Annotated in this window: 100 protein-coding genes, 2 tRNA genes and 1 pseudogene; 48 read left to right on the top strand and 55 right to left on the bottom strand. The window is 67.1% G+C overall.

The genetic code is table 11. The features are described from left to right. The 3 genes from PLC66_RS06065 to PLC66_RS06075 all read right to left on the bottom strand — a co-directional run. The coding region (locus PLC66_RS06065; RefSeq protein ID WP_324538408.1) for a lipocalin-like domain-containing protein at nucleotides 1-419 on the bottom strand (419 nt) is incomplete at its 3' end. A gap of 12 nt (nucleotides 420-431) precedes the next feature. Then, nucleotides 432-3,056, bottom strand: coding sequence for an FtsX-like permease family protein (locus PLC66_RS06070; protein WP_324538410.1), 2,625 nt, complete (start codon nucleotides 3,054-3,056; stop codon nucleotides 432-434). Continuing rightward, entirely contained in the window at nucleotides 3,053-3,730 is a 678-nt protein-coding gene (locus PLC66_RS06075) for an ABC transporter ATP-binding protein (RefSeq protein ID WP_324538412.1), read from the bottom strand. The genes PLC66_RS06070 and PLC66_RS06075 overlap by 4 nt, the downstream gene beginning before the upstream one ends. Before the next feature lie 156 nt (nucleotides 3,731-3,886). Here PLC66_RS06075 and hpnC point away from each other — a divergent pair, with 156 nt between their 5' ends. The 3 genes from hpnC to hpnE are packed head-to-tail and all read left to right on the top strand — an operon-like array spanning nucleotide 3,887 to nucleotide 6,898. Further along, on the top strand, nucleotides 3,887-4,741 hold the full coding sequence (gene hpnC / locus PLC66_RS06080; RefSeq protein ID WP_324538414.1) for a squalene synthase HpnC: 855 nt from the start codon (nucleotides 3,887-3,889) through the stop codon (nucleotides 4,739-4,741). Further along, entirely contained in the window at nucleotides 4,738-5,571 is an 834-nt protein-coding gene (gene hpnD, locus PLC66_RS06085; protein WP_324538416.1) for a presqualene diphosphate synthase HpnD, read from the top strand. Before hpnC ends, hpnD begins: the two co-directional genes overlap by 4 nt. Before the next feature lie 4 nt (nucleotides 5,572-5,575). Beyond that, complete coding sequence (gene hpnE, locus PLC66_RS06090; RefSeq protein ID WP_324538418.1) at nucleotides 5,576-6,898, top strand: hydroxysqualene dehydroxylase HpnE; 1,323 nt, start codon at nucleotides 5,576-5,578, stop codon at nucleotides 6,896-6,898. Here hpnE and PLC66_RS06095 read toward each other — a convergent pair. Continuing rightward, nucleotides 6,895-7,971, bottom strand: a complete 1,077-nt coding sequence (locus PLC66_RS06095) for a GlxA family transcriptional regulator (protein WP_324538420.1) — start codon at nucleotides 7,969-7,971, stop codon at nucleotides 6,895-6,897. The two genes, hpnE and PLC66_RS06095, sit on opposite strands and share 4 nt — an antisense overlap. Before the next feature lie 145 nt (nucleotides 7,972-8,116). Between PLC66_RS06095 and PLC66_RS06100 the strand changes: the two genes are divergently transcribed. After that, nucleotides 8,117-9,184 carry a class I SAM-dependent methyltransferase gene (locus PLC66_RS06100; protein WP_324538422.1) on the top strand — a complete coding sequence of 356 codons (1,068 nt, stop codon included), beginning with the start codon at nucleotides 8,117-8,119 and terminating at the stop codon, nucleotides 9,182-9,184. 295 nt (nucleotides 9,185-9,479) lie between these two features. Here the strand turns inward: PLC66_RS06100 and PLC66_RS06105 are convergent, their stop codons facing one another. From PLC66_RS06105 to rpsB, 18 genes are all read right to left on the bottom strand, one after another. Then, the gene (locus PLC66_RS06105) at nucleotides 9,480-10,625 is read right to left on the bottom strand and encodes a M14 family metallopeptidase (protein WP_324538423.1); all 1,146 of its coding nucleotides are present in this window, start codon (nucleotides 10,623-10,625) and stop codon (nucleotides 9,480-9,482) included. Nucleotides 10,626-10,681: 56 nt separating this feature from the next. Further along, entirely contained in the window at nucleotides 10,682-11,467 is a 786-nt protein-coding gene (gene yaaA, locus PLC66_RS06110) for a peroxide stress protein YaaA (protein WP_324538424.1), read from the bottom strand. Between the two features lie 119 nt (nucleotides 11,468-11,586). Beyond that, nucleotides 11,587-12,375 carry a TrmH family RNA methyltransferase gene (locus PLC66_RS06115; protein ID WP_324538425.1) on the bottom strand — a complete coding sequence of 263 codons (789 nt, stop codon included), beginning with the start codon at nucleotides 12,373-12,375 and terminating at the stop codon, nucleotides 11,587-11,589. Between the two features lie 7 nt (nucleotides 12,376-12,382). Beyond that, nucleotides 12,383-12,997: a ribonuclease HII gene (gene rnhB, locus PLC66_RS06120; RefSeq protein WP_324538426.1), complete on the bottom strand. Its 615-nt coding sequence runs from the start codon at nucleotides 12,995-12,997 to the stop codon at nucleotides 12,383-12,385. Beyond that, complete coding sequence (gene lpxB, locus PLC66_RS06125) at nucleotides 12,994-14,145, bottom strand: lipid-A-disaccharide synthase (protein ID WP_324538428.1); 1,152 nt, start codon at nucleotides 14,143-14,145, stop codon at nucleotides 12,994-12,996. Before lpxB ends, rnhB begins: the two co-directional genes overlap by 4 nt. A gap of 15 nt (nucleotides 14,146-14,160) precedes the next feature. Beyond that, nucleotides 14,161-14,931 carry an acyl-ACP--UDP-N-acetylglucosamine O-acyltransferase gene (gene lpxA, locus PLC66_RS06130; protein WP_324538430.1) on the bottom strand — a complete coding sequence of 257 codons (771 nt, stop codon included), beginning with the start codon at nucleotides 14,929-14,931 and terminating at the stop codon, nucleotides 14,161-14,163. Further along, nucleotides 14,928-15,362 carry a 3-hydroxyacyl-ACP dehydratase FabZ gene (fabZ, locus tag PLC66_RS06135; RefSeq protein WP_324538433.1) on the bottom strand — a complete coding sequence of 145 codons (435 nt, stop codon included), beginning with the start codon at nucleotides 15,360-15,362 and terminating at the stop codon, nucleotides 14,928-14,930. Before fabZ ends, lpxA begins: the two co-directional genes overlap by 4 nt. Before the next feature lie 6 nt (nucleotides 15,363-15,368). Then, nucleotides 15,369-16,403, bottom strand: coding sequence for a UDP-3-O-(3-hydroxymyristoyl)glucosamine N-acyltransferase (gene lpxD / locus PLC66_RS06140; RefSeq protein WP_324538435.1), 1,035 nt, complete (start codon nucleotides 16,401-16,403; stop codon nucleotides 15,369-15,371). Between the two features lie 15 nt (nucleotides 16,404-16,418). Further along, complete coding sequence (locus tag PLC66_RS06145; RefSeq protein WP_324538436.1) at nucleotides 16,419-16,919, bottom strand: OmpH/Skp family outer membrane protein; 501 nt, start codon at nucleotides 16,917-16,919, stop codon at nucleotides 16,419-16,421. A gap of 34 nt (nucleotides 16,920-16,953) precedes the next feature. Beyond that, entirely contained in the window at nucleotides 16,954-19,311 is a 2,358-nt protein-coding gene (gene bamA, locus PLC66_RS06150) for an outer membrane protein assembly factor BamA (RefSeq protein ID WP_324538438.1), read from the bottom strand. 8 nt (nucleotides 19,312-19,319) lie between these two features. Next, nucleotides 19,320-20,684, bottom strand: a complete 1,365-nt coding sequence (rseP, locus tag PLC66_RS06155; RefSeq protein WP_324538440.1) for an RIP metalloprotease RseP — start codon at nucleotides 20,682-20,684, stop codon at nucleotides 19,320-19,322. Continuing rightward, nucleotides 20,684-21,883: a 1-deoxy-D-xylulose-5-phosphate reductoisomerase gene (gene ispC / locus PLC66_RS06160; protein ID WP_324538442.1), complete on the bottom strand. Its 1,200-nt coding sequence runs from the start codon at nucleotides 21,881-21,883 to the stop codon at nucleotides 20,684-20,686. The genes rseP and ispC overlap by 1 nt, the downstream gene beginning before the upstream one ends. A gap of 48 nt (nucleotides 21,884-21,931) precedes the next feature. Beyond that, entirely contained in the window at nucleotides 21,932-22,753 is an 822-nt protein-coding gene (locus tag PLC66_RS06165; protein WP_324538444.1) for a phosphatidate cytidylyltransferase, read from the bottom strand. Beyond that, on the bottom strand, nucleotides 22,746-23,528 hold the full coding sequence (gene uppS / locus PLC66_RS06170) for a polyprenyl diphosphate synthase (protein ID WP_324538447.1): 783 nt from the start codon (nucleotides 23,526-23,528) through the stop codon (nucleotides 22,746-22,748). The genes PLC66_RS06165 and uppS overlap by 8 nt, the downstream gene beginning before the upstream one ends. A 48-nt stretch (nucleotides 23,529-23,576) precedes the next feature. After that, nucleotides 23,577-24,134 carry a ribosome recycling factor gene (gene frr / locus PLC66_RS06175; protein ID WP_324538449.1) on the bottom strand — a complete coding sequence of 186 codons (558 nt, stop codon included), beginning with the start codon at nucleotides 24,132-24,134 and terminating at the stop codon, nucleotides 23,577-23,579. 18 nt (nucleotides 24,135-24,152) lie between these two features. Beyond that, nucleotides 24,153-24,866 carry a UMP kinase gene (gene pyrH, locus PLC66_RS06180; protein WP_324538451.1) on the bottom strand — a complete coding sequence of 238 codons (714 nt, stop codon included), beginning with the start codon at nucleotides 24,864-24,866 and terminating at the stop codon, nucleotides 24,153-24,155. A 10-nt stretch (nucleotides 24,867-24,876) separates the two neighbouring features. Then, on the bottom strand, nucleotides 24,877-25,773 hold the full coding sequence (gene tsf, locus PLC66_RS06185) for a translation elongation factor Ts (protein WP_324538453.1): 897 nt from the start codon (nucleotides 25,771-25,773) through the stop codon (nucleotides 24,877-24,879). A gap of 132 nt (nucleotides 25,774-25,905) precedes the next feature. Next, complete coding sequence (rpsB, locus tag PLC66_RS06190) at nucleotides 25,906-26,661, bottom strand: 30S ribosomal protein S2 (RefSeq protein WP_324538455.1); 756 nt, start codon at nucleotides 26,659-26,661, stop codon at nucleotides 25,906-25,908. A gap of 323 nt (nucleotides 26,662-26,984) precedes the next feature. On the opposite strand from rpsB, the gene map reads away from it, so the two are divergent. Both map and PLC66_RS06200 read left to right on the top strand, forming a co-directional pair. Further along, nucleotides 26,985-27,815, top strand: coding sequence for a type I methionyl aminopeptidase (gene map / locus PLC66_RS06195; protein ID WP_324538457.1), 831 nt, complete (start codon nucleotides 26,985-26,987; stop codon nucleotides 27,813-27,815). Between the two features lie 14 nt (nucleotides 27,816-27,829). Further along, the gene (locus PLC66_RS06200; RefSeq protein WP_324538459.1) at nucleotides 27,830-30,406 is read left to right on the top strand and encodes a [protein-PII] uridylyltransferase; all 2,577 of its coding nucleotides are present in this window, start codon (nucleotides 27,830-27,832) and stop codon (nucleotides 30,404-30,406) included. Nucleotides 30,407-30,436: 30 nt separating this feature from the next. Here the strand turns inward: PLC66_RS06200 and PLC66_RS06205 are convergent, their stop codons facing one another. Together PLC66_RS06205 and PLC66_RS06210 are read right to left on the bottom strand one after the other, a co-directional pair. Next, entirely contained in the window at nucleotides 30,437-30,943 is a 507-nt protein-coding gene (locus PLC66_RS06205; protein WP_324538461.1) for a TIGR00645 family protein, read from the bottom strand. 36 nt (nucleotides 30,944-30,979) lie between these two features. Further along, entirely contained in the window at nucleotides 30,980-31,717 is a 738-nt protein-coding gene (locus tag PLC66_RS06210) for an S-methyl-5'-thioinosine phosphorylase (protein ID WP_324538462.1), read from the bottom strand. Between the two features lie 124 nt (nucleotides 31,718-31,841). Here PLC66_RS06210 and typA point away from each other — a divergent pair, with 124 nt between their 5' ends. From typA to PLC66_RS06240, 6 genes are all read left to right on the top strand, one after another. Then, complete coding sequence (typA, locus tag PLC66_RS06215) at nucleotides 31,842-33,659, top strand: translational GTPase TypA (protein WP_324538464.1); 1,818 nt, start codon at nucleotides 31,842-31,844, stop codon at nucleotides 33,657-33,659. 318 nt (nucleotides 33,660-33,977) lie between these two features. Then, nucleotides 33,978-36,542: a cytochrome c gene (locus tag PLC66_RS06220; protein ID WP_324538466.1), complete on the top strand. Its 2,565-nt coding sequence runs from the start codon at nucleotides 33,978-33,980 to the stop codon at nucleotides 36,540-36,542. A gap of 18 nt (nucleotides 36,543-36,560) precedes the next feature. Then, nucleotides 36,561-37,484: a hypothetical protein gene (locus tag PLC66_RS06225; protein WP_324538468.1), complete on the top strand. Its 924-nt coding sequence runs from the start codon at nucleotides 36,561-36,563 to the stop codon at nucleotides 37,482-37,484. Nucleotides 37,485-37,555: 71 nt separating this feature from the next. After that, entirely contained in the window at nucleotides 37,556-39,739 is a 2,184-nt protein-coding gene (locus tag PLC66_RS06230) for a hypothetical protein (protein WP_324538470.1), read from the top strand. 43 nt (nucleotides 39,740-39,782) lie between these two features. Further along, a complete protein-coding gene (locus tag PLC66_RS06235) occupies nucleotides 39,783-41,330 on the top strand; it encodes a c-type cytochrome (RefSeq protein WP_324538472.1) in 1,548 nt (515 codons plus the stop codon). 16 nt (nucleotides 41,331-41,346) lie between these two features. Further along, a complete protein-coding gene (locus PLC66_RS06240; protein WP_324538474.1) occupies nucleotides 41,347-42,858 on the top strand; it encodes a c-type cytochrome in 1,512 nt (503 codons plus the stop codon). A 56-nt stretch (nucleotides 42,859-42,914) separates the two neighbouring features. Here PLC66_RS06240 and galU read toward each other — a convergent pair whose 3' ends face one another. The 4 genes from galU to smc form a co-directional block, all read right to left on the bottom strand. Continuing rightward, nucleotides 42,915-43,820, bottom strand: coding sequence for a UTP--glucose-1-phosphate uridylyltransferase GalU (gene galU, locus PLC66_RS06245; protein ID WP_324538476.1), 906 nt, complete (start codon nucleotides 43,818-43,820; stop codon nucleotides 42,915-42,917). 69 nt (nucleotides 43,821-43,889) lie between these two features. Further along, nucleotides 43,890-45,950 (bottom strand): NAD-dependent DNA ligase LigA, encoded by a 2,061-nt coding sequence (ligA, locus tag PLC66_RS06250; protein ID WP_324538478.1) that lies wholly within the window; start codon nucleotides 45,948-45,950, stop codon nucleotides 43,890-43,892. Further along, nucleotides 45,950-47,032 (bottom strand): cell division protein ZipA, encoded by a 1,083-nt coding sequence (locus PLC66_RS06255; protein ID WP_324538480.1) that lies wholly within the window; start codon nucleotides 47,030-47,032, stop codon nucleotides 45,950-45,952. Before PLC66_RS06255 ends, ligA begins: the two co-directional genes overlap by 1 nt. Before the next feature lie 36 nt (nucleotides 47,033-47,068). Beyond that, nucleotides 47,069-50,611, bottom strand: a complete 3,543-nt coding sequence (smc, locus tag PLC66_RS06260) for a chromosome segregation protein SMC (protein ID WP_324538599.1) — start codon at nucleotides 50,609-50,611, stop codon at nucleotides 47,069-47,071. Between the two features lie 132 nt (nucleotides 50,612-50,743). Between smc and dapC the strand changes: the two genes are divergently transcribed. From dapC to PLC66_RS06290, 6 genes are all read left to right on the top strand, one after another. Continuing rightward, complete coding sequence (gene dapC / locus PLC66_RS06265) at nucleotides 50,744-51,937, top strand: succinyldiaminopimelate transaminase (RefSeq protein WP_324538601.1); 1,194 nt, start codon at nucleotides 50,744-50,746, stop codon at nucleotides 51,935-51,937. A gap of 13 nt (nucleotides 51,938-51,950) precedes the next feature. After that, nucleotides 51,951-52,772, top strand: a complete 822-nt coding sequence (dapD, locus tag PLC66_RS06270; RefSeq protein ID WP_324538482.1) for a 2,3,4,5-tetrahydropyridine-2,6-dicarboxylate N-succinyltransferase — start codon at nucleotides 51,951-51,953, stop codon at nucleotides 52,770-52,772. Between the two features lie 23 nt (nucleotides 52,773-52,795). Then, nucleotides 52,796-53,971, top strand: a complete 1,176-nt coding sequence (locus PLC66_RS06275) for a PilT/PilU family type 4a pilus ATPase (RefSeq protein WP_324538484.1) — start codon at nucleotides 52,796-52,798, stop codon at nucleotides 53,969-53,971. Between the two features lie 108 nt (nucleotides 53,972-54,079). Further along, complete coding sequence (dapE, locus tag PLC66_RS06280) at nucleotides 54,080-55,228, top strand: succinyl-diaminopimelate desuccinylase (RefSeq protein ID WP_324538486.1); 1,149 nt, start codon at nucleotides 54,080-54,082, stop codon at nucleotides 55,226-55,228. 56 nt (nucleotides 55,229-55,284) lie between these two features. Then, nucleotides 55,285-56,217 (top strand): 50S ribosomal protein L3 N(5)-glutamine methyltransferase, encoded by a 933-nt coding sequence (prmB, locus tag PLC66_RS06285; protein ID WP_324538489.1) that lies wholly within the window; start codon nucleotides 55,285-55,287, stop codon nucleotides 56,215-56,217. Between the two features lie 53 nt (nucleotides 56,218-56,270). Next, on the top strand, nucleotides 56,271-56,729 hold the full coding sequence (locus PLC66_RS06290; RefSeq protein WP_324538491.1) for a response regulator: 459 nt from the start codon (nucleotides 56,271-56,273) through the stop codon (nucleotides 56,727-56,729). A 68-nt stretch (nucleotides 56,730-56,797) separates the two neighbouring features. On the opposite strand, the gene iscX is transcribed toward PLC66_RS06290, so the two are convergent. From iscX to PLC66_RS06345, 11 genes are all read right to left on the bottom strand, one after another. After that, nucleotides 56,798-56,992, bottom strand: coding sequence for a Fe-S cluster assembly protein IscX (gene iscX, locus PLC66_RS06295; protein WP_324538493.1), 195 nt, complete (start codon nucleotides 56,990-56,992; stop codon nucleotides 56,798-56,800). A gap of 1 nt (nucleotide 56,993) precedes the next feature. Then, nucleotides 56,994-57,335, bottom strand: coding sequence for an ISC system 2Fe-2S type ferredoxin (fdx, locus tag PLC66_RS06300; protein ID WP_324538495.1), 342 nt, complete (start codon nucleotides 57,333-57,335; stop codon nucleotides 56,994-56,996). Between the two features lie 11 nt (nucleotides 57,336-57,346). Continuing rightward, entirely contained in the window at nucleotides 57,347-59,215 is a 1,869-nt protein-coding gene (gene hscA, locus PLC66_RS06305; RefSeq protein ID WP_324538497.1) for a Fe-S protein assembly chaperone HscA, read from the bottom strand. 19 nt (nucleotides 59,216-59,234) lie between these two features. After that, nucleotides 59,235-59,768: a Fe-S protein assembly co-chaperone HscB gene (gene hscB, locus PLC66_RS06310; protein WP_324538499.1), complete on the bottom strand. Its 534-nt coding sequence runs from the start codon at nucleotides 59,766-59,768 to the stop codon at nucleotides 59,235-59,237. Nucleotides 59,769-59,778: 10 nt separating this feature from the next. Beyond that, complete coding sequence (iscA, locus tag PLC66_RS06315; RefSeq protein ID WP_324538501.1) at nucleotides 59,779-60,102, bottom strand: iron-sulfur cluster assembly protein IscA; 324 nt, start codon at nucleotides 60,100-60,102, stop codon at nucleotides 59,779-59,781. 26 nt (nucleotides 60,103-60,128) lie between these two features. Further along, nucleotides 60,129-60,512, bottom strand: a complete 384-nt coding sequence (iscU, locus tag PLC66_RS06320) for a Fe-S cluster assembly scaffold IscU (protein WP_324538503.1) — start codon at nucleotides 60,510-60,512, stop codon at nucleotides 60,129-60,131. Nucleotides 60,513-60,608: 96 nt separating this feature from the next. After that, entirely contained in the window at nucleotides 60,609-61,817 is a 1,209-nt protein-coding gene (locus PLC66_RS06325; protein ID WP_324538505.1) for an IscS subfamily cysteine desulfurase, read from the bottom strand. 55 nt (nucleotides 61,818-61,872) lie between these two features. Next, nucleotides 61,873-63,036 (bottom strand): cysteine desulfurase family protein, encoded by a 1,164-nt coding sequence (locus PLC66_RS06330; RefSeq protein WP_324538507.1) that lies wholly within the window; start codon nucleotides 63,034-63,036, stop codon nucleotides 61,873-61,875. A 9-nt stretch (nucleotides 63,037-63,045) separates the two neighbouring features. After that, nucleotides 63,046-63,528, bottom strand: coding sequence for a Fe-S cluster assembly transcriptional regulator IscR (iscR, locus tag PLC66_RS06335; protein ID WP_324538509.1), 483 nt, complete (start codon nucleotides 63,526-63,528; stop codon nucleotides 63,046-63,048). Between the two features lie 191 nt (nucleotides 63,529-63,719). After that, nucleotides 63,720-64,475 (bottom strand): serine O-acetyltransferase, encoded by a 756-nt coding sequence (cysE, locus tag PLC66_RS06340; protein ID WP_324538511.1) that lies wholly within the window; start codon nucleotides 64,473-64,475, stop codon nucleotides 63,720-63,722. 240 nt (nucleotides 64,476-64,715) lie between these two features. After that, on the bottom strand, nucleotides 64,716-65,456 hold the full coding sequence (locus PLC66_RS06345; RefSeq protein WP_324538513.1) for an RNA methyltransferase: 741 nt from the start codon (nucleotides 65,454-65,456) through the stop codon (nucleotides 64,716-64,718). 123 nt (nucleotides 65,457-65,579) lie between these two features. Between PLC66_RS06345 and PLC66_RS06350 the strand changes: the two genes are divergently transcribed. Next, entirely contained in the window at nucleotides 65,580-66,380 is an 801-nt protein-coding gene (locus PLC66_RS06350; protein ID WP_324538515.1) for an inositol monophosphatase family protein, read from the top strand. A 5-nt stretch (nucleotides 66,381-66,385) separates the two neighbouring features. Here the strand turns inward: PLC66_RS06350 and PLC66_RS06355 are convergent, their stop codons facing one another. Then, a complete protein-coding gene (locus tag PLC66_RS06355) occupies nucleotides 66,386-66,904 on the bottom strand; it encodes a retropepsin-like aspartic protease family protein (RefSeq protein WP_324538517.1) in 519 nt (172 codons plus the stop codon). A gap of 196 nt (nucleotides 66,905-67,100) precedes the next feature. On the opposite strand from PLC66_RS06355, the gene mutS reads away from it, so the two are divergent. The 4 genes from mutS to PLC66_RS06375 all read left to right on the top strand — a co-directional run bounded on the left by mutS (nucleotide 67,101) and on the right by PLC66_RS06375 (nucleotide 71,240). Next, nucleotides 67,101-69,665: a DNA mismatch repair protein MutS gene (gene mutS / locus PLC66_RS06360; protein WP_503012182.1), complete on the top strand. Its 2,565-nt coding sequence runs from the start codon at nucleotides 67,101-67,103 to the stop codon at nucleotides 69,663-69,665. 50 nt (nucleotides 69,666-69,715) lie between these two features. Beyond that, nucleotides 69,716-70,486, top strand: a complete 771-nt coding sequence (locus tag PLC66_RS06365; protein ID WP_324538519.1) for a spermine/spermidine synthase domain-containing protein — start codon at nucleotides 69,716-69,718, stop codon at nucleotides 70,484-70,486. 127 nt (nucleotides 70,487-70,613) lie between these two features. Next, nucleotides 70,614-70,817 (top strand): (Na+)-NQR maturation NqrM, encoded by a 204-nt coding sequence (gene nqrM, locus PLC66_RS06370; protein ID WP_324538521.1) that lies wholly within the window; start codon nucleotides 70,614-70,616, stop codon nucleotides 70,815-70,817. Between the two features lie 15 nt (nucleotides 70,818-70,832). Continuing rightward, nucleotides 70,833-71,240, top strand: a complete 408-nt coding sequence (locus PLC66_RS06375; RefSeq protein ID WP_324538523.1) for a CBS domain-containing protein — start codon at nucleotides 70,833-70,835, stop codon at nucleotides 71,238-71,240. An 18-nt stretch (nucleotides 71,241-71,258) separates the two neighbouring features. On the opposite strand, the gene dnaQ is transcribed toward PLC66_RS06375, so the two are convergent. The 3 genes from dnaQ to PLC66_RS06390 all read right to left on the bottom strand — a co-directional run bounded on the left by dnaQ (nucleotide 71,259) and on the right by PLC66_RS06390 (nucleotide 73,311). Beyond that, nucleotides 71,259-71,984: a DNA polymerase III subunit epsilon gene (dnaQ, locus tag PLC66_RS06380; protein ID WP_324538525.1), complete on the bottom strand. Its 726-nt coding sequence runs from the start codon at nucleotides 71,982-71,984 to the stop codon at nucleotides 71,259-71,261. Nucleotides 71,985-72,117: 133 nt separating this feature from the next. Beyond that, entirely contained in the window at nucleotides 72,118-72,579 is a 462-nt protein-coding gene (gene rnhA, locus PLC66_RS06385; protein WP_324538527.1) for a ribonuclease HI, read from the bottom strand. After that, nucleotides 72,580-73,311 carry a class I SAM-dependent methyltransferase gene (locus tag PLC66_RS06390; RefSeq protein WP_324538529.1) on the bottom strand — a complete coding sequence of 244 codons (732 nt, stop codon included), beginning with the start codon at nucleotides 73,309-73,311 and terminating at the stop codon, nucleotides 72,580-72,582. Nucleotides 73,312-73,339: 28 nt separating this feature from the next. On the opposite strand from PLC66_RS06390, the gene gloB reads away from it, so the two are divergent. Then, the gene (gloB, locus tag PLC66_RS06395; protein ID WP_324538531.1) at nucleotides 73,340-74,113 is read left to right on the top strand and encodes a hydroxyacylglutathione hydrolase; all 774 of its coding nucleotides are present in this window, start codon (nucleotides 73,340-73,342) and stop codon (nucleotides 74,111-74,113) included. Between the two features lie 11 nt (nucleotides 74,114-74,124). Further along, a complete protein-coding gene (locus PLC66_RS06400; RefSeq protein WP_324538533.1) occupies nucleotides 74,125-75,516 on the top strand; it encodes a transglycosylase SLT domain-containing protein in 1,392 nt (463 codons plus the stop codon). Here PLC66_RS06400 and PLC66_RS06405 read toward each other — a convergent pair whose 3' ends face one another. The 3 genes from PLC66_RS06405 to PLC66_RS06415 all read right to left on the bottom strand — a co-directional run bounded on the left by PLC66_RS06405 (nucleotide 75,517) and on the right by PLC66_RS06415 (nucleotide 78,626). Then, a complete protein-coding gene (locus tag PLC66_RS06405; RefSeq protein ID WP_324538535.1) occupies nucleotides 75,517-77,556 on the bottom strand; it encodes an ABC transporter ATP-binding protein in 2,040 nt (679 codons plus the stop codon). A 112-nt stretch (nucleotides 77,557-77,668) separates the two neighbouring features. Continuing rightward, nucleotides 77,669-78,154 (bottom strand): FKBP-type peptidyl-prolyl cis-trans isomerase, encoded by a 486-nt coding sequence (locus PLC66_RS06410; protein WP_324538537.1) that lies wholly within the window; start codon nucleotides 78,152-78,154, stop codon nucleotides 77,669-77,671. Then, complete coding sequence (locus tag PLC66_RS06415; protein WP_324538539.1) at nucleotides 78,144-78,626, bottom strand: peroxiredoxin; 483 nt, start codon at nucleotides 78,624-78,626, stop codon at nucleotides 78,144-78,146. The genes PLC66_RS06410 and PLC66_RS06415 overlap by 11 nt, the downstream gene beginning before the upstream one ends. A 242-nt stretch (nucleotides 78,627-78,868) precedes the next feature. Here PLC66_RS06415 and PLC66_RS06420 point away from each other — a divergent pair, with 242 nt between their 5' ends. The 5 genes from PLC66_RS06420 (at nucleotide 78,869) to PLC66_RS06440 (ending at nucleotide 83,583) form a co-directional block, all read left to right on the top strand. Beyond that, the gene (locus PLC66_RS06420) at nucleotides 78,869-79,894 is read left to right on the top strand and encodes a zinc-dependent alcohol dehydrogenase family protein (protein WP_324538541.1); all 1,026 of its coding nucleotides are present in this window, start codon (nucleotides 78,869-78,871) and stop codon (nucleotides 79,892-79,894) included. 76 nt (nucleotides 79,895-79,970) lie between these two features. Further along, on the top strand, nucleotides 79,971-80,579 hold the full coding sequence (gene lexA, locus PLC66_RS06425) for a transcriptional repressor LexA (protein WP_324538543.1): 609 nt from the start codon (nucleotides 79,971-79,973) through the stop codon (nucleotides 80,577-80,579). Nucleotides 80,580-80,616: 37 nt separating this feature from the next. Then, nucleotides 80,617-81,336 carry a translesion DNA synthesis-associated protein ImuA gene (gene imuA / locus PLC66_RS06430; protein ID WP_324538545.1) on the top strand — a complete coding sequence of 240 codons (720 nt, stop codon included), beginning with the start codon at nucleotides 80,617-80,619 and terminating at the stop codon, nucleotides 81,334-81,336. 17 nt (nucleotides 81,337-81,353) lie between these two features. Beyond that, nucleotides 81,354-82,820: a Y-family DNA polymerase gene (locus tag PLC66_RS06435; RefSeq protein ID WP_324538547.1), complete on the top strand. Its 1,467-nt coding sequence runs from the start codon at nucleotides 81,354-81,356 to the stop codon at nucleotides 82,818-82,820. A gap of 157 nt (nucleotides 82,821-82,977) precedes the next feature. Beyond that, on the top strand, nucleotides 82,978-83,583 hold the full coding sequence (locus PLC66_RS06440) for a hypothetical protein (RefSeq protein ID WP_324538549.1): 606 nt from the start codon (nucleotides 82,978-82,980) through the stop codon (nucleotides 83,581-83,583). A gap of 87 nt (nucleotides 83,584-83,670) precedes the next feature. Here the strand turns inward: PLC66_RS06440 and PLC66_RS06445 are convergent, their stop codons facing one another. The 6 genes and pseudogenes from PLC66_RS06445 to PLC66_RS06470 all read right to left on the bottom strand — a co-directional run bounded on the left by PLC66_RS06445 (nucleotide 83,671) and on the right by PLC66_RS06470 (nucleotide 88,096). Beyond that, nucleotides 83,671-85,476 carry a M61 family metallopeptidase gene (locus tag PLC66_RS06445; RefSeq protein WP_324538551.1) on the bottom strand — a complete coding sequence of 602 codons (1,806 nt, stop codon included), beginning with the start codon at nucleotides 85,474-85,476 and terminating at the stop codon, nucleotides 83,671-83,673. 107 nt (nucleotides 85,477-85,583) lie between these two features. Then, nucleotides 85,584-85,922: an acyl-CoA thioesterase gene (locus PLC66_RS06450; protein ID WP_324538605.1), complete on the bottom strand. Its 339-nt coding sequence runs from the start codon at nucleotides 85,920-85,922 to the stop codon at nucleotides 85,584-85,586. A gap of 75 nt (nucleotides 85,923-85,997) precedes the next feature. Then, a pseudogene (locus PLC66_RS06455) lies at nucleotides 85,998-86,399 on the bottom strand (acyl-CoA thioesterase); the annotation flags it as partial. A gap of 140 nt (nucleotides 86,400-86,539) precedes the next feature. Then, nucleotides 86,540-86,614, bottom strand: a tRNA-Val gene (locus PLC66_RS06460). 60 nt (nucleotides 86,615-86,674) lie between these two features. Further along, nucleotides 86,675-86,749: transfer RNA gene (locus PLC66_RS06465), tRNA-Val, on the bottom strand. A 117-nt stretch (nucleotides 86,750-86,866) separates the two neighbouring features. After that, nucleotides 86,867-88,096, bottom strand: coding sequence for a benzoate/H(+) symporter BenE family transporter (locus PLC66_RS06470; protein WP_324538553.1), 1,230 nt, complete (start codon nucleotides 88,094-88,096; stop codon nucleotides 86,867-86,869). A 105-nt stretch (nucleotides 88,097-88,201) separates the two neighbouring features. Here PLC66_RS06470 and PLC66_RS06475 point away from each other — a divergent pair, with 105 nt between their 5' ends. Beyond that, nucleotides 88,202-89,113 carry a LysR family transcriptional regulator gene (locus tag PLC66_RS06475; protein WP_324538555.1) on the top strand — a complete coding sequence of 304 codons (912 nt, stop codon included), beginning with the start codon at nucleotides 88,202-88,204 and terminating at the stop codon, nucleotides 89,111-89,113. Here the strand turns inward: PLC66_RS06475 and PLC66_RS06480 are convergent. Both PLC66_RS06480 and PLC66_RS06485 read right to left on the bottom strand, forming a co-directional pair. Next, a complete protein-coding gene (locus PLC66_RS06480) occupies nucleotides 89,097-89,495 on the bottom strand; it encodes a RidA family protein (protein ID WP_324538557.1) in 399 nt (132 codons plus the stop codon). The genes PLC66_RS06475 and PLC66_RS06480 overlap by 17 nt on opposite strands. A gap of 207 nt (nucleotides 89,496-89,702) precedes the next feature. After that, nucleotides 89,703-90,644 (bottom strand): LysR substrate-binding domain-containing protein, encoded by a 942-nt coding sequence (locus PLC66_RS06485; protein ID WP_324538559.1) that lies wholly within the window; start codon nucleotides 90,642-90,644, stop codon nucleotides 89,703-89,705. A gap of 263 nt (nucleotides 90,645-90,907) precedes the next feature. Between PLC66_RS06485 and PLC66_RS06490 the strand changes: the two genes are divergently transcribed. From PLC66_RS06490 to PLC66_RS06510, 5 genes are all read left to right on the top strand, one after another. Beyond that, nucleotides 90,908-91,945 (top strand): TRAP transporter substrate-binding protein, encoded by a 1,038-nt coding sequence (locus PLC66_RS06490; RefSeq protein ID WP_324538561.1) that lies wholly within the window; start codon nucleotides 90,908-90,910, stop codon nucleotides 91,943-91,945. A 59-nt stretch (nucleotides 91,946-92,004) separates the two neighbouring features. Beyond that, nucleotides 92,005-92,502 (top strand): TRAP transporter small permease, encoded by a 498-nt coding sequence (locus tag PLC66_RS06495; RefSeq protein ID WP_324538563.1) that lies wholly within the window; start codon nucleotides 92,005-92,007, stop codon nucleotides 92,500-92,502. Further along, nucleotides 92,499-93,791 (top strand): TRAP transporter large permease, encoded by a 1,293-nt coding sequence (locus PLC66_RS06500; protein WP_324538565.1) that lies wholly within the window; start codon nucleotides 92,499-92,501, stop codon nucleotides 93,789-93,791. Before PLC66_RS06495 ends, PLC66_RS06500 begins: the two co-directional genes overlap by 4 nt. 95 nt (nucleotides 93,792-93,886) lie before the next feature. Then, complete coding sequence (locus PLC66_RS06505) at nucleotides 93,887-95,230, top strand: amidohydrolase (protein ID WP_324538567.1); 1,344 nt, start codon at nucleotides 93,887-93,889, stop codon at nucleotides 95,228-95,230. A gap of 58 nt (nucleotides 95,231-95,288) precedes the next feature. Further along, on the top strand, nucleotides 95,289-96,221 hold the full coding sequence (locus PLC66_RS06510; protein WP_324538569.1) for a helix-turn-helix transcriptional regulator: 933 nt from the start codon (nucleotides 95,289-95,291) through the stop codon (nucleotides 96,219-96,221). A gap of 179 nt (nucleotides 96,222-96,400) precedes the next feature. Here the strand turns inward: PLC66_RS06510 and PLC66_RS06515 are convergent, their stop codons facing one another. Then, nucleotides 96,401-96,958 carry a phasin family protein gene (locus PLC66_RS06515; RefSeq protein ID WP_324538573.1) on the bottom strand — a complete coding sequence of 186 codons (558 nt, stop codon included), beginning with the start codon at nucleotides 96,956-96,958 and terminating at the stop codon, nucleotides 96,401-96,403. A 519-nt stretch (nucleotides 96,959-97,477) separates the two neighbouring features. Between PLC66_RS06515 and PLC66_RS06520 the strand changes: the two genes are divergently transcribed. The 12 genes from PLC66_RS06520 (at nucleotide 97,478) to PLC66_RS06575 (ending at nucleotide 107,107) form a co-directional block, all read left to right on the top strand. Beyond that, the gene (locus PLC66_RS06520; RefSeq protein ID WP_324538575.1) at nucleotides 97,478-98,824 is read left to right on the top strand and encodes a site-specific integrase; all 1,347 of its coding nucleotides are present in this window, start codon (nucleotides 97,478-97,480) and stop codon (nucleotides 98,822-98,824) included. Between the two features lie 94 nt (nucleotides 98,825-98,918). Then, on the top strand, nucleotides 98,919-99,425 hold the full coding sequence (locus PLC66_RS06525; RefSeq protein WP_324538577.1) for a helix-turn-helix transcriptional regulator: 507 nt from the start codon (nucleotides 98,919-98,921) through the stop codon (nucleotides 99,423-99,425). Between the two features lie 3 nt (nucleotides 99,426-99,428). Further along, nucleotides 99,429-100,019, top strand: a complete 591-nt coding sequence (locus PLC66_RS06530; protein WP_324538579.1) for a hypothetical protein — start codon at nucleotides 99,429-99,431, stop codon at nucleotides 100,017-100,019. Continuing rightward, nucleotides 100,012-101,235 carry an AAA family ATPase gene (locus PLC66_RS06535; protein WP_324538581.1) on the top strand — a complete coding sequence of 408 codons (1,224 nt, stop codon included), beginning with the start codon at nucleotides 100,012-100,014 and terminating at the stop codon, nucleotides 101,233-101,235. The genes PLC66_RS06530 and PLC66_RS06535 overlap by 8 nt, the downstream gene beginning before the upstream one ends. Nucleotides 101,236-101,493: 258 nt before the next feature. Then, a complete protein-coding gene (locus tag PLC66_RS06540) occupies nucleotides 101,494-102,717 on the top strand; it encodes a phage major capsid protein (RefSeq protein WP_324538583.1) in 1,224 nt (407 codons plus the stop codon). 2 nt (nucleotides 102,718-102,719) lie between these two features. Next, the gene (locus tag PLC66_RS06545; protein ID WP_324538585.1) at nucleotides 102,720-103,259 is read left to right on the top strand and encodes an HK97 family phage prohead protease; all 540 of its coding nucleotides are present in this window, start codon (nucleotides 102,720-102,722) and stop codon (nucleotides 103,257-103,259) included. Then, a complete protein-coding gene (locus tag PLC66_RS06550) occupies nucleotides 103,256-104,422 on the top strand; it encodes a phage portal protein (protein ID WP_324538587.1) in 1,167 nt (388 codons plus the stop codon). Before PLC66_RS06545 ends, PLC66_RS06550 begins: the two co-directional genes overlap by 4 nt. Next, entirely contained in the window at nucleotides 104,419-104,706 is a 288-nt protein-coding gene (locus PLC66_RS06555; RefSeq protein WP_324538589.1) for a head-tail connector protein, read from the top strand. Before PLC66_RS06550 ends, PLC66_RS06555 begins: the two co-directional genes overlap by 4 nt. After that, entirely contained in the window at nucleotides 104,706-105,026 is a 321-nt protein-coding gene (locus PLC66_RS06560) for a phage head closure protein (protein ID WP_324538591.1), read from the top strand. Before PLC66_RS06555 ends, PLC66_RS06560 begins: the two co-directional genes overlap by 1 nt. Beyond that, on the top strand, nucleotides 105,023-105,346 hold the full coding sequence (locus tag PLC66_RS06565) for an HNH endonuclease signature motif containing protein (RefSeq protein WP_324538593.1): 324 nt from the start codon (nucleotides 105,023-105,025) through the stop codon (nucleotides 105,344-105,346). The genes PLC66_RS06560 and PLC66_RS06565 overlap by 4 nt, the downstream gene beginning before the upstream one ends. 256 nt (nucleotides 105,347-105,602) lie before the next feature. Next, on the top strand, nucleotides 105,603-106,067 hold the full coding sequence (locus tag PLC66_RS06570; protein WP_324538595.1) for a phage terminase small subunit, hendrixvirinae-type: 465 nt from the start codon (nucleotides 105,603-105,605) through the stop codon (nucleotides 106,065-106,067). Next, nucleotides 106,064-107,107 carry a terminase large subunit domain-containing protein gene (locus PLC66_RS06575; protein ID WP_324538597.1) on the top strand — a complete coding sequence of 348 codons (1,044 nt, stop codon included), beginning with the start codon at nucleotides 106,064-106,066 and terminating at the stop codon, nucleotides 107,105-107,107. The genes PLC66_RS06570 and PLC66_RS06575 overlap by 4 nt, the downstream gene beginning before the upstream one ends. The last annotated feature ends 38 nt before the right edge of the window (nucleotides 107,108-107,145 follow it).

A 107,145-nucleotide genomic window follows, 5' to 3' on the forward strand; every position in this document is an offset into this window, starting at 1 on the left:
TCGGCCACCGCCGCGTGGGCGAGGATCAACTGGCGCGGCGCAAACAGGCTCGGATTGTCTTCGCCGATCAGGGTGCGGACTCGAAAGAAGGTGAGTTGGAAGCCGCGCTCGACTCCGGCCGCATCACGCAGCCAGCCGGTGATGTACCACCATTCGGTGCGGTAATCGGGATGGGCGCCGAAGTCGCGCGGAAAGCTCAGCGCCTGGCCGGCGCGCACCGGTGGGTATGCCCCCTGGTCTGCCGCGCTGCGGGTCTGGGCACTCACCCGATCGCCCTGCTCGCCTCGCGCGCCCGGTCCTCCGGTGTCCGCCGCGCCGGCCACCACAGCGGCAAACAGGCAGGCAAGCGTCAGCAGCCACCCCAGTGGCTGACCAAGGCGCGAGCTGCACCTGGCTGCCAACACCGTCTTCATCTGCATCTCGTCCCCTTGCTACCAATCCGCCTTGACCGCCAGCACCGCCGAGCGCTGCATCGCATGGCGCCCGGCCAGGCGCGCCACCAGCGCCGCCAGCGCGACCAGGCTGAAGGCGAAGACGCCGAGCACGAGCCAAGGCACGGCCAAGTCCATGCTCCAGTGAAAGCTTTGGCGGTTGATGACCTCGATCAGCACCCAGGCGATCGCCCCGCCGGCCAGGGTCCCGGCAAGGACGCCCAGTCCGGCCGTGAGCGCGCCCTCGAAGGCGATCAGGCGGCCGATCTCCGCGCGCGTCAGGCCGAGGTGGCGCAGCATGCCGAACTCGCCCTGGCGCGTGGTCGCCAGCGCGGCGAAGGTGGTGGCGATGCCGAACAGGCCGATCAGCACCGCCACGGCCTCCATCAGGTAGGTGATGAGGAAGGTGCGATCGAAGATCTGCAGGCTCAACGCGCGGATCTCGCCCGGCAGCGCGATCGTGATGTGCTCGGCGCCGAAGCGCTGGCGCAGGGCCTCGGCCACGGCGGCCGGGTCCACCCCCGGGGCGACCCGCAGCGCCGCGTCATTGACCCGTGTGTCGCCCGTCAGCGCGACGTAATCGCCTCGTTCGACAAGGGCCGCGCCGTACTGGCGGGCGTAGTCGCGCCAGATGCCGACGACGATGAAGCGCTGCAGGCGGCCGCCCAGCGGCAGCTCGAAGTGGCTGCCAGGCGCGAGCCGATGGCGGTCGGCCGCCGCCTCAGACACCCAGATCGGCGGCAGCGCGGCGTCCTCCGGTACGCTCATCGAGCCGGCGACCAGCGGCAGCCCCCAGTTGCCCTGCGCCGGCCGGGCCAGCACGCTGAACAAGGGCTCGGCGTCCGACAAGCGCAGATTCGCCAAGCGCGTCGTGTCGACGGTGGCGACGCCGTCCACCGCCGCGATCGCAGCCAGCGCCTCGGGGTCGAGATAGCCGCTGGCCGATGATGACGAGGCCCGCAGGTAGAGGTCGGCCGGCAGGACCTGCTCGAGCCAGTCATCCACCGACACGCGGAAGGAACTCACCATGATCGCCATCGACACCGCCAGCGCCACGCTGGCGATCACCCCCGCGCCCGCCACCACCGCCTGCGCCGGGGTGGCGCTCAGGCGCGCATGGGCCAGCCGCCACAAGGCGCTGCGACCGTGCGCGAGCAGCGGCAGCACCGCACGCGCCAGCGCCGGCAGTGCGAGCACGGCCGCGGCCAGGATCAAGGCCACCGCGGCATAGCCGCCCACCGGAATCCCCGAGAGGGGCGGCAACAGGCAGGCCAGGCCCGCCAGCGCCAGCAGCAGCGCCGCAATACGCCCGCGTGCGTGCGCCTGCGGCAGGCCGGCGCGCTCGCCTTCGCCTGCGCGCAGCGCACGCGCCGGAGGCACGCGGGCGGCCTCGCGCGCAGGTATCCAGGTGCCCGCCACCCCGGCGCCGACGCCCAGGAACAGGTAGGCGAGGCTCAGCGCCGGATCGAAAGCCAGGGTCGGGCTCAGGCCGCGAAAGAAGCCCGCGCCGAGGTCGCCACCGACGAAGCGGAAGGCCCCGCCGGCAAGCGCGTAGCCCAGGGCGACGCCGAGGGCGCCGCCCACCACACCGACCAGCGCTCCTTCGGCGAGCAGGCCCCGCATGAGCTCGCGACGCTCGAGTCCGAGCGCACGCAGCAGGGCAAACTCCCGCCGCCGGCGCGCGACCGATAGCAGCTGCGTCGAGAACACCAGAAAACCGCCGGTCAGCAAGGCGATCGCCGCCAGCATGGTGAGGTTCACCCGATAGGCGCGCGACAGCGTGCCGACTTCGCTCGCCGCCGCCTCCGGCACACGCAGGCTCACCCCGGGCGGCAGCAGGGTTTCGAGTGCAAGGCGGGCCGTGCCCAGCTCCACCCCCTCAGCGAGCTTGAGGTCGATGCGGCTGAGTGTGCCGACGCGTTCGAAGTGCTGCTGCGCCCCCGCAATATCCATCACCCCGATGCTTCCGCTCGCGCCCGGCAGCTGCCCCGCGATGCGCAGGCGCAGGCTGCGCAGGCCCGACTGGGCAAGCAGATAGCCGTCGCTGATCGCCGGAGGCTGCGACTCGCCGCTCGCCGACCGATAGGGCTGCGTCAGCACGGCACGCGCATCGGCGCTCAGGAACAGGTTGTGCGGCTGCAGCGCGGCCAGCCGGCCGTCTCCGCCCGTTCGGCTCGGTTCAGCTTCGCGCGCCCCCCTGGCCTCATCGCCCCCCTCGTTGCCGCCCACCTCGCCTGCGGCCTCGCGATCGGCAAGCGGCATCAGCGCGGGCTGCACCCGCATGAGCCGGAACAGATCGACGCCAAGGATGCGCAGGCTGTCGTCGCGCCCGGGCAGCCGCGCCTCGATTTCCAGCACGGGACTCGCTTCGGCGACCTCCGCGCGACGCGCGAGCAGGGGGTAGATGCCTTCATCGAAGCCCTCGCGGGGCCCCACCACTTGCAGGTCGGCCTCGCCGGAGAGCAGGCGCACGCCGCGGCCGAACTCGTCCAGTGCGGCGCCGTGGATGAGCTGCACCGCCAGTCCAAGCGCGACCCCCAACGCGATCGCAAGCAAGGACAGCGCGGTCGCCAGGCGACGGCGCAACAGGCTGGCCAGGAACACCCTGCGCAGGCTGCTGGTCATGATCCAGCCGTGATGTCGCGCAACCCGTCGGGGCCGAGCTCGAGCACGCGGTCGGCGCGTGCGGCCGCGGCGCGCGAGTGGGTGACCAGCACCCCGGCCGCACGGTTGGCGCGGATCTGCCCGAGCAGCAGGTCGAGCACGTCCATCGCGCGACCGGGATCGAGGTTGCCGGTGGGCTCGTCGGCGAGCACCAGCTGCGGCGTGTGCACCAGCGCCCGGGCAATCGCCACGCGCTGCAATTCGCCGCCCGAGAGCTGTTGTGGCGGATCGAGCGCGCGCGCGCCCAGGCCGACGCGTGCCAGCATCTCCTGCGCGCGGCGCGTGGCTTCGTCCTCGGGGCATTGCAGCAGCCACAGCGGCAAGGCGACGTTCTGCAGCAGGTTCAGGTGCGGCAGGATGTGAAAGGCCTGGAACACGAAGCCGTAGTGCGAGCGCCGCAGGCGGGCCATGGCGTCGTCGTCGAGCTGCTCCACCCGCAGCTCGCCGACGCGGATCTGGCCGTCGTCCACCGGCTCGAGGCCGGCGATGCAGTTGAGCAGGGTGGACTTGCCGGAACCGGACTCGCCGACGATGGCCACGCACTCGCCGTCTGCCACGCGCAGCGCGAGCGCATCGAACAGCACGCGCGGCGGCGTGCCGGGAAGGGTCTTGCACAGACCGGAAAGCTCGAGCATGAAATCCCCACAGGCACCGGCACACGGTGGGTGTGCCGAGAAGCGACGGCATTGTGTCATCGGCCACCGCCGAAAGTTGCATCGCTGCGGGGTATACTCCGGCCGCCTTGCGATGAATTCACCGGCCCGCGGTGACATCCGCCTCATGTCCACGCGATGCCGGTCGAGCACTACGAGAACTTTCCTGTCGCTTCCCTGCTGCTACCGGCGCGCCTGCGCGAGCCGGTCGAGGCCATCTACGCCTTCGCCCGCAGCGCGGACGACGTCGCCGACGAGGGCGACGCGCCAGGCATCGCGCGGCTTGCGCGCTTGCAGGACTACCGCATTGCGCTCGAGGCCTGCGCGCGCGGGGTGGCGGTGCGCGATGCGGAGCTGGCGCCACTGTTCGAACGCCTCGGACGCGCGATCCGCGCCCACGGCCTGCCGCTGCAGCCCTTCCGCCACCTGCTCGACGCCTTTGCCCAGGATGTCGGCAAGACCCGCTACCGCGACTTCGACGAGCTGCTCGATTACTGCCGGCGCTCGGCCAACCCGGTCGGCCGGCTGATGCTGTGCCTGTACGCTGCGGCCACGCCCGACAACCTGCGCCGCTCCGACGCCATCTGCACCAGCCTGCAGCTGATCAACTTCTGGCAGGACATCGCCATCGACTGGGACAAGCAGCGCATCTACCTGCCGCTGGACGATCTCGCCCGCCACGGGGTTGACGAGGCCTTGCTCGAGCGCGCGCGGTCTGGCGCCTTGGGCGCGGAGGACGCGGCGCGCTGGCGCTCGCTGATGGCCTTCGAAGTGCAACGCGCACGGGCCATGATGCGCGACGGCGCTCCCCTCGCGCAGGCCCTGCCCGGCCGCCTCGGCTGGGAGCTGCGCCTGGTGGTGCTGGGCGGGCTGCGCATCCTGGAGCGGCTCGAGCAGGTCGACTACGACGTCTTCCGCCACCGCCCGAAGCTGGCTGCGGGCGACTGGCTGCGCCTGGGATGGCGCGCCCTGAACTACGGAACAAGCGCATGAATCCGCACGACTACTGCCAGGACAAGGCCGCCAAGAGCGGCTCGAGCTTCTACTACAGCTTCATGTTCCTGCCCGCCGAGCGGCGCCAGGCCATCACCGCGATGTACGCCTTCTGTCGCGAGGTGGATGACGTCGTGGACGAATGCCACGACCTGTCGCTGGCCCAGGCCAAGCTCGAGTGGTGGCGGCAGGAGGTCGTGCGCACCTATGGCGGCATCCCCACGCACCCGGTGGGGCTCGCGCTCAAGGACGTGCTCACGCGCTTCAGCCTGCCTCAGGAGCAGCTGCTCGAGATCATCGACGGCATGGCCATGGACCTGTCGCAGACACGCTACCTCGACTTCAAGGCCTTGCAGCTGTACTGCTACCGGGTGGCCAGCGTGGTCGGCCTGCTCGCCGCCGAGATCTTCGGCTACCAGGACCGCCAGACGCTGAAATACGCCCACGACCTCGGCATGGCCTTCCAGCTCACCAACATCATCCGCGACGTCGGCGAGGATGCGCGCCGCGGCCGCATCTACCTGCCGATCGAGGACCTGCAGCGTTTCAACGTGCCGGCCAAGGACATCCTCGAGGCGCGCTACTCCGACGCCTTCCGCGCCTTGATGGCCTTCCAGGCCGAGCGCGCCGAGCGCTTCTACGACCAGGCCTTCGCCCAGCTGCCCGCCGTCGACCGCAAGGCGCAGCGGCCCGGGCTGGTGATGGCCGCCATCTATCGCACCCTGCTGCGCGAGATCGCCTCAGACGGCTTCATGGTGCTCGACCGCCGCACCTCGCTCACCCCGCTGCGCAAGGTGTGGCTGGCGGGCACGACCTGGTTCAGGGGCTGATGCGATGAGCGTGCCCGTGGTCGCGGTGATCGGTGCCGGCTACGCCGGGCTCGCCTGCGCGGTCGAGCTTGCGCGCGCCGGCGTGCACGTGACCGTGTTCGAACGTTCTCACACCCTGGGCGGACGGGCGCGGGTGGTGCACAAGGAGCATCACCGCGGCATCGACAATGGCCAGCACATCCTGATCGGCGCCTACAGCGAGCTCACCCGCCTGCTGCGCCTCACCGGCTGCTCGCCCAAGCAACTGCTCCACCTGCCGCTGACGCTGCACGTGCCCGGCCGCCTGCACCTGAAGGCGGCCGCCCTGCCCGCGCCCTTTCATCTTGCGCTCGGCCTGCTGCGCGCCAAGGGCCTCAGCTGGAGCGACCGCCTGGCGATGCTGCGGCTGATGCGCTGGCTCAAGAAGCGTGCCTTCCGCGTTCCGCCCGACATGACGGTCACCGGACTGTTGCGCGAGACGAGGCAGACGCCAGCCCTGGCGCAGCTGATCTGGGAGCCGCTGTGCGTCGCTGCGCTCAACACGCCTGCTGCCGATGCCGCAGCCCAGGTCTTCGCCAATGTGCTGCGCGACAGCCTTGCCGCCGGTGCAGCGGCGAGCGAGCTGCTGCTGCCGCGCGTCGATCTGTCGGAGCTGTTTCCGGTGCCGGCAGCACGCTTCCTGGCCACCCGTCGCGGGCGACTGCGCACCGGCAACGCCATCGAGGCGATCCGCCCGGTCGCCGGCGGCTACCGTCTCGAAGGCGATCCGGGCAGCCAGCCCTGGCCGCATGTCGTGGTGGCCACCGCCCCCTACCACGCCGGCGGCCTGCTCGCTAGCACAGGCGGCTGCGATCGCCTGGCGGCGCAGATCGACGCCCTCGAGCACGAACCGATCGTCTCGGTCTATCTCGCGCTGGGCAAGGGTCTGCGCCTGCCCGAACCGATGATGGGACTCGTCAGCGACGCCGCCGCCAACCCGGCGCAGTGGGTCTTCGACCGCGGCCAGCTCGGCGGCACCGAGGGCTTGCTGAGTTGCGTGATCAGCGCCCACGGCGCGCATGAATCACTACCGCGCGACGAGCTCATCCTCGCCACCCACGCCCAGCTCGAGCGCCAGCTCGGCCGGCGCCTGCCGTCGCCCGAGTGGTCCCAGGTCATCGTCGAGAAACGGGCCACCATCGCCTGCCGGCCCGGCATCCAGCGCCCGGGGATCCGCACGCCCCTGCGCGGCCTGTGGCTGGCCGGCGACTACATCGATTCGGACTATCCGGCCACGCTCGAGTCGGCCGTTCGCTCGGGGGTGGCCTGCGCGAACGCCATCCTCGCCGAGCTCGGCCGCGGCGCTTAGGCCGAACCTTGACGCTGCCCGAAACGCGAGTTCCAGGGCTCGGGCCGGGCGAACTCCGGGATGCGGAAACGTTTGCGGTAAGCACTCGGCGCCAGGCCGGTGGTCCGCTTGAACAGGCGCCGGAAGAAGGCTGAGTCCTCGTAGCCGACCCGCCAGCTGATCTCGTCGATCGACAAGTCGGTACGTTCGAGCCGGCGTTTGGCATCTTCGATGCGAAGGCGCTGCGCGTAGACCATCGGCGTGAGGCCGGTGGCAGCGGCGAAGCGCCGCTTGAAAGTGCGCTCGGCGAGCCTAGAGCGCCGGATCATCTCCTCGACCGGATTGGCAAGCGCGAAGTGCTCGGCGAGCCACTGCTGCGCGCCGTGGATCTCCCCGTCGCCGTGGTCGGTCTTGCCCTCGAACACGATATAGGGCGTGAGCCCGTCCTGATGCCATTGCAGCGCGAACAGCCGCGCGACTTCCTGGGCGATGGTGGCGCCGGCGTAGCGCGCGATGAGATAGAGCACCAGGTCGTGCCAGGTCGTCGATGCCCCCGAGCTCACCAGTTCGTCGTGCCGCCCGGAGATCACCAGAACGCGCTCGGGGTGGATCGTCACCGCCGGATAAGTGGCGGCGAAGGCCCGCGCATAGCCGAAATGCACGGTCGCGTCCTTGCCGTCGAACAGTCCTGTCTCGGCCAGCAGGAAGACGCCCGAACAGGCCGAGCAGAGCAAGGCGCCGCGCTCATGCATCCGGTGAAGCCATTCGACCAGGCGCGGATAACGGTTCCGCTCCCAGCCCTGCGGATGCAGCAGCACCGACGGGACGATGATGATGTCGCTCGTCTCGATGGTGTCGATCGCGCGCTGCACCTCGATCGGCACGCCGCTCGCCAACTCCAGCGCGCCCGCGGCCTCACCCACGATTTCGACCCGAAACGGTGCCGGTGCGCCGGTCGGCCCAATGCCCATCAGCGCAACCCCGTTCATCACGTCGAAGAGGCCGGCGAGCGTCGACAGCACGGCATCGGGCAGCGCCACCAAGCTGACCTGGCGGGGACCTGCCCCGGAACGGATGGGCGCGCTGGTCGTCATGCGTGGTCCTCCTTTGCACCGGCGCACCGTGTGGCACGAACGGACCGATTTCAGGGGATTCCGGCTCTTCGGCGCGGCGGGCGCTGCTGCGATGATGGATTCGCTGCACTCACCACCCGAAACCGCTGCTTAGGAGACTAACACCATGGACGCAGCCGTGATCGATCAAACCAAGCTGGAATCCTTCGTCATGCGAGCGGTGGGCGACCTGTCGTCCGCCTATGGCGGGGTGATGGTCAGCCTGGGCAACAAGCTCGGACTCTACAAGGCGATGGCAGGCGTCGGACCGATCAGCGCGGAGGAACTCGCCAGCCGCGCGGGTTGCGCCGCGCGCTACGTTCGCGAATGGTTGAACGCGCAGGCCGCGGGCGGTTACGTGGACTTTCACGCGGTCAGCGACACCTACGAGCTGTCACCCGAGCAGGCCCTGGTGCTGGCCGACGAGGACAGTCCCTTGTTCATTCCCCATGCCTGGCAGGTACCGGCGTCGATGTGGTTCGACGAGGAGAAGACGCTCGAGGCGTTTCGCACCGGCCAGGGTGTGGCCTGGGGCGAGCACGATGCCCGCCTGCAATGCGGAGTAGCGGCCTTCTACCGGAACGGCTACCGGGCCAGCCTGGTGCCGCAGTGGCTGCCCGCGCTCGACGGTATTGTCGAGCAACTCGAGGAAGGGATCGCCGTCGCCGATGTAGGCTGCGGTCACGGTCACTCGACCGTGCTGATGGCGAAGGCCTTCCCGCGGTCGCGCTTCCATGGTTTCGATGCCCACCCGGCGTCCATCGACGAAGCGCGCCGCAACGCGGCGCGAGCCGGCCTGGGCGCGGGGGTGAGCTTCGAGGTGGCGCGCGCAGTGGACTACCCCGACGAGCACTATGGACTCATCTGCTTCTTCGACTGCCTGCACGACATGGGCGACCCCGTCGCGGCGGCCCGCTACGCCGCCCGGGTGCTGGCACCCGACGGCACGGTGATGCTGGTCGAGCCGTTTGCCCACGACCGCGTCGAGCAGAACCTCTCGCCGGTCGGGCGGATGTACTACGCCGCATCGACCACGATCTGTTGCGCGCATGCGATCTCGGAAGGCGGTGAGCTCGTGCTCGGCGCGCAGGCGGGCGAGGCACAGCTGGCCAAGGTCTTCCGCGACGCCGGCTTCAGCCGATTCCGGCGTGCCGCCGAGACCCCCTTCAACCTGATCCTCGAGGTGCGCCGTTGATCCGAGCTTCCAGCGCATGGCTGTAGCCGCAACCCCCTGACATTGAAGCCATGTAGGGTGATATCAGGGGGTTTACCGCCGCTGCGGCGACAACATCCTGCACATGCACCTCGTGCACCGCACGCTGGCGCGGGTCGACGCCGCCTCGCCGCAGAACGGCAACTGAACCGTGCACCTGCGCTGAATGCACCCCTGATCGGAGGCGCTCCGATCCGCGCACGGCATCGTTACTGCCTGGGTAGGCCGGGCTCGCGCGGGCAAGCCCTCACGGCGAGGTAGGGCACGGGCGGGCAGATCAGTCCCTCGCCCGGCTCGGGCTGTGCTGCAGGTGGCGCCACAGCGGGTCAAGCATCGCCGCACCCAGGCGCTTGCTGCGCGCGCCGTTCCAGCCCACCTGCGCGTCGGGCAGGATTGCGTTGTCCTTGAACGGCATCTCCAGCGTCAGCGACACGCAGCCGAAGCGATGCGCCACCCACTTGCTCGCCAGGGTCAGCAGCTCCTCGCCGAAGCGCCCGGGCTGGTAGCCTTCGCGGGTCTGGAAGTCGGGGCTCACGGCCGCGAACGCCTCGATGAAGCGGGCCTGGGCCGCGGCCGCCTCGGCGCTGAAACCGGGCACTTCCTCCGCGGTGGAAAAGAACACATAGGGCAGCGTCTCGTCGCCATGGATGTCGAGAAACAGCCCGCAGCCGGTGCGCTCCATTTCCTGGCGGACCAGGAAGACCTCCGGGCTCGCCACCGGATCGGGCGTGCGCCATTCGCGGTTCAGGTTGCGCCCGGCGGCGTTGGTGCGCAGGTTGCCGCGCACCGCGCCGTCCGGATTCATGTTCGGCACGATGTACAGCATGGCCTGCTCGCGGATCCGGCGCGCGAGGGGGTCGGCGCCATCGAGCAGGCGCTCGAGCAGGCCCTCGACGAACCACTCGGCCATGGTCTCGCCCGGATGCTGGCGGGCGATGAGCCACACCGGCAAGCGCCCCGGGGCGGGCTGCCCGACGACGATCAGGTCGAGGTCACGCCCCTCGACCGTGCTGCCCAGGTCGCGTACCTGGGCAAAGGGCGACTGCGCCACGCGCGCCGTCAGGTCGAGGTGGCGTTCGTGTGAATAGGGCTCGAAGTAGGCGTAGTAGACGCTGTCGCGCTCGGGCGTGTGCTCGACGACCAGTTCACCGTTCTGGTAGCGGGTGTCGGCGATGCGGAACCAGTGCTGGCGATCATATGACGCCACGCAGCGGTAGTCCTGCCAGCCATCTGGGTAGGCCGCGCTGGCCGCATTCTCGAACACCATGCGCACCGGCTTGCCCGCCGCGCCGAGGAGGCGAAAGTAGAACCACTGGTGGAAATCAGCGGCGTTGTCACTGCGTAGGCGAAGGCGGATGGCTTGCGGATCATCGAGGCTGAGCACCTCGATCGCGCCGGCGTCGAAGTTCGAACTGATCTTCATGCGTGTCCTTGCGGTGTGGTGTGGTCCGCCGCGACGGGCGGCCACGCGTATCGGGCTCAGTCCTCGCGGCGGCGGAACACGAGCCGGTCAGCATCCGATGCCTCGGCGGCAAAGGCGTAGCCCTCGCTGTCAAAGGCCTCGAGACCCTCGACCCTGTCGATCCGGTTGCGGATCACGAAGCGGCTCATCAGGCCGCGCGCGCGCTTGGCGTAGAAGCTGATGATCTTGTAGCGCCCGCCCTTCCAGTCCTCGAACACCGGCGTCACCAGCCGCGCCCTGAGCGTTTTCGGCTTCACCGACTTGAAGTACTCGTCCGAGGCGAGGTTGAGCAGCACACGCCCCTGCCCGGCGGCCTCCTCGGCGTCGAGCAGGCGATTGAGCTCGTCGGTGATGCGCTCGCCCCAGAACTCATAGAGGTTCTTGCCGCGCGCCGTGGCCAGGCGCGTGCCCATCTCGAGGCGATAGGCCTGCATGAGGTCGAGCGGGCGCAGCACGCCGTAGAGTCCGGACAGGATTCGCAGATGGTCCTGCGCCCACGCCAGCTCGTCCTCCGACAGGCTTGGCGCGTCCAGCCCTTCGTACACGTCGCCGTTGAAGGCGAGCACGGCCTGCTTGGCGTTGTCCGGCGTAAAGGGGCGCGACCAACTCGCGTAGCGGGCGACGTTGAGGCTGGCCAGGGGGTCGGACAGCGACATCAGCTCGGCGATCTCGGCGGGCGAGCGCTGGCGCAGCACCTCGATGAGTTCTTCGGACTGCTCGAGAAAATCGGGCTGGGTGTGGCGGGTGGTGGTCGGCGGCGTCTCATAGTCGAGCGCCTTGGCGGGAGAGATGACAAGGATCATGGCATGCGTCGGTCGTGGCGGGCCCGGTGCCCGGAACAGCCGCGATGGTATCGCGAATCGGCTGCCGAATCGCCCATGGGGGCGATGCGTCGGTGCAATCGGCGGCAGGCAGTAACCATCTAACGCAGACTGCGCTGGCGGCGCTGTTCGAACAGGCACACGGCGACGGCCGCACCGACGTTGAGTGATTCGACGCCAGCTGCCATGGGGATCATCACGCGGCGATCGGCGGCGGCGAGGAGCGGTGCTGACAAGCCCTGCCCTTCGGCGCCGAACAGCCAGGCGACCGGGCCCTGCAGGTCGAGCGCGTAAACCGGGCCGGCGTCATCCGCCAGCGCCGTGGCGACGCGACAGCCCGGATAGCCCGCCAGGCGCGCGCCGGCATCGACCCGCTCCTCGATACGAAGCACGAAATGCGCGCCCATGCCCGCGCGCAGCACGCGGGGTGCCCATGCCTGCGCGCAGCCCTCGGTGAGCAGCACATCCCGTAGCCCGGCGGCGGCGGCCGTGCGCAGGATGGTGCCCAGATTGCCGGGATCCTGCACCCCATCGAGCACGAGCACGTCCGCGTCGAGCGCGCCTGGCGCCGCCGCCGGCGGTAGCTCGATAAGCGCCACCAGGCCGGAAGGCGTGTCGACCGGGCTGATGTGGGCAAACAGCGCATCGGAAAGCTGCACCTGCTCGACGGCTGCCGGCGCGCGCTGCAGCAGGTGCTGGTGCTCGGGGCGACGAAGTCCGCTATCGGACACGAACAGCGCCTTGAGCGGCCAGTCGTGGTCGAGCGCCGCCTCGATCAGGTGGGCGCCGTCGAGCACGGTCTCGTTGTGCTTGCGGCGGTCGCGGGCGGATTCGGCGAGCGCATGCAGGCGCTTGAGGGTCGCGTTGTCGCGCGAGCGGATCTCCCTCATCGCAGCCTCAAGCGGCCGGGCTGCGGCCGAGCAGCTTGCGCACCGGCGCGAAGCTGCGGCGATAGAAGTCGGCAACGCCGTGGATCTGCAAGGCCGCCAGGTGCGCAGCGGTGGGATAGCCCTTGTGCGCGGCCAGGCCATAGTGCGGCCAGGCCGCGTCAAGCACGCGCATCGCCTCGTCGCGCGCGGTCTTGGCCAGGATCGAGGCCGCGGAGATCGTCGGTTCGCTAGCATCGCCCTTCACGATCGCGCGTGCCGGATAGGGCAGCGCCGGGCAACGATTGCCGTCCACCAGCACCAGGCCCGGCGCGGTCGGCAGCGCCATCACCGCGCGCTGCATGGCGAGCATGGTCGCGTGCAGGATGTTGAGGCGATCGATCTCCTCCACGCTGGCCTCGGCCACCGCCCAGGCCAGGGCGCGTTCGCGGATCAGCGGGGCCAGCCGGTCGCGTGCTGCCTCGCTCAGCTTCTTGGAATCGTTCAGGCCGGGGATGGGACGCTCAGGGTCGAGGATCACCGCGGCCGCCATCACCGGGCCGCACAGGGGGCCACGTCCCGCCTCATCGACGCCACACACCGGCGCCTCCGCGTCGCATTGCGCAGCGAACAGGTCGGGGGTCACGCGCGTTTTCCGCGCAGGTAGGGGAGGATGGCCTCAGCCGCCTTGTGGGCGGTGTCCTGGCGTAGCGTCAGATGCAGCTCGGTGAAGCGCGCCTCGAGCGCCGCCCGGCGCTCGCCGTCCTGCAACCAGTCCTCGATCGCGTCCGCCAGGCGCTCGGGATTGGCGTCGTCCTGCAGTAGTTCGGGCACGATGCCCTCGTTGCACAGAATGTTGGGCAACCCTACCCAGGGCAGATAGGCCATGTGTTTCATCAGGCGGTACTGCCACTTGCCGATGCGGTAGGTGATGACCATCGGCCGCTTCAGCAGCGCCGCCTCCAGGCTCGCCGTGCCGCTCGCCACCAGGACCACGTCGGCCGCGGTCATGGCGTCGACCGCATGGCCGAACAGCATGCGGATCGGCAGCTCGTTGGCCTCGTTGCGGTACAGCGCCTCTTCGAACAGCTGGCGCGTCTCGCGTGTCGCAAGCGGCACGATGAAACGCAGTTGCGGATCGCGCTCGAGCAGGCAGCGCGCGGTGGCGATGTAGGTGTCGGCCAGATTGCGCACTTCGGACTGCCGACTGCCCGGCAGTAGCGCAACGATCGGCCAGTCAGCGCCCAGCTCGAGCCGCTCGCGCGCTTCACCGCGGTCGGGGTGCAACGGGAACACGTCGGCGAGCGGGTGGCCAACGTAGCTCACCGGCACGCCCGCGCGCTCGTACAGTTCGGGCTCGAAGGGAAACAGGCACAGCATGCGGGACACCGAGCGCGCGATGCGCTTGATGCGACCACCGCGCCAGGCCCAGATCGACGGGCTGACGAAGTGGATGGAAGGCATGCCCGCCTCCTTGACCTTGCCCTCGAGCCACAGGTTGAAGTCGGGCGCGTCGACGCCGATGAAGGCGGCCGGTCTTTCGCGCCGGATCTGGCCGAGCAGCTCGCGGCGGATGGCGGAAAGCTCACGGTAGCGCTTGAGGGCGTCGACATAGCCATGCACCGCCAGCAGCTCGCACGGCCAGCGCACCTGGAAACCCTCGGCCTGCATCTTGGGCCCGCCGATGCCGAAGAACTCGGCATCGGGCAGGTGCTGGCGCAGGGCGCGGATCAGGTGGCTGGCAAGGAGGTCGCCGGAAGCTTCGCCGGCGACCATGGCGATACGGACCGTCATTGCGTGGTCAAGCGCTCAGCGCACAAGGCCGCGACCGGAGGCGGCAATGAACTCGGAGAACAGTCCAACCTCGGCATGCTCGCCGGCAATCTCGGCGACGCGCTGGCGGGCTTCGTCGAGCGACAGCCCCGAGCGGTAAAGCGCGCGGTAGGCGCGCTTGATGGCGGCGATGCCCGCGGCCGAATAACCGCGCCGCTTGAGGCCCTCGCTGTTGATGCCGTGCGGCTTGGCCGGATTGCCGGCCACGGTCACGAAGGGCGGCAGATCCTGCAGCAGCACCGTGCCGACCCCGCAGAAGCTGTGCGCACCGACGCGGCAGAACTGATGCACGCCGGTGAAGCCGCCCAGGATGGCCCAGTCGCCCACGTGGACATGCCCCGCCAGGGTGGCGTTGTTGGCAAAGATCGTGTGGTTGCCCACCACGCAGTCATGGGCGACATGGACGTAGGCCATGATCCAGTTGTCGTTGCCGACACGGGTCACGTGCGCGTCCTGGCTGGTGCCGACATTGAACGAGCAGAACTCGCGGATCGTGTTGCGATCGCCGATCTCGAGCCGCGTGGGCTCGTCGTCGTACTTCTTGTCCTGCGGGCTCGCACCGATCGAGCAGAACTGGAAGATCTCGTTGTCGCGTCCGATGCGGGTATGGCCTTCGACCACGACGTGCGGCCCGATGCGCGTCCCCTCGCCGATCTCGACATGCTCGCCGATGACCGAGTAGGCACCAACGCTGACGTTGGCGCCTAGCCTCGCGCCGGGATGAACGATGGCGGTCGGATGGATCATAGCGTCTTGATCGCGCACATCAGTTCGGCTTCGGCGGCGAGCTCGCCGTCCACGCTGGCCGTCGTCTTGTACTTGTAGATGTTGCGCTTGCTGTGGGTGATCTCGACGTCGAAGATCAGCTGGTCGCCCGGCACCACCGGGCGCTTGAAGCGCGCCTTGTCGATGCCGGCGAAATACACCACCGAGTTGTCGTCCGGCTTCACGTTGCTGCTCTTGAACGAGAGCAGCGCAGCGGCCTGCGCCATCGCCTCGATGATCAGCACGCCGGGCATCACCGGATGATGAGGGAAGTGCCCCGGGAAGAAGGGCTCGTTCATGGTCACGTTCTTGAGCGCACGCGCACGCACGCCCGGTTCCATCTCCAGCACCCGGTCCACGAGCAGGAAGGGGTAGCGATGCGGGAGGTACTGCAGGATTTCCTTGATGTCCATGATGTTTCAGCCCGGAGTGCGGTCCTGGGGACCGTCATTGTCTTGTTCGAGTTGGCGGACGCGTTTGGCGAGCGCGTCCAGATGGCGCAGGTGGGCGAAGTTCCTCACCCAGTCGGCGTGGCTCTGCAGGGGCAGGTTGCTGGTGTAGACGCCCGGCTTGGGAATCGATTTGGCGACCAGGGTCCACGCCGACACCACCACGTCGTCGGCAATGCTGAGATGGCCCGAGATCCCGGCCTGGCCGCCGATCATGCAGCGCGCGCCGATCTGCGCGCTGCCGGCCACACCGGCACAGCCGGCCATGATCGTGTGGTCGCCGATGCGCACGTTGTGAGCGATCTGGATCAGGTTGTCGAGCTTGACGCCGTCCCCGATCACGGTGTCGTCGAGCGCGCCGCGGTCGATCGTCGTATTGGCCCCGATCTCGACGTCGTTGCCGATCAGCACGCGACCCGTCTGCGGGATCTTGACCCAGGCACCTGACTTCTCGCGCGCAAAGCCGAAACCGTCGGCACCGATCACCACGCCCGAATGGAAGATGCAGTCGTCTCCGATCACGCAGTCGTGATAGATCGTGACGTTGGCGGCAAGACGCGTGCCGCGGCCGATGCGCGTACCTCGGCCGACGTGACAATTGGGTCCGATGACGACCTCCTCGCCCAGCACCACGCCCTCCTCGACCGACGCGCCGGGACCGATCTGCACGCTCGCCGGTACCGCGCAGGCGACGGCAGCGAGCCGATGCACGCCCGGCTGTACGGTCGGCGGCGGGCTGAACAACTGCGCCACGCGCGCGAAATACAGGTAGGGGTCCGGGGTGAGGATGAGGGCGCGGTCGGCGAGCTGATCACGCACGTCCGGCGCGACGATGAGCGCACTCGCCGCGCAGGACTTCACCTGGGAGAGGTACTTGCGGTTGGCCAGGAAGGCGAGCTCGCCCTCGCCCGCCTTCTCGAGGGTGGCGACGCGCGAGACCGCGATGGTGCCGTCGCCGTGGAGTTCACCGCCGAGGCGATCGACCAGTTCTTGCAGTCGGAACATGCGCGCCGCGCGGACTTACTTGGCGTCGGACAGGGCCTTGATGACCTTGTCGGTGATGTCGATACTCGGGCTGGCGTACACCGCCTCCTGGAAGATGATGTCGAACTTCTCGCTCTCTGCGATCTGCTTCACCGAGCGGTTCGCCTTGTCCAGCACCGAAGCGAGCTCCTCGTTGCGGCGCTGGTTGAGGTCTTCGCGGAACTCACGCTGCTTGCGCTGGAAATCGCGGTTCAGGTCGTTGAGCGCGCGCTCCTTGTTGCGACGATCGTTCTCGCCCATGGTGGTCGCGTTGCGCTCGAGGTCGTCCTGCATCGACTTGAGATCGCGCGCCATGCGCTGCAACTCCTGATCGCGCTTCTCGAACTCCTTCTCGAGGCGTTGCTGCGCGCGCACGGCAGGTGCAGCCTCGCGCATCACGCGGTCGGAATTGACGAAGCCGATCTTGGTCTCGGCGATGGCGCCCTGCGCGATGCCGAGCAGCGCCGCCGCAACCAGGGTAAGGGTACTGACTTTCACTTATGCCTCCGGATGAAACTCGATCGCCGACAGCTTAGAACACGCTGCCAAGCTGGAACTGGAACCGCTGGATCTCGTCATTCTCTTCCTTCTTGAGCGGGTGGCCGAAGCTGAACTTCAGCGGCCCGATCGGCGAACTCCACGAGAACGCCAGGCCGGTACTGTAGCGCAGGTCGCTGAAGCGCACGCTTTGTGCCACGAAATTGTCGCTGCCGAGGGGCTGTTCGTCCTCACCCCATACATAACCGGCATCGAAGAAGGCCGAGATTCGGAAGGAGCGATCCTGACCCGCTCCAGGCATCGGGAAGTAGAACTCCGCATTGCCGACAGCCTTGCGCGTACCGCCGGTCGAGGTCACGTCGCCATCGGTGTCCCGGAACTTGGGACCGATCGAACCCTGGTCGAAGCCGCGCACCGAGCCAATGCCGCCGACGTAATAGTTCTTGTAGAAGGGTACATCCTTCCCGCCGAAACCCTTGGCGTAACCGACGTCGGCGTTGAGCATCAGGGCGTAGTCGCGCCCAATCGGGAACCAGTGCTGATACTGGTAGCCGATCTTGCCATAGCGCAGGTCGCCGACCGGCACCGTGACCTCGCCGTACAGGCGCTGGAAGCTGCCTGCACGCGGGTAGATGAAACTGTCCCGGCTGTCACGCGACCAACCGATGGTCGCCAACAGGCTGCTGACGGTCACCTCGCCAATGCCGTCGGGATTGTTGCAACCCCCGTAATCGCGACAGAAGTCCTTGTAGAGCTTCGGGCTCAGCGAATACGTCGTGATCTCGGTCTGGTCCGCGGTGAGGCCGAAATTGATCTGGTCGTCCTCCGCAATCGGCCAGCCCAGGCGGATACCGGCGCCGGTGGACACCGTCTTGTACGGCGACACCGAATCCAGTTCGTCGGCATCGTAGGTGCGGTGGTACAGGTCCCAGCCCAGGCTCACCCCATCGACCGTGTAATACGGATTTGTGAAGGACAGCGCCAGGGTGCGGCTCGACTGGCTCGTATTGAGGCCCAGGGTCAGCGCGTTGCCGCTGCCAAACAGGTTCTGCTGCGCAATCGAGGCCGACAGCACGATGTTCTCGGCGCTGGAGAAGCCCGCACCCAGCATCAGGTTGCCGGTCGGGCGCTCCTTGACGGTGAAGTTGACGTCGACCTGGTCGGTCGTCCCCGGCACGGCGGGCGTCTCGACATTGACCTCGTCGAAGAAGCCCAGGCGGTCGATACGCGTGCGCGAGCGGTTGATCGCGGACGCGTCGTACCAGCCGCCTTCCATCTGCCGCATCTCGCGCCGCACGACCTCGTCGCGCGTCTTGGTGTTGCCGCCGACGTTGATGCGGCGCACGTACACGCGACGGCCCGGATCGACGAACACGGTGAAGGCGACCTCGCGCTTTGCCTTGTCGACCTCGGGCGCGGCGTTGACGTTGGCGAAGGCATAGCCCTCGTTGCCGAGGCGGTCGGTGATCGCCTTGGTGGTTTCAGTCAGTTGTTCGCGCGAAAACGTATCGCCCGGGCGGATCTTCGTCAGCGCGAGATACTCGGACTCCGGGATGATCAGGTCGCCGGTGAAGCGCACGCCGCTGACGGTGTACTTCTCGCCCTCGGTGATATTGACCGTGATGTAGATGTCCTGCTTGTCGGGCGTGATCGAGACCTGGGTCGAGTCGATGTTGAAATCGAGATAGCCCTGGTTCAGGTAGAACGAGCGAAGGGTCTCGAGGTCGGCCGCCAGTTTCTGGCGCGAATACTGGTCGTTCTTGGTGTACCAGGTGAGCCAGCCCGGCGTCGTGAGCTGCATCTGGTCGAGCAGGTCCTTGGCCTTGAAGGCGTTGGCACCGACGATGCTGATCTGGCGGATCTTGGCGACGCTGCCCTCCTCCACCGCGAAATTGATGCCGACCCGGTTGCGCTCGAGCGGCGTCACCGTGGTGGTGATGGTGGCGGCGTACTTGCCCCGCGACAGGTACTGGCGCTTGAGTTCCTGCTCTGCGCGCTCGAGCAGTGCGCGGTCGAAGATGCGGGACTCGGCGAGGCCGACCTCGCGCAGGCCCGCCTTCAGCGCATCCTTGTCGAATTCCTTCACGCCCACGAAAGCGATGTCCGCGATCGCCGGACGCTCATCGACCACGACCACGATGACGTCACCTTCGGTCTCGATGCGCACGTCGCTGAAGAAGCCGGTGGCAAACAGCGCCCGGATGGCGTCAGCGGCCTGCTCCTCGGTAAAACGTTCGCCCACGCGGACCGGCAGGTAGTTGAAGACCGTGCCCGCCTCGGTGCGCTGGATGCCCTCCACCCGGATGTCCTGAACCACGAAGGGGTCGAACGCAAAAGCCGGTGCAGCGGCAAAGAGGGCCATGATGAGCCCGGGCAGGAGCTTGCGATTCATGCGGGATTTCAGCCGGAAATGAGACGATTGATGTCGTTGTAGAAGGCGAATGCCATCAGCATTACAAGGAGGACGAGGCCGATCTGCTGACCGATCTCCATGACGCGCTCCGGAATCGGACCGCCCTTGATGATTTCGACGGTATAGTACAACAAGTGTCCACCATCCAGAACCGGGATGGGGAGCAGGTTCAGGACCCCCAGACTGATGCTGATGAGGGCCACGAACTTGAGGTAATGACTGAGTCCGAGCTGTGCGGTCTGGCCCGCGTAGTCGGCGATGGTGACCGGCCCGGACAGGTTCTTCCACGACACTTCGCCGGTGAACATGCGGCCGATCATCTTCAGGCTGAGCACGCTCGTCTCCCAGGTCTGGCGCACCGCCTTCACCAGGCCTTCCACCGGCCCATAGCGAACCTCGGCAAACATCGACAGCCCGCCCGGGGCGGGTTCGGCCACGCCGACACCGATGCGACCGACGCGTTCACCGTTCTCACTTGCCTCATCGGGCGTGACGAAAAGCTCGATGATGCTGCCTTCACGCACGATCTCGAAGCGCAGCATTCTTCCGGGCGCTTCGCGCACCGTCTGCACCAGCTCTGTCCAGGCCTCGATCGGCGTCGCCTCGATCGCGACCACCTCGTCGCCCGATCGCATGCCCGCGCGCTCGGCCGGCCCGCCATCGACCAGGCGTCCGATGATCGGAGGGATTGCCGGGCGCCAGGGCTTGAGCCCGATGCGTGCGATCAGGTCGGTCCCGGCCTCGTCGATCGGCACGCCTTTCAGGTCGAGCCGACGAAAGGCCTCGACCTCTTCCAGCGTGCGCACCTTGAGCACCACCTCGCGATGGTCGAGCGCGTGCTGGAGCAGGACCCAGCGCAGGTCCTGCCAGCTTCGCACCGGCTCCTCATCCACCGCCACCACGAGATCACCGTCGCGCACGCCTGCTGCCTGGGCGATCGCCGGCGTCTCGGACAGGGCCACGCGCGGACGCAGCTCTTCCGTGCCGACGACGAATAGCCCCCAATACACCACGATTGCGAGCAGGAAGTTCGCCAGCGGCCCGGCCGCGACGATGGCGAAGCGCCGATAGACGCTCTGGCGATTGAAGCTGCGAGGCAGCTCGGCGGGTGCGACCGGCCCCTCGCGCTCGTCGAGCATCTTGACGTAGCCGCCGAGCGGAAACGCCGCCAGCGACCACTCGGTGTCGTCACGTCCTGCGCGCCGGGTGTACAAGGGCTTGCCGAAGCCGATCGAGAAGCGCAGCACCTTGACGCCGCACCAGCGCGCGACCAGGTAGTGCCCCATCTCGTGCACCAGGATCAGCACACCGAGGGCCAGCGCAAAGGGAACGAGGTAATTCAGCAGATTCATCAGACAGCCTGTCGGTTGCAGATCTCGCCGCGCGCCCAGTCGCGGGCACGGGCGTCAGCGGCTAACACCGCCTCCAGCGAATCGACCGCGAGGCAGTCGCTACGTTCCAGGCAGGCCTCGATTACGCGCGCGATGTCGAGAAAGCCGATGCGCCGATCGAGGAAGGCGGCGACTGCCTCCTCGTTGGCAGCGTTGAGCACCGCCGGTGCCGCCCCGCCGCTGCGCAAGGCTTCAAACGCCAGGCGCAGGCAGGGAAAGCGCGCGAAGTCGGGGCGCTCGAAGTCGAGCCGTGCGATCTCGAACAGGTCGAGCGGGCGCACGCCCGCATCGATGCGTTCCGGCCAGGCCATGGCATGGGCGATGGGCGTGCGCATGTCGGGATTGCCGAGCTGGGCGATGACCGAACCGTCGGCGTACTCGACCATCGAGTGGATCACGCTCTGGCGATGAACGACGACCTCGATCATGTCGACCGGCGCACCGAACAGCCAGTGCGCCTCGATGACCTCCAGGCCCTTGTTCATCATGGTCGCCGAATCGACCGAGATCTTGCGCCCCATCACCCAGTTGGGGTGGGCGCAGGCCTGATCGGGCGTCACCTGCGCCAGACTGGCGAGCGCTCGCTCGCGAAACGGGCCGCCCGAGGCCGTCAGCAGCACGCGGCGCACGCCTGCCGCCTGGGGGTCGCGCGCGTAGCCTGCCGGCAGGGCCTGAAACACGGCATTGTGCTCACTGTCGATCGGCAGCAGCCGCGCGCCACTATCGGCCACCGCGTTCATGAGCAGCTGGCCCGACAGCACCAGCGCTTCCTTGTTGGCCAGCAGCACCTTCTTGCCGGCGCGCGCAGCGGCCAGGGTCGGGCGCAAGCCTGCGGCGCCGACGATCGCCGCCATCACCATATGAACCTCGGGTGCGGCGGCGATCTGCTCGAGCGCCGCCGCGCCGCTCAGCACCTCGGTCCTGCTGCCCGCGGCACGCAGTGCGGCCGCAAGCTGCGTGGCGGCCGCGTTGCTCCCCATCACCGCGTAGCGCGGCGAGAACTGCAGGCACTGCGCAAGCAGCTTGTCGTGCTGGCTGTGGGCGCTGAGGGCGAAGACCTCGAAGCGTTCGGGATGGCGGGCGACCACATCGAGCGTGCTCTGGCCGATGGAGCCGGTGGCGCCGAGTATGGTGATGCGCTGCAATACGGTTTCAGCCATGAAGGATGCGTGCCTGGTCGGGAGTCGTGCCGAAGCGGCCGGCAGGAATCAGTGTGCGAGCAGGACCGAGGCGAGCGCGACGATCGGCAGGGTGGAGGTCAGGCTGTCGATGCGATCGAGGATGCCGCCGTGTCCGGGCAGGATGTTGCCACTGTCCTTGATGCCGGCCTGGCGCTTGAGCAAGGATTCAAAAAGGTCACCGATGATGCTGATCGCAGTCCAGGCCACCAGGGCCAGCCCGATCACCAGCGCTCCGCCGACCTGGCTGGCGCCGAGCCAGACGAGCACGCCGATGCCGTACAGCAGCACGGCCGCCACCGCCCCCATCGCCCCCTCCCAGGTCTTGCCGGGGCTGATGTCGGGGGCGAGCTTGTGGCGGCCGAAGGCGCGACCGGAAAAATAGGCCGCGATGTCGGCCACCCAGACCACCGCCATCGTGCCGAGCAGGACCCAGGGGCCCACCGTACGCAGGTGGGCGAGCGCGAGCGCGGTCGGGATCAGCACGATGAAGCCGACCAGCGAGGCCAGCATCGGGCTGCGCAGCGACCACTTGCGCGCCAGCCAGACCGGCACGATGAGGATCCAGAACAGTGCGCTGATCCCGTACAGCGGCAACAGCAGGGGCGTGCCCGCCAGCGTGCCGCTGCCAAGCCCGGAGAGGTAGCCTAGCATCAGGCAGGAAAGCGCGAAGACCACCGCGGTGGACATGCGCAGCGGGCGCTCGAAGCGCGCAAGCCCGCCCCACTCCCAGGCCGCGACGCCGCACAGCGCCGCGCAGATCACGAGCCAGGCGAGCGGCGGCAACAGGAAGACGGCACCGAGCAGCCCGGCAAGAAGCAGGATGGCGGTGATGACCCGGTCTTTAAGCATTCGGTCCTTCGGCCTCGACGGCAGCTTTCAGTTGTTCACTGGTACGGCCGAAGCGGCGCTCACGGCCGTGGTAGGAACGGATTGCCTCGTCGAGGGCGGCCGCATCGAAGTCGGGCCACAGCGTGTCGGTGAAGTACAGCTCGGTATAGGCAAGTTGCCAGAGAAGGAAATTGCTGATGCGCTTCTCGCCTCCGGTGCGGATGAAGAGGTCGGGCTCAGGGGCGTAAGGCATCGACAGCTCGGCGGCCAGCTCATCCTCGCTGAAGCCGTCACGGCGTTCGGGGTAGCGGGCCATCAGCCGCGACATCGCGGTCAGGATGTCCCAGCGTCCACCGTAGTTGGCGGCCACCGTGAGGTGAAAGCGCGTGTTGGCGGCGGTCAGGGACTCGGCCTCGCGGATGATGGAGACCAGCTGCGCGTCGAAACGCGACAGGTCGCCGATGACGCGAAAACGGATGCCGTTCTCGTGCAGTCGTGCGACCTCCTTCTGCAGCGACTTGAGGAACAGCTGCATCAGGAAGGACACCTCGTCGGCGGGCCGGCGCCAGTTCTCGGAGCTGAAGGCGAACACGGTGAGATACTCCACCCCGCGCTCGATGCAGCCGCGAATCACCGCCCGCAGGGCCTCCACGCCGCGGCTGTGCCCCGCGACGCGGGGCATCAGGCGTTTGCGGGCCCAGCGTCCATTGCCGTCCATGATGACGGCAATGTGACGCGGCACCGACGTCACCTCGGGAATATCCCGGGTGGAGCTCTTGAACCGTCCACCGGCCATGATCCGCCTCCTGTCCTTCCCTGCTGCGAACAGCCGATCCAGGCCGGATCAGATCTGCATCAGTTCCTGTTCTTTCTGGGCAAGCAGCTTGTCGATCTCGCTGACGTAGCGGTCGGTCAGCTTCTGGATGTCGTCCTCGCCACGACGTTCGTCGTCTTCCGAGATCAGCTTGTCCTTGACCGCATCCTTGAGCTGCTGATTGGCGTCGCGACGCAGGTTGCGGATCGCGATCTTGGCGTTCTCGCCCTCGTGGCGCACGACCTTGGTCAGGTCACGGCGACGCTCTTCGGTCAGCGCCGGCATCGGCACGCGCAGCAGCTCGCCCATGTTGGCCGGATTGAGGCCAAGGTCGCTGTCACGGATGGCCCGCTCGACCTTTCCCAGCATCGGCTTTTCCCAGGTCTGCACGCCGATCGTGCGGGCATCGATCAGGGTGATGTTCGCGACCTGGTTCACCGGCACCATGGAACCGTAGTACTCGACCATGACGTGATCGAGCAGACCGGTATGGGCACGGCCGGTGCGCACCTTGGCGAGGTCGGCCTTGAGGGCCTCGACCGACTTCTGCATCTTGGTCTCGGCGTTCTTCTTGAGTTCGGCAATCATGCGCGCATTCTCCAGTGTTCAGGAATGGACCAGCGTGCCCTCGTCCTCGCCCATCACCACGCGCTTGAGCGCGCCGGGCTTGAAGATCGAGAACACGTTGATCGGCAGTTTCTGGTCACGACACAGCGCAAACGCGGTGGAGTCGAGCACGGCCAGGTTGCGACCGATGGCTTCGTCGAAGCTGATGCGGTGATAACGCTGCGCGCTCGGATCCTTCTTCGGATCGGCAGTATAGACGCCGTCCACCTTGGTCGCCTTGAGCACGATCTGCGCACCGATCTCGGAACCACGCAGCGCCGCCGCGGTGTCGGTGGTGAAGAACGGGTTGCCGGTACCGGCGGCGAAGATGACGACGCGCCCCTCTTCGAGGTGGCGGATCGCGCGACCACGGATGTAGGGCTCGACCACCTGATCGATGCGCAGTGCCGACTGCACGCGCGCCTGGACGTCCATGCGGCGCATCGCGTCGGCCAGCGCCATCGCGTTCATCACCGTGGCCAGCATGCCCATGTAGTCGGCGGTGGCGCGGTCCATGCCGGAAGCCGCGCCCTTCATGCCACGGAAGATGTTGCCGCCGCCGATCACCACACCCACCTGAACGCCGAGTCGGCTGACCTCGGCAATCTCGGACACGATGCGGGTCACCACGTCCTCGTTGATGCCATAGGCGTCGTCGCCCATCAGGGCTTCGCCGGAGAGCTTTAGCAGGATGCGCTTGTAGGCGGCGGTCACGATCTTCCCCTTACTTCTTGGCGGCAGCCGCAGCCTGTTCGGCCACTTCGGCAGCGAAGTCGGTGACCTTCTTCTCGATCCCCTCGCCGACGATGAACAGCACGAAGCTGGCCACCGACGCGCCCTTGGCCTTGAGCAGCTGCTCGATCGTCTGCTTGCCGTCCTCGGCCTTGACGAAGACCTGGCCGAGCAGGGTCACTTCCTTGAGGAACTTTTGCACCGTGCCTTCGGCGATCTTGTCGAGCATGGCGTCCGGCTTGCCGGCCTCGCGTGCCTTCTCGATGGCGATGCGACGCTCGGCGTCGATCAGTTCCTGGGCCACGCCGCTGGCGTCGAGCGACTTCGGCTTGGAGGCCGCGATGTGCATCGCCAGATCCTTGGCAAGCTGCTCGTCGCCACCGACCAGATCGACCAGCACGCCGATCTTGGCACCGGCGTGCACGTAACTCGCGACCTGGCCCTTCGCCTCGATGCGGGCGAAGCGGCGGATGCTCATGTTCTCGCCGATCTTGCCCACCAGCGCGGTGCGGATCGCCTCGACGCTCTGGCCGCCGATCTCGAGTGCGGACAGCGCGGCGACGTCGGCCGGGTTCTTCTGCGCGATGAGTTCGGCGAGCTGGGCGGCAAGGCCGATGAAGTCGTCGTTCTTGGCGACGAAGTCGGTTTCGCAGTTGAGCTCGACCATCGCGGCGAGCTTGCCGTCGGCCGACAGGAAGGTGCCGACGATGCCTTCCGCGGTGACGCGTGCGGCGGCCTTGGAGGCCTTGTTGCCGAGCTTGACGCGCAGGATCTCTTCGGCCTTGTCCATGTCGCCGGCCGCTTCGGTCAGCGCCTTCTTGCATTCCATCATCGGCGCGTCGGTCTTCTCGCGCAGTTCCTTGACCATGCTCGCGGTGATTTCCGCCATGCTAGCTCCTGAATGTTCCCGTTGGATGTTCGGTATCGGACCGCAGTCGCGGCACATGGTGCGCGATGCTGCGATCCGAGGATGTCTGTTGCAGAGTGCAAAAGGGGCCTCGCGGGCCCCGTATTCTGCGGATCAGGCCTGTTCCTGCGTGCCGTCTTCCTCGACCTCGACGAATTCGTCGCCGCCGGCATCGACGATTTCCTGCAGCACCTGGCTGCGGCCCTGCAGCACGGCGTCGGCCACGCCACGGGCGTACAGACGGATGGCGCGCGAAGAGTCATCGTTACCCGGGATCACATAGTCCACGCCTTCGGGCGAGTGGTTGGTATCGACCACGGCGACGACCGGGATACCGAGCTTTTGCGCCTCGGTGATGGCGATCTTGTGGTAGCCGACATCGATCACGAACAGCGCATCGGGCAGGCCGCCCATGTCCTTGATGCCGCCGATCGACTTCTGCAGCTTGTCCAGCTCGCGGCGCACGGTCAGCGCTTCGCGCTTGGACAGGCGCTCGACCGAGCCGTCCTCCATCATCGCCTCGACTTCCTTCAAGCGCTTGATCGACTGCTTGACGGTCTTGAAGTTGGTCAGCATGCCGCCGAGCCAGCGCTCATCGACGTAGGGCATGCCGGCGCGCTGCGCTTCCTCGGCGATGATCTCGCGCGCCTGGCGCTTGGTGCTGACGAACATGATGTTGCCGCGGTTGGCGGCGAGCTTGCGCACGAAGTCGATGGCTTCGTTGTACTTCGCCATCGTCTTCTCGAGGTTGACGATGTGAATCTTGTTGCGCTGGCCGAAAATGTAGGGGGCCATGCGCGGATTCCAGAAGCGGGTCTGGTGACCGAAGTGGACGCCGGCTTCCAGCATCTGACGCATTGTGACGGACATTTGAAACTCCAAACTGATCAAAGGGTTATACCTCCGCCCTGCAGATGCGCCGCGTTCCACCGACCTCCATCGCGGAGCGGGATCGAAGCACAACCACGCCACCCTGACGGCCGACACCCCCGAATTTCGAGGCTTGCGTCGACACCATCCCGGCGGACCCTTTACTGCAGGACGTGCGGATTTTGCCTGCCAAGACAGACAAGCCCGCGATATTAGCATGCGTCATCGCGCTTTCTCAAGGCTCGCAATGCGTCAGGTTTGCCCGCCGGGGGCGCTTGCGATAGCCTTGAAGCCTTTACCAGCCCCCGCGCAGTACAAGGACAATGAGCATCATCATCAAGACCCCAGAAGAAATCGCACACATGCGCGTGGCCTGCCGCCTCGCTGCCGAGGTGCTCGACTACATCGAGCCCTTCGTCAAGCCCGGTGTGACCACGGCCGAGCTCGACCGCCTGTGCCACGACTACATGGTGAACGTGCAGCACACCGTGCCGGCACCGCTCAACTATGCCCCGCCGGGCTACTCCCCCTACCCGAAGTCGATCTGCACCTCGGTGAACCATCAGGTCTGCCATGGCGTGCCCGGCGACAAGGCGCTCAAGAAGGGCGACATCGTCAATCTGGACATCACGGTGATCAAGGACGGCTTCCACGGCGACACCAGCCGCATGTTCCTGGTCGGGGGCGATTCGGCGGCGAGCATCATTGCCCGGCGCCTCACCCAGATCACCTACGAATGCATGTGGCTGGGCATCGCCGCGGTGAAGCCCGGCGGCCGCCTTGGCGACATCGGCGCAGTGATCCAGAAGCACGCCGAAGGCAGCGGATTCTCGGTGGTACGCGAGTTCTGCGGCCACGGCATCGGGCGCAAGTTCCACGAGGAGCCGCAGGTGCTGCACTACGGCAAGGCCGGCACCGGCCCCGAGCTCAAGCCCGGAATGATCTTCACCATCGAGCCCATGATCAACGCCGGCAAGGCCGCCATCTCGGAACTGCCCGACGGCTGGACCATCGTGACCAAGGACCGCAGCCTGTCGGCGCAATGGGAGCACACGGTCGTGGTCACCGACAGCGGTGTCGAGGTGCTGACCGTGTCCGCCAAGGCGCCGCCGCCACCGGCGCTCGTCGCCGAGCGCCTCGCCACCACGCACTGAGCCCCCTGCGCGCCATGAACGACGTCCTCACCCAAGCGCTGCAGCCACTTGCTGCCGCAGCCCGCAAACGGCTGGGCGAAGGCATGGCGCGCCTGCGCGCCGAGTACGAGGCGCGACCGCAGACGGCAAACCTGCTCAAGGGACGCGCTGCCCTGGTCGACGAGGAAATCGGCCGCCTGTGGGCGGACTGCGGCATGCCGGCCGATGCGGCCGTGGTGGCCGTCGGTGGTTATGGGCGCGGCGAGCTGTATCCGGCCTCCGACGTCGACCTGCTGATACTGCTCCCTGCCGCGGCCGACGCGGCACTGCAGTCGCGGCTGTCCAGCCTGGTCGGCGCGCTGTGGGACATGGGCCTGGAGATCGGCCACGCGGTACGCACCGTCGACGAATGCCTGGTCGCCTCCAGCGACGACATCACCGTGCAGACCAGCCTGCTCGAGGCCCGCCTGCTGGCCGGCAACGCGGTGCTTTTCGCCGAGCTCGCTGCGCGCTTTGGCGAGGCACTTGACGCCCGCAGCTTCTACAAGGCGAAGCTGCTCGAACAGGAGCAGCGCTACGCCCGCTTCAACGAGACGCCCTACGCCCTCGAGCCCAATTGCAAGGAAAGCCCCGGCGGCCTGCGCGACCTGCAGATGCTGGGGTGGATCGCGCGTGCCGCCGGGCTGGGGCGCAACTGGCGCGACCTCGCCCGCCGTCGCCTGATCACCGGCAGCGAGGCCGGCGAGCTGCGCAACGTCGAGCGCTTCCTGCAGCACCTGCGCATCCGCCTGCACTACCTCACCGGGCGCTCCGAGGACCGCCTGCTGTTCGACCACCAGGAGAAGCTCGCCCGCATCCTCGGCATCGAGGCCAGCGCCACCCGGCGCGCCTCCGAGGTGCTGATGCAGCGCTACTACGTCACCGCCAAGATGGTGATGCAGCTCAACACAGTGCTGCTGCAGAACTACGGCAGCGTGATCTTCCCCGACCGTGGGGCGGCGATCATCGTCAACGCGCACTTCCAGGTCGTGCGCGAACTGCTCGACATCCGCCACGAGGACGTCTTCGAGCGCAGCCCCTCGACCCTGCTCGAGTGCTTCCTGCTGCTGCAGCAGCGCTCCGAGCTGAAGGGCATGACCGCCCGTACGCTGCGCGCGCTGTGGATCAACCGCAACCGGGTCAATGCCGCCTTTCGCGCCAATCCCGCGCATCGCGCGCTGTTCCTGCAGATCCTGCAGCAAAAGCGCGGCATCGTGCACAGCTTCAGGCGCATGAACGAATACGGCATCCTGTCGCGTTACATCCCGCCCTGGCGGCGCATCGTCGGCCAGATGCAGCATGACCTGTTCCACGTCTATACGGTGGACCAGCACATCCTCATGGTGCTGCGCAACATGCGCCGCTTCACGATGGGCGAGCACGCGCACGAGTACCCGCTGATGACGCGACTCATCATCAGCTTCGAGCGCCACTGGCTGCTCTACATCGCCGCCCTCTTCCACGATATCGCGAAGGGCCGTGGCGGCGACCACTCGCGCCTCGGCATGGCCGACGCGCGCGAGTTCTGCGTGCAGCACGAGCTTGCCGCCCAGGATACCGCGCTGGTCGTCTGGCTGGTCGAGCACCACCTCACGATGTCGCGCGTGGCGCAGAAGGAAGACACTTCCGATCCCGAGGTCATTGAGCGCTTCGCCAACACCGTCGGCGACGAACGCCGTCTGACCGCCCTCTACCTGCTCACCCACGCCGACGTGCGCGGCACCAGCCCCAAGGTCTGGAACGGCTGGAAGGGCAAGCTGCTCGAGGATCTGTTCTTCGCCACCCAGCGCCTGTTGCGCGGCGCTACGCCGCAGGAGGCGCTGGGCCTGGACGACCGTATGGAGGATGCCCGCCGCCTGCTCCGCTACCACGGCCTGCGGCCCGGCGTCGAGGACGCGCTTTGGGAGCAGCTCGATCCGGTGTACTTCATGCGTCATTCGGCCGAGGAGATCGCCTGGCATACGCGGGTCCTGTACTACCGCACCGAGTCGGCCGAGCCGATCGTCAAGGCGCGCGTGGCCGAAGACGAGGATGGCGTGCAGGTGATGGTATTCACCCGCGACCAGAAGGATCTGTTCGTGCGCCTGACCGGCTTCTTCGGGCGCATGGGCTTCACCATTCTCGACGCCAAGGTGCACACCACCCGCCACGGCTTCGCGCTCGACAGCTTCATGCTGCAGGATCCCGGCCAGCAGGCCGCCTACCGCGACATCGTCAACCTGATCGAGCACGAGCTGAGCGCCCGCCTGCTGCAAGCGGGCGCGCCCGAGCGGCCCGCGCGCGGGCGCATGTCGCGCCAGGTCAAGCATTTCCCGATCAGCCCGCAGGTCAGCATTCGCGCCGACGAGGCCGGCCGCCATTACGTCCTGTCGCTGACCGCCGCCGACCGTCCCGGCCTGCTTTTCGATGTCGCCTCGGTGCTGGCGGCGCATGGCATCCGACTGCACACGGCCAAGATCGCCACGCTGGGCGAGCGCGTCGAGGACACCTTCCTGCTCACCGGCCAGGTGTTGGCGCAGGACGCCCAGGTGCTGAAGATCGAGCGCGAGCTGCTCGAGGCCCTGCAGGTCTGAAGCCCGCCCGCGTGCGGCGACGCCGCGCGCTCAGTGGCCCTTGCCGGCAAGTCTGTCCATGGCCGCGTAGAGCAGGCCCGAGAACAGGAAGGTGAGGTGGATGCCGACCATCCAGGCGAGGTGGCGATCGCTCAGGTTGGCGACGTTCATGAAGCCCTTGAGCAGTTCGATACCGGAGATCGCGACGATCGAGCCGAACAGCTTGATCTTGAGGTCGGAGAAGCCGATGTGTCCCATCCAGTCGGGGCGGTCACGGTGGCTGTGCAGATCCTCCATCTTCGAGACGAAGTTCTCGTAGCCGCTGAACATGATGATGATCAGCAGGTTCATGATCAGCGCAATGTCGACCAGCGACAGCACGCCGATGATGAGGTCTCCCCCGCTCGCCGTGCCGATGTTGGAGAACAGATGGACGATCTCCTTGCCGAACTTCACCAGCAACAGCACCATCGCCAGCACGAGGCCGAAGTACACCGGCGCCATCAGCCAGCGGCTGGTGAACAACACGTGCTCGAAGGCGGCTTCCAGACGTTTCATGTATTGCGCCTCAAACGATTCCCGGACCCAGGATTGTCAGACCTTGCACAGGCATTCGAGCACCTTGCGCACGCGCGCCATCGAGGCCTGCAGCACCAACTCGATGTCGCCGAAGACGATGCCGTCCGCGCTCGAGGCCCGGCCGGCGGCGTAATTGACGACGACGCTGATCGCCGCGTAGGGCAGATCGAGCTCGCGCGCGAGCGCCGCCTCGGGCATGCCGGTCATGCCGACCAGGTCGGCACCGTCGCGCTCGAAGCGGTCGATCTCCGCGGCGGTCTCGAGGCGCGGCCCCTGTGAGGTCGCATACACGCCCCCATCGATGGCCACGTCCCCGGCTGCTGCAATCGCGGCGAGCAGGCGCCGGCGCAGGTCCTCGTCGTAGGGGTGGGTGAAATCGATGTGCTTCACCGCGCTGTCGCCGCCGTCGAAGAAGGTGCTGCTGCGGCCCCAGGTGTAATCGATGATCTGGTGCGGCACCACCAGCGTGCCCGGCGCGAGGTCGGCACGAATGCCGCCCACCGAGGCCACCGACACGATGCCCGTGACGCGCGCCTCCTTCAGTGCCCAGATGTTGGCGCGGTAATTCACGCGGTGCGGCGGAATGGTGTGGCCGAAGCCATGGCGCGCCAGGAACACCACCGGCTCCTCGCACATGCGCCCGAACACCAGCGCACCGGAGGGCTCGCCATAGGGTGTTCGCACCACTTCCCGGCGCAGGGTCTCCATGTTCGACAGCTGGGTGAGTCCACTACCACCGATGATCGCAAGCATTGCACCGGGCTCCGCGTTGAGGGCGCGCGATTCTAGCATGGGCGCTGGCGCGACTCGAGAATTCCATGTTGCGGCGCCGCAGCCCGTGGTAGACTTCTTGCCCTTTCAAAGACTTCCCGCCTCCATGTCCCGCGCCATCCGCAACATCGCCATCATCGCCCACGTCGACCACGGCAAGACCACCCTCGTCGACCAACTGCTGCGCCAGTCCGGCACGTTCCGCGACAACCAGCAGGTCGCCGAACGCGTCATGGACTCGGGAGACATCGAGAAGGAACGTGGCATCACGATCCTGTCGAAGAACTGCGCCATCCAGTACGGCGACACCCACATCAACATCGTCGACACCCCGGGCCACGCCGACTTCGGCGGCGAGGTCGAGCGCGTGCTGTCGATGGTCGACAGCGTGCTGCTGCTGGTGGATGCGGTCGAGGGCCCGATGCCGCAGACCCGCTTCGTGACGCGCAAGGCGCTCGCACTGGGCTTGAAGCCGATCGTCGTCATCAACAAGATCGATCGTCCGGGCGCGCGCCCCGACTGGGTCATCAACCACACCTTCGATCTTTTCGACAAGCTCGGCGCCACCGACGAGCAGCTCGACTTTCCGGTCATCTACGCCTCGGGTCTCAACGGCTTCGCGGTGGAGAACCTCGAGGACGAGCGCAGCGACATGCGTCCGCTGTTCGAAGCCATCCTCAAGCACGTCCCCGCCCCCGAAGTCGATGCCGACGGCCCGCTGCAGATGCAGGTCTGCTCGCTCGACTACTCGACCTACATGGGTCAGCTCGGCATCGGCCGCATCAAGCGCGGCCGCGTGCGTCCCAACCAGGAAGTGGTCGTCATGTACGGCGACGAGAACCGCGGCAAGGGCAAGATCAGCCAGATCCTCACCTTCAAGGGCCTCGAGCGCTCGCCGGCCGAGGTCGCCGAAGCGGGCGACATCGTGCTGATCTCAGGCATCCAGCAGGTCAATATCGGCGTCACGCTGTGCGACCCCAACTGCCTCGAGGGCATGAAGCCGATCGCGGTCGATGAGCCGACGCTGACGATGAACTTCATGGTCAATACCTCGCCGCTCGCCGGGCGCGAGGGCAAGTTCGTCACCAGCCGCCAGATCCGCGAGCGTCTGGAGAAGGAACTGCTCAAGAACGTCGCCCTGCGCGTGACCTTCACCGGCGACTCGGACGTGTTCGAAGTGTCCGGCCGTGGCGAACTGCACCTCACCATCCTGCTCGAGAACATGCGCCGCGAAGGCTACGAGCTGGCGGTCGGCCGGCCGCGCGTGGTGTACAAGGAAATCGACGGCGTCAAGTGCGAGCCCTACGAGCTGCTCACCGTCGACGTCGAGGAAGACCACCAGGGCGGCGTCATGGAAGAGCTCGGCCGTCGCCGCGGCGAACTGCAGGACATGCAGCCGGACGGCAAGGGCCGCGTGCGCCTCGAATACCGCATCCCGGCGCGCGGCCTGATCGGCTTCCAGGGCGAGTTCCTCACCATGACGCGTGGCACCGGACTGGCCAGCCACGTGTTCGACGACTACGGCCCGATGGCCGGCCAGATGGCCGAGCGCCGCAACGGCGTGCTGATCTCGCAGAACGACGGTGACGCCGTGGCCTACGCGCTGTGGAACCTGCAGGATCGCGGCCGCATGTTCGTGAGCCCGGGCGACGCGCTGTACGAGGGCATGATCATCGGCATCCACACGCGTGACAACGACCTCGTGGTGAACCCGATCAAGGGCAAGCAGCTCACCAACGTGCGTGCCTCGGGCACCGACGAAGCAGTGCGCCTGATTCCGCCGATCGCGCTGACGCTGGAGTCGGCGATCGAGTTCATCGCCGACGACGAGCTGGTCGAGATCACCCCGAAGAGCATCCGCCTGCGCAAGCGCCACCTGAAGGAAACCGACCGCAAGCGTGCAGCCAAGGCCGACGCCGCCTGATTGCAAGTTGTCCGAACAGGAAACGCCCCGCCGGCTCTGCCCGCGGGGCGTCTTGTTTTCTGCGCTCCCGGCACTGCGCATGAGCGCCTTGCGCGGTTTGCAAATGCCGGCTTTCCTGCTATCACGGAAGTACCACAAATGAATGGAGCGCGCGCCGCGGACACGCGGTAATGCGCGCCCGGAACCGACAGAGAGCGTCGCTGCGCAAAGTGCAGAACGGGGTGAAGTCGTGCCCGCGGATCTTCACAGCGCGTCCCTGCGGGCGTCCCGACGCGGGCGCCTTCGTCCCTGCCGCTCGAACCGTGCAGGAGAACGATCATGATGCGCCCATCATCGCAGGTGCTGTTGGCGGCCATCGCCCTCATCGCCGCCATGCTCGCCTGGCCACCCCCCGTCGCCTTTGCCGACACCCCCGCGACCGCAGCCGCGGCGACGCCGACGAAGGTTCATGCCCAGGACCTCCCGTACTACGAAGCGTGCGCCAGGGAAGGGCTGAACGCGTCCGAATGCGCCGGACGGCTGATCTGGTTCAAGGCCACCGCGGGCAATGAGCGTTTCCACACCTACGTGTTCCAGCAACGCGTCGGCGTGTTGATCGACTGGTTCCGCGTGCTGCGCAGCGACGAGCGCGGCGACCGCTTCCGCGCCTGGGGCATCATCAACGATCCGGCCTGCTGCGTGCCCGGCAGTCCCGACTGTCCGGCAAAGAGCCTGGATGAGACCTACGGCCTCGACTGGTGTCCGGGCGACGAGGAACTCCTCACCTATGTCGGACGCAGCGGCTACCGCGACCCGGCCTGCGACTTCCGCGACGCGCCGCTCGCGGCCGGCGATGTGCATGGGCCTGCCGACCAGCGCCACGACGCCTGCGACCTGCGTTTCGGCACCTCGACCGGCGCGCTCGGCATACGCAAGTTTCCCAACCCCCGCTTCGACCGCGAAGCCTGGCTCAGGCTCAACGGCAGCACCGGCACCTGGGAAGGCTATAACCGGCCGATCGCCGCCGCCGGCGGGCACGGCGAGGCAGCGCGCTCCCACCTTCAGGACGGCGCGATCGAGCCGCCCTTCCTGATCGGTACCTCCTGCGGTTCCTGCCACATCGCCTTCGATCCGGTCAACCCGCCGGCCGACCCGGCGCATCCGGCGTGGGAGAACATCAAGGGGCTGGTGGGCAACCAATACACCCGCGTCTCCGAGATCATGGTCTCGGGCATGGCGTCGAACACGCTCGAATGGCAGATGTTCGCCCATGCCAGGCCGGGGACCAGCGACACCTCGGCGATTCCGACCGACCAGGTCAACAACCCCGGCACCATCAACGCGCTGATCAACCTCGCCAAGCGCCCGACCTTCGCCAACGAGTCGGTGATCAAGTGGCGCAAGACGGCCGCCTGCGCCAAGGGCGCCGACGAGGCGAAATGCTGGTGCGAGCCCGGCCGCGACGGCAAGTGCTGGGAGAAGTCGCTACAGAAGGAGACCGTGCACCACATCCTCAAGGGCGGCGAGGACTCGATCGGCGCGCTCGAGGCCATCCAGCGCGTCTACTTCAACATCGGCTCGTGCTCGGAGCAGTGCTGGGTGAATCACCTCGCCGACCTGCGCCAGCTCGACCCGCAGCAACGCGGCTTCGGCCAGACGCCTTTCGACATCGGCCAGTGCCGGCGCGACTGCCCGAACTTCCGTGCGATCGAAGACCGCCTGGCGAACATCCTCGACTTCTTCATGTCGGCCGAGGGCCATGCCACCGACCTGCGCGATGCACGCGAGAACATGCTCCGTGCCGCCGACCCCGGCGCGCGCTACACCGACCAGGACCTGATCGCCGATCTCGAACGCGACTTCGGCCCGGGCGCGGTCGCCCGCGGCCGCGAAGTGTTCGCCAACGGCTGCGCGCGTTGCCACTCGAGTCAGCCCGAGGCCGCGACCGGCCAGCTTGCCGGCCTCGACTTCCACAAGCTCGACCTCAAGACCGGCCTGCGTGAGGACTGGCTGGGCAACGATGGCCCCACCGCGGTGTCCGAGGTCGGCACCTTCCGCTGTCGCGCCCTGCACTCGAACCACATGGCCGGCCACGTCTGGCAGGAGTACGGCTCGGAGACCCTGCGCGCGCAGCCGCCCGACCCCAACGTCAAGGAGGCCGGCGACGGTGGCCGCGGCCACTACCGCAACATCTCGCTGGTGAACCTGTGGGCGCACGCCCCCTTCCTGCACAACAACGCACTCGGGCCCGAACTCTGCGGCAAGCCGAAAAACGCCGCCAACGATTTCTATGCCCAGCGTCCGCGCTATGTCGACGCGAGCAACGTCAAGCTGCTGCCCGCCGAACGCCAGCCCGCCTGCTTCGAGTACGACCCGAGCGTCGAAGGGCGACTCAAGCTGTACACGCTGTCGATGCAGGCCCTGCTCAATCCGGCACAGCGCATCCCCAAGGTGACGCTGCTCAACGAGGACGTGACCCTGCGCGTCGGCCCGCGGCTGTGGGATGGCACCGACAAGGAAAGGCTGCTCGGCTTCGAGCTGACGATCCCGAGTGAGATCGACGGGCGCGGCGTCACCGCCGGCACGCTGGGCAACTTCCAGCACAAGGCCTTCATCGTCGATCTGGTGCGCGCCAAGACCGCAGCCGACGAACTCGAACGCAGCCTCAACGCGCGCCTGGGCAAGGAGACCGGCAAGAAGGTGCTCGCCGACCTCAAGGCGGTCGCCCAGGAAGTGACCGGCAAGCCGAACGGCCTGGTCGAGGCCTTGCGCGCACGGCCTTACCTGATCAAGCAGGTGTACAGCAGTTGCACCGCCGAGGTCGAGAACGAGGGCCACCGCTTTGGCGAGGACTTGTCCGAAGCCGACAAGAACGCGCTGATCGCCTTCCTCGCAACGCTTTGAGCACGGGGGGACTTCATCATGACAAGGATCTCGCACGGGCCAGTCAGGGCGCTGGCCGCCTGCATGCTAGCCACCGTGGCGCTATCCGGATGCGGCCTGTTCGATGACGACGAGGACGATCCGCCGGAGATCGCCTTCGCCCAGCACACGGAGGGCTATGCCGGCAAACCCGATTTCGCCTGGCTCGAGCATCGCCATCCGCTGTCGACAGCCGACCTGTACAAGATCACGCCGCAGAACATCGCGCGCCTCGATCAGGAACAGGTCGACCAGATCTATGCCCGCCTGAGCGCCGGACCGATCCCCGACGGCGCGTTCGAAGGCGACCTGTTCTTCCCGCGCGGCGGCAGCGGCAAGCTGCGCCTGTCCGAGATCGCCGGCGGCGGCCTGAAGGGGCTGCTGGTCAACGTGGCGGGCAGCAAGCTCGACCTGATCGGCGAGGTGCTGTGGAAGGGCAAGGTTTTCTACCGCGACGAGCGATTGCTGCGTAACCGCATCGAGGACCTCACCAGCTTGCGCAAACTCGGCCTCGTCGAGGAGAGTGCGGAGGCGCCGCTGCAGAAGGTGCATGTCGGCGGCAAGGACCAGTGGCTGCTGTTCCCGGCAAAGCTCTACTGCGGACAGAGCCTGCTCGACGGCCGGCGCGAGTCCATCATCATCGACTACGCCTTCACCGACGAACTGCCGGGCTACCGGCGCATGCCCGACCTGCTCGCCGGACGCAACGGCTTCGCGATCCGCGATGAGATCCGCATGGTGTATCCCGGCTTCTACCTCGGCCGGGCCTATATGGACCGCGCCTTCGTGGTGAACTTCGTGCTCTACAACGCGGAGATGATTGCGGCCGGCCGGGACGCCTTTCTGAAGACCGGCCAGGTCGATCAGGACTGCTGGGGCGGCACCCAGAAGCGTCTGATCGCCGCGGCGGCAGGCGGTGGCTGAGGACGAGCCGTGCGTGGTTTTCCGGGCAGCGGCTGCCTCCGCGGCCCGGAAGATTGCGCAGGAGAAGGCGCATGAACCTGTGCTCGAGCCTGCATCGCCCTCTCTTGGCCCCTCTCTCCGGGGCGCGCTCCGGCCCTCTCTGCCTGCTTCCGGTGCTGCTGGTCGCGCTGCTTGGCAGTACGCTCGCCGCGCCTTCAGTTGCCGCGGACGTCGACCGCAGCCTGCCGCAGCCGGGCCCTTCGCTGTTCGATCGTCTGCTCGAACGCGAGGCCGACGGCACCCCGCAGGTGCCCTTCCCGTTTCCGGCCCTGCTGCAGCGCGTGCGCGCGCAGCTCGATGGCGAGGCCCCGAACGGGGGGCTGGCCATCGTGCTGATCCCGCTCGGGCGCTCGCTGCAGCGCCACGCCGCCGGCGACGTCGACGCCTTCCGCTTTCCACGCGTGGTGGCGGCAGTCACGGGCGAACCGGTGACCAACGCGCCAGCCGGCCACCTTTACCTGAAGGACCGGCTCTATCTCGCCCACCACGAGCGCGCCGAGGCACTGGAGGTGATCAGCTACAACGAGGACGCGGGCCGCTTCGAGTTCCAGCTCGTGTTCGACTACCGTGCCGGGGCGACACCGCGAGTGGTGCCCGCCAACCGCACGCTCTGCCTCGCCTGCCATCAGAACGCGGCACCGATCTTCTCGCGCCCGTCGTGGGATGAGACCAGCGCCAGCCCCCCGGTCGCCGCCCGCCTTGCCGCGACCGGACTCGACTATCAGGGCCTGCCCTGGCGTCACGGCGTCGATGTGCCGGAAGCGATCGACGCCGCCACCGCCGCTGCGAATCGCCTCGCCGTCGCCCAGCGCCTGTGGCAGGAGGGCTGCGCCCTGGCCACCGCGCAGGCCAGCATCGACTGTCGTGCGCAAGCCCTGCTGCAGGCGCTGCGCCAGCGCCTCGTTGGCGGCGCAGCCACGATCGCGAGCGCCGACGTCAGCCAACGCCTGGTCGAGCCCTTGCTCGCCAGCTGGCAGGCGCGCTGGCCCGACGGGCTCGTCATTCCCGATCCGCAAGTGCCCAACCGCCAACCCTTCGCCGGCATCGAGGGCGGCATTGCGCCGCCCACCGACGCCGAGCTCGTGCGCTATGCCGACATTCCCACCGCCTTCGATCCGCTCGCGCTGCGCCCGCCGCTCGAGCACTGGCGCGGGCGCGACGCTGGCGATGTGGCGCGCTTCATCCGCCTGCTCGGCGAGCTGTTCTCGCGCGCCGACCTTGCACTGATCGAGCGCGCGCTTGCACGCATGCCGCAGCCCAGGGCGCGGAAGATCGACCTGACCTGCACCCTGCGCCGGATCGCCAGCGCAATGCGGGCGGACCTCGACTGTGCAGGCGGCCCCGAGCTGCGCCTGCAGGCGCGAATCAGGCTCGACGACAAGCGCATCGCCGACGGCATCGTGGACCGTCTCGAGCTGCCCGGATCGCGCGCGCTCACCGGTGTGGCACTGGCGATCTCCGCGCCCCACGCCGAGCCATCCGGCTCGTCGCTCCGTTTCACCCTCGCCACCCGACGGGGCGGTCCGGTCCGCGCCAGCACCGGGGAGGCCATCACCGCCTTGCGGCTTGACGGCGGCGAGCTCGGCGGCGACGCGGCGGCCTGGTCCAACGCCGCCGACACGGTCACTGCAGGCCTGGAGCTCGTCGATGACCTGCAACCGCTCGGGCCTGCCGTCGATGCGCTCGCACAGGCCAACCTGGCCGGACAGGACGACGCCCTGACGGCGGGTCCGGCGCGCCGCATGGCCCTCCTCGCGCCGCTGCTGCGCGGGCTCGGTGACGACGTTCCGGCCCCCCCACCCGCGGCAGCGCCCGCGCCCCCGCAGCCGGCCGACCTCGCCCAGTCGCGCACGCTGCACTGGCCCGCCGACCTGCAGCCCTTCCTGCGCCAGTGCAGCCAGTGCCACGCCGAGAACACCGCCTTCCCGCCCGGCTTCCTGCATGGCGACGAGGCGCGCGTGCGCGCCAACCTCGCAACTTGCGCACAACGCATGCGCTATCGGCTCGAGATGAACCGCCTGCCGCCCGCCGCCCGCCCGAAGACCCCGATGCCGCCGCCCGCTGCAGCACATGCGGCGGCCTTCCTGCAGTCGCCGGACATGGCCGCGATGCGCGACCTGCTGGAGCGCCTGCTGCAGGCGCGGGGCGCGCCCGGCGAGGACGTGCTTGCCCACCCCTACACCACGCTCGCCCCCTGCCGCATGCCGACAGGGTGATCAGCCAAGCGGCATCGCACCGCACTGCAGATCCGAGGTCACCGTGAACACGCCCGAATCCGCCCCCCGCCCGCCTCGCGCCCGCCTCGCGCGCACGCTGCTGCGGGTCCTCGTCCTGCTGCCCTGGCTGCTGATCCTGCTCGGTGGCGGCTACGCGCTCGTGCGCTTCGTGCCGGACGAGCCAGTGACCCATGCCGACCCGGTGGAACACTTCAAGTACGGCTCGACCGGCGGCGAGCGCGAGTCGGGCTTCCCGTACTGGATCTGGCAGGCCTTGCCGACCGTGTGCGCCGAACACCTGCCCGGTCCCGGCTACCGGTCGCTCGGCTTCATCTTCGAGGACGGCCGCGACTTGCCGGTCGGTGTGTCGAAGCGGCGCCACCTCGGCATCGACCGCGTGTTCCTCAACTGCGCCGCCTGCCACACCGGCCTCGTGCGCGACACCCCGGAAGCGCCGCCGCGCCTGATCGTCGGCATGCCCGCCCACCGTTTCGACATTCGTGCCTTCCAGCGCTTCTTCTTCGAATGCGCTGCCGGCCCGAGCTTCTCGCGAGAATTCATCGTGCCCGAGATCGAGCGCCTGAGCGGCGGGCTCGGGCTCGTCGATCGCTACCTCGTCTATCCGGTGGCGATCGCGCTGATGCGCGAACGCCTGCTCATGCTGCGCGGGCGCTTCGCCTTCGTGTTCGATCAGCCCCCGTGGGGGCCGGGGCGGGTCGACACCTTCAACGCCGCCAAGGTGCTGTTCAACTTTCCGGTGGCGCAACTGCCCACCTACGAGCGCCTCGGCGCCTCGGACTTTCCCTCGATCTGGAACCAGCGCAAGCGCATGCAACGCGACGACGGCGAACGCATGGAACTGCACTGGGACGGCAACAACACCCACACCGAGGAACGCAACAAGAGTGCGGCCTTCGGCACAGGCACCACGCCACCGACCATCGACCTCGCCGCAATCGCCCGGGTCGAGGCCTGGCTGCTCGACCTCGCCCCGCCCGCCTGGCCGCTGCCCATCGACACCACCCTCGCCGCACGCGGCGGCGCGCTCTACGCACGCTATTGCGCCGACTGCCACGGTGCCAGCGGCAGCGACTTCGCCGGAGCGAAGGTCGGCCACGTCACGCCGATCGCGCAGATTGCCACCGACCCCGCCCGGCTCGATTCCTACACCCGCGATCTGGCGCTCAATCAGGCCACCCTCTACGCCGGCTATCCGCATCGCTTCCAGCATTTCCGCAAGACGCGGGGCTACGCCAACATGCCGCTCGACGGCATCTGGCTGCGTGCGCCCTACCTGCACAACGGCTCGGTGCCTACGCTGCGCGATCTGCTCGAACCATCCGGCGCGCGCCCGCGCTGCTTCGTGCGCGGCAACACGCTGATCGACGCGGTGCGCGTCGGCTTTGCCAGCGCCGCCGACCTCGCGCTATGTGACGCGACCACCGGCACGCCCGGCAACATGGCCGAGCGCTTCCTGTTCGACGCCAGGCTGCCGGGCAACGGCAACGCCGGTCACGAAGGGCCGGCCTATGGCACCGATCTGCCGGCCGCGGACAAGGATGCGCTGGTCGAGTACCTGAAGACCTTCTGATGCGAGGAGTGCCGCCATGAAATCCGCCCCCTGCACAAATCCGGGGACGCGCCCGGCCCCGGTCCTAGCCCGGCGCCGCAACCGCGGCCGCAGCCTGCTGGTCGGCCTGCTGGTGCTGCTCGCGCTCGGCGCCGCCGGCGGCGCCTTCGCCTGGTACAAGTTCTTCCGCGAGGAGCCGCAGCCGGAATGGATCACCCGTGATCCCGACATGCGCTTCAAGTACGGCTCGATCGGCGCCGAGCGCGATGCCGGCATCCCCTACTGGATCTTCTACGTGCTGCCGCGGATGTTTCCCGACAAGCTACCGGGCCCGGGCGGCTACGCCGCCTTCGGCGTGGTGTGGGAGGAAGGCCAGGAGCTGCCCGTCGGGTTCTCGAAGAAGGTGGTGGGTTTTCCACGCGTGGCCAACAACTGCGCGTCCTGCCACACCACGAGCTACCGCACCCAGGCCGATGCGGCGCCGACTTTCGTGCCCACCGGCCCCAATCACACGCTGAACCTGTGGGCCTTCTTCCGCTTCCTGGTCGACTGCGCCAAGGACCCACGCTTCAACGCCGACAACCTGATGGCCGAGATCAACCTGGTCACCGACCTGTCGGTCATCGACCGCCTGCTCTATCGCCTCGTGATCATCCCGATCACGCGCAAACGCCTGCTCGAGCGCGAACAGCAATTCGCCTGGCTGTACCGCGACGACTTCCCGCCCTGGGGCCGCGGCCGCGACGATGCGATGAATCTGACCAAGTACTTCATGATCCGCTGGCCGATGGACGACAGTTTCGGCCCGACCGACATGCCTTCGCTATGGAACCTCGGCAAGTACCGCGCCGACCAGGGCATGCGCATGAACTTCGCCGGCGACAGCCACGACGCGTACTCGGTGGTGATCGACTCCGCGCTCGGCCTGCTCGGCGCGCCGCCCAAGGACAACGCCGAGTTCCTCGGCCAGGTGCGCTGGCTCATCGACTACGTGTCGGCAAAGCGTGCGCCACCGTATCCGTTCGCGATCGACACGGCCGCTGCTGCGCGCGGCAAGCAGGTGTTCGAGGCGACCTGCGCCGGCTGCCACGCCTCGGCACGCACCGGGACGGTGATCCCGCTTGCCGAGGTCGGCACCAGCCCGGAGCGTATCGGCACCTGGAACGAACGCGCCGCGCGCGAAGCGAATGCGGTGGTGGCCGGGATGGGCATCGAGCGCCCGGGCCTGGTCGAGGCGCCGCTGACCGGCTACGTCGCTGCCTTCCTCGACGGCATCTGGCTGCGCGCGCCCTACCTGCACAACGGCTCGGTGCCGACCCTGCGCGACCTGCTCGAACCGCCGGCGCAACGGCCTACCACCTTCTGGCGCGGCTACGACGTCTACGATCCGGACCGGGTCGGCTTCGTCACCCACGGTGCCGAGGCCGAGCGCATCGGCACCGTGCACGACGTTGCCGCCCGCGGTGGCAGCAACCGTGGCCACGCGTTCGGCACCAGCCTTCCCGCCCCGGACAAGGCCGACCTGATCGAATACCTCAAGACCATGTAAAACGGGCGACCCGCAGGCCGCCCGTCACAAGTCTGCCGCGACGCGCGAGAAAGGCCTTACTTGGCCGCCTTCGCCGGCTTGCCTTCGGCACCGAAGCGCCCGGCAAGGTAGGCCGCGAAATCTTCGCCGGTTTCCGGGTGCCGCAGGCCGAACTCGATCGTCGCTTTCAGGTAGCCGAGCTTGGAGCCGCAGTCGTAGCGCACGCCATCGAACTGGAAGGCGAGCACCGCCTCTTCCTTCAGCAGGGAGGCGATCGCGTCGGTGAGCTGGTACTCGCCGCCGGCGCCGGGCTTCAACGCACGGATGTGATCGAAGATGCGCGGCGTCAGGATGTAGCGGCCGACCACGGCCTGGGTCGTCGGCGCGTCCTCGGGCTTGGGTTTTTCGACGATGCCGGTCATGCGCTGCACCTGGCCCTTGTCGGATTCGGTGCTGACGATGCCGTAGCTGCGGGTTTCCGCGCGCGGCACGTTCATGGTGCCCAGCACCGAGCAACGGTGGTAGTTGTACACGTCGACCATCTGCTTGAGCACCGACTTGCCGTCCTTGTTGTCGAGCAGGTCGTCGGCGAGGATCACCGCGAAGGCCTCGTCGCTGACCACGTGGCTCGCGCACATCACCGCATGGCCCAAGCCGAGCGCCTCCGACTGGCGGATGTAGATGCAGTTGACGCCCTTCGGCACGGTCTTGCGCACGATCTCGAGCAGCTCCTTCTTGCCGCGCGCCTCGAGTTCGGTCTCGAGCTCGTAGGCCTTGTCGAAGTGGTCCTCGATCGAGCGCTTGGTGCGCCCGGTGATGAAGATCATGTCGGTGATGCCGGCCGCCACCGCCTCCTCGACGGCATACTGGATCAGCGGCTTGTCCACGATCGGCAGCATTTCCTTCGGGCTCGCCTTGGTCGCAGGCAGGAAGCGCGTGCCCATGCCGGCGACGGGGAAAACGGCCTTGGTGACTTTTTTCATGTGACGCACACTCCGGGGTGTCAGGGGGTTAGTGAGAGAAAACTGGGGGTGCTGACCGGCCGGTCATCGTCAGGCTGCGAGCAATGCTTGCAGGCCCGCCTCGTCGATGATGGGAACGCCGAGCTCCTCGGCCTTGGCGAGCTTGGAGCCGGCTTCCTCGCCGGCCACCACGTAGCTGGTCTTCTTCGATACCGAGCCCGCGACCTTGCCGCCCTGGGCCTCGATCAGCGCCTTAGCCTCGTCGCGGCTCAGGTTGGGCAGGGTGCCGGTGAGGACGAAGGTCTTGCCCGCGAACAGGCCAGCAGGGGCCAGCGCTGGGCCGCCCTCCTCCCAGTGCACGCCAGCCGCGCGCAACTGTTCGATGACCTCTCGGTTGTGCGGCTCGGCGAGGAACTCGGCGATCGAGCGCGCCACGATCGGCCCGACGTCCGGCACCTGCTGCAGCGCCATCTCGTCCGCCGCCATCAGCGCATCGAGTGAGCCGAAATGGCGGGCGAGGTCACGTGCCGTCGCCTCGCCGACGTTGCGGATCCCGAGTGCGAAGATGAACCGGGCAAGCGTGGTCGAGCGACTCTTCTCGATCGCGGCGAGCAGGTTCTGTGCTGATTTCTCGCCCATGCGTTCGAGGTTGGCCAGGGCCAGCACGCCGAGCCGGTAGAGGTCCACCGGCGTCTTGACGATGGCGGCGTCGACAAGCTGGTCGACCAGCTTGTCGCCCAGGCCCTCGATGTCCATCGCGCGACGGCTGGCAAAGTGCAGCAGCGCCTGCTTGCGCTGTGCCGGGCAGAACAGGCCACCGGTACAGCGCGCCACGGCCTCGTCCTCGCCGCGCACCACATGCGAACCACACACCGGACAGCTCGGGAAGCGCTCGAGCAGGCGAAAGCGCGGCAGATCCCCCACGCGACGCTCGAGCACCGGCCCCACCACCTCGGGAATCACGTCGCCGGCGCGGCGCACCACGACCCAGTCGCCGATGCGTACATCCTTGCGGTCGATCTCGTCCTGGTTGTGCAAGGTGGCATTGGTCACCGTCACGCCGCCGACGAACACCGGCTCGAGCCGCGCCACCGGGGTCAGTGCGCCGGTGCGTCCGACCTGCACCTCGATGTCGCGCAGCAGCGTCAGCGCTTCCTGCGCCGGGTACTTGTGTGCCACCGCCCAGCGCGGCTCGCGGGTGACGAAGCCCAGGCGCTGCTGCAGCGCGAGCGCATTGACCTTGTACACCACGCCATCGATGTCGAAGGGCAGGCTGTCGCGCAGCGCCGCAATGCGGGCGTGAAAGGCGGCCAGCCCGGCTGCGCCCTGTACCACCGCGCGGTGCGCGCACACCGGCACCCCGAAGGCGGCGATCGCGTCGAGCACCTCGGCGTGCGTAGCCGGCAAGGTCCAGCCCGCGCTGTCACCCAGACCATAGGCAAAGAAGGACAGCGGGCGGCGGGCGGCGATGCCCGGGTCGAGCTGGCGGATGCTGCCAGCGGCGGCGTTGCGCGGATTGACGAAGGTCTTCTCGCCGCGCTCGGCCTGGCGGCGGTTCAGGGCCTCGAAGTCGTCGCGGCGCATGTAGATCTCGCCCCGGATCTCGATCACCTCCGGCCCAGCGCCACGCAGGCGCAAGGGGATGGCCTTGACCGTGCGTACGTTGCTGGTGACATCCTCGCCCGTCTCGCCGTCGCCCCGGGTCGCGGCCTGCACCAGCACGCCGCGCTCATAGCGCAGGCTGATCGCGAGACCGTCGAACTTCAGCTCGGTAGCGAACTCGAGCTCGGGATCCTGCGGCCCGAGCCCGAGTTCGCGCCGCACACGGGCATCGAAGGCCTGCGCGCCGCTCGCCTCGGTATCGGTCTCGGTGCGGATCGACAGCATCGGTACGCGGTGGCGCACCGCTGGAAACTGGGCCAACGGCCGGCCACCCACGCGCTGCGTCGGCGAGTCGGGGCTGCGCAGCTCGGGGTGTGCCGCCTCGATTGCCTGCAGCTCCCGAAACAGGCGGTCGTACTCCGCGTCCGGAACGGTGGGGGCGTCGAGCACGTAATAGGCATGGTCGTGCGCGGCGAGCTCGTCGCGCAATTGCGCGGCGCGTGACGCGGCAGCCTTGGCCGCCGCGTCGGCTTGATCGAACAGGTCCATCACACCGCAAACAGTCGTTGCGCGAGCGGGCCGCCCGCCGGGATGCCGTGCTCGGCCATGCGGGCCTGGAACTGCTCGATCTGGCTGCGGATGATGGTCGCCGCTTCGGTACCGAAGGGTGCGCGGTTGTCGTCGACCACATCGCCGCCGAGCTGCTCGGCCAGAGCGCCTGCCACGCGCATCAGGCGATCGAAGACCGCGCTGCCGTTGGCGACGCGCGGCACGTCGATCACCAGCGTCAGGCCCTGTGTCACGAGCTGCTTCATGCCCTCCGGGGCGAACAAGCCCGGTTCGAGGTTGGACAGGGTGAACAGGCTCGTGCCCTGATCGTCGACCGCATGGAAGGACCCATCACTGCCGAGCTTGAGTCCCTGCCGCTCGGCCAGCTGCTGGATCACGCGGCCGTCGAACTGGCCCTCACGCGCGACCACGTTGACGCCGATCTGCACGTCCACGTCGGCGCAGAAGCGGTCGAGCTCGGTCGCATTGCGCAGGGTCTCGGCACGCAGGGGCAGACCGGGCGGCAATGCCATCACCGCGTCCGCGACGCGCTGCACCCCGCCGGTGAAGCGCATGAAGTCGGCCTCGCCGATCGAGCCCTGGCGATCGACCAGTTGCAGTGCGGCGCAGAACCAATGGCAGGCCCCGGCGCTGTGGGGGCCCAAGGGCTGCCACAGGTTCTGGCTGTCGTTGAAGCCGAACCAGCGCACCGGCTTGCTCAAACCAGCCAACTGCTCGTTCTGGGTAGCCCAGATCTGATGTACGTCGAGCGGCTCGATGGTCTCGAGGCGGATCACGCAATCCGCCCGCTCATCGAGGAAGTTAGGCACCTCGGGGGCGCTGCGCTTGACCGGCGCCTCGCTGAAGGGGCGCGGCTCGCTGCGGGCGATGCCCGGTTCGCGCCGCTCCGCGGCCGGCTCCCCGTCCGCGCGCGGTTCGAGCAGCACGTCGCGATGCTCGGACCTGAAGGCGCGCTCGGCCTGGCGGCGGTGCTTGCGCTCCTGCCATTTGTTGTAGCCGACGATCAGCACCACCGCGGCAAGGCCGGCGCCAATCAGCGCGATCTGTAGTTCGCTGTCCATGTAGGTTCCCGAAAGACTCCGTATTTCCCTTGATTCTCAGGCTGCGGCCGGCTCGGCCAGACGCAGCGCCTCTTCGATATCGACTTCCACCACCCTTGAGACGCCTTGTTCCTGCATCGTGACCCCCACCAGCTGTTGCGCGAACTCCATCGTGATCTTGCTGTGGCTGATGAAGATGAACTGTGTCTGCGATGACATGCGTTTGACCATGTTGGCGTAGCGCTCTGTGTTGGTATCGTCCAGCGGGGCGTCGACCTCGTCAAGCATGCAGAAGGGCGCCGGATTGAGCTGGAACATCGAAAATACCAGCGCAATCGCGGTGAGCGCCTTCTCGCCACCGGACAGCAGGTGGATCGAGGTGTTCTTCTTGCCCGGCGGCTGGGCCACGATCTGGATGCCCGCATCGAGGATCTCCTCGCCGGTCAGCACCAGCTCCGCCCTGCCCCCGCCGAAAAGCTGCGGGAACAGGGCGCCGAACTGGCGATTGACCGTATTGTAGGTCTCCTGCAATTGCTCGCGCGTTTCACGATCGATGCGCCTGATCGCGTCCTCCAGGGTCTCGATCGCCTGCAGCAGGTCCTCGGTCTGAGCGTCGAGATAGCCCTTGCGTTCCGACGCGGTCCTGAGCTCGTCGACCGCGGCGAGGTTGACCGCGCCAAGCTCGGCGATCTCCCGTGCCAGCCGCGCCACCTCGCGCTGCAGGGTGCCCTCGCGCGGATCGGCGGCGAGCAGCGGCGCGAGCGCGTCCTCGTCGGCCGCCGCCTCGCGCAGGCGCTCCTCGAACTGGCCGACGGCGAGTTCCGCCGCCTGCACGGCCAGGCGCAGCTCGCCCACGCGGGCACGCACCGGAGCGGCCTCGTGCTCGGTGCGCAGGCGCATCTCCTCGGCCTGCTTGAGGCTCGCGCTGGCGTTCTCGAGCCCATCGCGCCGGGCGGCGAGCGCCGCTTCGCGGCTGGCACGCAGGCCGAGGGCGTGCTGCAGGGCGTCGGCGCTGCGGCTGTCGTCGATCGCATCGAGCTCGACCAGGCGGGTTTCGCGTTCACCGGCGATGCGCTCGAGCTGCTCGCCGGCGAGTTGCTGATTGCGGCCGATGTCGTCGAGCTTGCCGACGCATTCGCGCGCCGAGAACCTTGCCTCCTGCAGCTCGCGCGCGGCGGCCTGCTCCAGCGCGCGGGCCTCGCGCAGCGCCTGTTCGCGCTCGCGCAACACCTCGGTCGCGGCATCGAGTCGCTCGCGCTGCAGCTCGGCGAGCTCGGCCGCGCGCGCCTGCTCGAGCTCGGCGCGCGCGAGATGTTCGCGCTCGCTGCCTTCGAGATGCACGAGGTCGTCGAGGTCGCGCCCAAGCTGGCTGCGGCGCTCGTCGGCACGGCTGCGTGCCTGGCTCAGCTTGAGCACCTCGACCTGCTCACCATGCACCCGCGCCTGCAGCGACTGGGTCTCGCGCCGCAGCGTCCCTGCCCGATCCTGCAGGCTGGCGGCAGTTGCCTCGGCGCCGAGCAGGGCGTCATGGGCGCTGCGCGCCTCGTCCTCCAGTGCATGCTGCTCGGCAGCCAGCTGGTCGATCTCGCGCTGACGCTCGATCACGCCATGGGTACGGCTGTCGGGCGTGAAGTGGCAGAGGGTGTCACGGCTCAGGATCTGGCCCCGCCTGCCCACCAGCACCACACCGGGCGCCAGCTCGGCGTGGCGCGGCAGCCAGTCCTCGAGGCGATCGACGCTCCACGCGCCGCGCAGGAAAGCCGCGACCAGAGGCTGCAGCCTTGTATCGGTCAGCGCAACCCGGTTGCGCAGCGGCGTGAGTCCGAGCGGCGCCTGCGCCTCGCCCTCTTCGCTGCCGCCCACAGTACCAAGCGCGATCGCGAGCGACTCCGGCGGGGCCTCGTCGAGAATCAGGCGCGCTGCAGCCTCGGCGGCGGCCGCGTCGGTTGCGATCAAGGCCGAGAGCCGCTCCCGCAGCACCGACTCGACCGCGGCATCCCACTCGGGCTCCACACGCAGGCTCTTCCAGAGCGGCGCCAGGGCATCCAGCCCCTGGCGCTTGAGCCAGTCGCCGAGCTTGCCCTGCGACTGCACGCGCGCCTGCAATTGCACCAGCGCATCGCGTCGGGCGCGCAGTTCGGTCAGCCGGCGCTGCACCGTGCGTTCACGGTCCAGCGCGGCCTTGAGCTGCGCCTGCACCTCGGGCAGTCGCGCCTGCGCCGCCGCGAGCTCGTGCTGCTGGGCGTCGAGTTCGTCCTGCAGGGTCTCGAGGCGTGCCTCGCGTTCCGCAATGTCGCGCTCCTCGGGGCCGACGATGGCTGCGCGTTCGGCCTCGAGTCGTGCGCGGCGTTGCGTCAGCGCGTCGAGCGCGCGCGTCGCACTGGCGCGATTCGCCTCCTCCACCCGCAGCTGCTGTTCGGTCTGGGCCAGTTCGCGGCGCGCGGCGGCGACCGTCGTGTCTGCCGCCTGCCTGGCCGCATCGAGCTCGGGCACGCGCTCGCCGATCTCGCCGTGACGCGCCTCGGCGTGCTCGGCGCGCAAACCGGCGTTCTCGGCCAGCTCCTCCCAGCGGACGCGGTCCTGCATGAGCGCCTGCGCCCGCGACTGCCAGTGCGCGTGTTCCAGCTCCAGTTGGCCAAGGCGCGCCTCGAGTCGCTTGCGTGCCTCGCCGAGGTGCTGCAGCTCGGTCTCGAGGCGCGTGACTTCGGCACTCACGGCGAAGAGGTCGCTCTGCGCGCCGTGCACCGCCTCGGAGGCAGCGAAATGCGCCTCGCGCGCGTGCTCGACCGCGGCCTCGAGCGCCTGCAGGCGGGCGCTGTCCGCCTCGATGCGCAGGCTGGCCTCGTTGAGCGCCGCGGCCACGCGCTCGTGTTCGGCACGGGCCTCGTTGCGCTTCACCAGCCACAGCAACTGCTGCTTCTGCACGTGTGCGGCATTGAGGGCCTGGTAGCGCGAGGCCACCTCGGCCTGGCCCTCGAGGTGGCTGATGCGTTCGCCCAGCTCCATGCGGATGTCGTCGAGACGGGCGAGGTTGTCGCGCGCATCGCGCAGCCGGCCCTCGGTTTCCTTGCGACGTTCGCGATACTTGGTGACGCCCGCCGCCTCCTCCAGGAAGCCGCGGATCTCCTCGGGGCGGGCCTCGATGATGCGCGAGATCATGCCCTGCTCGATGATGGCGTAGGCGCGCGGGCCCAGACCGGTGCCGAGAAAGAGGTCGATCACGTCCTTGCGCCGGACGTGCACATTGTTGATGTAGTAGGTGGATTCGCCCGAGCGGTCGAGCACGCGCTTGACCGAGATCTCGGCATACCGCGACCACTGCCCGGCGGCCTTGCCCTCGGCGTTGTCGAAGACCAGCTCGACGCTCGCGCGCGAGACCGGCTTGCGCGTGGTCGAGCCGTTGAAGATCACGTCCTGCATGGACTCGCCGCGCAAGGCCGAGGCCCGGGTTTCGCCCAGCACCCAGCGCACCGCGTCGATGATGTTCGACTTGCCGCAACCATTGGGGCCGACCACGCCGACCAGATTGCCGGGTGTCTGCACGGTGGTCGGGTCGACGAAGGTCTTGAAACCGGCGAGTTTGAGCTTGGAAAGACGCACGTCGGGACGGTACAGGGAGCGGGAGCGCCGCGACAGGCCTGTGCGGACGCCGGAAAGGCGCGCCATGATACCATCTTCGACCCAAGCCACTTCGCATCCCGGCGCCTGCGCGCCGTGGCAAACGGTATCAAAGTGAATCCGAACCTCGCTCGCCTCCAGCCCTATCCCTTCGAGAAGCTGCGCGCCCTGTTCGCCGGCATCGAAGCCCCTGCCGGACTCAAGCCGATCCGCCTGTCGATCGGCGAGCCGCAACACCCCACGCCCGGCTTCATCCGCCAGACCCTGGCCGACAACCTCGGCGGGCTGTCGAGCTACCCGGCCACGCTCGGCACCGATGCCTTGCGCAGCGCCATCGGGCACTGGCTCGAGCGTCGCTACGGCCTGCCGAAGATCGACCCCGCGACCCAGGTGATTCCGGTGGCGGGTACGCGCGAGGCCTTGTTCGCCTTTGCCCAGTGCGTGGTCGATGGCGCCCGGCCCGGGGCCAAGGTGCTGTGCCCGAACCCCTTCTATCAGATCTACGAGGGGGCAGCGCTGCTCGCCAATGCCGAGCCGGTCTTCATCAACAATCTGCCGGAGGACGGTTTCGGCTCGGACTTCACTGCCATTGACGAAGCCACCTGGCGCGACGTGCAGCTTGTGTATGTGTGCTCGCCCGGCAATCCGACCGGACGCCTGCTCACGCTGGAAGAATGGAAGACGCTGTTCGAACTGTCCGATCGCCACGGTTTCGTGATCGCTGCCGACGAGTGCTACTCCGAGATCTACTTCGACGACGAGGCCAAGCCGATCGGCGGGCTCGAGGCAGCCTGGCGGATCGGGCGCACCGATTTTCGCAACGTGGTGATGTTCTCCAGCCTGTCCAAGCGTTCGAACGTGCCTGGCATGCGCTCGGGTTTCGTCGCCGGCGACGCCCGCATCCTGAAGGAGTTCCTGCTGTATCGCACCTACCAGGGCTGCGCGCTCAACCCCGCAGTGCAGGCGGCCTCGGTGGCAGCCTGGAGCGACGAGGAGCACGTCGAGGAAAACCGCCGCCTGTACCGCGACAAGTTCGCACGCATCACACCGATGCTCGCGCCCTACCTGCCGGTGGCTCTGCCCGATGCCGGCTTCTACTACTGGGTACGCACCCCGCTGCCCGATACCGAGTTCGCCCGCCGTCTGCAGGCTGAATATAATGTGACGGTCCTGCCTGGCAGCTACCTCGCGCGCGAAGCGCATGGCGTCAATCCTGGCGCCGGCTTCGTCAGAATCGCGCTGGTGGCCGACACGCACGAGTGTGTCGAAGCCGCCGAGCGCATCATCGATTTCTGCAAAACCCTCTGAGAGAGAACCCCCAATGCACGCTCTGCAACAGATCATCGACGTCGCCTTCGAAAATCGCGCCAGCCTGTCGCCCGCCTCGGCCCCGGCCGAGATCCGCAATGCGGTTGAAGAGGTCATCGCCGGCCTGGACGCCGGCACGCTGCGCGTGGCCGAGAAGAAGGACGGCCAGTGGGTGGTCAATCAGTGGATCAAGAAGGCGGTGCTCATTTCCTTCCGCCTGCGCGACAACGAGGTCGTGCAGGCGGGTGGCCTCAATTTCTACGACAAGGTCGCGACCAAGTTCGGCGACTACAGCCCCGAGCAGTTCCGCGAAGGCGGGTTCCGTGTGGTACCGCCGGCGGTCGCGCGCAAGGGCAGCTTCATTGGCCGGAACGTCGTGCTGATGCCCTCCTACGTGAACATCGGCGCCTACGTCGACGAGGGCACGATGGTCGACACCTGGGCCACCGTCGGTTCGTGCGCGCAGATCGGCAAGAACGTGCATCTGTCGGGCGGCGTCGGCATCGGCGGCGTGCTCGAGCCGGTGCAGGCCGGCCCGGTCATCATCGAGGACAACGTCTTCGTCGGTGCCCGCTCCGAAGTCGTCGAGGGCGTGATCATCGAGGAGAACGCGGTGCTGTCGATGGGCGTGTACATTGGCATGAGCACCAAGATCTATGATCGCGAGACCGGAACGGTCAGCTACGGCCGTGTGCCGGCCGGTGCCGTCGTGGTGCCGGGCAGCCTGCCTTCGGCCTGCGGCAAGTACAGCCTGTACTGCGCCGTGATCGTGAAGAAGGTCGATGCCCAGACGCGCGCCAAGACCGCCATCAACGACTTGTTGCGCGGCGCCTGATCCACACCGGGAGTCCGAACGCCATGATTTTCGACAGCCTGTTCACACTGATGGCCGAGAAGAAGGCGTCGGACATCTTCATTACCGCCGGGGCCCCGATCCACATCAAGATCCAGGGCCACACCATGCCGATCAACCAGCAGGTCATGGACCCGCTGATGATCCAGCGCATGATCCACGAGGCGATCACGCCCTCGCAGGTGGCCGTGCTCGAGCGCGACCGGGAGCTGAACCTGTCCTTTGGTCGCCGCGACCTGGGCAACTTCCGGGTGAACGTGTTCTGGCAGCGCAACTCGATGGCCGTGGTGGTGCGCTACATCCAGAGCGACATCCCCACGGTCGAGGCGCTCGGCCTGCCTGCGGTGCTGACCGAGGTGGTGATGGACAAGCGGGGATTGATCCTCGTGGTCGGCGCCACCGGCTCGGGCAAGTCGACCACGCTGGCGTCCATGCTCGATCACCGCAACCGCAACCGTAGCGGCCACATCCTCACCGTCGAGGATCCGATCGAGTACCTGTTCAAGCATCGAAAGTCGGTGGTGAACCAGCGCGAGGTGGGTATCGATACGCTGAGCTGGACCGAGGCGCTGCGCAACGCGATGCGCCAGGCGCCCGACTGCATCCTGATCGGCGAGATCCGTGATCGCGAAACCATGCAGGCGGCGATCTCCTACTCCCAGACCGGCCACCTGTGCCTGGCGACGCTGCACGCCAACAACGCCTATCACGCGCTCAACCGTATCGTTAACTTCTTTCCGCTCGAGAACCGGCAGCTGCTCTACCTCGACCTCGCGGTGGCGCTGCGTTGCATCGTCTCGCAGCGCCTGGTGCGCAAGCCCGATGGCAAGCGTGTGCCCGCGGTCGAGATCCTGATGAACACGCGTCACGTCAGCGAGCTCGTCGAGCGGGGCGAACTCAACGAGATCAAGGAGGCGATGGAGCAATCGCTCGCCCCCGGTTCGCAGACCTTCGAGCAGGCGCTCTACAGGCTGTATTCGGACAAGACCATCGGCCTCGAAGAGGCGTTGGCCAATGCCGATTCACCGACCAACCTGCACTGGCTGATCAACAACGCCCAGATCAATGCGCCCGATGCCGAAGCCAACGCCGCGCGCTCGGGCAAGCTGATGGACTTCGAGGCGACCAACGCAGAAGGGGCGTCGTTCCAGGAGTTCACACTCGACATGGACAACAATTGAGGGCAGGCCATCGCCTGCCCTGCGCGCCTTCGCCCCAGCGCCGCGACACGTCCCTCCACCGCGAGCGATCCTTGCGCGATCGCTGTGCCTATCGACCGAATCCGTTCAATGTCCCCATCGCCCTCCCCCACGCTCGCCCTTGCCTGCGAGCTGATTGCCCGTCCCTCTGTCACCCCCGAGGACGCGGGCTGCCTTGAGCTCATTGCCGAGCGGCTGCAAGCGCTCGACTTCCACTGCGAGCGCATCGATACCGGCGGCGTGTCCAACTTGTGGGCACGGCGCGGCCGCAGCGCCCCGGTGCTGTGTTTCGCCGGCCACACCGACGTTGTGCCGCCCGGCCCGTCCGAGGCGTGGGAGACCCCTCCCTTCGCGCCGACGGTGAAGGACGGCGTGCTCTATGGCCGCGGCGCGGCAGACATGAAGTCCTCACTTGCGGCCTTCGTGACGGCGATCGAGCGCTTTGTCGCCGCCCACCCGGACCATGCCGGCAGCATTGCCCTGTTGCTCACCTCGGACGAGGAGGGCATCGCCACCCATGGCACGGTGAAGGTCGTCGAGGCACTTGCGGCGCGGGCCGAGCGCCTCGATTACTGTGTGGTGGGCGAGCCGACCTCGGTGAACACGCTCGGAGACATGATCAAGAACGGGCGCCGCGGCTCGCTGTCCGGCACCCTGCGCATCAAGGGTCAGCAAGGCCATGTCGCCTACCCGCATCTAGCCCGCAACCCGATCCACCTATTTGCACCGGCACTGGCCGAACTCGCCGCGATCCGCTGGGACGAGGGTAACGAGTTCTTCCCCCCCACCACCTGGCAGGTGTCCAACATCCACGCCGGCACCGGTGCCAACAACGTCATCCCGGGCGTGTGCGAGGTGCTGTTCAACTTCCGCTTCGGCTCGGTGTCCAGCGCCGAGGCGCTCAAGCAGCGCACGTGCGCGATCCTCGATGCCCATGGGCTCGACTACGAGATCGACTGGCACCTTTCGGGCAAGCCTTTCATCACCGGCCGCGGCAAACTCGTCGCTGCGCTATCGGATGCAATCAGCGACGTGCTCGGCGTGACGACCGAGCTGTCGACCACGGGCGGCACCTCCGATGGGCGCTTCATCGCCGACATCTGCACCGAGGTGGTGGAGTTCGGCCCGGTCAATGCGTCCATCCACAAGATCAATGAGTGCATCGCCGTCGATGCGGTCGAGCCCTTGTCGCAGGTCTATGAGCGCACGCTCAACGCCCTGCTGCCCTGCCCGAACTGAGACCAGGCAGGCCCACCTGCCAGCACGCAAGACCCAAGAATCGAACGAGAACCGACATGACTCAAGCCGAGCACCTGGACGACGAACACGAACACGAACATGAGCATGGCCCGCTCGCCGAGCTGGTTACCGTGCGCGACTGGTTGCGCTATGCCGTGACCCGATTCAACCGCGCCGGCATCGCCTGCGGGCATGGCGTGGTCGATACCTTCGACGAGGCGGTGTGGCTGATTCTGGGCACGCTGGCCCTGCCGCTCGACCGCCTCGAGCCCTTTCTCGACGCCTGCATCCCGGGTGACGAACGCGTCGCCCTGCTCGAAGCAATCGAACAGCGCGCCGACGAGCGCATCCCGACCGCCTACATCCTGGGCGAAGCCTGGCTCGGCGATTTCCGCTTCACGGTCGATTCGCGCGTGATTGTGCCGCGCTCCTTCTTCGCCGAGCTGCTCGAAGACGGCCTCGCCCCGTGGATCGAGGATGCCGATGCGGTGGGCAGCGCGCTCGACCTGTGCACCGGCTCCGGCTGCCTTGCGATCCTGATGGCGCAGGTGTTTCCGAATGCCGCGATCACCGCCGCCGATCTGTCCGCCGATGCCCTCGAGGTGGCGCAACAGAACGTCACCGACTACGGCCTCGAAGACCAGATCACGCTCGTGCGCAGCGACGTTTTCTCGGCCCTGCAGGGGCAGCGCTATGACCTCATTCTGAGCAACCCGCCTTATGTGACGGCTGCATCGATGGACGCGCTGCCCCCTGAGTATCTGCACGAGCCGCGCATGGCGCTGGCCTCGGGCGAGGACGGGCTGGACGTCGTGCGCCGCCTGCTGGCGGAAGCGGCCGATCATCTGAACCCGGGCGGCTTTCTCGCCGTCGAAGTCGGGCATAATCGCGACATCGTCGAAGAGGCCTTCCCGAATCTGCCCTTCAACTGGCTGTCCACCGCCGGTGGCGACGACATGGTGTTCCTGCTTCGACGCGAGGACCTCTAGGCGCCGATGCTTGTCGTCAGGACAAGGCGAGGCGACGTGACAAGGAATGGATGATGCCAAACGAGCGCCCGATCCTGCTGGTCGAGGACAACCCCGATGACGAGGCGCTGACGCTGTGCGCGTTGAGCAAGAATCGCATCGATAACCCGGTGGTCGTCGTGCACGACGGGGTGGAGGCGGTTGACTACCTGTTCGCCAACGGCACTTACTCGGGGCGAAAGGTTGAGGAGTTGCCGGCGGTCGTCCTGCTCGACCTGAAACTGCCGCGCATCGACGGGCTCGAGGTGCTGCGCCGCATCCGCGCCGACGCCCGCACGGCGGTGCTGCCGGTCGTGATCCTGACCACCTCGCGCGAAAACCTCGATCTGCGCCAAGCCTACAGTCTTGGTGCCAACAGCTACATCCGCAAGCCGGTGGACTACGACCGCTTCGAGCGCGCCATCGGCCTGCTCGGCCACTATTGGCTCGATCTCAACGAGACCGCGGACTCCGAGCTGCGCGGGGCCTACTGAGTACGCATCCTGCCAAGCGGTGCGCGCAGGCCAGGCCTCTGGTCACGCGCGCGCGAAGAAGACCCCGCTCAGGCGAGCTCGTCGATCCAGGCCTGCTGAATCCCCTCGAGGATGCGCTCGCCGCAGCGCTTGGGGTCGTCATCGAACTCGGGCAAGGCGATGACCCAGTTCATCAGGTCGACGAAGTTGAGCGTGCGCGGGTCGACGTCCGGGTGGGCGTCGGCGAGCTGGATGGCAATCTCCTGAACTTCGGTCCATTTCATGTCAGTGCTTTCCTTCGCGGGCCATGTTGATCGTGTAGCGCGGAATCTCCACCACCAGCGGCGTCTCACCCACGACCGCCTGGCAGGACAGGCGTGACTGCGGCTCGAGGCCCCAGGCCTTGTCGAGCAGGTCTTCTTCCTCCTCTTCGGCACTGTTGAGCGACTGGAAGCCCTCGCGCACGATGACGTGACAGGTGGTGCAGGCGCAGGACTTCTCGCACGCGTGTTCGATGTCGATGCCGTTGTCGAGCAGGCTGTCGCAGATCGTGGTGCCAGGGCTCGCTTCGATCACGCTGCCATCGGGGCACAACTCGACATGGGGAAGGACGATGATCTGGGTCATGGTTCGCTGGGTCAAAGTTCTAGCTCGTCAACCTTGTGTCCGGCCAGCGCGCTGCGGATGCTGTTGTCCATGCGCCGGGCGGCGAATTCGTCGGTGGCACGCGCGAGCGCGTCGATGCCGGTCTTGATGGCACGATGATCCTGGCCCGCCAGGAGCGCCCGCAGAGTGGCGATCGCGGTGTCGATCGCCGCGCGCTCGTCCGCGTCGAGCAATCCGCCGTCCTTGGCGAGCGCATGCTCGGTGGCCTCGATGACACGTTCGGCCTCGACCTGCTGCTCGCGCAGCGCGCGCGCGCGCATGTCGTCGCCAGCATGTTCCGCGCCGGACTTCAGCATCTCGGCAATCTCGTCGTCCGACAGCCCATACGAGGGCTTGACCAGCACGCTCGCCTCGACGCCCGACGACATCTCGCGCGCCGAGACCGACAGCAGGCCGTCCGCGTCCACCTGGAAGCTGACCCGGATGCGCGCCGCGCCCGCCACCATCGCCGGGATGCCGCGCAGCTCGAAGCGCGCGAGCGAGCGGCAGTCGGACACCAGTTCGCGCTCGCCCTGCACGACGTGGAAGGCCATCGCCGTCTGGCCGTCCTTGAAGGTGGTGAACTCCTGGGCGCGCGCGATCGGCAGCGTCGAGTTGCGCGGCACCACCTTCTCCACCAATCCGCCCATGGTTTCGAGGCCGAGGGACAGCGGGATCACGTCGAGCAACAGCCAGTCGTCCTGCGCGGCACGGTTCCCGGCGAGCACATTGGCCTGCATCGCGGCGCCGAGCGCAACCACCTTGTCCGGGTCGAGGTTGGTGAGCGGCTCCTGGCCGAAATAGCTCGCCACGGCGCGCTGGATGTGTGGCATGCGGGTCGCGCCACCCACCATCACCACGCCCTTGATGTCCTCCGGGGCGAGGCCGGCATCGCGCAGGGCCTTGCGCACCGGCGTCAGCGTCTTCTGCACCAGGTGACGGGTCATGTCGGCGAACTCGTCGCGGGTGACGACGAGGTCGACCTCTTCGCCCGAAGCCAGGCGCACATGGATCGGCGCCTCCTCGCAGGAGGTGAGCAGTTCCTTCGCCTCGCGCGCCTTCATCTGCAGGCGACGTGCGTCCTCGAGCGAAGGCGGCGAGATCCGCGCCTTGTCCAGGATCCAGCAGAACAGGCGGTGATCGAAGTCGTCGCCGCCGAGGGCCGCGTCGCCATTGGTGGACAACACCTCGAACACACCGCGCGAGAGCTTCAGGATCGACAGGTCGAAGGTGCCGCCGCCGAGATCGTAGACCGCGTACACGCCCTCGGACGCGTTATCGAGTCCGTAGGCCACCGCCGCCGCGGTCGGCTCATTGAGCAGGCGCAGGACTTCGAGCCCGGCCAGGCGCGCGGCGTCCTTGGTGGCCTGGCGCTGGGCGTCGTCGAAATAGGCGGGCACCGTGATCACCGCACCCACGAGCGGGCCACCGAGACTGGCCTCGGCACGCTCGCGCAGTCGGCGCAGGATCTCGGCGGAAATCTCGACCGGGCTCTTGACGCCCTGCACGGTGCGCAGGCGCAGCATGCCCGGGCTGTCCTCGAAGTCGTAGGGCATGGTCTCGATGTGCGCGACATCCTTCAGCCCGCGCCCCATGAAGCGCTTGACCGACGCGATGGTGTTGCGCGGGTCGACGGCCTGCGCCTTGAGCGCGCCCTGGCCGACATCGACGCTGCCATCCGCCGCATAGCGCACCACGGACGCGAGCATGGTGCGCCCGCTGTCGTCGGGCAGGCAGACTGCGATGCCGTTGCGGACGGTGGCGACGAGTGAATTGGTGGTGCCCAGGTCGATGCCCACAGCGAGCCGATGCTTGTGCGGCTCGGCGGACATGCCGGGTTCGGCGATTTGCAGCAAGGCCATCAGGTGTGTTCCGTGCTCTCTAGTTTTCGAGGGCCAGCAGCGCCTCGTCGATATCATGCTGGAGTTTGCCGATGAACATCAGCCGGCGCACGGTGTCGGCTGCTCCTTCGTAGTCGTGTTCATCGTCAAGCTGGCGCCCGAGCTGGGCGCGGACCTCGCGCGAGTGCTGCAGCAGGCGCCGGTGAAGGTCCTCGAGCTCGGCGACCTCGGCCGCTTCGCGCGCCTCCTCGACCGCCTCGCGCCATTCCATCTGTTCCATCAGGAACTCGGGGGACATCGCGGTGTTGGTCTCCAGCCCGGCATCGACGCCAGCGAGTTCGAGCAGGTACTGCGCACGCGTGAGCGGCTGACGCAGGGTGCGAAAGCCTTCGTTCACCCGCGTTGCCCATTGCATCGAGCGACGCTTCTCGGCATCGGAGAGGTGGGCGTGGCGATCGGGATGCACCTGCGACTGCAACTCGTGCCATGCCGCCTCGAGTACCGCGTCGTCGATCTCGTAGCGACGCGGCACACCGAACAGCGCAAAGAAGTCCTGCGTGAGGTCGATGCTCATCGGCCCGCGCTCAGACGTTGAAGCTTTCGCCGCACCCGCACTGGTCCTTCACGTTCGGGTTGTTGAACTTGAAGCCTTCGTTGAGCCCTTCCTTGACGAAGTCGAGCTCGGTGCCTTCGAGATAGGCCAGGCTCTTCGGGTCGATGACGACCTTGACGCCATGGCTCTCGAACACGAGATCCTCGTTCTCGGTGTGGTCGACGAACTCGAGCTTGTAGGCCATGCCCGAGCAACCCGAAGTCTTGACCCCGAGGCGGATACCGAAGCCCTTGCCACGCTTGGCAATGAAGTTCGATACGTGGCGGGCAGCGGATTCAGATAGCGTGACGCCCATGTCTTCTCCTGTTCTGTAGATGCCGCTCAGGCCTCGTGCTTCTTCTTGTAATCGGCCACCGCGGCCTTGATCGCATCCTCGGCGAGGATCGAGCAATGGATCTTCACCGGCGGCAGGGCGAGCTCCTCGGCGATCTGCGTGTTCTTGATCTCGAGCGCCTGGTCGATGGTCTTGCCCTTCACCCATTCGGTGACGAGCGAACTCGAAGCGATGGCGGAGCCACAGCCATAGGTCTTGAACTTGGCGTCCTCGATGACGCCATCCTTGCCCACCTTGATCTGCAGCTTCATCACGTCGCCGCAGGCCGGCGCGCCGACCATGCCGGTCGCGATGCCGTCCTCGTCCTTGGCGAAGGAGCCGACGTTGCGCGGGTTTTCGTAGTGGTCGAGGACCTTTTCACTGTATGCCATGATTTTTTCTCCGTCAGGGGTGTTCAGTATTCTTTTGACCGCTGCAAGGTGGCAGCGGTGCGATCAATCGTGCGCGGCAACGCCCGCGATGCGCCCTCAGTGGGCGGCCCACTGCACGGTGTCGAGGTCGACGCCGTCCTGGTACATCTCCCACAGCGGCGACAGTTCGCGCAGCTTGCCGATCTTCTTGTGCAGCAGGTCGATCGTGTAGTCGATCTCTTCCTCGGTGGTGAAGCGGCCGATCGAGAAGCGGATCGAGCTATGGGCGAGTTCGTCGTTGCGACCCAGCGCGCGCAGCACGTAGGAGGGCTCGAGACTGGCCGAGGTACAGGCCGAACCGGACGACACCGCGATGTCCTTGATCGCCATGATCAGCGACTCGCCTTCGACATAGGCGAAGGAGATGTTCAGGTTGTGCGGCACGCGCTGCTCGAGGTCGCCATTGACGTAGGTCGCCTCGATGTCGGTGAGCCCGGCCAGCAGTTTGTCGCGCAGCTTGCCGATGCGCACATTCTCGGCCGCCATCTCCTCGCGCGCAATGCGGAAAGCCTCGCCCATGCCGACGATCTGGTGCGTGGCCAGCGTGCCCGAACGCAGCCCGCGCTCATGACCGCCGCCGTGCATCTGGGCCTCGAGGCGGACCCGCGGCTTGCGACGCACGTAGAGGGCGCCGATGCCCTTGGGGCCGTAGGTCTTGTGGGCGCTGAAGCTCATCAGGTCCACCTTCAGGCGCTCGAGGTCGATCGCCACCTTGCCGGTCGCCTGGGCGGCGTCGACATGGAAGATGATGCCCTTCTCGCGGCAGAGCTCGCCGATCTCGGCGATCGGCTGCACCACGCCGATTTCGTTATTCACGAACAGCACCGACACCAGGATGGTGTCCGGCCGAATCGCCGCCTTGAGGACGTCGAGATCGACGAGGCCGTTCTCCTGCACGTCGAGGTAGGTGGCCTCGAAGCCTTCGCGTTCGAGCTCGCGCACCGTGTCGAGCACCGCCTTGTGCTCGGTCTTGAGGGTGATGACGTGCTTGCCCTTGCCCTTGTAGAAATGCGCCGCGCCCTTGATGGCGAGGTTGTTCGACTCCGTCGCGCCCGAAGTCCAGATGATCTCCTTGGGGTCGGCGTTGACCAGCGCGGCGACCTGCTCGCGCGCGTCCTCCACCGCCTTCTCGGCCTCCCAGCCGTAGGCATGCGAGCGGCTGGCCGGGTTGCCGAAGTGCTCGGTCAGCCAGGGAATCATCTTTTCCGCCACTCGGGGATCCACCGGGGTCGTGGCCGAGTAGTCGAGATAGATCGGGAACTTCATTGAGTCTCTCCGCAGAGTCGTTGTTCGGGTGTTGATCGGTTCAGGCCGGTGAGGCTCAGGTGCTCACCGAGGCCAGGTTCTTCAGTTCGCCCACCACACGGGCGAAGGCATTCATGAATTGCCGCACATCGGCCGCGGTCGTGCCGCGACCAAGGCTCACCCGCAGCGCAGCGCGGGCGAGTTCGGGGGCCACGCCCATCGCCAGCAGGGTGTGCGAGGGCTCCGGGTTGGCGCTCGAACAGGCCGAGCCGCTTGCGCAGGCAAAACCGGCGCGATCGAGCTTGCCGACGAGCGTCTCGCCGTCGAGTTGCGCGACGGCGAAGAACACGGTGTTGGGCAGCCGCGGCGCCGCCGCGGAGAAGACCTGCGCCCCACACTGCGTGAGGGCGGCCTCCAGTTCGTCGCGCAGCTGCCCGAGCCGCATCGCCTCGGCCTCGCGCACGGCGCGCGCGCGCTCACAGGCCACGCCGAAGCCGACGATCGCGGCCACGTTCTCGGTACCCGAACGCAAGCCCCGCTCCTGGCCGCCTCCGGCAATCAGCGGCGCCAGCTCGACACGCTTGTCCACCACCAGCGCGCCCGCTCCGAGCGGGCCGCCGATCTTGTGTGCCGACAACGTCATCGCATGCACGCCGAGCGCGCGGAAGTCAAGCTCCAGCTTGCCCAGTGCCTGTACCGCGTCGGTGTGAAACCACGCCCCGGCCGCCCTTGCCTGTGCAGCCAGCGCAGCCACATCCTGGATCACGCCCGTCTCGTTGTTCGCGAACATCACCGACACCAGGCGCGCCCTGGCAGCAAGCACCGACTGCCAGTCGTCGGCATCGATCCGGCCCTGCTCATCGACCGCGATCTCGTGCAGGATCCAGCCGGCGCGCTGCAGCTGCCGGGCGGGCTCACGCACGCAGGGGTGCTCGATCGAACTCACCGCCACCAGGCCCGGCTTCATGGTCGCCGCAGCGCCTTTCAGGAACAGGTTGTTCGCTTCCGAACCACCGCTGGTGAACACGACTTCGGTCGCGTGCGCGCCTACCGCGGCCGCGACGCGGGCACGGGCTTCGTCGACCGCCGCACGCGCCTGGCGCCCATACTCATGGCGACTCGAGGCGTTGCCGAAGCGGGCCGGCTCAGCCGCACCCAGCCACGGCAGCATCGCCTCGCGCACCACCGCGTCGAGCGGCGTGGTGGCGTTCCAGTCGAGATAGACCGGGGCAAAACTCATCGACAGGCCTCAGACCGCAGCCACGGTGCGCGTCGCCAGCGTGGCGCGACGACGGATGTTCTTCAACACGGCCATGTCGGCATCGGGTCGCACCTGACGATTCACCAGGGCCTCGAGCGTGACCGAATCCAGGTAGGCGTACATGCGCTTGTTGAGATTGGCCCACAGGTCGTGCGTCATGCAGCGATGCGCGTCGTGACAGTTCTCCTTGCCCCCGCACTGGGTCGCATCGAGCGGCTCATCGACGGCAATGATGATGTCGGCCACCGTGATCGCGTCCATTTCGCGGGCGAGGCGATAACCGCCACCCGGTCCGCGAATGCTGCTGACGAGCTGATGCCTGCGCAGCTTGCCGAACAACTGCTCGAGATAGGACAGCGAGATGCTCTGGCGCTCGGCGATCCCGGCCAGCGTCACCGGCCCATCGGTCTGGCGTGCCGCCAGATCGATCATCGCCGTCACGGCAAAACGCCCCTTGGTCGTCAATCTCATGTTCGCTCCTGATGGATCCCGGTATCGGTCCGCGAGCGCGAAATACCTCGTCCGTCGCCCCGTCCGTCGAATACCTTAACGTTTCGGTCGACTATACGTATCCCGACAAAAACGGTCAACTACTCGGCCAGCTCCATCCCCAGCCCCTCCATCTCCTGCGAAACCGGCACCACGGACGCGGCAGATCGCCGTCAATCGACCATTTTCGACAGCCGGTTGGCATCGAAATCGTCGCTCGGGTCAACCGCCTCATCGAGCTTGACGCCAGCGGCCTCCAGGCGCGCGATGATCGCCTGTAGGCGCCGGTCCGTCTCCACGGAATGGTCGAGCAGGCCATGCAGGGCCTTGGCCACCGGGTCATCCATGTCGCGCGTCACGCCATAGGCGCTGAAGCCGATCTGCTCGGCCTTCTGCTCTCGTGCGGCATCGCGGTCGGGGTCAACGATGCGGGCGGGGTTGCCCACGGCGGTCGCACCCGCCGGCACCGGCTTCACCACGACGGCGTTGGAGCCGATCTTGGCGCCGTCACCGACCGTGAAGCCACCGAGCACCTTCGCTCCCGCGCCGACCACTACGCCACGTCCGAGCGTCGGATGGCGCTTGGCACCCCGGTAGAGCGAGGTTCCGCCCAGGGTCACCGCCTGATAGATGGTGCAATCGTCGCCAATCTCGGCCGTCTCGCCGATCACCACGCCCATGCCGTGGTCGATGAACACGCGCCGCCCTACCACGGCACCCGGGTGAATCTCGATCCCGGTGAGAAAACGGCTGATGTGGCTGATGAAGCGCCCCAGCCAGTGCCAGCCCCGCCTCCATGCGCCGTGTGCCAGCCGATGGAACATCAGCGCGTGGATGCCCGGATAACAGGTCAGCACCTCCAACGTGGAACGGGCTGCAGGGTCGCGCTCGCGCACGCTGGCCAGATCTTCACGCAGACGGCTGAACATTTTGTACTGGGCTCCGGAAGGCAAAGGTGAAAAAGGAGGTCTCGAGGGCAAGGCGTGGCGAGGGCCCGCTTCATGCTGATGCGCCCGCGCGATCGAGCAGACACACGCCGCATCCCCGCGCCTGGAGGAAAAACCATCGCGCGCGGCGCACCGCTCAATTCCCGACAATTTTAATCGACTTAATGCCGCAAACTCAAAGCCGACGGCTGATCAAGCGGCGATTACGCGCTGCGCACGAGCTCAACCGCGACGCTTGGGGCGCTCGAAGGTCGTCAACATGCCGCGCAGGATGGCCACCTCCTCGCGCTCGAGCCGCACACGGTTGAACAGCCGCCGCATGCGCGGCAGCAGGCGCTTCGGATTGGCCGGATCGTGAAAGCCGCTGGCGGTGACCACATGCTCGAGATGGGCCATGAAGCCTTCGAAGTCGGCGTGGGTGGCGGGCTCGCCCTGCGCGTCGTCCGCCACGCTCACCGCAGCGCCGAGCGCCGCCATGCGGATCTCGTAGGCCAGCACCTGCACCGCCGCGCCCAGATTGAGGGAGGAGAACTCGGGGTCGGTGGGGATCGTCACCGGCATGCTGCATAGCCCCACCTCTTCATTGGTGAGGCCGCTGGTCTCGTTGCCGAACACCAGCGCCACCCTGCCTTCGGCACAGCGCGCGACGAGTTCGAGCGCCGCCTCGCGCGCTGGCAGGCGGGGCAGCGACAGTTCGCGCCGGCGCGCGGTGAGCGCGGCGGAGAACACCGTGTCGGCGAGCGCGTCCTGCAAGCTGGGCACCACGCGTGCCGATTCGAGCAGGTCGAGCGCACCCGAGGCACGCGCGGTCGCGATCTCATCGGGAAAGGACTCGGGCGCCACCAGCCACAGCTCGCGCAGGCCCATGGTCTTCATGGCGCGCGCGGCGGCGCCGATATTGCCGGGATGGCTGGTGCGCGACAGCACGACGCGGATGCGATCGAGCGCAAGGGGGCGATTCATATTAAAATTCCACGCTTTCCGAATTCTGCCGGGTTGCCTGCCCGGAATCTGCGTTCGACGGCGATCCAAGCGCGCCGCCACGCGGCATCGCAGGCCCCGCTTCTTTATCCGAGACCGCTTCGCATGCATCCCACCCTGAACATCGCCGTCAAGGCCGCACGTCGCGCCGCGACCGTCATCAACCGCGCCTCGACCCAGCTCGACCTGCTCACCGTGCAGTCGAAGTCGCCCAACGATTTCGTCACCGAGGTGGATCGCGCTGCCGAGCAGGCCATCATCGATGTGCTGCGCGACGCCTTCCCGGGGCACGGGATTCTAGCAGAGGAGTCCGGCGAGTCCGGCCCCGACAGCGAGTTCAACTGGATCATCGACCCGCTCGACGGCACGACCAACTTCATCCACGGCTTCCCGCAATACGCGGTGTCCATCGCGCAGACCAAGAACGGCGTACTCGAGCACGCGGTGGTCTACGACCCGAACACCAACGAGCTGTTCACCGCCTCGCGCGGCAGCGGCGCCTTCCTCAACGACCGCCGCATCCGCGTATCGCGCCGCACCCGCCTCAACGAGGCGCTGATCGGCACCGGCTTCCCGTTCCGCAAGTTCGACCAGATTGACGCCTATCTGGCGATGTTCAAGGAGCTGACGCAAAAGACCGCCGGCATCCGTCGCCCGGGCGCCGCGGCGCTGGACCTCGCCTACGTCGCCGCCGGCCGCCTCGACGGCTTCTGGGAGATGGGCCTGTCGCCGTGGGACATGGCGGCCGGCGTGCTGCTGATCCAGGAAGCGGGTGGCCTCGTGTCGGACCTGTCGGGCGAAGGCAACTTCCTGACCACCGGCAACGTCGTCGCCGGCTCGCCGAAGATCTTCGGCCAGATGCTGCCCATCATCCAGGCCTATCGGCCGGCGGGCATGCAGGCCTGAATCCATCAGGAGCCGGGGATGCGCAGGCTCAGCGTGTCTCCGCGCTGGGTGAACTCGAGGTAACGCAGCACCGACATGCCGAGCAGAACCTCGTCACTGCGCATGCCGGGGTTGAGGTGAGCGCTCACGTTGCGCACCTCGAACGGGCCCAGCGTGAGCGCCTCGATGCGCGTCTGGCGCACCGTAACGCTGCCATTGGCGGTCAGCACCGAGCCGGCGGCACCGGGCTGGAGCCCCAGTACCGGCCCCAGATGGGCGGGCACCGACACCTGGGTGGCACCGGTGTCGAGCAGGAAGCTCACCGGCTGGCCGTTGATCTGCCCGGGCGCGACGTAATGACCGAAGCGGTTACGCTTGAGCACCAGCTCGGTTGCGCCAGGCGCCACCACCAGGTTGCGATTGGGGTTGTCGCGGTGTTCGAGCACCGAATCGAAACTCACCCACCCCAGCCCGAGAAAGGCGAGCGAGGCAAGCAGGCCGAGTTTGCGGCCGATGCTGCGCGTATCCGATTCGGCAGGGCTCACTGGCGGTTTTCCTCACCTTCGTGGCGGCCAGGGCGGCCACGGGTCCATCGACAATCACGCTCCCACTGACGACAACAAAGCACGCGAGAGGTTTCGGTTGGCATTCCGCTCTTCCCACGACACGAACTCGGCCCTTCGCACCGCGGCGCCTGCCTCCAGCATGGAGGAGGCCGAGATCGCTGCCCACACGCCGATGATGCAGCAGTACCTCAGGCTCAAGGCGCAGCATCCGCACACCCTGCTCTTCTACCGCATGGGCGACTTCTACGAGCTGTTCTTCGAGGACGCCGAGAAGGCCGCCCGCCTGCTCGACATCACCCTCACCACGCGCGGGCAGTCGGGCGGCAGACCGATCCGGATGGCGGGCGTGCCCTTTCACGCGGTCGAGCAATACCTTGCGCGCCTGGTCAAGCTGGGCGAGTCGGTGGTGATCGCCGAGCAGGTGGGCGAGCCGGGCGCAACAAAGGGGCCGATGGAGCGCGCGGTGAGCCGCATCGTGACACCCGGCACGCTGACCGACGCCGCCCTGCTCGATGACCGCCGCGACGCGCTGCTGCTCGCCGCCAGCCTGCACCGCGGGGTGCTCGGCCTGGCCTGGCTCAATCTTGCGAATGGCGACCTCCGCCTCATGCAGTGCCCCTCGGAGGCCTTGCAGGCCCAGTTCGAACGCCTGCGACCGGCCGAAGTACTGATTCCGGACGGGCTTGCATTGCCTCTGCTGGAGAGCCTCGCGCCGGCGCTGCGCAAGCTGGCCGACTGGCAGTTCGATACCGACACCGGTACCCGCCTGCTCACCGCCCACTTCGGCACGCGTGACCTCGCCGGCTTCGGCGTCGAGGACCTGCCGGTGGCACTCGCCGCCGCCGCCGCGCTGTACGACTACGCCCAGGCCACACAGCGCCAGACCCTCGCCCACGTCACCGGGCTGAGCGTCGAGCGCGAGTCCGAATACCTGCGGCTCGATGCCGCCACCCGGCGCAATCTCGAGCTCACCGAAACCCTGCGCGGCGAGCCGGCGCCGACCCTGCTGTCGCTGCTCGACAGCTGCACCACCAGCATGGGTTCGCGCTGGCTGCGCCACGCCCTGCACCACCCGCTGCGCGCGCGCGCCGTGCCCGCTGCGCGCCAGGCCGCGGTCGCCGAGCTGGTCGGCGAGAGCACGGACTACGGCATCGATAGCCGCGACGGGCGGCTCGCCGTCGCGGTGCGCAGCACGCTGCGCGGCGTGGCCGATGTCGAGCGCATCACCGCCCGCATCGCCCTGCGCAGCGCGCGTCCGCGCGATCTCTCGGCGCTGCGCGACAGTCTCGCCCGCCTGCCCGAACTCGACGCCGCGCTGCACGGCTGCCACGCCAGCCTGCTCGGCGAACTGCGTGCCGCGCTCCACATCGCACCTGCGCCGCTCGAACTCCTGCAGCGGGCCATCGCCGCCGAACCGGCCGCGATGGTGCGCGACGGCGGCGTGATCGCCCCCGGCTACGACGTCGAGCTCGACGAACTGCGCGACATCCAGAGCAACTGCGGCGAGTTCCTGCTCGCCCTCGAGGCGCGCGAGCGCGAGCGCAGCGGCATCGCCGGCCTCAAGGTGGAATTCAACCGGGTGCATGGCTTCTACATCGAGGTCAGCCGTGCCAATGCCGACAAGGTGCCCGACGACTATCGCCGCAGGCAGACGCTGAAGAACGCCGAGCGCTACATCACCCCCGAGCTGAAGGCCTTCGAGGACAAGGCGCTGTCGGCGCAGGAGCGTGCATTGGCACGCGAGAAGCGCCTCTACGACGGCATTCTCGACACGCTTGCCGAGCACATCCCGAGCCTGCAGCGCATTGCCCGTGCGCTGGCGACCCTCGACGCCCTCGCCGCCTTCGCCGATGCCGCCCTACGCTACGGCTATGTGCAGCCGCGCTTCACCGACACGCCCGGGCTGCACATCGGCGGCGGCCGTCATCCGGTGGTCGAGCGCCAGGTCGACAACTTCATCCGCAACGACGCCAGGCTGGGCGCGACGCGCCGCATGCTGATGATCACCGGGCCCAACATGGGCGGCAAATCGACCTTCATGCGCCAGGTGGCGCTGATCTGCCTGCTTGCCCACGTCGGCAGCTTCGTGCCCGCCGACAGCGCCACGCTGGGGCCGCTGGATGCGATCTTCACCCGCATCGGCGCCTCCGACGATCTCGCCTCCGGGCGCTCAACCTTCATGGTCGAGATGACCGAGGCCGCCGCCATCCTGCACGGCGCCACCGAACACAGCCTGGTGCTGATGGACGAGATCGGCCGCGGCACCTCGACCTTCGACGGTCTCGCCCTCGCCTTCGCCATCGCGCGTCAGTTGCTGGAAAGGAACCGCAGCCTGACGCTATTCGCCACCCACTACTTCGAGCTCACTCGCCTCAATGCCGACTACCCGGAGTGCGCCAACGTGCATCTGGATGCGGTCGAGCACGGTCATCGCATCGTCTTCCTGCATGCCCTGGAAGAGGGCCCTGCGAGCCAGAGCTACGGCATCGAGGTCGCCGCACTCGCCGGCATCCCGGCCGGCGTCATCCGCGACGCCAAGCGCCGCCTGCGTGCGCTGGAAAACCGCGAGATCGATGCCGGCCCGCAGGCGGATCTGTTCGCCTCGCTGCCCGAGCCCGCGCAGGACGAGGCCTTGTCCCATCCCGTGCTCAGCGCACTGGCCGACCTCGACCCCGATGCACTGAGTCCGCGCGAGGCGCTCGAACGCCTCTACGCCCTCAAACGCCTCGCCGGCGCATGAGCACGTCAAGCGCAACGCCCCGCCCCCACTGATCCCCCGCACGCCGTCGCATGAACCCCTCCATCGACATCTCGGAAGCCGCCGGCGTCCGTTACCTGCACTTCGGCTCGGACTGGATCCAGGGCGCGATGCGCATCCGCAAGCCCAACGCCCTCGAGCTTGCCTACACGCGCGAGATGATGGCCGGGCTGTTGCTGCGCGACGGCCTCGCCGAGGACGGCGGCCACTGGCCGCGCAAGGTCCTGATCATCGGTCTGGGCGCCGCCTCGCTGGCAAGATACGTCCATCACAGCCTGCCGCAGAGTCGCATCCGCGTGGTCGAGATCGCTCCTGCCGTGGTGGCGGCCGCACGGCAGTTCTTCAAGCTGCCGGTCGAGGACGCACGCTTTTCAGTCCATATCGGCTGCGGCGCCCAATTCGTGCTTGAGCGTGACGAAACCTGGGACTACATCCTGATCGACGGCTATGACAGCCGGGCGCGCGCCGGCCCGCTCGACACCCTGCCCTTTCATCAGGCGGTGCGCAGCCGGCTGTCGGACCGTGGTCTGATGGCGGTCAATCTTTTCGGCCGCTCGCGTGGCTACAAGGCCAGTCTGGAACGGATCGTCCGCGCCTACGACGACAGGGCGATCGCCTTTCCGTCCTGCGACAGCGGCAACGTCGTCGCATTTGGCGCCGCAGGAGAAGCCATCGAACGCAGCGTGTCCGAGCTGCGCGAGCGCGCCCGCTGGCTGAAGGCCGCGACGGGACTGGACCTCGGCCCCACGGTGGCACGCCTCGAGCAGTCGGGCAGCCTGCCCGGTGGCGTGCTCAGGCTGTGATGCTGCGACCAGCGCGCCCGACCCGGTTCGATGCATCTGCAGCCATGGCCAGAACAAGCCGGTCCGCGGTATTGTCCACCCGTCGCGAGAGCCTGCACACGGCTCGTTTGAATGAGGCAGAATCTAAATGAGTACCTTTCTGATCACCCTGATCATCGTCGGCATCGTCATCGCCGCGATGGCCATCGGCGTCATGTTTGGTCGCAAGCCGATCGCCGGCAGCTGCGGCGGCATCGGCGCAATCGGCCTGGACTGCGAGTTCGGCTGCAAGAAGCCGTGCTCGAAGCGTCAGGCCCGCATGGAGGCCGCCAAGGCCGAACAACAACACTGACCCTCGGGAGACACCATGCTCAGTTCCCTGCTCGTCAAGGATTACATGATCGGCGATCACCTCGCCTTCACCGCCCAGACCGACCTGCTGAGGGCGGTGCATACCTTGTTGGAGCATCGGCTCAGCGGCGCGCCGGTGGTGGACGAAAACAATCGCCTGATCGGCTTCCTGTCCGAGAAGGACTGCCTGAAGGCGGCGCTCGATGCCTCCTATTTCCGGCGCGAGGCGGGCAGCGTGCAGGAGTTCATGAGCACGGACGTGACCTCGATCTCGGGCGACGCCAGTCTGATCGACGCGATCGAGATGTTCATCGGTGACCACTATCGCTGCCTGCCCGTGGTCGAGGGCTCGCGCCTGATCGGTCAGATCTCGCGGGTGGATATCCTCAAAGGCCTGGAAAAGCTGCGCCGCGACGGTCACTGACGCAGCCCTGCCGGCCGCTTAGGCCGGCGCGCCCTCCACCGCTGGCGGCGGCAACCACAGGCACAGCCCCTTGTTCGCCTTGGCGATGTCGCCCAGCACGGACTCATGCGCCTCGAGTTCGGCCGCACTCGGGCGCAGGATCCTGAGGGTCGCGCGCCGCTCGAGCGCGCCTGCGGCATCCGCCTCGCGCGGCACGGTTTCCTCTTCGAGGCCGATCATCAGGCTTTCCTGTCCGCGCGTCATGGCCAGATACACGTCCGCCAGCAGCTCGGCATCGAGCAGCGCACCATGCAGTTCGCGACGCGCGTTGTCGATCTCGTAGCGATCGCACAGGGCGTCGAGCGAGGCCTTCTTGCCGGGGTTCTGCTCCTTCGCGAGCTTGAGGGTGTCGATCACCCCCGAGCATAGGCTCGCCAGCCGCTCACGGCCCAGCAGCTGCAGTTCGTTGTCGAGGAAGCCGACGTCGAAGCTGGCGTTATGGATCACGAGCTCGGCATCGCGCACGAAGTCCTCGAACCCGACCGCAATTTCGGCGAACCGTGGCTTGTCGGCAAGAAACTCCTCGGTGATGCCATGCACCGCAACGGCTTCGGCATCGATTCCCCGCTCGGGGTTGATGTACACATGAAAGTGGCGGCCGGTGAGACTGCGGTTGAGCAGCTCCACGCAGCCGATCTCGATCACCCGGTCGCCATTGCGCCAGTCCAGTCCAGTCGTCTCGGTATCGAGCACAATTTGTCGCATCGGTCTTCCTGTCGGCCGTCGGCCGCTCCTTCGCTTCCGGGGCCAGAGTTTACCGCGGCCCGCCGGTTCAAACGCGTAACGAGGCGCGTTGCACAGTTCGCTCCGTCGCCCGCCCTTCACATCTGTTGCTGGCTCAGCCCTGCACCGCCGCGCCGGCCTTGCGCACCGCGTCCACCCCGCGCCGCGCGAGTTCGTCGGCGCGCTCGTTCTCCGGATGTCCGGCATGCCCGCGCACCCACAGCCACTTCACCTGATGGCGCGCCGCGGCCTCGTCAAGCGCACGCCACAGGTCGGCATTCTTGACCGGGGCCTTGGCGGCCGTCTTCCAGCCGCGCGCCTTCCAGCCGTGAATCCACTCCGAAATGCCCTTCTGCACATACTGGCTGTCGGTGTGCACGCGGGCGGCCACGGGTCGCTTCAAGGCCTCCAGCGCGCGGATGACCGCGAGCAGCTCCATGCGGTTGTTGGTCGTTGCCGGCTCTCCGCCCCAGATCTCCTTCTCGTGCGCACCCGCGCGCAGGATCGCGCCCCAGCCACCCGGTCCCGGGTTGCCGCTGCAGGCGCCGTCGGTGTAGATATCGACCACTTCTTCCATTTACTGCGCTTTCCTTGATCCGCCGTCGCGCTGGGCGACCGGCGATAGTCGTTTCGACGCCGCCTTGCGGCTGCGCCAGTGAGGGGTGATGAGGCGCATGCCATGCACCCGCTTCACCCCGTGCAAGAGGTAGACCGCGCCAAGCACCGGCCACCATCGCCTGCCGGCTCGATCCATGAACTGCCAGCGCTGCAGCCACTTCAGGCTGCTCGCCGGGGGCGCATAGCAGCCGAAGCCGTTGCCCTGGATCTCGAAGCCAAGCAGCGTCAGCCAGTCGCGGATCCGCATCACGGCGCGATACTGCCCGCGCCAGGGCGGCGCCGCGTCCTTGCGGCGCGTCAGCAGCCGGCGCAGGCCCCACAGGCTGAGCGGATTGAAGCCGCTGATGACCACGCTGCCCTCGGGCACCAGCACACGCTCAACCTCGCGCAACACGCGATGCGGATGCTCTGAAAACTCAAGCACATGCGGCAACAGCACCAGGTCGATGCTGGCCGAGGCGAAGGGCAGCTCGAACTCGTCTGCCACCACGCCACTGTCGGCCGCCCGCCCGCACACCACCCGGTACGGCATGCGGTTGGCGCGCAGCAGGTCGAGACCCGGCAAGCCGACCTGCACTGCGTTGTAGCCGAAGACATCCGCCACCATCCGGTCCAGCCCGTCCTGCTCCCACTCGAGCAGGTACTGCCCCTGCGGGGTTTGCAGCCAGTCCTTGAGATCGAGGATTGACATCGGCTCTCAGGTCCTCACAATTCGCGGGATGGACATTATCCCTCTTCCCGCCTTTCGCGATAACTACATCTGGCTGCTGCACGACGGACACCATGCGCTGGTGGTCGATCCGGGCGACGCCGCCCCGGTCGAAGAAGCACTGGAGCGGCTGGGCCTCAGCCTGAAGGCCATCCTCGTGACGCACTGGCACGCCGATCATGTCGGCGGTCTCGCGCGGCTGCTGGCGCGCTGGGCCGTTCCGGTGTTCGGCCCCGCAGCGGAAACCATCGAGGGCGTCAGCAAGCACCTGCGCGAAGGCGACGAGGTTCGCCTCGCCGAACCTGCCGTGACCTTCAGGGTGATGGACGTCCCCGCCCACACCGCCGGCCACATCGCCTTCGTCGGCATCGACCTGGAGCCTGGTGTCGTGTTCTGCGGCGACACCTTGTTCTCGGCCGGCTGCGGCCGCCTGTTCGAGGGCACGCCCGCCCAACTGGCGAGCGCGCTCGCCAAGCTCGCCGCCCTGCCCGCCGACACCCGCGTCTACTGCACGCACGAGTACACCCTGTCCAACCTTGCGTTCGCGCGGGCCGCAGAGCCAGACAACCCCGAGCGCGACGCCTATGCCCTTGACTGCATCGCGCGTCGCGAACGCGGTGAGCCGACCCTGCCGAGCACCATCGGGCGCGAGCGTGCGATCAACCCCTTCCTGCGCGCCGACCGCCCGGGCGTGATCGACGCCGTCGCCGGCCACAGCGGCGAGCGGCCCACCGATGCACTCGCCTGTCTTGCCGCGCTGCGGGCATGGAAGGACCGCTTCTGAAGCGCCCCCCAATGCCCACCTCGCCCCACGGTACGCACCTGCGCCCCTCCCGCCTCGCCCTTGCCATCGCCTGCGCGACACTCGTCCTCGTTGCGCCGGAGCTGCGCGCGCAGTCCGAAGGGGCCCTGCCGCCCGCCGGCGAGCCCGCGCAGCCAAGCGCAATCGCGAGCGAGCGACTGATTGCCGGCGAGCCCACACCCGCACTCGAAGAGGAGATCGTCGTCGAGCGCGTGCTGACGCTCGACCTCACGCGCGACGCCAACGACATCTGGGACCGCATCCGGCGCGGCTTCAGCATGCCCGACCTGGACAGCGAGCGGGTGATGGATCAGCAGGCCTTCTACCTCAACCGGCCGGGCTTCCTGAAGCAGGTCTTCGCCCGCGGCGGACGCTACCTGTACTACATCGTCGATGAGCTCGAACGCCGCGGCATGCCGACCGAGATCGCACTGCTGCCCATGGTCGAGAGCAGCTACAACCCGATGGCCTACTCACGCGCCCACGCCTCCGGGCTGTGGCAGTTCATCCCGTCGACCGGCAAGCACTACAACCTGACCCAGGACACCTGGGTGGACGAACGCCGCGACGTGATCGCCTCCACCAACGCCGCGCTCGACTACCTGCAGCGCATCTACGACATGCATGGCGACTGGCACCTCGCGCTGGCCTCCTACAACTGGGGCGAGGGTTCGGTGCAGCGCGCCCTGCGGCGCAACGCCGAGGAAGGCCTGCCACAGGAATACATGCACCTGCGCATGCCCGACGAGACGCGCAACTACGTCCCCAAGCTGCAGGCCATCAAGAACATCGTCGCCGAGCCCGAGCTGTTTCACTTCGAGCTGCCCTACGTCGCCAACGAGCTGCATTTCGTCACTGTCGACGCCCCCGTCGGCGTCGACCTCGCCACCGCCGCGCGCCTGTCGGACATGCCGCTGGACGAATTCCTGGCGCTCAACCCGGGCTTCAACCGGCCCGCGATCACGACGCCGGGGCAGACCTTCATCGTGCCCACCGACCGCGCCGAACAGCTCGAGGAAGGTCTGGCCGAGCTCGCGCTCAGCGGCAAAGGCTGGCGCATGCACGTCTTGGCCGGCGGCGAGTCGCTCGATGCAGTGGCCGGCCGCCACGGCCTGAGCACGGCGCAACTGCGTCGGCTCAACGGGCTCGCACCGGGCAGCAACCCGGGTGCAGGCCATGCGCTGCTGGTGCCGGACGGGGTCGACCCCGACGGTGCGCTCGAGGTCAGCGCCCTGCTACCCTTCTCCGCAGCGGCCCCCAGCCAGCAGGGCCTGCGCCTTGCCCCGGCGGGTGCAGGCCGCGGCCAGCCCCAGCTCAAGTCGCCCAAGCCGGCGCCGCGCGGCGCTGGCAGCGGTGAGCGCCGGAACAACAACCGCTCGCGCTGATCAGGGCTGCAGGCGCGGCCAGTGGCAGCGCACCCGATGACCCCGACCAAACTCGGTCACCGACGGGTAGCTGAGCCGGCACACGTCGGTGGCGTGGGCGCAACGCGGATGGAAATGACAGCCACTGGGCGGGTTGAGCGGCGACGGCAGATCGGTCGCCGCGCCCGCCGCCGCGGCGGGCATGACACCGTCGGTGTCGCCCCCGATGCGGGGTACGGCCGCCATCAGGCTGCGCGTGTAGGGGTGGAAGGGCGCGCTCAGTACACGCTCCACCGGCCCCTGCTCGACGATACGGCCCAGATACATCACCGCCACCTCGTCGGCGAGGTATTCCACCACGGCCAGGTTGTGGGTGATGAAAAGGTAGGCGAGCCCATGCTCGCGCTGCAGTTCGCGCATCAGGTTGAGCAGTTGGGCCTGTACCGAGACGTCGAGCGCACTCGTCGGCTCGTCGCAGATGATCACGCGCGGCATCACGGCCAACGCACGCGCCACCGCGATGCGCTGGCGCTGCCCGCCCGAGAATTCATGCGGATAGCGCCAGCGCATCTCGGCCGGCAGGCCGACACGGGCCAGCAGTTCGTCCACCCGCAGGCGCCGTTGCTGCGCGTCGGGCTCGACGCCGAGCGCGATCATCCCCTCCTCGATGATCTCGCCCACCCGCATGCGCGGATTGAGCGAGGCGAAGGGGTCCTGGAACACCATCTGCACCGCCCGCCGCATGGGCTGCAGCGCCTCGGGCGGCAAGGCGCTGACGTTCTCGCCGTCGAGAAAGAGCTCGCCACTGGTGGGCTCGATCAGGCGCAGGATGGCCTTGCCCACGGTGGTCTTGCCACAGCCGGATTCGCCGACCAAGGCCAGGGTGCGCCCGGCCATCAGGTTCAGGCTGACCCCATCGACTGCCTTGAGCTCAGCTACCTTGCGCTTGAGCAAGCCCTTGCGCACCGGGAAATGCACCGCAAGCTCGCGCACCTCCAGCACCGGCTGTGTCGCTCGCTGACGATGCGCAACCGCCGCCACGGCTTGCTGCAGGTCGAGCGCACGGGGGACGCTGACCCCTTCGTAAAGGTGGCAACGCACCGCCTGCTCGCCGAGCCGATGCCAGCCCGGCGCCTCCTCGTCGCAGCGGTCGAAAGCCATCTGGCAGCGCTCGGCAAAGCGGCAACCGTGAAACGCCCGATCAAGGCCGGGCACACTGCCCTCGGGCGCGTCGAGGGGCGCGCCACGGCGTTCCACAGCAGGCAAGGCCGCGAACAGCTTGCGCGAATAGGGATGCAGCGGCGCGGCGAAGAATGCGTCGCGCGGCCCCGTCTCAACCAGCTCGCCGGCGTACATCACGCCGACGCCATGGGCCATGCGTGCAACCACGCCAAGGTCATGGGTGATCAGCAGCATGCCCATGCCGCGTTCGCGCTGGATATTCGCCAGCAACTCCAGCACCTGGGCCTGGATCGTCACGTCGAGGGCAGTGGTCGGTTCGTCGGCGATCAGCAACTGCGGCTGGCCGGCAAGCGCCATGGCGATCATGACCCGCTGCTTCATGCCGCCCGAGAACTGGAACGGAAAGTCGTGCAAGCGCCGCTCCGGGTCAGGAATGCCGACCGCCTCGAGGAGGCGGCAGGCCTCGGCCGCCGCGCCGGCCCCGTGCAGGCCGTGCTGCGCCAGCGCCTCGGTGATCTGCGCGCCGATGCTCATCACCGGGTTGAGACTCGTCGACGGCTCCTGGAAGATCATGCCGATACGCCCGCCGCGGATCGCGCGCATGGCGGACTCGGGCAGCGCCAGCACATCCTCCCCGCTCAGCCGGACACGCCCACCCACGATGTAGCCGCCGTCCGGCAGCATGCGCGTCAGCGCCAGCGCAGTCATCGACTTGCCGCAGCCGGACTCGCCGAGCAACGCAAAGGTCTCGCCCGCGCGGATGCTGAAGCCCACCCCGTCGACTGGCCGAATGTCGTCGCCTGCACGCTCGATCACCACGCGCAGGTCGGACACCTGCAGCAGGGGGGCTGCCGTATCGGGCGGGCTGGAAGTGGACATGGAAACGGTCACGCGTATCGAGAATCAGGGCAGAGTGAACTCGGCCCCCGCTCCGGCGAGCGGGGGCCGACGCATGTGAAAGGGGCCGCAAGCGCGGCCCCCGAAGTGATGCTTAGTGGTGGTGGCCACCCGGTCCATGCACGTGACCGTGGGTGACTTCCTCGGCCGTGGCCGGGCGCACCTCGGCGATCGTGACATCGAACACCAGCGCCACGCCGGCGAGCGGATGGTTGCCGTCGACCACGACCTTGCCATCGGCGATGTCGGTGATGCGGTAGACCAGGTCTTCCTCGCCGTCGTCGGACACGCGCTCGAAGCTCATGCCCACCTCGATGTTGTCGGGGAACAGCTTGGCGTCCTCGACCAGGATCAGGTCCTCGTCGTAATCCCCGAAGGCGTCTTCGGGCTGCAGCTTGACCTGAAGCTGATCACCGACCTTCTTGCCGTGCAGGGCCTCTTCCAGCAGGGGGAAGATGCCGTCGTAACCACCATGCAGATACACCAGCGGGTGCTGACCGTCGTCGATGACGGCCCCTTCCGGGTCGCGCACGGTGTATTGCAGCGTCACCACGCTGTTCTTGATAATTTCATTTTGCATTGTGCGATTCCAGTTTCTTGACGAGTTCAAAAACCGTGGCGGCATGGCCACGAGGCGTCACATCGTAGAGTGCGTGGCGGATCCTGCCCTGCTTGTCGATGATGAAGGTCGACCGCCGCACACCCATCTTCTTCACACCGTCGACTTCCCGCTCCTGCCAGACCTTGTAGAGTCGGCAGGCCTCGGTGTCCGAGTCCGACAGCAGGCGGATGGACAGCCCCTCCTTGTCGCGGAATTCGGCGTGGGTCAGACAGTCGTCAGGACTCACGCCAAGCACGATGCAGTCGTAGCGGGCGAACTCATCCTCGTGGTCGCTGAAATCGGCGGCCTGGAGGGTGCATCCCGGCGTGTTGTCGCGAGGGTAGAAATAGAGCACCACATTGTGCTTGCCGACCAGGGATGCCAGGTCGAAAATCTCCATGTCGGCATCCGGCAGCGAGAATGCGGGGGCAATGTCTCCGCTCTGAAGCATGTGGTCTCCCTGATGTGGGGTGGATTCTAGCCGAGACATTCGACTAACACTACCGGCACCGGGTCGGACTTGGGTATGGTCGAGCACTGGGTTTTCCTCCGTGCTTGGTGTCGTGCTGTTGTCACGCGTCAGGGTGCCGCCAGCCGACACCATGGTGAAGCAATAGCCCAGATCGGGGCCGGGCTCAAGATGCAGCGCATCATTGCCGCCTCGCCGACCCCATCAGACGGAGGTCATTCCTCATGCCGCACGCTGCTGCCGCACCCCGCCCGCTGCCCGCCACCATGCGCGCCATGGTGCTCGAGCGCCCCGGTGAGCCCCTGCGCCTGCAGGCGCTGCCAGTTCCTCGACCCGACGCCGGACAGGTGCTGCTGCAGGTCGAGGCCTGTGGCGTGTGCCGCACCGATCTGCACCTGATCGACGGCGAACTGCCCGAGCCCGTGCTGCCGATGATTCCTGGGCATGAGATCGTCGGCCGGGTGGTGGCGGTCGGCGAGGGCATCACCGGCATCGCCCGCGGTCAGCGCATGGGCGTGCCCTGGCTGGGATGGACCTGTGGCCACTGCGCCTACTGCACCGGCGCGCGCGAGAACCTGTGTGACGAGGCGCGCTTCACCGGCTACCAGATCCAGGGCGGCTATGCGGAATACACCGTCGCCGACGCACGCTACTGCTTTGCACTCGCCGACGCGCTCGATGCCGCAGCGGCGGCCCCGCTGCTGTGCGCCGGGCTCATCGGCTACCGCGCGCTGACGATGGCGGGCGAGGCGCGGCGGATCGGGCTGTATGGCTTTGGCGCCGCCGCCCACATCATCGCCCAGGTGGCGCACTGGCAGGGCCGCGAAGTCCATGCCTTCACCCGTGCTGGCGACAGCGAAAGCCAGGCCTTCGCCCGCCAGCTCGGCGCGAGCTGGGTCGGCAGCGGCGCAGAGCGGCCGCCGCATGCGCTGGATGCGGCGCTGATCTTCGCGCCCGCCGGCGAGCTGGTGCCCGCCGCGCTGCGCACCCTGGCCAAGGGCGGCACCGTCGTCTGCGCCGGCATACACATGAGCGACATTCCCTCCTTCCCCTACGACATCCTGTGGGGCGAGCGTCGCATCGTGTCGGTGGCCAACCTCACCCGCCGCGATGGCGACGAGTTTCTCGCCCTCGCACCACGCGTTCCGGTCCGCACCGAGATCACGCGGTTTGCGCTGGAGCAGGCCAACACCGCGCTCGCGCGGCTGCGCAGCGGCGCCCTGCAGGGTGCGGCCGTACTCGTGCCCTGAGGCGTCTGCGCCAGTGCGTTCGACTTGCCCTCGGCGGATAACTGTTTAAAATTACAGCCACCCCATGGAGGCTGTGATGACCGCCCGAAACGAAACCCTCACCGCGCGCCAGCAGGAAATCCTCGATTTCATTCGCGCCACCCTCGAGTCCGAAGGCCGCCCGCCGACCCGCGCCGAAGTGTGCACCGCTTTCGGCTTCCGCTCGCCCAATGCCGCCGAGACCCATCTGCGCGCGCTGGCGGCCAAGGGTGCCATCCTGCTCGAGGAGGGTCGCGCGCGCGGCATCCGCCTGGCCGAGGCTCTCGGCCTGCCGCTGGTCGGTCGCGTCGCGGCCGGCAGCCCCATCCTCGCCGCCGAACATGTCGAGGCCCGCTATCAACTCGACCCCGCGCTGTTCTCGCCCAAGGCCGACTACCTGCTGCGCGTGCGCGGCATGAGCATGCGTGACGCCGGCATCCTCGATGGCGACCTCATCGCCGTGCATCGCAGCGGCGAGGCACGCAACGGCCAGATCGTCGTCGCCCGCGTGGAGGACGAGGTCACCGTCAAGACTCTGCAACGCAAGGGCGCGCTGGTCGAACTGCTGCCGGCCAATCCCGAATACGCCCCCATCGTGGTCGATACCCGCAACGCAGCGCTGGTCATCGAGGGCATCATGGTCGGGTTGATCCGCAAGGATCACTGAGCCGAACGCCGCCGCCTGCACGCTCGTAGCTGTCAACATGGCCTTCCCTGCGCGCCACGCCCTGGATGAAGCCTGGCCCGCAAGCTCGGCGTCGGGTCCGGGGGCAATCCTGGCGACCCTGCCCACGGGCAGCGTCTGGCAGGCGAACCGCATCGCACACAGCCAAAGCGAAGCGCGCCCGAGCGGTTTCGCCGCGCTCGACCGCGAACTGCCGGGTGGCGGCTGGCCCTCCGGGGCGCTGATCGAACTCCTGCTCGAGCGGCCCGGTGCAGGCGAGCTGTCGCTGTTGCTGCCGCTGCTCGGCCGTACCCCTGCCGAACGCTGGATCGCCTGGGTCGCGCCACCGCTGCTGCCCTACCCCCCTGCGCTGCTGCGCGCCGGCGTGCCGCTGTCGCGGCTGCTGCTGATCCAGCCCAGGCGTAGCGAAGACGCACTGTGGGCCGCGCGCCAGGCCGCCGCGTCCGGCAGTTGCAGCGCGGTGCTGGCCTGGATGCAGAAGCTCGACAACGCCGCACTGCGCCGGCTGCAACTGGCAGCCGAAGACAGTGCGACACCGGTGTTCCTGTTTCGCCCGCGCTCGGCAGGCGGACAGGCCTCGCCCTCCCCGCTGCGGCTGGCGCTCAGCCCCGCTGGCGAGCAGTTGCGCATCGACATCCTCAAGCGCCGCGGCCCACCACCGGCCCGCCCGGTGATGCTGACGATCCACCGCGATCTGCAGCGGGACCCGATACGCACTGGGCTGCGTCTCGCAAGCTGAGCGCCACCGCGCCCCCCATGCTCTGGCTCGCCATCCTGCTGCCGGCACTGCCGCTGCAAGTCTTCACCCGCGGCGCGCGCGCGGACACCGCGATCGCCGTGACGGCCTCCCGCGCCCAGACCTGCATCCTCGCCGCCAGCCCGTTCGCCACCGCTGCGGGCGTGCGCCCCGGGCAACGCAGCGCGAGCGCGCTGGCCCTGCTGCCCGAACTGCAACTGCACGCCCGCGCGCCGGAACGCGAAGCCAGGGCGCTGCATGAGATCGCAAGCTGGGCCGGACGCTTCACCCCGCGCCTGAGCCTGTCGCCGCCCGATGCGGTCCTGCTCGAGATCGGCAGCTGCCTGCGCCTGTTCGGCAACGCCCCGCTCATCGAGGCCGAGGTGCAGGCGGGGCTGCGCGAGCTCGGTTTCGAAGCGCACACCGCCTGCGCCCCGACGGCGCTGGCCGCACGCTGGTTCGCGCGCGCCAACGGCCGCAGCCCGACCGCGGCGGACTGGCTGGACGCGCTCGAGCACCTGCCGCTCGATGTGCTTGGCGACGAGGACGGCTGTGACGCCACCACCCTGGCGCTACTGGCCGGCCTCGGCCTGCGCACGCTGGCCGAGTTGCACCGCCTGCCCGCCGCCGGCCTCGCCCGCCGTGGCGCCCAGGCCGCCGTGCACTGCCTGGCGCGCGCGCGGGGCGAGACCCCTGACCCGCGCCCCTGGTTCGAGGTCGACGAAAGCTTCGATTGCGGCCTCGCGCTGCCTGCACCGACTCACCATGCCGAAGCCCTGCTGTTCGCCGCCCGCCGCCTGTTCGCCAGTCTCGGCGGATGGCTGCGCGCCCGCCACGCCGCCATCGATCACTGCCGCTTGCTGCTCGAGCATGAATACCAGCCTGCGACCGCGCTCGAGCTGGTGCTCGGCAGCCCCAGCCAGGACGAGTCCCGCCTGCTGCTCATCGCCCGCGAGCGCCTCGGTACGCTGCAACTTGCGGCCGATGTGAGCGGCTTGCGGCTCCTTGCCGAGCACACCCTTGCCGCCGCGACCTCGAGTACGGACCTGTTCGACGATAGCGGCCGCGTCCGGGAACAGGCCGATCTGCTGCTCGACCGCCTGCGCGCCCGACTGGGGCGCGACCGGGTCAGCCAGCTCCGTGCCCTGCCCGACCACCGGCCGGAGGCGGCCTGGGCAGGCCTGCCCCATCCGCCCGCAGGGCGCACGGGCGCCAGGGCCGTCGTGGCGAAGGGCACGCTCCCGGCCTGGCACCTCCCCGCGACCGATCGCCTGCGTCCGCTGTGGCTGCTCCCCACGCCACGCAGCGTCGATCCCGACGCCTTCGTGCTGTTGAGCGAAGCCGAGCGCATCGAGTGCGGCTGGTGGGACGAGCAGCCGGTATGCCGCGACTACTACCTGGCGCGCGACACCCGCCAGGCCTTGTGCTGGATCTACCAGTGCCTCGACAAGCCGCAAGCCTGGTATCTGCATGGCTATTTCGGCTGATCGATGCATCGGCCTCGCAAGGCCGAGGAGCGGGCACCACGGTCCGCATCCTGGCCCGCATCACCGCCCCCATCGCCGCCCCGGTGCCGGCGGCTCGGCGTAGTACACTTGCGCGTCGATCCCCAGCAACGCGCAGCCCCTGCGCCCGCAGCCCACGATGCCCCAAGTACAACCGCACGCCACCACGAGCTCCTCATCCCTTTCCGCCGCTACGCCGGCTGCCGCCCACGGCGCCCTGCCGGCCGGCGATCGCAGCCGGCAGCGTGCCCTCTTCTGCCTGCTCGTCAGCCTCGTTGCCCTGCCTGCTTCCTGGCTACTGTTCTCCCAGCTCGAGCGCCTGTGGCCCGCGATCGCCGCCATGGAAGGACTGCTCTTCATGGCGGCCACTACCCTGCTCGGCGCGGCGATGGCAGTGGGTCCGCTGGCCGCCGCACTCGGCTTCCTGCTTGCGGTGTGGTTCGGCGTGGAGAGCGTCTATCGCCCGCGCCGCCGACCCTCGCCCGCACTGGACCGCTTCATCATCGGCGCCGGCCTGCTGGTCTGGTTCGCCCCTGCGCTCAGCGCCATCGCCATCGCCGTGCAGGCCCTGGTGCGCGGCCGCATCCACTTCGTGCGCCCACCGCGCGACTACCTGCTCGCCACCGATCCGATCGCCTTCTGGCAGGGTGTCGGCTTCTGGCTCATCATGGCCGCGCTGTTCGCCTTCCTCGCCTGGCGTTACTGGCGCCCCCGCCTGCTGTCGGGCAAGCCCCACGGCGAGTGATCGCAGCGGCGCCGCGCAAGCCACGGCCACCACGCGCCCAACACGATCCAGGGGCTGGTGCGCGGCGCCGGCGCACCGGCGCCGCGCTCAGGCGCCCAGCCAGCCCTTGCGCAGCGCCGCCGCACGTTCGCCGCTGCGCGCAGCCAGTTTGAGCACGTACTTGTCAGCCTGCGGCTCAGCCAGCTCGACCTGGAACACCCTCAGTTCGTCGCGGCGGAAGGCGTGGAGCTCGATGCGATCCCGCGGCCGGCGGCGCTTGAGCTGCGTCTCCAGACCCTTGGCCGTCAGTTTCAGCCCATCGAGCGCGATCAATACGTCACCGGCCGACAGCCCAGCGCGCTGCGCCGGGCCCCCATCGTACACATTGGCGATGCGCGCCTCGCTGTCGCCCGGGGCGAGCTTGAGGCCCACGCCGGGCGCGGTGCTGGCCGGCTCGACGGCGAGCTCGACACCGAAGCCCTTCAGCAGGCGTTCGAGCGGCAAGTCGTCCGTGCCTTCGACCGCCTGCTGCAGCCAGCGCGCCAGGCGCTTGCCGAGCACCGTGCCGCCGACCTCGCGCACCGCCTGGTAGATGCCGTCCTCGGCCACGCCGACGCCCGTCTGCCCGTGGTCGCCCCACAGCTTGCGCATCACGTCGTCGAGACTGCAGCGCCCTTCGCTGCCCGCGCGCAGTTGCAGGTCCAGTGCCAGCGCGATCAATGCCCCCTTGGCGTAATAGCTGACGATGGCATTAGGCGCGTTCTCGTCCTGGCGGTAGTACTTGGTCCACGCGTCGAACGAGGACTCCGCCACGCTCTGCTTCTGGCGGCCGCTGCCGCGCATCACGTTGGACACGGTCTTGGCCAGCAGGCCGAGGTAATCCTCGACGCCGATCACGCCGCTGCGCACGAGGGCGAGATCATCGTAATACGAGGTGAAGCCCTCGAAGGCCCACAGCAGGCGGGTGTGGTTCTCGCGCGTCAGGTCGTAGGGCGTGAAGGCGGCCGGCTTGATGCGCTTGACGTTCCAGGTATGGAAGTACTCGTGGCTGCACAGGCCGAGAAAGGACTTGTAGCCGTCGGGCAGTCCCTCCATGCCCTTCCACGGCAGTTCGTCGCGCGCGCACAGCAGCGCGGTCGAGGCGCGATGCTCGAGGCCGCCGTAGCCATCGCCCACCACCATGGTCAGGAAGAGGTAGTAATCGACCGGGGCGGGCGCGCCGAACAGGTCGATCTGCCACGCGCAGATGCGCTCGAGGTCGGCGCACAGGCGATCGAGATCGCAATCGTGGCGACCGGTCAGGGCGATATCGTGAGGGACGCCGGCGGCCTCGAAGCGCGCGAGCGTGAAGTCGCCCATCTCGACCGGATGGTCGATGAGTTCGTCGTAGTCGCGGGCGCGAAAGCGGCCGAAGCGACACCCGGCCGTGCCACCGGCGCGCCCGACCGCCGGCGGCAGGGCGGTGATGAGCCGCCAGCCACGAAACGGCGCCCCCTCGGGGCGTTCGATGATGACTTCGCAGGGCGCCTCGGTATGGCCCTCGACCGCCACGAAAACGCTCGTGCCGTTGAAGAAGCCGTGGCTGTCGTCAAGGTGGGCGGAGCGCACCGAGAGGTCCCACGCATAGACCTCGTAGTGCAGGGTCAGCGCCGCGCCCGCAGGTGTTGGAGCTACCCGCCAGCTATGCTTGTCCAGCTTTTCCACCGCGCATGCGCGCCCCGCGCACTCCGCGCGCAGGGTGACGATGTTGCGCGCGAAGTCGCGGATCATGTAGCTGCCCGGGATCCAGGCCGGCAGGCGGAAGATCTGGCCCGCGGGGTCGGGCGCACGCACCGTGCAACTCACGGCAAACAGATGGGCCCCCGGGTTCGAGGGGCGGATGCGGTATTCGACGGCGGGCACGGCGGACGGCATGGGCGGGCTCTCTCCCTGGCTGGATTTCCTGGACGCGGGCCGAAGCATACGCCTGCCGCGCGCCGGTCCTCCAGTTTCGGCCCTCCGATGCGCGCGCCGTGCGCAACTCAGGCCGCGTCGACCGCCGCGCCGGCGCGAAACGCGCCGACCGTGGTGTAGGTCAGCTTTGCCTCGGTGACCTTCACCACGAAGGGGTTCTCCGGGTTGCGTTGCGCAAACACCTCGACATCGACGCTCACCGTGCTGTCGCCGACATCGGCAATCTCGGCGTAGAAGCTGAGCTTGTCGCCAACCGAGACCGGCTGCTTGAAGGTGAAGGAATCGACCGCCACGGTCGCGACACCGGCGCGCATGCGGCGGGTCGCCAGCACGGCGCCGGCGATGTCGACCATCGACATGATCCAGCCGCCGAACACGTCGCCGGCCGGATTGAGGTCGGCCGGCATCGGCACCACGCGCAGCACCAGTTCCTTGTCCCACACCGGCTCGGCACACGAGGCGAATTCATCGGCGGCCGAGGCTGGCGGCAAGAGGCGCTTGTTGCCCGCATCGTCCACCGCCACATAGGTCAGTTGCGCCTCGGTGACCTTCACCACCACCGGGTCGGCCGGATTGCGCTCGGCGAAGACCTGCACATCGACGGTCACCGACGACTTCCCCACCGCCAGCACGTCGGCGTAGAAGCTGACCACGTCGCCGACCGACACCGGCTGCTTGAAAGCGAAGGAATTCACCGCCACCGTGACCACGCGCGAGCGGGCGCGGCGGATCGCGGGCGAGGCGCCGGCGATATCGACCATGGCCATGATCCAGCCGCCGAACACGTCCCCGGCCGGGTTGAGGTCGGCCGGCATCGGCATCACGCGCAAGGCGAGGTGTTCCTTGGAGGGGAGTTCGGTGACGGTCACGGGGCGCTCGGCCATGCTGCACTCCTTTGTCTTCGAAAGGGCTGGTGGCGCGAGTGTAATGCTTCGGCCTCGGCTGGCAAGTCAGGCCGCCACATCGCCGCCGGCCACGCGCCGGGTCGACAAAAAAGCCGGCGCAATGGCCGGCTTCAATGACGTGGTGGGCGGTACTGGGATCGAACCAGTGACCCCTGCCGTGTGAAGGCAGTGCTCTACCGCTGAGCTAACCGCCCGATCCATGCGCCAGGGCGCGTGCAATCGGTTTTCCCGGGCGCTTCACGGCTTGCGGGCCGTGGTGGGCGGTACTGGGATCGAACCAGTGACCCCTGCCGTGTGAAGGCAGTGCTCTACCGCTGAGCTAACCGCCCCGAGAAAAGAGGCCGCATTCTAGAAGGCGGCCTGGATATCGTCAAGCGCAACAGCGGCGATTCCATCCGAACGACATCGATGCCACAGATGCCCCGCGGCCGACGCTGCCGGCGCGCTCATTTTGCCAAGGCGACGAAGTCCTGCCTCTCCATCAGCCAGGACACGACGAAGCCCGCGACCAGGCCCCAGAACGCGGCGCCGATGTTGAGCAGGCTGATATCCGCCACCGTCACCAGCAGGCTGATCAGGGCGCCGAGCGAGAACTTGCCGCCGAAGGACGCCATGAAGGCGCCCTGGAGCACACGCAGCATCGCCAGCCCGCCCAGCACCATGATGAACTCGGCGGGTGCGGCCAGCATGAGGCCGGTGAAGGTCGGCGCCATCAGGCCGAACAGCACCCCGAACACGCCGAACGCGAGCGCCGCGGTGTATTGACGCCCGTGCTCGCCCGACGAGGTGAGCAGCGCATTGGTCGGACCGGTCAGGCAGCTGCTGACAGCGCCCACCGCCGCGCTGAGCGCGGCGCCAATGCCCGAGACGACGGCGATGGTGTTGACCGGCGGCTCGTGACGGGCCGCCTTGAGCACGGCGACGCCCTGGCCGTTCTGCACCACCAGCACCGTGATCGCCAGCGGCACCACGAGCTCGACGAGCGCAGCCAGCGACCAGACCGGTGCCTGCACAAGTGGCCGGGCAAAGCTGAAGCTGCCCAAGGCAGACGTGTCCAGACGATCGAACACGGCGATCGCCAATGCGCCCACGAGCAAGGCCCCGATCACCGGCGGCATGCGCTTGCCCAGCACCGGGCTGGCCGACAGCAGCAGGAAGGCGACGACCATTGGCGCGGCAATGGCGACATCACTGTGCAGGGCGTGCACGAGATCCAGACCGAAGCGCAGGAAGACGCCCGCCACCATGCCCATCACGATCGGCATCGGCAGGGCCTGCATGAAGCGCTTGACCCAGCCGCTCATGCCCAGCACCAGGATCAGCAGGCTGGTGGCGTAGAAGGCGCCGATGACCTCGGCAAAGCTCAGGTGCTGCAGCGCCGGACCGACCAGCACGGTGCCCGGGATCGTCCACGCGAATCCGAGCGGCGTGCGATACCGCCAGCTCATGGCCATCGTGATCAGACCGTTGATGAAGAACACGCCGAACACCCAGGAGGCGAGTTCGGCCTGCGACAGGCCGCCGCGCGTGCCCACGGCGAGAATGATCGCGACCGGACCGGTTGCCGAGAAGATGAAGCCGATCAGGCCGTTGGCGAAGTACGTGAGGCCGAAGTCGTCGAGGATTCGCCTTAGCCCTGGCGCTTTGTCAGTGGGACGTTCGAGATGAGCAAGCATGGGTGGGTCTCAGTGGGGACGACGATTATGGTTATTCATCCAGCAGATATAAAGACGTCTAGAATGAAATCACTATTCTGAAAATACGAACATTCAGGACTCGCCATGGATCGTATCGCAGCGATGCGGCTGTTCACCCGCATCGTCGAACTGGGCAGTTTCAGCCGTGCTGCCGAGCAACTCGGCGTGGCCCGGGCCTCGGCCACGCAGATCATCAAACAGCTCGAAGCCCGCGTCGGGGTGCGCCTGCTGCTGCGAACGACGCGGCAGGTCACGCCGACCGTGGATGGCAGCGCCTACTACCAGCGCTGCCTGGCGATCCTGGGCGACCTGGATGAACTCGACGCCGAGTTCTCGCAGGTCGGGCGCCACCCTCAGGGCAGCATCCGGCTCGACATGTCCGGCTCGCTCTGCCGCCTGGTGCTGCTGCCCGCCCTGCCCGCGTTTTGCGCGCGTTATCCGCTGATCAAGCTCGAGATCGGGGTCGGCGATCGCCGCATCGACCTCGTGCGCGAAGGGGTGGATTGCGTGCTGCGCATCGGCGACCTGCACGACATTCCCCTGGTGGCGCGCGAGCTGACGCGGCTCGATCAGGTCACCTGCGCCAGTGCAGACTACCTCGCTCGCCATGGCGTGCCGCGCAGCCTGGGCGAACTCGACCGGCATCTCACCGTCGATTACGTGTCGGCCACCACCGGCAAGCAGGTCCCACTCGAGTTCGACGTCGGCGGCCGCCTAGAGCGCCACACCCTGCCGGCCATCGTCACGGTCAATAACGGCGATGCCTACGTCGCCGCGTGCAAGGCCGGCTTCGGCATCATCCAGTTGCCGCGCTACCACGTCAGCGCAGAGCTCGAACGCGGCGAGTTCGAAGAGATCCTCGCGGAGCACCGACCGCCTTGCCTACCGCTGCATGTGCTGTATCCGCCCAATCGTCAGCTCTCCGCCCGACTACGGGCCCTGATCGACTGGCTTGGCGAGCTCTTCGCGTCCAACCCGCTCACTGCGCGGCGATGACCTCGATCTCGACCTTCAGGCCCTCGAAGGCGAGGCGATCCACACCGAGCAGGGTCACGGCCGGCGGGCGCTCGGCATCGAAGTAGGCCGAGCGGATTTCACGGATCCGGGCAAGTTGCTCGGGACGCAGGTCGACCACGTAGATGTTGACCTTGACCAGGTCGCGCATGCTTGCGCCCTGGGCGCGCAGGCCGATCTCGATGTTGTCCAGGGTGCCCTTCAGTTGCGCCTCGAGGTCGTCGGGGTTGCGCACTTTCCCCTCGCGATCGCAGTCCACCTGCCCCGACAGAAAGATCAGGCGATCCGCACCACGGATGGAATAGGTCTGGCTGAAGGCCTTGCCGACGAAAAGTTCGGGGGGATTGATTGCTTGATGTTCCATGTTTGTGTCTCCAGAGAGTCGATACGTCTGGCAGGAGATTTTGATTGTACTGAACAGGGAGATAAACCCCTTAAGGTCGGAAACACTATTCACTGAATACAAACAATCCAGGGGACTGGAAGGCGGCGTCCGAGCCCTGCCTGCAGCGACTGCGCCTGGTCGCGCCGGCCGCCTCGTCCCGCCCCGACGTCGGCCGTTCTTCCCATGTCAGCAAGTCGTGGGGCGCACACCCGTTGCCGCCGCGCTGGCGCCGACCGAAAGGGCTGACACGTGCCGGCGGAACATGCCTGCGAGCTTCTTCGCGGCGCTGCCCAGTGGCACGTTACGCAAGGTCAGCAGGCCGAGCGACATCGGCGGCGGTAGCGGATCCAGCAACAGGGGGGTCAGGCCGACCCCCACGCACGGATCGATGATCAGCGCCTTCGGCCCGTAACCGATGAGGTCGTTGCGGCGCGCCAACTCCAGGATCAGGAAGGGCGAGGAGCAGTGCAGGATGCGGCTCGGCGCCGGAAAGCCGCGCGCTGCGAGCCAATCGACCAGATTCATGCTCTGGCTGCCGGCGCTCAGGTTCAGCACCCATGGCGCCTCGGCCACGCCCGACCAGTCCCGGGCACCGGCCAGAGGGTGGCTGCGGCGCAGGAAGGGCACGGCCTCGATCTCGGCGAGGGGCTCGAACTCGATCTCGTAGGGCAGGTCCCGCGCAGAGGCCAGCGCAATCGCGAAATCGATCTTGCCCTCGATCAGGCCGGGTATCGCCTGCACCAGCAGCCCCTCGTGGAACGTGAGTTCGGCGTCCGGCTGCGCGCGGCGAAACTCGCCGAGCACGTCCGGCAACACGGTCGCGGTCAGCAGCGGCGTGATGGCGGCCTTGACATGCGCCCCCGCCCCTCCGCGCATCAGACGGATCTCCGCGCGTGCCTTTTCGATCGTCGCCAGCACCAGGCGCGCGCGTACCAGCAGGGCGTTGCCTTCGGGGGTGAAGCCGACGCCTTTGTAGCTGCGCTGCAGCAGCTCCGCGCCGACGTCCTCCTCGAGCTCGCGCAGCGCCTTGGTGAGGGCACTCTGGCTGAGGTTCATGGCGCGTGCGGCAGCACGGATGGAGCCGCGGTCGGCCACCTGCACCAGGGCCTTGAGTTGGTGATCCTTCATGATCGTGCTGACCTAATTTGGTTGTCACCCACGAAAAAATATCGCCTTACGGCGTGCGCGGCAAGTTCATATTATTTGCTCATGAGTTATTTCTATTCGAGAGCCCGATGAACGCCCAGCAAACCGTCGTGAGCAGGATCGATACCGAGCCGTTGAGGGCTTGGCGCCATGCCCGTCATCGACGTGCTGGCTGTGCTCGCAGCGGGCGCACGATCGGCGCGGTCAAGCAGTAAGCCCATAACTAAACCTTGTTCGGAGGCAACATGAAACTCAGCAAACTTCTCGCCACGCTGTCCGCCGGATTCGTCCTCGCCACCGGCGCCGGCCTGCCGGCCGCGCAGGCCGCCACCACCCTCACCATGTCGAGCTGGGTGTCGCCCACCCACTTCCTGACCCCCGAGGTCTTCCAGCCCTGGATCGAGGACGTCAAGCGCGTCACCGAGGGCCGTGTGAACGTCCGTATCCTGCCCAAGCCGGTCGGCGGCCCCGCCCAGCATTGGGAGCTGGCGCGCAAGGGCGTGGCGGACATCACCTGGGGCAACTTCACCTACGAGCCGGATCGCTTCAAGGCGCTGTGGTTCTCGGAGATGCCCTTCATCGGCACCAACGCCGAGGCGTCCTCGGTGGCGCTGTGGGAGACCTACGAGAAATACCTCGCCGGCACGCCGGCCTTCGCAGGCGTGGTCATGCTCGGCGTCGGCCTGTTCGGCGGCGGCCAGATCCACCACGGCAGCAAGCCCATCATCGAGCCGGACGACCTCAAGAACCAGAAGGTGCGCATGGGCGGCCCGATCCAGAAGCGCCTGCTCGAGGATCTCGGCGCGGTGCCGGTCGCCGGGCCCGGCCCGAAGGCCTACGAGCTCCTCGAAAGCGGCGTGGTCGATGCGTCCCTGCACACGATCGAGTCGGTGATCAACTTCCGCGTCGAGGACAAGCTCAAGCACCACACCATCGTCCCTGGCGGCTTCTATGACGCGTCCTTCTTCATCGCCATCAACGAGGGCAAGTGGAACAAGCTCTCCGAGACCGACCGCAAGGCGATCATGAGCGTGTCGGGCGAGAAGCTGTCGCGCCTCTGGGGTCAGCGCTTCGACGCGCAGAACCAGGCCGGCGAGACCAAGTTGCGCGCCGACGGGCACAGCTTCAACGCGCCCTCGCAGGCGCTGTTCGAGCGCATCGGCGCGGTGCGCGAGCGCATGCTCGCCGACTGGGCGGCCGAAGGCCCGAGCTACGGTGTCGACCAGCCGATGGAGATGCTCGAGTTCTTCGAGCAGCGCTACAAGGCCCACGCTGGCAACTGATCGCCCGCTGATCCTGGAAGTGGCCGACCCGGGCCGGCCACACCCGCATGGAGAATCACATGGACGCGTATCTGTCCCGCATCCGCAAGGGCGTCGAGGCGCTGCTCATCCTCACGCTGTTGGGCATGGTCCTGCTCACCTTCGCCGACGTCATCGGGCGCCGGCTGTTCGGCACCCCCGTGTTCGGCGCTCACGACGCCACCGAGCACCTGATGGCGATCATGGTGTTCTGCGGCCTGCCGCTACTGACGGCAGCGCGCGGACACCTGGCGGTTGACCTGTTCGACAAGTACCTGATGAAGCCCAGCATGGCGTGGTGGCACCGTCTGATTGCACTGCTGATGACCCTTGTGCTGCTGCTGATCGCTTACGAATTCTTCAATGCCGCGATCGAGGCGGGCCAGATCCAGGAGATCAGCCAGGCGCTGTCGATTCCGCGTAGCGGAATGTACGCCTTCATCTCCTTCACCTCGCTGCTGTCGGCCCTGGCTGCCCTGCTGGGCTGCTTCGGCGCCCCCGCCTCGCCCCCCCACGCTCCCGAGGAACATGCCAAATGACCGTCGGTCTCCTTTCCCTGCTGGCCGTGCTGGTGCTGGCCTTCCTGCGCGTGCCGCTGGCCTTCGCGCTGCTGTCGGTGTCGCTCGCCGGCATCAGCGTCGTCATGGGCTGGGACGTCGCCCGCTCGCTGGTGCCGATGACGATCTCGGAGGCCGTGTTCTCCTACGAGCTGGCCGTGGTGCCGATGTTCATCCTGATGGGCAACATCCTCGCCCGCTCGGGGATCTCCGACGATCTGTTCCGCGCCGCCAACGCCTTCCTCGGCCCGGTGCGTGGTGGTCTGGCGCTGTCGACGATGGTGACCTGCGCCGGCTTCAGCGCGGTGTGCGGCTCCAGCCTGGCGACCGCCGCCACGATGTCCAAGGTCGCCTACCCGAGCATGAAGCGCTACGGCTACTCGGACCAGCTCGCTTCGGCCACCATCGCAGCGGGCGGCACGCTCGGCATCCTGATCCCGCCGTCCATCATCCTGATGATCTACGGCATCCTCACCCAGACCAACATCGGCGACCTGTTCGTCGCCGCCGTGATACCGGGCATCCTTGGCTTGCTGATGTACCTGGGCGTGGTCTACGCCATCGCCTGCATCAGCCCGCAGGACGCGCCCCGCGGCGAACGCACCAGCACCGCGGAAAAGCTCCGCTCCCTGCGCGGCGTGTGGCCCTTCACCCTGCTCTTCGTGGTGATCATCGGCGGCCTGTATGGCAGGCTCTTCACCGCCACCGAGGCCGCGGGTCTGGGTGCCGGTCTGGCGATGATCCTGTCCATTGCACAGCGGCGGATGACCTGGGCGAGCTTTCGCCAGATCTTCATCGAGACGGCGATCACCTCGGTGATGCTCTACAGCGTGCTGTTCGGCGCGCTGCTGTTCGCCAAGCTGATCTCGTTCTCCGGCCTGGGCGAAGGCATTCTGGAACTCGTTCAGGAGGCTGGACTCGGCCCCTACCAGACCCTGGCGGCGATCCTGCTCATCTTCCTGCTGCTTGGCTGTGTGATGGAGTCGCTGGCGATCATCCTGATCTGCGTCCCCCTCTTCCTCCCCCTCCTGATGAGCCACGGTTTCGACCTGGTCTGGTTCGGCATCATCGTGGTGGTGGTCACGGAGATCGCGCTGATCACGCCGCCCATCGGCATGAACGTGTTCGTGCTCAAGGCCGCCCTGCCGCATGTCAGACTGGGGGCGATCTTCCGCGGGCTGCTGCCCTTTGTCGGCATCGACCTGCTGCGCCTGGTGTTGCTGGTCGTGTTTCCCTCGATTACGCTGGCCCTGGTAGCCTTGATGAAATGACGCCGTCCTGGCTCGGAGGTCGGTTGCGGCATTCCCCGACCCCGCCAACGCGGGCACTTCCTGCCCTTTCCTCCAACCCCGAGAGAGTCCCGAGAATGAAAACAACCCAACGTGCATCCAAACGCTTGCTCCTGGCGGCGGCGATCGCCCTGCTCGGCCACGGCGCCGTGGCTGGCGCCCAGGTACTCGACGAGGCCACCCTGCAGGATCTCGGCGCCCGCGTCGAAGCCCTGCAGCCGCGGATGGTGGAATGGCGGCGCGACATACACCAGCATCCCGAGCTCTCCGGCCAGGAGGTGCGTACCGCAGCGCTCGTCGCCGCGCATCTGCGCAGCCTGGGCCTCGAGGTGAGCACCGGCGTGGGCGGCCATGGGGTGGTCGGTCTGCTGCGTGGCGGACGCCCGGGCAAGGTCGTCGCGCTGCGTGCCGACATGGACGCGTTGCCGGTGGCCGAGATCACCGGCCTGCCCTTCGCGTCCAGGGTCACGCAACTGCACATGGGGGTCGAGTCCCCGGTCATGCACGCCTGTGGCCATGACGGCCACACCGCGATGCTGATGGCGGTCGCCGAAGCGCTGGCCGGCATGCGCGAGCAGATTCCAGGCTCGGTCAAGTTCATCTTCCAGCCGTCCGAGGAAGGCACGTCGGTGCCGCCCACCCCGGGCATGAGCTGGGGCGCAAAGGCCATGGTCGAGGAAGGGGCGCTCGAGAACCCGCGCCCCGACGTCGCCTTTGCCTTGCACATCATCCCCAACATGCCTTCGGGGATGATCGGCTACCGCAGCGGACCGCTGTTTGCCAGTGGCGACACCGTGCGCATCCGCATCAGCGGCAAGCAGACCCATGGCGCCTTTCCGTGGAACGGCGTCGACCCGATCGTGGTCTCTGCACAGGTGGTCACTGCACTGCAGACCATCGTCAGCCGGCAACTCAACATCAGCAAGGAACCCGCCGTCCTGTCGATCGGCCAGATCAATGGCGGCAACCGTGAGAATATCGTGCCTGAATCGGTGGAAATGGTCGGAACCCTGCGCGCCTTCGACGAGGGCATGCGTGCCGATGCCAAGGAACGCATCACGCGCACGGCCGAATCGATCGCCGCCGCCAGTGGGGCCACTGCCGAGGTCAGCTTCGGCCCTTCCGCCTATCCGGTGACCGACAATCCGGAGTCGCTGACCGAGATGATGGCGCCCGTGCTGAAGAAGGTCAGCGGCGGCAAGGCGATGCAGACTTCGCGCCTGATGGCTTCGGAGGATTTCTCCGAGTTCCAGAAGGTCGTGCCGGGCATGTACATCATTCTCGGTGCCGCCCCCGAAGGCAAGACGCCGGCGACCGCGGCGCCGAACCACAACCCCGCCTTCGATTTCGACGAGGGCGCGATGCCGGCCGGCGCGAAGGCCCTGGCGGCAATGACCATGGAGTTTCTGGCGAGACCGTGACGAGCGCGGTCGGAATGCGCAGAATGCGATCTATCGCTTGACGATAAAAGGAGGTGGATTGCTTACATCAGCCGATTGGAATTCGAGCGACCCGGAAGACGGCTGCGAGGACCTCGAGCAGCCGGGCACTTCCAATGTCTCATCGCAAAACCCGCAGCCCCGCAACGACCGCTTCCTCGACCTATCCCGACTGCGTCCCGGCGGACCGGTGGAGGCCGCCTCCTGTGTGGGCAGCGCGAACTTCGAGATCCAGCTCATCCTGAATGGCTACTGTCGCGTTCCCCTGCCGCGCCACGTCCGACAGCTCGGTGCGGGGCACATCGTGCTGCGTGATGCGAGTCGGCTCAGCCCACTGAGCTTCTCGGGCGATTTCGAGAGTGTCGTCGTTCAGCTTCCCGCGGCCACGCTGCAGGAGCTTTGCCTCGAGCACGGATGGGTGAAGCCGGACGGACGTTCGGCATTCAGCGCGACGCCGCTGCCGCTGGTCGAGCAGCATCGCATCCTGCGCCTGTTCGATCTCGTCCGAGAGGAGGTCGATTCGCACACCACGCCGCCCGAGGTGCTGCAACACTACACAAGAGTCCTTGCCTGCAAGTTGATCATGACATTGGATCAGGGCAAGCTCGAGGGCGTGACCGATTCACACGCCCAGTGCTTCGCCCGCCTCGCCCAGTACGTGGACGACAACATCCGCAACGACATCACGGCGGAACATCTCGCTCAACATGCGGGCTTGAGCCTCAGGTCGCTCTATCTGCTGTTCGAGCGCAACGCGCACATGACGCCCAAGGCCTACATCCGCGAGAAGAAGCTCGAGCACGTCTACGCCATGCTGATGGACCCGGCGAGTCGTGCCGCGAACGTGACCGCCGTGGCGCTCGAATTCGGCTTCACGCACCTGGGCCGATTTGCCGAGCTGTATCGCAAGACTTTCGGCATGCTGCCGTCGAAGAGCCTCAAGGCCCGCCAGGGCCCGGAGAAGGTTCAATAGGCCGGCCACGCCTTGCCCGGGCGGGCGGAAGGCTCGGCCAGGCGGCAAGCACCACGAACCCTCCGCCCGCCCAGGGGTACGCAAGAAGGGGCTGGCCGGAACGCGTCCGGTCAGCCCCTTCTTGCACTTTACGGCGTCAGCCCAGCCTGGACCCGGAGGTCCGGCTGGCCTGCTGCAGCTCAGGCGCCTTTCTTGCCCGCCGCGCTCTTGACGCTGGCCGTCACGGCCTCGACGGCCTGCTCGGTGGCGGCGGTCAGGTTGGCTTCGGCAGCCTTGGCGGCCTTGCTGACGTTCTCATACAGGCCGTTGGCGGTATCCATCGCCGACTTGATCGCGGCGAAGAAGGCTTCGGAGCCGGCCGGCGCCGACTTGGCCGCCTGATCAAGCGCGCTGGTGAAGGCGCTGTTCAGTTCGGCAACCTGCGACTCGACCAGCTTGGTGGTTTCCTGCTGGCCTTCGGCAGCCAGTTCCTGCACGTTCCGCGCATAGGCCACAGCCTTGTCGAGCATCGGCTGGGTCAGCGCACCCTGCAGGCTGGCGAGTTCCTGCGGGGTCTTCGCTTCGGCCAGCTTGCGGGTGATGGCGACGCCGTCCTCGAGCACCGAACGGGTGGTGTTGAGGTTCAGTTCGGTCAGGCGCTCGGCACGGGCCAGGGCGCTGTTGGCGAGCGACAGCAGGGTCTCGAGTTGAGCCTTGTTGATGGCAAGGAACTGCTCGGGGGTGTTGATCTTGGTCATGGGTAATTTCCTTGAAAGCTGAGGGTGAGAAGCTTCGGCGCATTGCACTCGCGACCTGATCCGATCCAGACCGTTTGCTGCACTGCAACATCCTGAATTATAGTGCCCGAGAAGACGCTGTCAAGCTGTTTTGGTGCGCCGCAGCAAATCGATGTTCAGCGACCTGCGCTCACGTCCAGCCCCGCTCACCCATGCCGCGGGCCAAGCGCAGTCGGCCCGGTGTGCATTGCCGATGTGCGGAGCCCCGAGCAGCGCACACGGAGGGCAGAAAAGCAAAAAGCCCGGAACGTGTCCGGGCTTGAGGGTGTTTGGTGGGTGCTGACGGGGTCGAACCGCCGACATTCGCCTTGTAAGAGCTACCACGATGGTTCTGAAAACAAGCACTTACGTTCATTTTCAATCACTTAGCCCTTAGTGTTTGTTCGCGTTTGTGCGTGAAATACCGTGTTTTGTTATCATTGAGGTGCACTAAAAGTGCACTCGTTTCATGCCAATGACACATTCACGCACGAGGCCGTCATGAACACCGCCGAAACCAGCATCACGGACACCGCCGTCCGCAAGTTCCTGAAGGATGCGGCGATCAACGAAATTCTGTCCTGCGCCGTCCAGACAGGGTTTCACCTGCGCAAAGTAGCAAAGGGCGGATCGTGGCGCTACAGGTACAACGACGCCACCGGCAAGCGCCGCGTTAAGACCATCGGCACCTATCCCGCCATGAAGGCACCTGAGGCCGCATGGTGGGCACGCGAGTGGCGACACAGCGAAGCCGACCCCATTGCAGAGCGCAAGGAAGCCCGACAGGCGGCGATCACTGCCGAGCAGCAAGCCGAGCATCGAACCGTCCGCAGCTACCTGGACGGGGCCTATACGCGCGCTCAGGCACGCAAGAAGAACGGCGGCAATCTGACCATCGGCCGTATCCGCTCCGTGTTCAAGGATCTTCTGGACAGGGACATGCTGACGCTGACCAAGTCGGATATCGAAGCGTGGCAACTCAAGCGCGAGAAAGCCGGCATCGCTTACATCACGCTCAAGCGCGACTATGGCGCGTTGAAAACGATGGTGCGGCACGCCTTCAAGAATGGCGCACTCGACCGCCACCCGCTGCAAGACGTTCAACTGCTGGCACCGACGCACGACGACAAGGCCAAGAGCTTCAACGCCGAGCGCCAGGAAGACAGGCGAATGCTGACGGACGCCGAGCGCGTCGGATTGCTGTCCGGCCTCGACAAATGGGACGAGGAACTGAGAGAACAGCGCCGCAGCAGTCGCGCGCACGGTAAGCCGCACCTGCCCAGCCTGGACGGGCTGGAGTTCGCGCACTGGTTCATCCCTTACTGCCACCTTGCGATGCACACAGGGATGCGCTGCGGCGATCTGTACAGCCTGACGTGGAAGGAACTCAATATCCGCTTCGGTCGCCTGCAAAAGTACCCCGAGAAGACTTTGCACAACCCCGACCCGATCAAAATCGACCTTCCGCTGAACGACGAGATCAAGGCAATCATGGGCCGCTGGTGGCAGCAGTGCGGCAAGCCTGACGATGGCCTCGTGTTCCCCTCCCCGATTACAGGCGCACGCCTGAGCAGCACGGCGCATCAAAAGCCGTGGGCCAACGTGAAACGCCTGGGCGCGATGCCGGCCGGCCTCGTCTTCTATTCGCTGCGGCACAACTTCATTTCGACGATGCTGCATATCGGCGTGCCAATTTTCGAGGTGGCGCGCATGGTCGGACACAAGAGTTCCAAGATGATCGAAGACAGCTACGGACACCTATGTCCTGCTGCGGCCGCAACGGCAATGCAAGCCTTTGGAAAGGCAATTACGCAGATGGCAACCGAGAAAGCAATACGCGCATCCTGAATTATTTTGTTCGCAGTAGTTCCCTATCGTCGGCGCATTGTTTATTATTGGCGCGGCTGTACCGGAGCTGTATTTTCCTACAGGAGAAAAGAAGATGCGCAACATCCGATTCGGACGCTGTCCCGCCGACGTGGAACTGATTGGCGAACTAGCCGACATGGGCGCTCGTGGAAGCTATCTCAAATACGCAATGCGCGTGATGGGAATTGAGCAGTCGAATACGAAATGGGCGGCAACTCGTGGCACGCTTTCAATTCGCAACGACGCTAATCTGATCGCTGGCGAGAACGTCGGCGGTGCTACGGTTGAAGCTGCTGCGCCGGAGGTCGCAGCCGAAGAAGACGACGGCGACGGCGACGGCGATGGAGACCCTGACCCAGAACGACAAACGAAACGCCGCACCGCAAGACCCCTTCCCCCTGCGCAACTCTCGCGCCCCAAGGCCGCATGTGCCTTGCTTGGTATCGGACGAACCAAACTCTGGCAACTGTCCGAACAAGATCCCCGCTTCCCTCGAAAGATCGTTCTAGGCCCTCGCTGTGTCGGATGGCGCACTGACGCGCTAATCGGCTACCTGCGCACTCTCGAGCAGGAGGCGTGAGCCATGAAACACAATCACCCTATCGCTAACGCTGGCGAGGCCGGCGCACGCTTCTACTCTGCACTGACGGGCATTGCACCCCCCAGAAATGACAACGCCACGACGGGCAATCGTGGCGAGGTCGGCAAAGCAAACAGCACAGCGGGCAAGACGAATTATAGCCATTCCGCCGGCGCACGCGAGAAGTTCCTCGCGCTCGTGGATCACAAAACCACCGGCCGCGATCACGGCATGTTCCGCGTCCCGACTCGACGCGACAAGAACATGAGCGGCACATGGCGCGAGCTTCCCGACGGTCGATTGCTGATCCATGACTTCGGCGGCGAGTCGGTAGAGAACATCCTCGCTGCAATCGGCCTGACGCTTTCCGATCTGTTCCCCGAGCGGATTGACCAGTACCAGCCGAAAGAGCGCCGACCGTTCCCCGCAGCGGACGTGCTGCGCGCTGTCGGATTTGAAGCCCTCGTGGTGCTGATGGCGGCAACGTCAATTCGCAAAGGCGAGCCGTTATCACGCCAGGACAATGACCGCTTGCTCGTTGCAGTGCAGCGCCTGCAATCGGCTCTCACGCTTGCGGGGGTGCGTCATGGCTGAATACGACCGTGGGCAATCATTCCTCGACCAACTCGCCACCGATGCAATTACGCCGGCCGATACGCTGCGAGGCGAGATCGAACTCGCGCCGATCACCCTGGACGAACTACGCCATGCGCAACTCACGCCGCGCGTAATCCTGGACAGCCTGCTTTATGCGGACGTGAGAACCCGCATATCGGCAGGCGGCACCGGGAAAACCACGGTCGCACTGTTCGAGGCCGTGACGCTGGCGCTTGGCCGCGAGCTTTGGGGCCGAATGCCTGACCGGCAAATCAGGACGTTGATCGTGACGCGCGAGGATGGCCGTGAAATCCTCGTGGCACGCCTGCGAGAAATCACCTATTCGATGCAATTGAGCGCGGGCGAATTGGAGCAGGTGCTAGAGAACGTCCAAATCCTCGACCTCTCTAGCGTGCCGTTCCGGCTCTCGCGCGTAGTTGAGGATGTGGTTTATCCCCACTCCGAAAACCTCGACCGCATCACGCAAATGCTCGAAGCCTGGGGGCCGGATTGGATCATCTTCGACCCGCTCGTTTCCTTCGGCGTCGGAGAGTCCCGAGTGAATGACGCAGAGCAAGGGCTGATTGAAGCCTTCCGCATCCTGCGCAACCGGCTCAATTGCTGCGTGGAAGGCATTCACCACTCTGGCAAGGCAAATGCGCGCGAGAAGTCCCTCGACCAATACGCGGGGCGCGGTGGCAGTGCGCTGTCTGACGGATGCCGAATGGTGGCCGTGATGCAGCCCCTAACGCCTGCTGAGTGGCACGCCGCCACCGGCACCAAGCTGGACGCGGGCGAAAGCGGCATTGTCATGGCCCTGCCGAAGTTGAGCTATTCCAAGCCGCAGGAACCGATATTCATCCGGCGCACCGGCTACCGCTTCCAGAAAGAGGCCGTGATGAAGCGAAGCCCCGAGCAGCGGGCGGACGCGATCACAGAGCAGGTGATGCAGTTCATTCGCCACGAGTTCGAGCAGGGCCGCAAGTACGCAAGCGCGGACCTCGAAAACTCGAAAGACCGGATGAGCTTGAGCAGGGCGCAGATACGCAGCGCGATCACCGCACTGAAGGTATCCGGCCGCGTCGTGTATCACGAGGTGAAGGGCAAAGCCGGCTCGCACTATGAGCCTGTGACCCTCGCCGGCGACACTGGCGACACCCAGCCCGAAATATGCGATATGGAAGAGGACGAAGCTATGACCCTCGCCGCCTAAACTACCCTCGCCGCCCTATAGAGAACAGAGACGGCGGCGACACTTCCGCCGCTCTCTTCTCTGATGGTTCTAGGTCTCGCCGCGATAGTTTGGCGACACCCGGCGACACCGGCGACACCCCAGCCCCGCACGACGGGGCTTTTTTACGGCTATCACATTTGATTGCGCCATTGCAATAGCAATCGTCGATAGCGTGGTACTATTACTGCCGCAGGTACTTGCTTTTCAAAACTATCCCCTCATGAGGAACCACACCAAATGAAACTTCACGAAATCCGCGAAGCCCGCGCCGCCAAGGTGCAAGAAGCCCGCGCCCTGCTGGACACCGCTGCCGGCAAACTGAACGCCGATCAACAGAAAACCTTCGACGTCCTGAAAAGCGAAATCACCGCTCTGGAAGGCCAGGAACAACGCGCCGCCTTCGTTGAAGAATGCGAACGCCGCGCAATGGGCCAGCCCGCCGACAAGCACGTCGCCGAACTCCAAAGCCGTATCTCGGTAATCGACGCGATCAATGCGCAGATCGAAGGCCGCAGCCTCTCGGGCGCACTGGCCGAGTTCAACCAAGAACAGAAGCGCATCGGCATTGCCTCGCGTGGCGTGCTGGTGCCGGCCTCGCTGTTCGAGAAACGCGCCACCACCACCACGGCCGCGCAGATCGTCCCCGACGACTACGCCCCGAACGAATACGTCGGCTTGCTGCGTAACAGCATGGTCGTGCAACGCCTGGGCGCGCGAGTCCTGCCGAACCTGCGCGGCGACCTCGTGATTCCGAAGGCGGCGACCGCGCACACCGCCGAATGGCTGGCCGAAGGCGACAAGCTGACCGGCTCGAACGCGACGTACGACAGCATCAAGCTGACGCCGCGCCACGTCGGGGCAAAGACCGAGCTGTCCCGCCAACTGCTGCAACAGTCCTCGCCTGCCGTGGAAGCCCTGGTGCGCGATGACTTCGTGCAAATCGTGAGCCTCGCAGTCGATAAGGCGATGCTTCACGGCGACGGCATCAAGGAACCGCTGGGCCTGATCGGTCGCACCGGCCTTGCTGGCGATGTGCAAACCGGCAACCTCGCCACCCTGAGCTGGGCCACCTTCCTCGAACTGTTCGAGAAGCTGGCGCTGGTCAATGCCAACCCGAACGGCATCGTCACGCACGCCGAAGTCGTCACCAAGCTGCGCAGCACGCTGAAGACCACCGGCCTGCCGGGCTACTTGATGGAAAACGGGCAAGTCGGCGGCATCAACGTGAGCGCGACGAACCAGCTTGCGGCGAAGGCCGGCAGCCCGGACAAAGGCCGGCTGATCATGGGCGACTTCTCGCAGATCCTGATCGGCCAGTGGGGCGCACTCGACATCCTCGCCAACCCCTTCGCGCAAGACAGCTTCGACGCAGGCGCGGTGCAAATCCGGGTGATGGCGACGATGGACATGCAAGTCCGCCACGAAGCCGGCTTCGTCCTGGTTGAAGACCTCGGACTGTGACCATGACGCCCCCGGACATTGAGCGCCGGGGCGCGGCTGGGGGCCTTCGGGCCTCTGGTCGTGTCCTGAGCGGCTACGCGGCCGTATTCGGCCAGGAAACCCGCATCGGAGGCTTCACCGAGCGCATCAAGCCGGGGGCCTTCTCCAAGTCACTCGCCAGCGGGCGCGACATCCTCGCGCTGATGGATCACCGCGCCGACGCACTGCTGGGCCGCACCAAGTCCGGCACGCTGAAGCTGTACGAGGATGACAAGGGCCTCGCCTTTGAACTCCGACTGCCCGACACCCAAGCAGGCCGCGATCTGGTCGCACTGGCCGAACGTGGCGACGTGGGCGGCATGTCGTTTGGATTCATCGTAGAGGACGAAGCATGGACGGGCGAGACACGCGAGCTACGGCAAGTTGATCTGCGCGAAATCAGCGTGGTGCAAGCCATCCCCGCGTACCAACAAACGGAAATCTCGCTGCGCAACAAGCCCGCTGAACTCTCGTTCTGGGAAAGCGGCGATGTGCGCGGCATGTGGTTGGAAACCTGCCGATGAAGATCCTCGATAAAGCCCTGGGCCTCGTGGGCCTCGAACGCCGCGCCGACACCTTCGACACCTTTTGGGCGGACTTCGTACAGATGCGCGCGGGCGTGGCGGTAACGCCTGAGTCCGCGCAGTCTGTCGCTGCCTGCTACGCCGCCATCGGGGCGATTAGCGAGGCGATTGGCTCGCTGCCCTTGCACCTGTACCGCCGAAGCGAGGAAGGCCGCGTAAGGGCCGCAGAACATCCCCTGTACGGTGTGCTGCACCATGCGCCGAACGATCAGCAATCCGCTGTTGAGTGGCGCGAGTGGATGACCGCTTCGATGTTGGCGACGGGCAACGCCTACAGCCGGATCGTGCGCGGATCGGACGGCCAAGTCCGACAGCTACAGCCCCTTCCTGCCGAGCGCGTCGTCATCATGCGCAAAGGCGACACCATCGGCGGATACGAGTACTCCGACCGCGACGGCAAGAAAGAACGCCTGCTGCCGGCTGAAGTGTTTCACCTGCGCCACCGGGCCGGGGCCGATCCCCTGGTGGGCGTGTCTCCGATCCAAGCCGCCAGGGCGGTGCTAGAGCTTGCGATGGCCGAAGCAAACCACGGCCTCGATACGTTCGAGCATGGGGCCAAGCTGTCCGGCATCTTGCAAGCCCCTGGACGGCTGAACACCACGCAACGACAGGCGATTGCATCGGCATGGGGCGCGTTCAAGTCCGGGCAAACACCCGTCATTGACGACGGCCTCACGTACCAGCCGATCAGCATGAGCCTCGAAGACAGCGAATGGGTAGCAGCCCGCCGCTTCTCCGTGGAGGAAGTCGCGCGCATCTTCAAGATTCCGCCTGTCCTGATTGGCGACCTCTCGCACGCGAACTACTCGAACTCGACCGAGATGTACAGATGGTTCATCACGCACACACTCAAGCGGCATATGTCCGCCTGGGAAGGTGCGATCAGTCGGCAACTACTCACGCCGGCCGCAGCCCGCACCCTGTACCCCGAGTTCAACGCCGAAGGCATGTTGCGCGGCGACTCGAAGACGCGCGCCGAGTTCTACAAGCTGGGCATCGAATCGGGCTGGATGACGGTGGAGGAAGTCCGGCAACTTGAATCCATGCCCAAGCTGGCGAGCAAGTACCAGCCGATGCAAGCACCGAAGGGGGCCGCGCAATGACGACGCTATCGGACTGCAAAGCCTTCCTGCGTGTCACGCACGACGAAGACGACGCCCTGCTGACTCGGCTACTCGGTTCTGCCACCCGCGAAGCCCTCGCCTGGATGGATGACGAACGGCTCCCTGATGTGCCGGGGCCTGCGGTGGAAATGGACATTCCCGAGGACGTATTGCAAGGCATCTTCCTGTTGGTGCAAGCGGACTATGACGGCAACCCCGAGAAGCGCGACGCCTACCGCAAGGCGGCGACCGCATTGCTCCGGCCTTACAGCAAGGTGTTGTGATGTACGCCGGCCGCATGGACACCCGCGTGACCGTACAGCGCCCGGAAACCACCCGTGACGAGTTCGGCGGTGTGGTTGAAGGCTGGGCACTCATTGCGAGTACCTGGGCCGCTGTAGAGCCGCTGACGGGGCGTGAGCTATTCGCAGCACAGGCGACACAGACCGAGACCACTTATCGGCTGACGGTGCGGTACATGGCCGGCGTGGATGCGTCCTGCCGCGTCCTGCTGGATGACGGGCGCGTGCTGGGCATCACCGCTGTGATCGACCTCAGGAACCAGCACCGCTATGTGCAGTTCCTGTGCCGAGAGCTGGCATGAAGACGTTGAAGGAACGCCAGCAAGAGACAGGCCGAACCCTGAGCCTGAACGGTGCTGCGTGGCGTCGCCTGCGTGCTGCTGTCCTGGAAGCACAGCCCTTGTGCGCCTGTGGGTGTGGTGGCCTATCGACTGACGTGGATCACATCGACAACGACCCGACCAACAACGACAGGCGCAACCTTGCCGGCATGACACACGAATGCCATGCCAAGAAGACGCAGCAGGACTTAGGCAAGCGCGTTACATACGGATGCGACGCCGACGGTATGCCGCTAGACCCGGATCATCCGTGGTATCGACCGGCGGAAAGGAGTAAGTGATGTGCGCTGCAACATGCCATGTGGAAGCTAAAGCACGAATCGTGGCCTTGCCTATGCCGCGTAATGTGCAAGTGAGTGGCACGCGCCCTGCTTGTGCGCTACTCACGCCGCAACGCAGCATGAAGACGCCGGCATTCGAGTGGCATCCTGTGCTGATGGCGTGGGCGCACGCTTGCGAAAAATCACGAGGAACCGACGGCCACGAACCGCCCGGTAAGTCGTCTGTTATTGCTGACCGCCTAAAAATGAGGCAACCATGAAGCTGACCCCCAAGCGCGTGCGCTCCGACAGCGCCGCCGCCGCTGTTGCAGCCGTTCAAGCCGTCGCGCTGGGGCCGCTGCCGCCGCCCAAGCATGTGAAGCTGCGCCGCGGCGACCGTCCGTTCTGGAATGCCATTGTCACGGCACGGCCGCGCGACACCTGGACGGACTCCGATCTGTGCCTTGCTGCGAGCCTCGCGCGCTGCCAAGCCGACATTGAGACGCTGCAAGCCCTGGTGGACGACGAAGGCTTCCTGATCGAAGGCAAGCCGAACCCGGCCTGTGAGCTACTGGAAAAGGCCACCCGTCGCGCGCTGGCGATCACCCGTGCGATTGCGGTGAACACTGTTGCCACGGTCGGACGCCGCGCCGACATTGCCAACGGTGCCGAGCTGGAACGGCAAGCCCGCGCCGACGCCGCCGACGATGATTTGATTCCGGGGATTCGGCTAATCAAATGAGTCGCGCCGAGCGGGTGATTCGCTTCGTGGAAACCTACTGCGTGACGCCTGACGGGGCGCACGTCGGCAAGCCGCTCGCGCTCGCTGAGTTCCAGAAGACGTTCATCCGTGACGTGTATGACAACCCAGCCGGCACCCGTCGCGCTTACCTCTCGGTGGGCCGCAAGAACGGAAAGTCCGGCCTGATTGCCGGCCTGCTGCTGGCGCACCTCGTGGGGCCTGAAGCGAAGCTGAACAGTCAAATCGTGTCCGGGGCCATGTCCCGGGATCAGGCCGCGCTCGTGTTCAACCTCGCATCGAAGATGGTTCAACTGAGTCCGAAGCTGTCCAAGCTGGTGAAGATCATCCCGAGTGGCAAGCGACTGATCGGGCTACCGCTCAACACCGAGTACAGAGCACTCGCTGCCGAGGGCAAGACCGCCCACGGCCTGAGTCCCGTCCTTGCCATCCTCGACGAAACCGGACAGGTACGCGGGCCGCAGTCGGACTTTATCGACGCGATCACCACGGCACAGGGCGCACATGCTGACCCGCTGCTGATCGTCATTTCGACACAGGCGGCGACGGATGCGGATCTGCTGTCGATATGGCTGGACGATGCCGAACGCTCGAACGATCCCCGGATCGTGTCCCATGTGTATGCGGCACCCGAAGGATGCGACTTGCTGGACGAATCCGCGTGGAAGGCGGCAAACCCGGCTCTCGGACTGTTCCGCTCTGAAGACGACTTGCGCGAGCAGATGACGCAGGCGAAGCGGATGCCGAGCATGGAGAACTCAGCACGGAATCTGCTGCTGAACCAGCGGGTGAGCACTGACGCGCCCTTCGTGAGTCCTGACGTGTGGAAGTCCTGCGCGGGGCCTGTCCTGCCGTTTGACGGGCCTGTGTTCGGTGGCCTGGACTTGTCCATGCGGACGGACTTAACCGCCTTCGTGCTGATCGGCCGCATAGATGGCGTGTGGCACGTTCAAGCTACCTTCTGGACACCCGAGAAGGGCCTTATCGACCGCGAACGCAAGGACATGGCCGGCGACAATTAACCTGACCGGTCGACGACAACTATCTTGGCCGGTTGGAT

Source organism: Thauera sp., from assembly GCF_035444905.1.
In the GTDB taxonomy this organism is placed as follows: domain Bacteria; phylum Pseudomonadota; class Gammaproteobacteria; order Burkholderiales; family Rhodocyclaceae; genus Thauera.

Excerpts from the sequence above, each read along its gene's own strand:
- PLC66_RS06070 (WP_324538410.1), bottom strand. The coding sequence starts at position 3,056 with ATGACCAGCAGCCTGCGCAGGGTGTTCCTGGCCAGCCTGTTGCGCCGT.
- PLC66_RS06075 (WP_324538412.1), bottom strand. The coding sequence starts at position 3,730 with ATGCTCGAGCTTTCCGGTCTGTGCAAGACCCTTCCCGGCACGCCGCCG.
- hpnC (WP_324538414.1), top strand. The coding sequence starts at position 3,887 with ATGCCGGTCGAGCACTACGAGAACTTTCCTGTCGCTTCCCTGCTGCTA.
- hpnD (WP_324538416.1), top strand. The coding sequence starts at position 4,738 with ATGAATCCGCACGACTACTGCCAGGACAAGGCCGCCAAGAGCGGCTCG.
- hpnE (WP_324538418.1), top strand. The coding sequence starts at position 5,576 with ATGAGCGTGCCCGTGGTCGCGGTGATCGGTGCCGGCTACGCCGGGCTC.
- PLC66_RS06095 (WP_324538420.1), bottom strand. The coding sequence starts at position 7,971 with ATGACGACCAGCGCGCCCATCCGTTCCGGGGCAGGTCCCCGCCAGGTC.
- PLC66_RS06100 (WP_324538422.1), top strand. The coding sequence starts at position 8,117 with ATGGACGCAGCCGTGATCGATCAAACCAAGCTGGAATCCTTCGTCATG.
- PLC66_RS06105 (WP_324538423.1), bottom strand. The coding sequence starts at position 10,625 with ATGAAGATCAGTTCGAACTTCGACGCCGGCGCGATCGAGGTGCTCAGC.
- yaaA (WP_324538424.1), bottom strand. The coding sequence starts at position 11,467 with ATGATCCTTGTCATCTCTCCCGCCAAGGCGCTCGACTATGAGACGCCG.
- PLC66_RS06115 (WP_324538425.1), bottom strand. The coding sequence starts at position 12,375 with ATGAGGGAGATCCGCTCGCGCGACAACGCGACCCTCAAGCGCCTGCAT.
- lpxB (WP_324538428.1), bottom strand. The coding sequence starts at position 14,145 with ATGACGGTCCGTATCGCCATGGTCGCCGGCGAAGCTTCCGGCGACCTC.
- lpxA (WP_324538430.1), bottom strand. The coding sequence starts at position 14,931 with ATGATCCATCCGACCGCCATCGTTCATCCCGGCGCGAGGCTAGGCGCC.
- fabZ (WP_324538433.1), bottom strand. The coding sequence starts at position 15,362 with ATGGACATCAAGGAAATCCTGCAGTACCTCCCGCATCGCTACCCCTTC.
- lpxD (WP_324538435.1), bottom strand. The coding sequence starts at position 16,403 with ATGTTCCGACTGCAAGAACTGGTCGATCGCCTCGGCGGTGAACTCCAC.
- bamA (WP_324538438.1), bottom strand. The coding sequence starts at position 19,311 with ATGAATCGCAAGCTCCTGCCCGGGCTCATCATGGCCCTCTTTGCCGCT.
- rseP (WP_324538440.1), bottom strand. The coding sequence starts at position 20,684 with ATGAATCTGCTGAATTACCTCGTTCCCTTTGCGCTGGCCCTCGGTGTG.
- ispC (WP_324538442.1), bottom strand. The coding sequence starts at position 21,883 with ATGGCTGAAACCGTATTGCAGCGCATCACCATACTCGGCGCCACCGGC.
- PLC66_RS06165 (WP_324538444.1), bottom strand. The coding sequence starts at position 22,753 with ATGCTTAAAGACCGGGTCATCACCGCCATCCTGCTTCTTGCCGGGCTG.
- uppS (WP_324538447.1), bottom strand. The coding sequence starts at position 23,528 with ATGGCCGGTGGACGGTTCAAGAGCTCCACCCGGGATATTCCCGAGGTG.
- frr (WP_324538449.1), bottom strand. The coding sequence starts at position 24,134 with ATGATTGCCGAACTCAAGAAGAACGCCGAGACCAAGATGCAGAAGTCG.
- tsf (WP_324538453.1), bottom strand. The coding sequence starts at position 25,773 with ATGGCGGAAATCACCGCGAGCATGGTCAAGGAACTGCGCGAGAAGACC.
- rpsB (WP_324538455.1), bottom strand. The coding sequence starts at position 26,661 with ATGTCCGTCACAATGCGTCAGATGCTGGAAGCCGGCGTCCACTTCGGT.
- map (WP_324538457.1), top strand. The coding sequence starts at position 26,985 with ATGAGCATCATCATCAAGACCCCAGAAGAAATCGCACACATGCGCGTG.
- PLC66_RS06200 (WP_324538459.1), top strand. The coding sequence starts at position 27,830 with ATGAACGACGTCCTCACCCAAGCGCTGCAGCCACTTGCTGCCGCAGCC.
- PLC66_RS06205 (WP_324538461.1), bottom strand. The coding sequence starts at position 30,943 with ATGAAACGTCTGGAAGCCGCCTTCGAGCACGTGTTGTTCACCAGCCGC.
- PLC66_RS06210 (WP_324538462.1), bottom strand. The coding sequence starts at position 31,717 with ATGCTTGCGATCATCGGTGGTAGTGGACTCACCCAGCTGTCGAACATG.
- typA (WP_324538464.1), top strand. The coding sequence starts at position 31,842 with ATGTCCCGCGCCATCCGCAACATCGCCATCATCGCCCACGTCGACCAC.
- PLC66_RS06220 (WP_324538466.1), top strand. The coding sequence starts at position 33,978 with ATGATGCGCCCATCATCGCAGGTGCTGTTGGCGGCCATCGCCCTCATC.
- PLC66_RS06225 (WP_324538468.1), top strand. The coding sequence starts at position 36,561 with ATGACAAGGATCTCGCACGGGCCAGTCAGGGCGCTGGCCGCCTGCATG.
- PLC66_RS06230 (WP_324538470.1), top strand. The coding sequence starts at position 37,556 with ATGAACCTGTGCTCGAGCCTGCATCGCCCTCTCTTGGCCCCTCTCTCC.
- PLC66_RS06240 (WP_324538474.1), top strand. The coding sequence starts at position 41,347 with ATGAAATCCGCCCCCTGCACAAATCCGGGGACGCGCCCGGCCCCGGTC.
- galU (WP_324538476.1), bottom strand. The coding sequence starts at position 43,820 with ATGAAAAAAGTCACCAAGGCCGTTTTCCCCGTCGCCGGCATGGGCACG.
- ligA (WP_324538478.1), bottom strand. The coding sequence starts at position 45,950 with ATGGACCTGTTCGATCAAGCCGACGCGGCGGCCAAGGCTGCCGCGTCA.
- PLC66_RS06255 (WP_324538480.1), bottom strand. The coding sequence starts at position 47,032 with ATGGACAGCGAACTACAGATCGCGCTGATTGGCGCCGGCCTTGCCGCG.
- dapD (WP_324538482.1), top strand. The coding sequence starts at position 51,951 with ATGCACGCTCTGCAACAGATCATCGACGTCGCCTTCGAAAATCGCGCC.
- PLC66_RS06275 (WP_324538484.1), top strand. The coding sequence starts at position 52,796 with ATGATTTTCGACAGCCTGTTCACACTGATGGCCGAGAAGAAGGCGTCG.
- dapE (WP_324538486.1), top strand. The coding sequence starts at position 54,080 with ATGTCCCCATCGCCCTCCCCCACGCTCGCCCTTGCCTGCGAGCTGATT.
- prmB (WP_324538489.1), top strand. The coding sequence starts at position 55,285 with ATGACTCAAGCCGAGCACCTGGACGACGAACACGAACACGAACATGAG.
- PLC66_RS06290 (WP_324538491.1), top strand. The coding sequence starts at position 56,271 with ATGCCAAACGAGCGCCCGATCCTGCTGGTCGAGGACAACCCCGATGAC.
- iscX (WP_324538493.1), bottom strand. The coding sequence starts at position 56,992 with ATGAAATGGACCGAAGTTCAGGAGATTGCCATCCAGCTCGCCGACGCC.
- fdx (WP_324538495.1), bottom strand. The coding sequence starts at position 57,335 with ATGACCCAGATCATCGTCCTTCCCCATGTCGAGTTGTGCCCCGATGGC.
- hscA (WP_324538497.1), bottom strand. The coding sequence starts at position 59,215 with ATGGCCTTGCTGCAAATCGCCGAACCCGGCATGTCCGCCGAGCCGCAC.
- hscB (WP_324538499.1), bottom strand. The coding sequence starts at position 59,768 with ATGAGCATCGACCTCACGCAGGACTTCTTTGCGCTGTTCGGTGTGCCG.
- iscA (WP_324538501.1), bottom strand. The coding sequence starts at position 60,102 with ATGGGCGTCACGCTATCTGAATCCGCTGCCCGCCACGTATCGAACTTC.
- iscU (WP_324538503.1), bottom strand. The coding sequence starts at position 60,512 with ATGGCATACAGTGAAAAGGTCCTCGACCACTACGAAAACCCGCGCAAC.
- PLC66_RS06325 (WP_324538505.1), bottom strand. The coding sequence starts at position 61,817 with ATGAAGTTCCCGATCTATCTCGACTACTCGGCCACGACCCCGGTGGAT.
- PLC66_RS06330 (WP_324538507.1), bottom strand. The coding sequence starts at position 63,036 with ATGAGTTTTGCCCCGGTCTATCTCGACTGGAACGCCACCACGCCGCTC.
- iscR (WP_324538509.1), bottom strand. The coding sequence starts at position 63,528 with ATGAGATTGACGACCAAGGGGCGTTTTGCCGTGACGGCGATGATCGAT.
- cysE (WP_324538511.1), bottom strand. The coding sequence starts at position 64,475 with ATGTTCAGCCGTCTGCGTGAAGATCTGGCCAGCGTGCGCGAGCGCGAC.
- PLC66_RS06345 (WP_324538513.1), bottom strand. The coding sequence starts at position 65,456 with ATGAATCGCCCCCTTGCGCTCGATCGCATCCGCGTCGTGCTGTCGCGC.
- PLC66_RS06350 (WP_324538515.1), top strand. The coding sequence starts at position 65,580 with ATGCATCCCACCCTGAACATCGCCGTCAAGGCCGCACGTCGCGCCGCG.
- mutS (WP_503012182.1), top strand. The coding sequence starts at position 67,101 with ATGCAGCAGTACCTCAGGCTCAAGGCGCAGCATCCGCACACCCTGCTC.
- PLC66_RS06365 (WP_324538519.1), top strand. The coding sequence starts at position 69,716 with ATGAACCCCTCCATCGACATCTCGGAAGCCGCCGGCGTCCGTTACCTG.
- nqrM (WP_324538521.1), top strand. The coding sequence starts at position 70,614 with ATGAGTACCTTTCTGATCACCCTGATCATCGTCGGCATCGTCATCGCC.
- PLC66_RS06375 (WP_324538523.1), top strand. The coding sequence starts at position 70,833 with ATGCTCAGTTCCCTGCTCGTCAAGGATTACATGATCGGCGATCACCTC.
- dnaQ (WP_324538525.1), bottom strand. The coding sequence starts at position 71,984 with ATGCGACAAATTGTGCTCGATACCGAGACGACTGGACTGGACTGGCGC.
- rnhA (WP_324538527.1), bottom strand. The coding sequence starts at position 72,579 with ATGGAAGAAGTGGTCGATATCTACACCGACGGCGCCTGCAGCGGCAAC.
- PLC66_RS06390 (WP_324538529.1), bottom strand. The coding sequence starts at position 73,311 with ATGTCAATCCTCGATCTCAAGGACTGGCTGCAAACCCCGCAGGGGCAG.
- gloB (WP_324538531.1), top strand. The coding sequence starts at position 73,340 with ATGGACATTATCCCTCTTCCCGCCTTTCGCGATAACTACATCTGGCTG.
- PLC66_RS06400 (WP_324538533.1), top strand. The coding sequence starts at position 74,125 with ATGCCCACCTCGCCCCACGGTACGCACCTGCGCCCCTCCCGCCTCGCC.
- PLC66_RS06405 (WP_324538535.1), bottom strand. The coding sequence starts at position 77,556 with ATGTCCACTTCCAGCCCGCCCGATACGGCAGCCCCCCTGCTGCAGGTG.
- PLC66_RS06410 (WP_324538537.1), bottom strand. The coding sequence starts at position 78,154 with ATGCAAAATGAAATTATCAAGAACAGCGTGGTGACGCTGCAATACACC.
- PLC66_RS06415 (WP_324538539.1), bottom strand. The coding sequence starts at position 78,626 with ATGCTTCAGAGCGGAGACATTGCCCCCGCATTCTCGCTGCCGGATGCC.
- PLC66_RS06420 (WP_324538541.1), top strand. The coding sequence starts at position 78,869 with ATGCCGCACGCTGCTGCCGCACCCCGCCCGCTGCCCGCCACCATGCGC.
- lexA (WP_324538543.1), top strand. The coding sequence starts at position 79,971 with ATGACCGCCCGAAACGAAACCCTCACCGCGCGCCAGCAGGAAATCCTC.
- imuA (WP_324538545.1), top strand. The coding sequence starts at position 80,617 with ATGGCCTTCCCTGCGCGCCACGCCCTGGATGAAGCCTGGCCCGCAAGC.
- PLC66_RS06435 (WP_324538547.1), top strand. The coding sequence starts at position 81,354 with ATGCTCTGGCTCGCCATCCTGCTGCCGGCACTGCCGCTGCAAGTCTTC.
- PLC66_RS06440 (WP_324538549.1), top strand. The coding sequence starts at position 82,978 with ATGCCCCAAGTACAACCGCACGCCACCACGAGCTCCTCATCCCTTTCC.
- PLC66_RS06445 (WP_324538551.1), bottom strand. The coding sequence starts at position 85,476 with ATGCCGTCCGCCGTGCCCGCCGTCGAATACCGCATCCGCCCCTCGAAC.
- PLC66_RS06450 (WP_324538605.1), bottom strand. The coding sequence starts at position 85,922 with ATGCCGGCCGACCTCAATCCGGCCGGCGACGTGTTCGGCGGCTGGATC.
- PLC66_RS06470 (WP_324538553.1), bottom strand. The coding sequence starts at position 88,096 with ATGCTTGCTCATCTCGAACGTCCCACTGACAAAGCGCCAGGGCTAAGG.
- PLC66_RS06475 (WP_324538555.1), top strand. The coding sequence starts at position 88,202 with ATGGATCGTATCGCAGCGATGCGGCTGTTCACCCGCATCGTCGAACTG.
- PLC66_RS06480 (WP_324538557.1), bottom strand. The coding sequence starts at position 89,495 with ATGGAACATCAAGCAATCAATCCCCCCGAACTTTTCGTCGGCAAGGCC.
- PLC66_RS06485 (WP_324538559.1), bottom strand. The coding sequence starts at position 90,644 with ATGAAGGATCACCAACTCAAGGCCCTGGTGCAGGTGGCCGACCGCGGC.
- PLC66_RS06490 (WP_324538561.1), top strand. The coding sequence starts at position 90,908 with ATGAAACTCAGCAAACTTCTCGCCACGCTGTCCGCCGGATTCGTCCTC.
- PLC66_RS06495 (WP_324538563.1), top strand. The coding sequence starts at position 92,005 with ATGGACGCGTATCTGTCCCGCATCCGCAAGGGCGTCGAGGCGCTGCTC.
- PLC66_RS06500 (WP_324538565.1), top strand. The coding sequence starts at position 92,499 with ATGACCGTCGGTCTCCTTTCCCTGCTGGCCGTGCTGGTGCTGGCCTTC.
- PLC66_RS06505 (WP_324538567.1), top strand. The coding sequence starts at position 93,887 with ATGAAAACAACCCAACGTGCATCCAAACGCTTGCTCCTGGCGGCGGCG.
- PLC66_RS06515 (WP_324538573.1), bottom strand. The coding sequence starts at position 96,958 with ATGACCAAGATCAACACCCCCGAGCAGTTCCTTGCCATCAACAAGGCT.
- PLC66_RS06520 (WP_324538575.1), top strand. The coding sequence starts at position 97,478 with ATGAACACCGCCGAAACCAGCATCACGGACACCGCCGTCCGCAAGTTC.
- PLC66_RS06525 (WP_324538577.1), top strand. The coding sequence starts at position 98,919 with ATGCGCAACATCCGATTCGGACGCTGTCCCGCCGACGTGGAACTGATT.
- PLC66_RS06530 (WP_324538579.1), top strand. The coding sequence starts at position 99,429 with ATGAAACACAATCACCCTATCGCTAACGCTGGCGAGGCCGGCGCACGC.
- PLC66_RS06535 (WP_324538581.1), top strand. The coding sequence starts at position 100,012 with ATGGCTGAATACGACCGTGGGCAATCATTCCTCGACCAACTCGCCACC.
- PLC66_RS06540 (WP_324538583.1), top strand. The coding sequence starts at position 101,494 with ATGAAACTTCACGAAATCCGCGAAGCCCGCGCCGCCAAGGTGCAAGAA.
- PLC66_RS06545 (WP_324538585.1), top strand. The coding sequence starts at position 102,720 with ATGACGCCCCCGGACATTGAGCGCCGGGGCGCGGCTGGGGGCCTTCGG.
- PLC66_RS06550 (WP_324538587.1), top strand. The coding sequence starts at position 103,256 with ATGAAGATCCTCGATAAAGCCCTGGGCCTCGTGGGCCTCGAACGCCGC.
- PLC66_RS06555 (WP_324538589.1), top strand. The coding sequence starts at position 104,419 with ATGACGACGCTATCGGACTGCAAAGCCTTCCTGCGTGTCACGCACGAC.
- PLC66_RS06560 (WP_324538591.1), top strand. The coding sequence starts at position 104,706 with ATGTACGCCGGCCGCATGGACACCCGCGTGACCGTACAGCGCCCGGAA.
- PLC66_RS06565 (WP_324538593.1), top strand. The coding sequence starts at position 105,023 with ATGAAGACGTTGAAGGAACGCCAGCAAGAGACAGGCCGAACCCTGAGC.
- PLC66_RS06570 (WP_324538595.1), top strand. The coding sequence starts at position 105,603 with ATGAAGCTGACCCCCAAGCGCGTGCGCTCCGACAGCGCCGCCGCCGCT.
- PLC66_RS06575 (WP_324538597.1), top strand. The coding sequence starts at position 106,064 with ATGAGTCGCGCCGAGCGGGTGATTCGCTTCGTGGAAACCTACTGCGTG.